At 71.7% G+C, this 81,184-nt stretch carries 60 protein-coding genes and 2 pseudogenes; 28 read left to right on the forward strand and 34 right to left on the reverse strand.

From position 1 onward, the window contains the following. Positions 1 to 260 precede the first annotated feature (260 nt). The 4 genes from WFJ17_RS18110 to WFJ17_RS18125 form a co-directional block, all read right to left on the reverse strand. Positions 261 to 995 carry a ribonuclease H family protein gene (locus WFJ17_RS18110; RefSeq protein WP_336649155.1) on the reverse strand — a complete coding sequence of 245 codons (735 nt, stop codon included), beginning with the start codon at positions 993 to 995 and terminating at the stop codon, positions 261 to 263. Positions 996 to 1,281: 286 nt separating this feature from the next. Then, positions 1,282 to 2,217 (reverse strand): G5 domain-containing protein, encoded by a 936-nt coding sequence (locus WFJ17_RS18115; RefSeq protein WP_336649156.1) that lies wholly within the window; start codon positions 2,215 to 2,217, stop codon positions 1,282 to 1,284. Positions 2,218 to 2,360: 143 nt separating this feature from the next. Next, positions 2,361 to 3,449: an amidohydrolase family protein gene (locus tag WFJ17_RS18120; protein ID WP_336649157.1), complete on the reverse strand. Its 1,089-nt coding sequence runs from the start codon at positions 3,447 to 3,449 to the stop codon at positions 2,361 to 2,363. Positions 3,450 to 3,468: 19 nt separating this feature from the next. After that, positions 3,469 to 4,851 (reverse strand): APC family permease, encoded by a 1,383-nt coding sequence (locus WFJ17_RS18125; RefSeq protein WP_295034382.1) that lies wholly within the window; start codon positions 4,849 to 4,851, stop codon positions 3,469 to 3,471. 166 nt (positions 4,852 to 5,017) lie between these two features. Here WFJ17_RS18125 and WFJ17_RS18130 point away from each other — a divergent pair, with 166 nt between their 5' ends. The 4 genes from WFJ17_RS18130 to WFJ17_RS18145 all read left to right on the forward strand — a co-directional run bounded on the left by WFJ17_RS18130 (position 5,018) and on the right by WFJ17_RS18145 (position 9,592). Continuing rightward, positions 5,018 to 5,701, forward strand: coding sequence for a GntR family transcriptional regulator (locus WFJ17_RS18130; RefSeq protein WP_292888120.1), 684 nt, complete (start codon positions 5,018 to 5,020; stop codon positions 5,699 to 5,701). A gap of 78 nt (positions 5,702 to 5,779) precedes the next feature. Then, positions 5,780 to 6,373, forward strand: coding sequence for a PadR family transcriptional regulator (locus tag WFJ17_RS18135; RefSeq protein WP_251448124.1), 594 nt, complete (start codon positions 5,780 to 5,782; stop codon positions 6,371 to 6,373). A 204-nt stretch (positions 6,374 to 6,577) separates the two neighbouring features. Beyond that, positions 6,578 to 8,374, forward strand: coding sequence for an ABC1 kinase family protein (locus WFJ17_RS18140; protein ID WP_336649158.1), 1,797 nt, complete (start codon positions 6,578 to 6,580; stop codon positions 8,372 to 8,374). 93 nt (positions 8,375 to 8,467) lie between these two features. Then, the gene (locus WFJ17_RS18145; RefSeq protein ID WP_336649159.1) at positions 8,468 to 9,592 is read left to right on the forward strand and encodes a Fic family protein; all 1,125 of its coding nucleotides are present in this window, start codon (positions 8,468 to 8,470) and stop codon (positions 9,590 to 9,592) included. Positions 9,593 to 9,650: 58 nt separating this feature from the next. Here the strand turns inward: WFJ17_RS18145 and WFJ17_RS18150 are convergent, their stop codons facing one another. Beyond that, entirely contained in the window at positions 9,651 to 11,480 is a 1,830-nt protein-coding gene (locus WFJ17_RS18150) for a ParB-like protein (protein ID WP_336649160.1), read from the reverse strand. A 144-nt stretch (positions 11,481 to 11,624) separates the two neighbouring features. After that, positions 11,625 to 12,854: an MFS transporter gene (locus tag WFJ17_RS18155; protein ID WP_336649161.1), complete on the reverse strand. Its 1,230-nt coding sequence runs from the start codon at positions 12,852 to 12,854 to the stop codon at positions 11,625 to 11,627. 82 nt (positions 12,855 to 12,936) lie between these two features. Here WFJ17_RS18155 and WFJ17_RS18160 point away from each other — a divergent pair, with 82 nt between their 5' ends. Continuing rightward, positions 12,937 to 13,257, forward strand: a complete 321-nt coding sequence (locus WFJ17_RS18160; RefSeq protein WP_251448136.1) for an ArsR/SmtB family transcription factor — start codon at positions 12,937 to 12,939, stop codon at positions 13,255 to 13,257. A gap of 33 nt (positions 13,258 to 13,290) precedes the next feature. On the opposite strand, the gene WFJ17_RS18165 is transcribed toward WFJ17_RS18160, so the two are convergent. From WFJ17_RS18165 to WFJ17_RS18175, 3 genes are all read right to left on the reverse strand, one after another. After that, positions 13,291 to 13,761 (reverse strand): hypothetical protein, encoded by a 471-nt coding sequence (locus tag WFJ17_RS18165; protein WP_336649162.1) that lies wholly within the window; start codon positions 13,759 to 13,761, stop codon positions 13,291 to 13,293. A gap of 119 nt (positions 13,762 to 13,880) precedes the next feature. Next, positions 13,881 to 15,278 (reverse strand): copper amine oxidase, encoded by a 1,398-nt coding sequence (locus tag WFJ17_RS18170; RefSeq protein ID WP_336649163.1) that lies wholly within the window; start codon positions 15,276 to 15,278, stop codon positions 13,881 to 13,883. Positions 15,279 to 15,395: 117 nt separating this feature from the next. Then, a complete protein-coding gene (locus WFJ17_RS18175; protein ID WP_336649164.1) occupies positions 15,396 to 21,044 on the reverse strand; it encodes a beta strand repeat-containing protein in 5,649 nt (1,882 codons plus the stop codon). A gap of 611 nt (positions 21,045 to 21,655) precedes the next feature. Between WFJ17_RS18175 and WFJ17_RS18180 the strand changes: the two genes are divergently transcribed. The 5 genes from WFJ17_RS18180 to WFJ17_RS18200 all read left to right on the forward strand — a co-directional run bounded on the left by WFJ17_RS18180 (position 21,656) and on the right by WFJ17_RS18200 (position 25,306). Further along, positions 21,656 to 22,033: an ArsR/SmtB family transcription factor gene (locus WFJ17_RS18180; protein WP_251448148.1), complete on the forward strand. Its 378-nt coding sequence runs from the start codon at positions 21,656 to 21,658 to the stop codon at positions 22,031 to 22,033. Between the two features lie 40 nt (positions 22,034 to 22,073). After that, complete coding sequence (locus tag WFJ17_RS18185) at positions 22,074 to 23,051, forward strand: SRPBCC family protein (RefSeq protein ID WP_336649165.1); 978 nt, start codon at positions 22,074 to 22,076, stop codon at positions 23,049 to 23,051. A gap of 127 nt (positions 23,052 to 23,178) precedes the next feature. After that, positions 23,179 to 23,733, forward strand: a complete 555-nt coding sequence (locus tag WFJ17_RS18190; protein WP_251448153.1) for a hypothetical protein — start codon at positions 23,179 to 23,181, stop codon at positions 23,731 to 23,733. Between the two features lie 169 nt (positions 23,734 to 23,902). Then, positions 23,903 to 24,958, forward strand: a complete 1,056-nt coding sequence (locus WFJ17_RS18195; RefSeq protein WP_251448155.1) for a DUF998 domain-containing protein — start codon at positions 23,903 to 23,905, stop codon at positions 24,956 to 24,958. A 150-nt stretch (positions 24,959 to 25,108) separates the two neighbouring features. Next, positions 25,109 to 25,306 (forward strand): hypothetical protein, encoded by a 198-nt coding sequence (locus WFJ17_RS18200; protein WP_336649166.1) that lies wholly within the window; start codon positions 25,109 to 25,111, stop codon positions 25,304 to 25,306. A gap of 139 nt (positions 25,307 to 25,445) precedes the next feature. On the opposite strand, the gene WFJ17_RS18205 is transcribed toward WFJ17_RS18200, so the two are convergent. The 5 genes from WFJ17_RS18205 to WFJ17_RS18225 form a co-directional block, all read right to left on the reverse strand. After that, complete coding sequence (locus tag WFJ17_RS18205) at positions 25,446 to 25,793, reverse strand: protealysin inhibitor emfourin (RefSeq protein WP_251448174.1); 348 nt, start codon at positions 25,791 to 25,793, stop codon at positions 25,446 to 25,448. Continuing rightward, positions 25,774 to 26,904, reverse strand: a complete 1,131-nt coding sequence (locus tag WFJ17_RS18210; RefSeq protein ID WP_442928003.1) for a M4 family metallopeptidase — start codon at positions 26,902 to 26,904, stop codon at positions 25,774 to 25,776. Before WFJ17_RS18210 ends, WFJ17_RS18205 begins: the two co-directional genes overlap by 20 nt. Positions 26,905 to 26,984: 80 nt before the next feature. After that, a complete protein-coding gene (locus tag WFJ17_RS18215; RefSeq protein ID WP_336649167.1) occupies positions 26,985 to 29,513 on the reverse strand; it encodes a DEAD/DEAH box helicase in 2,529 nt (842 codons plus the stop codon). 220 nt (positions 29,514 to 29,733) lie between these two features. After that, positions 29,734 to 30,447: a purine-nucleoside phosphorylase gene (gene deoD / locus WFJ17_RS18220; protein WP_251448183.1), complete on the reverse strand. Its 714-nt coding sequence runs from the start codon at positions 30,445 to 30,447 to the stop codon at positions 29,734 to 29,736. Positions 30,448 to 30,635: 188 nt separating this feature from the next. Continuing rightward, positions 30,636 to 31,298 carry a DNA alkylation repair protein gene (locus tag WFJ17_RS18225; protein WP_336649168.1) on the reverse strand — a complete coding sequence of 221 codons (663 nt, stop codon included), beginning with the start codon at positions 31,296 to 31,298 and terminating at the stop codon, positions 30,636 to 30,638. Positions 31,299 to 31,473: 175 nt separating this feature from the next. Here WFJ17_RS18225 and WFJ17_RS18230 point away from each other — a divergent pair, with 175 nt between their 5' ends. Further along, complete coding sequence (locus WFJ17_RS18230; RefSeq protein WP_336649169.1) at positions 31,474 to 33,246, forward strand: glycoside hydrolase family 35 protein; 1,773 nt, start codon at positions 31,474 to 31,476, stop codon at positions 33,244 to 33,246. 230 nt (positions 33,247 to 33,476) lie between these two features. Here WFJ17_RS18230 and WFJ17_RS18235 read toward each other — a convergent pair whose 3' ends face one another. Continuing rightward, positions 33,477 to 34,514, reverse strand: a complete 1,038-nt coding sequence (locus tag WFJ17_RS18235; protein WP_336649170.1) for an FUSC family protein — start codon at positions 34,512 to 34,514, stop codon at positions 33,477 to 33,479. Positions 34,515 to 34,594: 80 nt separating this feature from the next. Between WFJ17_RS18235 and WFJ17_RS18240 the strand changes: the two genes are divergently transcribed. From WFJ17_RS18240 to WFJ17_RS18255, 4 genes are all read left to right on the forward strand, one after another. Then, on the forward strand, positions 34,595 to 35,800 hold the full coding sequence (locus tag WFJ17_RS18240) for an alpha/beta fold hydrolase (protein WP_251448195.1): 1,206 nt from the start codon (positions 34,595 to 34,597) through the stop codon (positions 35,798 to 35,800). 335 nt (positions 35,801 to 36,135) lie between these two features. Further along, complete coding sequence (locus tag WFJ17_RS18245) at positions 36,136 to 36,510, forward strand: hypothetical protein (RefSeq protein WP_336649171.1); 375 nt, start codon at positions 36,136 to 36,138, stop codon at positions 36,508 to 36,510. 233 nt (positions 36,511 to 36,743) lie between these two features. Beyond that, complete coding sequence (locus WFJ17_RS18250; protein WP_336649172.1) at positions 36,744 to 39,587, forward strand: helix-turn-helix transcriptional regulator; 2,844 nt, start codon at positions 36,744 to 36,746, stop codon at positions 39,585 to 39,587. A gap of 138 nt (positions 39,588 to 39,725) precedes the next feature. Then, positions 39,726 to 40,562, forward strand: coding sequence for an oxidoreductase (locus tag WFJ17_RS18255; protein ID WP_336649173.1), 837 nt, complete (start codon positions 39,726 to 39,728; stop codon positions 40,560 to 40,562). Between the two features lie 181 nt (positions 40,563 to 40,743). On the opposite strand, the gene WFJ17_RS18260 is transcribed toward WFJ17_RS18255, so the two are convergent. After that, positions 40,744 to 41,652: a siderophore-interacting protein gene (locus tag WFJ17_RS18260; protein WP_336649174.1), complete on the reverse strand. Its 909-nt coding sequence runs from the start codon at positions 41,650 to 41,652 to the stop codon at positions 40,744 to 40,746. A 30-nt stretch (positions 41,653 to 41,682) separates the two neighbouring features. Between WFJ17_RS18260 and WFJ17_RS18265 the strand changes: the two genes are divergently transcribed. The 3 genes from WFJ17_RS18265 (at position 41,683) to WFJ17_RS18275 (ending at position 45,818) form a co-directional block, all read left to right on the forward strand. Beyond that, positions 41,683 to 42,540, forward strand: a complete 858-nt coding sequence (locus tag WFJ17_RS18265) for an ABC transporter ATP-binding protein (protein WP_251448213.1) — start codon at positions 41,683 to 41,685, stop codon at positions 42,538 to 42,540. Positions 42,541 to 42,657: 117 nt separating this feature from the next. After that, the gene (locus WFJ17_RS18270) at positions 42,658 to 43,683 is read left to right on the forward strand and encodes an ABC transporter substrate-binding protein (protein WP_251448216.1); all 1,026 of its coding nucleotides are present in this window, start codon (positions 42,658 to 42,660) and stop codon (positions 43,681 to 43,683) included. Between the two features lie 89 nt (positions 43,684 to 43,772). Further along, positions 43,773 to 45,818, forward strand: a complete 2,046-nt coding sequence (locus tag WFJ17_RS18275; RefSeq protein ID WP_336649175.1) for an iron ABC transporter permease — start codon at positions 43,773 to 43,775, stop codon at positions 45,816 to 45,818. 280 nt (positions 45,819 to 46,098) lie between these two features. Here the strand turns inward: WFJ17_RS18275 and WFJ17_RS18280 are convergent, their stop codons facing one another. The 9 genes from WFJ17_RS18280 to WFJ17_RS18320 form a co-directional block, all read right to left on the reverse strand. Next, positions 46,099 to 47,721, reverse strand: coding sequence for a phytoene desaturase family protein (locus WFJ17_RS18280; protein WP_336649176.1), 1,623 nt, complete (start codon positions 47,719 to 47,721; stop codon positions 46,099 to 46,101). A 40-nt stretch (positions 47,722 to 47,761) separates the two neighbouring features. Beyond that, positions 47,762 to 48,661 carry a universal stress protein gene (locus WFJ17_RS18285; RefSeq protein WP_251448224.1) on the reverse strand — a complete coding sequence of 300 codons (900 nt, stop codon included), beginning with the start codon at positions 48,659 to 48,661 and terminating at the stop codon, positions 47,762 to 47,764. After that, the gene (locus WFJ17_RS18290; RefSeq protein ID WP_251448227.1) at positions 48,658 to 50,163 is read right to left on the reverse strand and encodes an APC family permease; all 1,506 of its coding nucleotides are present in this window, start codon (positions 50,161 to 50,163) and stop codon (positions 48,658 to 48,660) included. The genes WFJ17_RS18285 and WFJ17_RS18290 overlap by 4 nt, the downstream gene beginning before the upstream one ends. Positions 50,164 to 50,303: 140 nt before the next feature. After that, positions 50,304 to 50,984, reverse strand: a complete 681-nt coding sequence (locus tag WFJ17_RS18295) for a response regulator transcription factor (protein ID WP_336649177.1) — start codon at positions 50,982 to 50,984, stop codon at positions 50,304 to 50,306. Continuing rightward, positions 50,981 to 53,857 carry an ATP-binding protein gene (locus WFJ17_RS18300; protein ID WP_336649183.1) on the reverse strand — a complete coding sequence of 959 codons (2,877 nt, stop codon included), beginning with the start codon at positions 53,855 to 53,857 and terminating at the stop codon, positions 50,981 to 50,983. Before WFJ17_RS18300 ends, WFJ17_RS18295 begins: the two co-directional genes overlap by 4 nt. Positions 53,858 to 53,920: 63 nt before the next feature. Further along, positions 53,921 to 54,562 carry a potassium-transporting ATPase subunit KdpC gene (gene kdpC / locus WFJ17_RS18305; RefSeq protein ID WP_251448233.1) on the reverse strand — a complete coding sequence of 214 codons (642 nt, stop codon included), beginning with the start codon at positions 54,560 to 54,562 and terminating at the stop codon, positions 53,921 to 53,923. Positions 54,563 to 54,707: 145 nt separating this feature from the next. Beyond that, positions 54,708 to 57,038 (reverse strand): potassium-transporting ATPase subunit KdpB, encoded by a 2,331-nt coding sequence (gene kdpB / locus WFJ17_RS18310; RefSeq protein ID WP_336649178.1) that lies wholly within the window; start codon positions 57,036 to 57,038, stop codon positions 54,708 to 54,710. Next, positions 57,035 to 58,720, reverse strand: coding sequence for a potassium-transporting ATPase subunit KdpA (gene kdpA / locus WFJ17_RS18315; protein ID WP_336649179.1), 1,686 nt, complete (start codon positions 58,718 to 58,720; stop codon positions 57,035 to 57,037). The genes kdpB and kdpA overlap by 4 nt, the downstream gene beginning before the upstream one ends. Beyond that, positions 58,720 to 58,809, reverse strand: coding sequence for a potassium-transporting ATPase subunit F (locus tag WFJ17_RS18320; protein WP_251448240.1), 90 nt, complete (start codon positions 58,807 to 58,809; stop codon positions 58,720 to 58,722). The genes kdpA and WFJ17_RS18320 overlap by 1 nt, the downstream gene beginning before the upstream one ends. 298 nt (positions 58,810 to 59,107) lie before the next feature. On the opposite strand from WFJ17_RS18320, the gene WFJ17_RS18325 reads away from it, so the two are divergent. Further along, positions 59,108 to 60,100 carry an EamA family transporter gene (locus tag WFJ17_RS18325; RefSeq protein ID WP_336649180.1) on the forward strand — a complete coding sequence of 331 codons (993 nt, stop codon included), beginning with the start codon at positions 59,108 to 59,110 and terminating at the stop codon, positions 60,098 to 60,100. A 182-nt stretch (positions 60,101 to 60,282) separates the two neighbouring features. Here the strand turns inward: WFJ17_RS18325 and WFJ17_RS18330 are convergent, their stop codons facing one another. From WFJ17_RS18330 to WFJ17_RS18340, 3 genes and pseudogenes are all read right to left on the reverse strand, one after another. Further along, a complete protein-coding gene (locus tag WFJ17_RS18330) occupies positions 60,283 to 63,702 on the reverse strand; it encodes an NAD-glutamate dehydrogenase (protein ID WP_336649184.1) in 3,420 nt (1,139 codons plus the stop codon). 82 nt (positions 63,703 to 63,784) lie between these two features. Beyond that, positions 63,785 to 64,999 (reverse strand): annotated as a pseudogene (locus tag WFJ17_RS18335) (NAD-glutamate dehydrogenase); the annotation flags it as partial. A gap of 98 nt (positions 65,000 to 65,097) precedes the next feature. Further along, the gene (locus WFJ17_RS18340; RefSeq protein WP_336649185.1) at positions 65,098 to 67,077 is read right to left on the reverse strand and encodes an APC family permease; all 1,980 of its coding nucleotides are present in this window, start codon (positions 67,075 to 67,077) and stop codon (positions 65,098 to 65,100) included. A gap of 340 nt (positions 67,078 to 67,417) precedes the next feature. On the opposite strand from WFJ17_RS18340, the gene WFJ17_RS18345 reads away from it, so the two are divergent. Both WFJ17_RS18345 and lgt read left to right on the forward strand, forming a co-directional pair. After that, the gene (locus tag WFJ17_RS18345) at positions 67,418 to 68,110 is read left to right on the forward strand and encodes a GTP pyrophosphokinase (protein ID WP_292888008.1); all 693 of its coding nucleotides are present in this window, start codon (positions 67,418 to 67,420) and stop codon (positions 68,108 to 68,110) included. A gap of 90 nt (positions 68,111 to 68,200) precedes the next feature. Continuing rightward, positions 68,201 to 69,178 carry a prolipoprotein diacylglyceryl transferase gene (gene lgt / locus WFJ17_RS18350; protein ID WP_336649181.1) on the forward strand — a complete coding sequence of 326 codons (978 nt, stop codon included), beginning with the start codon at positions 68,201 to 68,203 and terminating at the stop codon, positions 69,176 to 69,178. Positions 69,179 to 69,217: 39 nt separating this feature from the next. On the opposite strand, the gene WFJ17_RS18355 is transcribed toward lgt, so the two are convergent. Together WFJ17_RS18355 and WFJ17_RS18360 are read right to left on the reverse strand one after the other, a co-directional pair. After that, on the reverse strand, positions 69,218 to 70,915 hold the full coding sequence (locus WFJ17_RS18355; protein WP_336649182.1) for an FAD-dependent oxidoreductase: 1,698 nt from the start codon (positions 70,913 to 70,915) through the stop codon (positions 69,218 to 69,220). After that, positions 70,912 to 71,097: a hypothetical protein gene (locus WFJ17_RS18360; RefSeq protein WP_251448258.1), complete on the reverse strand. Its 186-nt coding sequence runs from the start codon at positions 71,095 to 71,097 to the stop codon at positions 70,912 to 70,914. The genes WFJ17_RS18355 and WFJ17_RS18360 overlap by 4 nt, the downstream gene beginning before the upstream one ends. An 80-nt stretch (positions 71,098 to 71,177) precedes the next feature. Here WFJ17_RS18360 and WFJ17_RS18365 point away from each other — a divergent pair, with 80 nt between their 5' ends. Beyond that, positions 71,178 to 71,492 (forward strand): metal-sensitive transcriptional regulator, encoded by a 315-nt coding sequence (locus WFJ17_RS18365; RefSeq protein WP_295033617.1) that lies wholly within the window; start codon positions 71,178 to 71,180, stop codon positions 71,490 to 71,492. Positions 71,493 to 71,504: 12 nt separating this feature from the next. On the opposite strand, the gene WFJ17_RS18370 is transcribed toward WFJ17_RS18365, so the two are convergent. The 4 genes from WFJ17_RS18370 to WFJ17_RS18385 all read right to left on the reverse strand — a co-directional run bounded on the left by WFJ17_RS18370 (position 71,505) and on the right by WFJ17_RS18385 (position 75,195). After that, positions 71,505 to 72,284: an ABC transporter permease gene (locus tag WFJ17_RS18370; RefSeq protein WP_251448263.1), complete on the reverse strand. Its 780-nt coding sequence runs from the start codon at positions 72,282 to 72,284 to the stop codon at positions 71,505 to 71,507. Then, entirely contained in the window at positions 72,277 to 73,086 is an 810-nt protein-coding gene (locus tag WFJ17_RS18375) for an ABC transporter ATP-binding protein (RefSeq protein ID WP_251448265.1), read from the reverse strand. Before WFJ17_RS18375 ends, WFJ17_RS18370 begins: the two co-directional genes overlap by 8 nt. A gap of 218 nt (positions 73,087 to 73,304) precedes the next feature. Beyond that, entirely contained in the window at positions 73,305 to 74,519 is a 1,215-nt protein-coding gene (locus tag WFJ17_RS18380; RefSeq protein WP_251448268.1) for an amidohydrolase, read from the reverse strand. A 10-nt stretch (positions 74,520 to 74,529) separates the two neighbouring features. Then, a complete protein-coding gene (locus WFJ17_RS18385; RefSeq protein ID WP_251448271.1) occupies positions 74,530 to 75,195 on the reverse strand; it encodes a TetR/AcrR family transcriptional regulator in 666 nt (221 codons plus the stop codon). A 150-nt stretch (positions 75,196 to 75,345) separates the two neighbouring features. Here WFJ17_RS18385 and WFJ17_RS18390 point away from each other — a divergent pair, with 150 nt between their 5' ends. The 6 genes and pseudogenes from WFJ17_RS18390 to WFJ17_RS18415 form a co-directional block, all read left to right on the forward strand. Next, entirely contained in the window at positions 75,346 to 77,016 is a 1,671-nt protein-coding gene (locus WFJ17_RS18390; protein ID WP_251448274.1) for an ABC transporter substrate-binding protein, read from the forward strand. 128 nt (positions 77,017 to 77,144) lie between these two features. Beyond that, entirely contained in the window at positions 77,145 to 77,969 is an 825-nt protein-coding gene (locus tag WFJ17_RS18395; RefSeq protein ID WP_336629196.1) for an ABC transporter ATP-binding protein, read from the forward strand. Then, positions 77,966 to 78,778, forward strand: coding sequence for an ABC transporter ATP-binding protein (locus WFJ17_RS18400; RefSeq protein ID WP_251448279.1), 813 nt, complete (start codon positions 77,966 to 77,968; stop codon positions 78,776 to 78,778). The genes WFJ17_RS18395 and WFJ17_RS18400 overlap by 4 nt, the downstream gene beginning before the upstream one ends. After that, positions 78,775 to 79,878, forward strand: a complete 1,104-nt coding sequence (locus WFJ17_RS18405) for an ABC transporter permease (RefSeq protein ID WP_251448283.1) — start codon at positions 78,775 to 78,777, stop codon at positions 79,876 to 79,878. Before WFJ17_RS18400 ends, WFJ17_RS18405 begins: the two co-directional genes overlap by 4 nt. Before the next feature lie 2 nt (positions 79,879 to 79,880). Beyond that, positions 79,881 to 80,948 carry an ABC transporter permease gene (locus WFJ17_RS18410; protein WP_442928004.1) on the forward strand — a complete coding sequence of 356 codons (1,068 nt, stop codon included), beginning with the start codon at positions 79,881 to 79,883 and terminating at the stop codon, positions 80,946 to 80,948. After that, positions 80,945 to 81,184 (forward strand): annotated as a pseudogene (locus WFJ17_RS18415) (beta-glucosidase); the annotation flags it as partial. The gene WFJ17_RS18410 and the pseudogene WFJ17_RS18415, both read left to right, overlap by 4 nt.

The following is an 81,184-nucleotide window of genomic DNA, read 5'->3' on the forward strand; positions in this document are numbered from 1 at the left end:
TTGCTCGGAGATGTGCCGGTTCTTCGGATCCCTTCCGCGGATCCGTCCGACGTTGGTGTACAACTCCGAAGATGGGGCACGTTGGCGGCGCGGGGGCGGCCCCGCGCCCGGCTTGCGCGTGCGCCCGGTCTCCGGCCTGCGTGTGCGCTTTGCTCGGAGATGTGCCGGTTCTTCGGATCCCTTCCGCGGATCCGTCCGACGTTGGTGTACAACTCCGAAGATGGGGCACGTTGGCGGCGCGGGGGCGGCCCCGCGCCCGGTCAGATCAGGCGGCGCAGCGCTTCTTCCAGGGTCACGCCCTGGGCGTCGGCACGGTCACGGAGGCGCGCATGCTCGGAGGCGCTGAGCGTCACCCGCAGTTCGATCGGGGTGGTGTCGGCCGGCAGATCGAGCCCGTCGAGCAGGTCGGAAGCCTCGGCCCACAGGGCGGGCGCCGGGGCCGCGGAGGGCGCGACGACGGGAAGCGGCACCGCGGCTGCGACGAGGGGCTCGTCGAGCACGGCGGGCGCATCGCCCGTCGCCGAAGCGGCCGCGGTGAACCCCGGGCCGCGGTCCGGATCCTGCTTGCGCTGGTATGCGGTCGCGGCGGCGTTCGCGCGCTGATCGGCGGCCTCGTTCAGCGGATGCCCGGCGTGGCCCTTGACCCAGGTGAACGACACGTCGCGCCCCCGCAGCGCCTCATCGATGCCCTCGAGCAGGTCGCGGTTGAGCACCGGACCGCCGTCGGACTTGCGCCAGCCCTTGCGCTTCCAGCCGGGCATCCACTTGGTGACGGAGTCGATCACGTACCGGCTGTCGCACTCGATCACGAGCTTCTCACCGGCGACGTTCTCCGTCGCCTGCAGCAGTTCGAGCACGGCGCGCAGCTCGCCCTGGTTGTTCGTGCCATGCGGGGATCCCCCGGCGGCCCAATTGGCGTCGTCGATGTACCAGGCCCAGCCGTTGGGACCGGGGTTGCCCAGGGCGGATCCGTCTGCCGCGGCGGTGATCGTCATCCCTCCACCGTAGGGCGTGGGGAGGCGCGGTCCGGGCGTGGCGGGTGTCGGGCGAGGCTACGGCGCGGGGCTTCTGCGGCACCCTCGGCGCGGCCGCGGGCCCGGAAGGCGCGAGTCCGCAGTTCCCGCGGTTCGCCCAGGGCCCGAATTGCGCGAGTCCGAGTGCTTATCGTTGCCGCCCCGTGCACAACTCAGGCTGGAAGCAGTCGAGTGCCCATGATTCGGGTGCTTCAGGGCGTTTCAGAGAGATACAGCCTGAGTTGCGCACGGCAGCCGTGCGGTACGGCTACTCGCAGCCGATGCCGTCGCCGTTGCTGTCGAGACGGTAGATGTCTGTGCCGACCACGCGCACCGGGCCCTGGACATAGGCAGGCCCATTGCCGCTGCCGCCGGCGCAGTCCACGTCGCTGGCGATGGGGACGCACGCGTCGGCGTAGTTCGGGTCGCATTGGCCGGCGGGCTCTTGGGCGACGAGGGGTGCGGGCGGCGCGGCCTGCTGTTCCCGCGTTCCGTGCGCCGTCACCTCGGTGACCGGGGGCAGAGCGACCGTCTCCTTCGCGACGGTCCGGCCGATCTCCTTGCCGTCGATCTTCGTCACTCGGTAGGTCGTGACCTTCGAGCCTTCGACGCCTGCCGTGACGACCTCCGTCACCCCGAGGTCGCGCTCGGGATCGTCGACCGTCGAGCGCTCGAAAGGGATCACCGTCACGACGTCCACCATCTCGTAAGTGGTCGGGACGGGCGTGGGAGTCGGCGCCGCGGCCACGAACGAGCGCGGGGTCGCGCTGGAGGTGACGTCCGCGGTGACCATCGCCGGACGTGTGGCGCCGTTCGCGGCACCGCCGCCGATCAGGAGCAGCGCGGCGGCGCCCAGTGCCAGCAGACCCGAGGCGCGCGACCGCAGCGAGAGCCGGGGAGCGCCGCCGCGGATGAAGACGTACACCGCGAGCCCGAGCACGGCCAGGATCACCAGAAGCCACAGTGCCGGCGTGATCCGTGCGAGCACGCCGCCGAGCATGATGACTCCCAGGACGACGAGAGCGGTCACCCACCACGGGCGACGTCGGGACGCGCCCCTCGCTGCTCCTGGGGCGGGTGGCGGCACCGAGCCCGCCGGAACCGGGGTCGTATCAGCCGTCCAGGTCGTGCCGTTCCACCAGCGCAGCTGGGCGCTGTTCTCGGGATCGGGGTACCACGCGGGAGCAGGGGAGGAATCGGGCATCGCAGTCGCCGTTCGGGTCGGTCGGCATCGGGTCCCCGAATCCTATCGATCTGCTGAGAGTGCGTCCACGAGATTATCGGCCCCCGCCCCCGCCCCCGCCCCCGCCCCCTCGACCCCCGGCCCCCGGCCCGAGGCCCCCGGCCTCAGGTCGCCGCGGCCTCGTGGCCGTCGATGAGGATCCGGCGCGGAGCGGGCCGGTCCACGACGAGCTGGGCGACGTTCTCGGCGTCGAACTCGAGACGCGTGCCGCTCTCCGGATCCCAGTCCGAGATCGCCGGGATCCCGAGCAGCTCCCCGCCGTGCACGGTCGCGATCCGGAAGACGCGCTCGAGGTCGGCGTCGGTGCGCGCGCCCGTACGGTAGCCCAGCAGGTGCGCACGGTCGAGCATGCTGCCGGTGCCGAACGGACTCCAGGCGTCGCGCACGCCGTCCGAGCCTGCGACGACCCGCACGCCGTGGCGCTCCATCCGGTCGAGGTCGGGCACGGGGTCGTCGCCGAGCGCGCACGTGGCGATCCAGATCCCCGCTTCCGCCACGAGGTCCAGGGTGTCGCCGAGGCTCGGCAGCGCGGCATCGCAGAGGGCGAAGGCGTGCCCGATGGTCACGCGCCCCCGCCTCCCGCCCGCGATCGTGCGCCGGGCGATCTCGCGGATCTGCGCGAGTCCGTCCTCGCCGCCGTCGTGCAGGTGGATGTCCAGGTCGCGCCCGGCGCGGTCCGCGAGGCCGAAGACCGCGTCGAGGTGTCCGTGCAGGTCGCCCTCGAGTCCGCCGGGGTCGATGCCGCCGACGAGGTCCGCCCCCGCTCCCAGCGCCGCCGTCATGGCGTCGAGCGTTCCCGGGTTCGTGAGCAGGCCGAACTGCGGGAAAGCCACGATCTGCACGGTCATCCCGGGCAGTCGCTCGGCGGCGGCCCGCACGCCCTCGACGTTCGCGGTGCCCAGTTCGGAGGAGACGTCCGCATGCGCGCGTGCCGCGAGGGTGCCGCTCGCGAACGCTCGGGAGAGCAGCGCGTGCGCCCGCTCCTCGACGCCGGTGACGTAACCGGCCTGGGTCGCGCGGTCTCCGGCGATCAGCTCGGGGAGCGTCGTCGCCGGGGACCGGGACACCCACGGCTGCCCCCACGAGGTCTTGTCGGGGTGGATGTGCGCGTCGACGAACCCGGGGGTGCGCAGCAGGTGCGCGCGGGCGCCTGCGGTGGCGTCGTCCCTGTCCGGTCGCTCGGTGCGTCGCATGCGGGATCCTTTCGGAAGGTCAGTCCTGATAGGGGAGCGTCGGCATCGCCTCGGTGCTCGCGTCGTCGAGCTGGAGGGCGAGGGGGCCGCCCTGTCGCTTCCGGCGCACGAGGTAGATCACGACTCCGATGGCGAGCCAGACGCAGCCGAGCGCATACGTGAACGGTGCCAGCGAGGTCCACAGCCAGGCGATCGAGACGAATCCGACGATCGGCAGGATGAGATGTCGGACCAGCCCCCAGCCGCGGCGCAGCTTCATGTCGAAGAACAGCACCTTGATCGTGGAGAGGTTCACCATGGCGAACGCGATCAGTGCGCCGAAGTTGATCATGTACACGGCCTGGTCGAGCGTGATGAACAGGGCGACGAGCGCGACCACGGAGACCACGAGCGCGGCGACGTAGGGAGTGCGGAAGCGGCGGTGCAGTCGGGCGAGCACCGGGGGAAGGATCCCGTCGCGGCCCATCGCGAACAGCACCCGGCTGACGCTCATCTGCGCGGCCGTTCCGCAGAGGACGATGCCTGCCGTGTTCACGATCACGAAGGTGACCATGAGCACGTCTCCGCCCGCGTGCTGCATGAGCTCGGTGCCCGCGGCGTCGAGGTTCTGCAGCTTCGTCCAGTCGGGCGCGATGAGGCTGCCGGCGATCGCGAACGCCAGGTAGCCGAGCCCCGCGAAGAGCGTCGCGAGCACGATGCCCTTCGGCACCTTGCGGCGCGGATCCTTCGTCTCCTCGGCCAGGGTCGAGACGCCGTCGAAGCCGAGGAAGGCGAAGGCGACGATCGCGGCCGCCGCGAGGATCGGCAGGATCCCGCCGTCCCCGATCGACAGCGGCCGGGCGACCGCCTCCAGGCTCAGCTTCGGCGCGTTCATCACGGCGAGCACGAGGAAGGCGAGGATGACCAGCACCGATGCGACGATCACGACGGAGTTCATCCGCTTGATCCAGTTGACCCCGATGATGCTGAACACCGCGACGACGAGGATGCACAGCAGCGTGCCGACCCACGACGGCACCGAGGTGAACAGGCTGTTGAAGTAGAGGCCGAACAGCAGGAAGTTCACCATCGGCAGGAACAGGTAGTCCAGCAGCATGACCCAGCCGGTGAGGAACCCGGTGGCGGGGCCGAAGCCGCGTGTGACGTACGCGTACGCCCCGCCGGTGATCGGCACGTGCGCGGCCATGCGTCCGTAACTGTGCGCGGTGAACAGCATGATCACGATCGCGGCGACGTAGGCGGCGGGGAGGTGGCCGTCGCTGATCTTCGTGGCGGGGCCGTACACCGAGACGACGGACAGCACGCCCATCGAGGTGAGGCCGTAGGCGATCAATGCGGGCAGGCCGAGCTCGCGCTTCAGGGTGCGCGGGCGGTCCCGTTCCGGGGCGGAGGTGGTGGTCATGCGCAGACTCCCTTGTGCTGAAGGCTGACCGGGGACGAGCCGGGGCTCGATTCAGAATTGTATACCAAAACGAAGGATTGTTATACAAGAAGAGGGAATCAGCGACTCGATGGCCGAGATCGGGTAGTTTTTGTCATGCAAGCATCGGGGAGAAGGGGATGGGTGGATGGCGCAGAGCACCACGGCGGAGTCGGAGGAGATGCATCCCGGCGCCTCTCAGGGGGTGAGGGTCTACGAGTGGATCCGCGACCGCATCATCGACGGTCGGCTGCCGACGGGCAGTCGCGTCCGCGAGCGCGAGGTCGTCGAGCAGCTCGGGGTGTCCCGCGTGCCGATCCGGGAGGCGTTCCCCCGCCTGGAGGCCGAGGGGTACATCCGCACGGTGCCGCACAAGGGGGCGATCGTCGCCCCGATGGAAGCCGTCGACGTCGCCGAGCTCTTCGACGTCCGCGCCTCGCTCGAGCCCCTCGCAGCGCGCCTGGCCGCGGCCCGCTGCGCGTCCGGCGTCTCGGGCGAGCGGCTGACGGAGGCCCTTTCGCTCGCCGCGCGTGCCCTGGACGTCCACGTCCAGGGGGAGCTCGCCGAGGCCACATCCGACTTCCATGACGAGCTCGTCGACCTCGCGGGCAGTCGGCTGCTGCAGGATCTGATGCTGCCGGTCCGCGGCCGGGTCAAGCGCCTGTTCCATCTGGCGAACACGCCGGACGACCGGGATCTGCACCATGAGCACCAGGAACTGTGCGACGCGGTCGTGAAGGGGCAGGTCGAGCGGGCGGGGGCCTTGGCGCTCGCGCACGTCGAGCACTCCCGCATCGAGACGCTGCAGATGCTCTTCCCCTCCGATTCATAGGGACTGCTCTTCCCTTCCGATACATAGCGACATATCGTTGACTATCGCTCGGGGTGAGCGGGAATCGAGGAGGTCGTCATGGACAACGCATATGGACCGCGCGGATTCGGCGGGCCGGGGTTCGGTCCCGGAGGAGGGCGAGGCTTCGGCGGACGCCCGGGGATGAACCCGACGGCCGGTCTCTGGGAGGCGATGGAGCACCTGCGCTCCGCCTTCGACCAGCGCCCTCAGGCCCCGCGCATGGCGCGCGGCGACGTGCGCGCCGCCGTGCTCGCGCTGCTCTCCGAGCAGCCCATGCACGGCTACCAGATCATCCAGGAGATCGAGGAGCGCAGCGGCGGCTCCTGGAAGCCGAGTGCCGGATCCGTCTATCCCACGCTGCAGCTGCTCGCGGACGAGGGGCTCATCGAGGCCGCCGAGCAGGGCGGTCGCAAGACGTACTCGCTCACCGAGGCGGGTCGCGCCGTCGCCGACGAGGCCGGCGCCCCTCCGTGGGAGGGCTCCGGCGCTCGCGCGGGCGCGGCGTCGTTCGGCGCGCTGCCCAAGGCGGGGGTCGACCTCGCGGGGGCTGCGGCGCAGGTCGCGCGCACCGGCACTCCGGAGCAGGTGCAGCAGGCGATCGACGTGCTCGACGAAGCGCGTCGCCGTCTGTACGCGATCCTCGCCGACTGATGGCGGACGATTCGGGAGAGCGACGAAGGGCGGGGGCGGCGTCGGCCGTCCCGCTCCCGAGGGTCTCGCCGGACGTGCTTGCGCGATTCCGCCGGCTCGACCGCACCGTCGATCGGCCCCTGTGCCCGGTGCTCGGCACGGCGACGGTGCCGGGGATGCTCGCGCGGTCCCCGCGCGGGAAGATGGGACGGGAGGCGCATCCGCATGGTCGATGATCGGAGCCCGGGAGCCCCGGCGAAGCCCACAGGCGCGGCCGGAGATCAGGCCCCTCCGTTGCGGGCGCGCTACCGGCGGATCCTCGCGTTCGCCGCACGCGTGCTCGTGCAGACCTGGTGGTTCGAGCTCGCTCTGCCGCGGCTCGGCCTGACCGGAGTCGCCGAGAAGAGCCGGGAGCGCCGGATGCGCACCCTCGCGCAGCGCTTCCACGTGCTCGCGGTCGAGCTGGGCGGACTCATGATCAAGGTCGGCCAGTTCATGTCGTCGCGGCTGGACGTGCTGCCCCTGGAGATCACCGCCGAGCTCGCCGGCCTGCAGGACGAGGTGCCCGCGGTGCCGGTGCATCGGATCCGCGCGCTCGCCGAGGCCGAGCTCGGGGTGCGGCTCGAGCGCGCGTTCGCGTCCTTCGACGAGACGCCCCTCGCCGCCGCATCGCTCGGCCAGGCGCATCGCGCCCGGTTGTCCGATGAGGACGCGGCGGTGACCGGGTTCGCCGACGTCGTCGTGAAAGTGCAGCGCCCCGGGATCGATCAGGTCGTCGCGACCGATCTCGCCGCCCTCCGCCGGGTCGGCGGGTGGCTGCGCCGCATCCGGTTCGTCGCCGACCGGGTCGATGCGCCCGCTCTCGTCGAGGAGTTCGCGCAGACCAGCCTCGAGGAGATCGACTACCTGCACGAGGCCGCCGCCGCGGAGCGGTTCGCCGAGAACTTCGCGGGGGATCCGCGGGTCGACGCGCCGGCCGTGGCCTGGGAGCGCACCACCCGTCGCGTGCTCACGCTCGCCGACGTCACCGCGATCAAGATCAACGACGTCGACGCCCTGCGCGCGGCGGGCATCGACCCAGCCGACGTGGCGCGGGTGTTCGCCGAGGTCATGTTCGACCAGCTCTTCACGCACGGGTTCGTGCACGCGGATCCGCATCCGGGGAACATCTTCGTGACGCCGCACCGCGCGGGCGGGGTCGGGATGCCGGGCGCCGCACCGCCCGTGCCGGGCTCGGCGACCGGCGGCGATGCGGCGCACCCGGCCTGGCGCCTCACGTTCATCGACTTCGGGATGATGGCCGAGGTTCCGGAGGGGATCCGGCACGGGCTGCGCACGCTCTTCATCGCCGCGGCCTCCCGCGACGGGAAGGGCATGGTCGCGGCCGCCCAGGAGATCGGCGTGCTCATGCCGTCCGCCGAGAATCGCGAGCTCGAACGGGCGCTCAGTGCCCTGTTCGCGCGGTTCGGCGGGATGGGCTTCGCCGAGCTCCGCGATGTGGATCCGCGCGAGTTCCAGGGCTTCGCCGACGAGTTCGGCGACACGATGCGCTCGCTGCCCGTGCAGCTGCCCGAGGGACTCCTCCTGCTCATCCGGGCGGTGTCGCTCACCTCGGGCATGTGCAGCGGGCTGGATCCGCAGTTCAACATCTGGGAGTCGATCGAGCCCTACGCCACCCGGCTGCTGACCGACGAGAGCGGCAACGTCGTGCGGGACTTGTCTCAGCAGGCCGTGTCGAACGCGGGCATCCTCTGGCGGCTGCCGAAGCGGATCGACGACATCATCACCCGGGTCGACGAGGGATCCGTCACCTTCGACACCTCGCGGATCGAGCGCCGTCTGGACCGGATCGACGGACTCGTCCGGCGCGGTGTCTCGGCGCTCCTGTTCGCGGCGCTGCTCATCGGCGGAGCCGTGGTGCTCACGGCGAACCCGGTGCTGGGCACCGTGCTGATGAGCGTCTCGGCGCTGCCGCTGCTGCACGCGCTGTTCGCGGGGCTGTTCCGGCGGGGACCCCGCTAGCGACGTGTCAATCAGCTTCGCCCGTCAGGAAAACGTGTAAAAAATCAGTCAGAATTTTTACACGTTTTCCGCATCTATGAGTATTTTTGACTCATGACACGGAACGCGGAGAGGCCCTACAACGAGCTCCCTCTCCTTCCTCCGGAGGTCGACTACGAGTCGAAGGCGGTGCTGAAGGGTGCCATCCGGGCCCGAGCGGCGCTGGCGGCGCTCGACCAAGCAGCCAAACGCATGCAGAACCCGCTCGTCTTGATCAACTCGCTTTCGTTGCTGGAAGCGCAAGCGAGCTCCGAGATCGAGAACATCGTCACGACGACGGACGAACTCTTCCGCTTCGCTGAGGAGCCCATCGTCGACGCCGCGAGCGCGGAGACGCGGGAGACCCTTCGTTACCGGTCGGCGCTGTTCGCGGGTCTTGTGGCGATTGAGAAGCGCCCGATCACCGTGAACACCGCAGTAGAGATCTGCATGAACATTCACAGTCGCGACATCGGCGTGCGTCGGCTCCCGGGGACCTACATCGGAAACCCGCGGACTCGAACGCCCATCTACACCCCGCCGACGGGCGAGTCCGTGATCCTGGAGAAGCTCGGCAACTGGGCGGAGTTCCTCAACACGAACGAGGATATCGACCCCTTGGTCGTGATGGCGATTGCGCACTATCAGTTCGAGGCCATCCATCCGTTCGAAGACGGCAACGGCAGAACCGGGCGCATCCTCAACGTCCTTCAGCTCGTGCAAGCAGGGTTGCTGAATGCGCCGATCCTCTACCTGTCCCGCTACATCATCCAGAACAAGGACGAGTACTACCGACTACTCCTCGCGGTGACGGTCGAAGGCGCTTGGGAAGAATGGATCCGCTTCCTGCTTCGAGGGATCGACGAAACCGCGACACGTACGTTGCGCAAGATCGACCGCATCCAAGACCTTCAAGAGGAGTTCCGCATCGACATCAAGGCGCACACCTCTGCGGGAAGCAACGCGGATCTCCTCGACGTCCTCTTCGAGAACCCGTACGCCAGGATCAATCAGGTCGTCACCAGATGCGGAGTCTCGCGTCCCACGGCGACCGGTTGGTTGAACGCCCTCGTGCAGAGGGAACTCCTTTTCGACATCAAGATCGGCCGGGAACGGTTGTTCGTCAATACACGACTCATGCGGATTCTCGCCCAAGAGGAGGATCTGCCTCCTCGGCCAGGCGACGAACGGCTCTTCTGAGCACGACGAAGGGCGCACGACCGGATCGCGGTCGTGCGCCCTTCGCGCTGTTGCGGCGTCAGTCCTCGCCGACGCGGGTGCGGCGTCGTGCGAGCAGCAGCACACCGGCGGCGATCACGATCGCACCGGCGATGCCGAGCCCGATCGGCGCCGCGGATCCGGTGGTCGCGAGGGTGCCCGAGACTCCGGATCCGGATCCGTTGGACGCCGAACCGGACCCGGCGGACCCCGATCCGGGAGTCGTGCCGGTTCCGTCGCCGCCGCCCGCGGCCGCCACCGTGAAGGCGGCCGAGGCGACCGGGGTGCCGTTGAACGACACGGTCACCGTGTGCGCCCCGGCGGGCAGAGAGGCCGGCAGTGCGGCCTGCAGGGTGAAGGTGCCGGCGGCATCCGTGCTGCCGGTTCCCAGTGACACCGGCTCGGAGTGCACCTCGACCGCGAAGCCCGAGGCATCGGCGGCGAGGCCGTTCGCGGTGACCGTGACGACGCCGCCCGGCCGCAGCGCGCCCATGATCGCGACGCTGCCCCGCACCGCAGCGGGGTCGGCGATGACGACCGGCGTCTGGGCGGAGGCGGTCGACCCGATCACGTTGTGCGCGGTGACCGTGAGCGCGTACGCCCCGGGTGCGACCCCGTCGAACGTGACCGAGGTGGCTCGGGCGTCGACCTCGGCCGTCCGTGCGGTGCCGAGCGCGACGGTGTAGCCGGTGAGCGGCGAGCCGCCGTCGGCGGGAGCCGACCACGAGACGGCGACGTGGGAGCCGGCGGGCGACGTCCCGCCGACGACGGCGAGCGGAGCGGCGGGAGCGGCGGGAGCCGTGGGGGCGGGCACGTTCCGCAGGCGGTACTCGGTCATGTACGCGAGCTTGCCGGGCTTGGCGTCGGAGTACGGCTTCGCGAGCTTCGCCCACTCGCCCTTGCCCTCGGCCTTGCCGTCGTTCCAGGCGCCGAGCACGCTGAGATCGCCCGCGGTGTAGCCGGACTGCGGGTCGACGACGGTGCCGGCGCCGAGCGCGACCTGCGCCTGGGAGAGCTGCTTGACGAGCGCGAGGGATCCGGCCCAGTCGTCCTGGTTCCAGCCGGCGACCGGGATGTCTGTGCGGGTGCGCAGCCAGGTGCCCCAGTGGAACTCCTGGAACGGTACGGCGCCGTCGGCGGCGTAGCCGATGTCGCGCGCGAAGTAGAGGATGCTGCGGAAGCGGTCGTCCTCGAAGTTCGACAGCCCCACGTTCGCGGGCAGTTGCGAGGGCGTGATCGCCTCGCCGTCCACGTCGCGCAGCCAGGTCCACTTGTTCGCCTGCATCGCGGCCCAGAAGTCCGCATCCGACAGGCCGGAGAGGTTGCCGAGCACGCGCAGGCGCACGTGCACGTCGGGACCGCTGTTCTCCTGGAAAGAGGTGAGCGTGTGGTGTCCGTCCGTGAGGTACAGCACGCCCTTCGGGCCGATCACGACGGTCTTCATCGGGGCGATCGTGTCGGCCGTCTCGCTGCCGACCGGGACCGTGCAGGTGAAGGTGGACGGATCCGTCAGCGTCGCGCCCGGCTGGGCGCTCGCGGCGTCCTGCTGGCCGTTGGCCTCGCACCAGTCGGCGAACTTCTTGTTGATCGCGTCCTTCGAGAGCGCGGCATCGTAGCGTCCGAGCTTGTAGTAGACCTCGTCGTAGCCGAGCGAGGGCTGGGTCGGGTGCACGTCGCCGACGCGCACGTCGAGCAGTTCGCCCACGGGAGCGCACAGGTCGCGGAGGTCGCCGACGGAGCACGAGGCGTCCTTGACGTCGGTGGGCGTCTCCGCGGCGGAGGCGGGGACGGCGGCGAGGACGGATCCGCCGAGGGCGAGGAAGGAGGCGAGCGCGACGGCGAGCGTGCGACGCGAGCGGAGCAGGGGCACGGAGGTCTCCAGGGAACGGGGGAAGGGGAGTCCCTCCGAGCCTGGCCAGCCGAGGCGGACGGCTGGTTGCGGCCGGGTGAACAGCGGATGACCGCCGACGCGCACGGCCCGTGCCGGAGCACGATCCCGGTCCAAGCGTGCGAGTCAGTCGGCTCGGCGGACGCGCAGCACGAGCGCGATCAGCGACAGCACGATCACGACGACGCCGTAACCGACGCAGACGGTTCCCAGCCCCACCTCGGCGACGAGCACTCCGGCGACGACCGCAGGAACGCCGAAGGCGAGGTACGCGAGCAGGTACAGCACCGCGAAGGCGTCGGCGCGCTGAGTCGCCGGGATGCGCGGGGCGAGGGATCCGACGACGCCGAAGAACGCGGTGCCGAAGCCCATCCCCGTCACTGCGGCCGCCACCAGATACGCCGGCAGCGAGCCGAGCCCGAGTGCGAGCAGGGAGAGAGCGGTGCCCGCGGCGAGTGCGGCGGCGCCGAAGATCACGATCGTGCGAGCGGAGCGGTGCCGGATCGCGAAGGCGGTGACGGCGCCGACGCCCGCGAGGAGCGCGACGGCCAGCCCCTGCCACAGGTGCGCGGCGCCGCCGAGCTCGCCGCGGACGATGCTCGCTCCGAGCGAGAGGAACAGCCCGCCGGTCGCCCAGCCGGCGATGACCGCGGGCGCGGCCCGCCAGAACTCGGCGCGGATCCCGGCGGGAACCGAGAGGCGGAAGCGCAGGGACGCCCAGGCCCCGGGAAGCAGCGGCGCGGTCTCGGGGGCGATGAGCACGAGCGCGGCGATCACGAGATACACGGCCGCGAGGGGCGTGAACACCTCGGGCAGCGCCTCTGCCGTGGCATCGAGGGCGAGGGCGGCGACGAGAGCGCCCGCGGCGAGCCCGATCCCGGGGCTCAGCGCGTTCCAGAGCGCCGCCGTCCCGGGGCGGGCCGGCGGCGCGAGGTCGAGCACCGTCGCGGAGAGGGAGGCGATGAGCAGGCCGCTCGCGACGCCCTGCAGGATCCGCGCGAGCACGAGCAGCAGCACGGATCCGGCGTTCCCGAACAGCAGCATGCTGACCGCGAGCAGGACGAGCCCTGTCACGATCACGGGGCGGCGTCCGATGTGGTCGGAGAGCGACCCGGCGGCGAGCAGCGTGAGCAGCAGAGCGGCCGCGTAGACGGCGAACACGACGGTGATCACGATCGCATCGAAGCCGAGATGCTGCGCCAGCACCGGGTAGAAGGGAGAGGGGGCGCTCGCTCCCGCCATCATCAGGATCTGGGCGACGATCGCGAGGACGAACCCGAAGCGCGTGCGCACGGGCCGCCCGGGCGGGGCGGCGGGCTCCGGGACCCGCGGCGTCGCGATCGGCTGGGTGGTCATGGCGGCTCCTCATCTGTTCGAGAATTCTCGAACGATGTGCACGCTACTCGCCTGGCTCGGAATGTTCAAGTATTATCGAACCATGCCAGGGGCCGTCGACCTTCCGCACCCGGAGCGCTCCGAGATCGAGCTCACCGCGGTGCTCTTCGCGCTCAGCGACCCCGAGCGCCTGTCGATCGCCCGCCAGCTCGTCGACGGCCCGCTGGACATGGCGGCGTGCCACGCGACGGATCCGAACCTGCCGAAGTCGACGAAGTCGCACTTCATGAAGGTGCTGCGGGAGGCAGGGGTGCTCCGCAACGAACCCCACGGACGTCGCCGCATCCTGACGCTCCGCCGGGACGACCTCGACGCGAGGTTCCCGGGCCTGCTCGACGCCGTGCTGGGCTCGACCGACGCCTGAGACCGGGGCGCTCGGCGACCCCGACGCGCGAGGTCAGTCCGCCGTGATCTCCTGCACCGTGATGCGCGTGGTCCCGGACGCATCGGTGGTCTCATAGCGCACGGGCATCCCCGGATGCGCGAGCGCGAACCAGAACACCGCGCCGCCGTCGTCGTCGCTCACGGTGTACCGCAGGCACTCGAGGCGCCCGAGCGGGTGCTCGATCGTGTCGTCGGCGACCGCCGTGCGGTCGGCGGGGAATGCGGCGTGCGCCTGCAGCTCCCGCCAGGAGACCCGTCCGCCGGTCGCCGTCTCGGGCGCTCCCACGGGGTGGCTCTCCAGCAGCACGTCCTCGTCGCGGCCCTCGGAGTAGCGGCTGATCCGCTCCGAGGCCGTGCCGTCGGGGGCTTCGATCCGCACCCGGATCACGGCTCCGTCGCGCAGCGCGGCGCGGATCTCGTCGGCGGTGAACGGCGTCGGCAGCAGCCCCTCGGCGACGACATGCGGATCCGGGTTCTCGGTCATGCGGTCAGGATAGGCCCCGAGCCGAGGGGCTGCCAGGTTCCGGTGCGGAGAAGCGTCAAGAGGGGGAGCGGCGATCCCGAGAGGTCGGACCGCGTCCCGCACTCCGGGCGACGCTCCGCTCAGGGCGTGGGTGAGGGGCTCTTCCACGGGCTGTCGTAGCGCCCGTTGCGGTCGTCGTACCCCGGCGGCGCGTCGAAACGGGTCGCGGTGAGATCGCGGGGCAGCAGGCTGAAGCCCTGCCAGTGCAGCTCCATGGGCGACTGGTCCTCATCCCGGGGCACGTGGTGGAACCCGACCGCCACCCACGACACCACGTCCGAGAGCGCCCGGTCCGCACCGCGCTCGACGAACTCGCGCACCCCGCTGCCGCAGTCGCCCGGGTTCTTCGTCGCGTACTTCTGGCAGGCGTCGAAGTCCGTGAACGCGACGTCGTAGCCCGCGGTCGCACCGTGCCGATGATCGTCCGAGAACACGAATCCGTCGGTGCGCGCGAGCTCGATCTGGTACGAGATCGGGTGTCCGTCGCTGTTCTCCACGGCGGGGTTCAGCACCTGCCACCAGCGGCGGTCCTGCCATTGCACGAGCGCCGGATCCGGGATCGGGGTGAGGGATCCGTTCAGCACGGGCGCCTTCGCGCCGTCCGCTCCGGTCGGGGTCGCGTCGTACTGCTGCACGGCGAGTCCGCCCGTGCCGTCGAGCGCCCAGTGCACGCGCCAGACCGCGTTGTGGGAGTGGCTCGCCGCGTACTCGTGATCGCCCACGTCGGATCCGTGGTCCGCGTCGGTGAAGTCGTTGGGGGAGAGATCGCCGGTCGCGCCGAGCTGGACAGCGATGGATCCGTCGGCGCCGAACGTGTACTGCGTGACGTACTCGTACCAGCCGACGCGCGAGATCGTGGACAGCCGCCAGTCGGTGCGGCGGGCATCGGCCTGGGGCTGGGTCGCCCAGGCGCTGGAGTGGTAGGAGAGGCCGCCGTCGACCTGCTCGGAGCACAGCACCTTCCTGGTGCGCGTCTTCCCGTAAGCGCCGTCGTCGATGTCGGGGAGCGCCGTGGACAGCCGGTCGCCCGTGCAGGAGGCGTCGTCCAGCGCCAGCATCTTGGTGCCGCCGAAACCGGCCTCGGTGATGTCGTGGGTGGTGCTGTCGCCGGTGTCATAGGGCACCTCGAGCTGGGAGAGCGAGAGGGAGGAGATGACTCGGATTGGCCGGGCGCCGGGCGGCGCGAGGCGGATGTCGGAGAGCATCAGCCCCCGTTTCGGATCCACGTTCCAGCAGAGGCTCCAGACCGCGCCGCTGGAGAGGGTGCGGGTGAGGCGCTGGGCGGGGCCGATCTTGCCGCCGGTGCCGATCTCGGCGGCCGGCGCCGTGCACGGGGCGGACGCCGCGGACGTCGTCGCCGTCGTCTCCGGCGCTGTGCCGGTGCAGGCTGCCAGCAGCAGAGCGCCGCAGGCCGCTCCCACGATGGCGAGACGTGCGCGCGATGCGCCCCTCGGCTTCCGCGCAGCGATGCGCATCATCGGCTTCCCCCCCGGGTGCTTCCTCGATGTCGACAGCCTATCGGCACCGGAATATCGGTTGGAACGGAGAAGGGGCGGCGGCCCTGAACGGACCGCCGCCCCCTCATACTTCCCGGATCAGTGCTCGCGTGCGCTCGCCGAGCGCCGGCGCACGAGCACCAGCGCCGCTCCGGCGATCAGCAGGAGCAGGGCCGCCGCCGCGAACGGGGTGGCGTCGCCACCCGTCTGCGGGAGGGTCCCGGTGCCGGATCCGGTACCGGTGCCGGATCCGGATCCGGTGCGGGCGACGGTGAACGTGCCGCTGCCCGTGTTGCCGGCGTCGTCCTTCACGGTCACCGTGTAGTCGCCGGGCTGTGCGCCCTTGTCGACCGTCATGGTGAACGTGAAGCCGCAGCCGGGGCCGACGGTCACGATGACCGACTGGCCGAGCGCAGAGCCCGACGCGTCGGTGATCGTCACCGTGGCGGCGGTGCCGGCCGCGAAGCCGGTACCGGTCACCTGGATCGTGTCACCCGGGCGGACGGAGGACGGCTGGACCTTCACGACCGGATCGATCGTGCAGGACTGCGTGCCCGCCGACACCGTGAGCGGCGCGGAGACCGCGGCGCCCGCGGCGTCGGTGCCGACCACCGTGTACGCGCCGGGGGCGGCGTTCTGCGGGACCGGCAGAACCGTGCCCGCGGGGATGCCGCCGTTCGCGTCGGTCGTGACCGTCACCGGCGCGCCCACCGGAGCCCCGGAGGGGTCCGTCAGCTGCAGGCTCACGGTGGTGTTCGGCTGCCAGCCGCCGCCCGTCACCGCGGTCTGCGTGCCCGGCGCGGCCGGTCCGCCGGCTGCGAGCGTCGGGTGGTAGACCGCGACCTCGGCCGTGTCGGCGTCCTCGGATGCCGCATCGGTCGCGACGACGGTGTACGCCCCCGCGGCGGCATCGGCCGGGACCGGCACGACGGTCGCTGCGGGGAGGGTGCCGTCATCCGCGATCGTCGCGGTGACCGGTGCGCCCACGGGGCCGCCCGACGGGTCGGTCAGCTGCAGGGCGACGGAGTGACCCGCCGTCCAGCCGCCGCCGGTGACCGTCGTGCGCCCTCCGGCCGGAACCGGACCGGTCGCATCGATGCCGGGGGCGACCGCCGCGGTGACCTCGACCGAAGCCGATGCCGTCGCGCCGTTCGCGTCCGTGCCCGTCGCCGTGTAAGCGCCGGGGACCGTCGCCGAGGGGACCGCGAGTGCGGCTCCCGCCGGCAGTGCGCCGTTCGCGTCCGCGGTGACCTGCACCGCGGATCCGATCGGAGCGCCGGCCGCGTCGGCGAGCTGCAGCGTGACCGCCGTGTTCGGCAGCCAGCCCGAACCGGTGATCGCCGACTCGCCACCCGCCGGGACCGGGCTCGTCGCCATGACCTCGGGGCGGTAGACGTCGACCGCGGCGGTCGCGGTGTCGCCCGAGGCGGCGTCCGTGCCGACCACGCTGTACGCGCCGGCCGCCGCGTTCGCCGCGACCGGGATGGTGACTCCGGCCGGCAGGGTGCCGTCCGGCGTCGCGGTCGTGGACACCGGAGCGCCCACGGCCGCACCGGACGGATCCGTCAGCTGCAGCGACAGGCTCGCGCCGGCCGCCCAGCCGCCGCCGGTGACCGTCGTCGTCGTGCCGGCCGGGACCGGACCGGTCGCCGACAGGACCGGCGTGGTCGCCGCGATCACCGAGACCGGGGCCTCGGCGGTGCCGCCGCGCGGATCCGTGGCGACCACCGTGTAGTCGCCGGGTGCCGCGCCCGCCGGGATCAGCACCGAGGTGCCGGCCGGAAGAGCGCCGTCCGCGCCCGTGATCGCCGTGGCCGGTGCGCCCACGGGAGCCCCGGAGGGATCCGTCAGCTGCAGCGACACGGTGTCGACGGGCGCCCATCCGGTGCCGGTGATCGTCGTCGTTCCCCCGGCGGGAACCGGGGAGGTCGCCGAGATCGCCGGGACGTAGACCACGACGGGAGCGGAGGCCGTGCCGCCGTTCGCATCGGTGCCGACGGCGGTGAAGGCGGTGCCGGCGGCTGCGCCGGCGGGCGTGGTCAGCACGGTCCCCGCGGGGATCGTGCCGTCGGCGCCGGTGACGACCGAGACCGGAGCGCCGACGGGGGCGCCGGTGGCGTCCTCGAGCTGCAGCGTCACCTCGGAGTTCGGCAGCCAGCCGTCGCTCGTGACCTCGGTCGTGCCGCCGGCCGGAACCGGGGAGGTCGCCGACAGCGCAGGTGCGTAGATCGAGACCGGGATCTCGACCGTCGCGCCGTTGCCGTCCGTTCCGACGACCGTGGCGTCACCCGGGGCGGTGCCCGCGGGGATCGGCACGCAGGTGCCGGCGGGCAGGGCGCCCGCGGCGTCCGTGGTCGCCGTCACCGGTGCTCCCAGCGGGGCGCCCGCGGCGTCGGTGAGCTGCAGCGTCACCGTGGTGTTCGGCTGCCAGCCGGCACCGGACACCGGGTAGCAGCCGCCGGCCGGAGCGGCAGGGCCGCCCGTCAGCGACGGCGCGTACACCGTCACATCCGCCGACACCGTCGCGCCACCGTCGTCGCTTCCGGTCACGGTGAGCACGGCGCCCGCCGCGATCGTGGCCGGGATGGCGAGGGTGGTCCCCGTGGGGATCGCGCCGTTCCCGTCGGTGGTGACCGTGGTCGGTGCGCCCACCGGGGCGCCCGAGCCATCCGTCAGCTGCAGGGCGACCTGCGCGTTCGGCAGCCAGCCGGTGCTCGTGACCGTCGTCGTGCCACCGGCGGGCGCTGGGCTCGTGGCCTGGATCGCGGGCTGGTAGACGGTGAACGCGTCCGTGGCGGTGGCGCCGGAGGGATCCGTGCCGGTGACCGTGTACTCGCCGGCGGGGCTGCCCGCGGGGACGATCAGCACGGTTCCGGTCGGGACGGTGCCGTCGGTGCCGGTCGTCGCGGTCGCCGGGGCTCCGACCGGAGCTCCGGACGGATCGGTCAGCTGGAAGGTGATCGGCGTGTTCGGCGCCCAGCCTCCGCTGGTGACCGTGGTGAAGCCGCCCGACGGGACCGGGGAGGACGCCGTCAGCACGGGCGACGTCGCCGCGACCACGGTCACCGGGGCGGTGACGGTCGCGCCGTTCGCGTCCGTGCCCGTGACGGTGTCGTCACCCGGGGTGGTGCCCGCGGGCACCGACAGGCAGGTGCCGGCCGGGATCGCGCCCGTGGCGTCCGTGGTCACCGAGAGCGGGGATCCGATCGCCGTGCCGGAGCCGTCGGCGAGCTGGAAGCCCACCGTGCTGTTCGGCGCCCAGCCGGTCGAGGTGAGCGTCGTGCACTGGCCGGCCTCCACGGGGGAGGACGCGGTCAGGGTCGGCGCGTACACCGCGGCGTCCGCCGTGGCCGTGTCACCCGATGCCGGATCGGTTCCGACGATCGTGTAGGCGCCGGGAGCCGCGTCGGCCGGGATCGGAACCGTGGTCCCGGACGGCAGGTCGCCGTTCGCGTCCGTGGTCGCGGTCACCGGGGTGCCGAGCGGCGCGCCGGACGGATCCGTGAGCTGCAGCGTGATCGGCGTGTTCGGGTTCCAGGATCCGCCCGTCACCGTGCTCTCGCCACCGGCGGGAACCGGGGACTGCGCGCTCAGCGTCGGGGTGCCGGTCGAGCTGCCGACCGTGATCGGGGCGGTGCGCTCGGCGCCGGTCGGGTCGGTGCCCGTGACCGTGTAGGAGCCGGGTGCGGTGCCCGCCGGGATCGGCACGCAGGTGCCGGCCGGGATCGCGCCGTTCGTGTCGGCCGTCGCGGTGACGGGGGAGCCCACCGAGGCGCCCGAGGCGTCGGTCAGCTGGAACGTCACCGTGGTGCCGGGGATCCAGCCGGTCGAGGTCAGGGCCGAGCAGTCGCCCGGAGCGACCGGGGACTGTGCGGTGAGAGCCGGGTCGTACACCGTCACGGAGCCCGTGCCGGTGGTGCCGGACGGATCGGTGCCGACGACGGTGTAGTCGCCCGGCGCGGTACCCGCCGGAACCGGGAGGCAGGTGCCGGCCGGGACGGCCCCGGTGGCGTCGGTCGTGACGGTGAGCGGGGAGCCCACCGGGGCGCCCGAGGCGTCGGTCAGCTGGAACGCGACCGCGGTGTTCGGCGCCCAGCCCGTCGAGGTGAGCGTGGTGCACGCACCGGCCGGGGTGGGCGACGACGCGGTCACGACCGGAGCCGCGGCCAGACCGCACGCGTCGACGCGGGCGCCGGCGTTGCCGATGCCCAGCCGCGCGGTGCCGCCGCCGACGCCGAAGCTCAGCGCCGACACCTCGACACCGGTGGTCTTGGTGCTGCCGTCCGGCGCCTGACACGTCGTGACGTTCTGATGGTTGAGCTGCACCGAGAAGAGGTTCCCGGCGATCGCCTGCAGGAACGGCTCCACCGCGGCCCGGATGGGCGCCGTCACCAGATCCGTCTTGATGGTGGTGAACGCCGCGAAGATCGGGCTCCCGCCGTCGGAGAGGATCAGGTTGATCGGCGACATCGCGAGCTGCACCGCGGAGATGACCGGCGCGAGCAGGACGCAGGCCGTGCCGGTGCACGGCTCGACGACCTGACCGGCGAGGTTGACGCCGAACGCGGCCGAGGTGGGCGGGAGCAGCGGCGGCGCCACGGTGGCGGCGACGTGCACGGTGATGCCCTTCATCGAGTTCAGCGCCGCATCCGAGGCGACCGAGAGCACGGTCTCGATGGCTTCGTGGATGTCGCCGGCGATGAACGGGTAGGTGTCGCTGTCGATGAGCTCGGTGTTCGGAGCCTGGTTGTTCAGGCCGACCGGACGGTTGGGGATGATCCCGTTCGGGTGGTTCGGGCTCGGGTCGTTGCTGCCGAGGCGGCCGAGGTCGATCGTGATCGTGCCTTTGCCGAGATCGATCTCCGCGTATCCGTCCTTGGTCTTGATCGGCGACAGCATGACCGCATCGAGCACGTCCTGCTTCACCGTGCTCGACACCGTGGTCGTCAGCGTGGTGCCGGGCACCAGGGATGCCAGCTGGGTCAGGTTCAGACCCTGGTTGATCGTGTCGACCGCGGAGGTCTCCAGCGTGCCAGCGGCGTCGCTGAGCCCGGCGGCCGCCTGCTCGATGATCGGCGAGTGGATCACGAGCTTCGCGGATCCGGCGCGGTACTGCCCGTAGCCGGTGACGCCGCCGTCGGGATCCTGGAGGACTCCGTCGATGGCCTTCACCCAGGCGCCGCCGAGCGCGAAGCTCAGGTCGGCCTTGTCGATGGCCGGCGCTGCGGCGGAGGCCCCCGGAATCGAGAGCAGGTTGATCTGCGCCTCGCCGAACTCGCTGTCGGTGCCGTCCAGCGTCAGACCGCCGTCGGCGCCGACGATGCCGGCGATGCCCTCGGCGTTGCGTCCGTCCGTCGCCGTCGAGCGGCTCTGCAGTGCGCCGAGCTGACCGAAGGAGATGAACTGGTCCAGCGGGATCTGGTACCCGGAGCCGAAGTCCACGATCTCGGTGCCCCCGATGGCGCCGCTGAAAGCCTCGGTGTTGGGCCCGGGGCTCTGGGTCGAGCCGGCGTGGGACTGCGCGAGACCGAACAGATCGGTCCCCGCGAGGCTCATGTCGAGGATGCTGGCTTCCGCCTCGGCCTTGTCGTTCGGATATGTGTCGAGCCCGGCGGCGGAAGCCGCACTGGTCGCGAACAGGACGCCGACGACGCCGATCGCCGTTCCGGTCAGGACGAGACCCGATCCGCGGCGGCGCCGGCCCGGGGGCCTCCCCCGTCCGGTCTCCTCGTGGTTCGTCAGAAACATGAACTACCCCCTCCGTGGAAGAACTCCGTTGGATACAAGGGGAAGTCGCTCAACGGCGCGGCCAATGCGTCGTTGCTCCCCCTTGAGAGACTTCCTAGCGGTATATCGGTGCGTTGTACAGCCCCTTCATAGGTTGATTTGTCGGACGGGGTGCTGAATTCTGTGAAGATTCCAGACGCCAGAGATCTGGATCCAGATGGATAACGATCGGGTAACAAGCAACCGCTTGCCACCTGCGGCGGCCTGTGGTCGCTGTGTCGGTGACCAGTGGGGCGGTGTCGCTAGGGGCCCCAGGGCGCCGCGGAACGACGCGCCGATCGGAACATTCCGCCGACGGCATGTTTCCGTTTCGGCCGCTCGTCTGGCGCGTGAGGAGCCCGTGGGGTACGGGCCTTCCGCCCCTTCGCCGGGATAAGTAAAGGGTGTAAATTGCTGGCAACTCTCGGGGCTACCCCCTCCAGAGTTCCTCGCCGATCGGTTGGCCAATAGCGGATCGGCAGCGACCCCTTCCCGTACCGACCTCGTTCCGAGGTGGCGGGGAAGGGGTCGCGGGCGTTCGGAGGAAGGATGCCTGTTGACACCGGATCCGCGCGGTCGTAATCTACAACCAAATGGTTGTACGAAATGAACTGAGCGATGAACAGATCGACCGTGTGTTCCAGGCCCTCGCGGCGAGCACGCGGCGTGACATCCTGCGCCGCACGATCGCCGAAGAGCAGTCCGTCTCCGAACTCGCCCGCGACTACGACATGTCGTTCGCGGCGGTGCAGAAGCACGTCGCCGTGCTCGAGGCGGCCGAGCTCATCGTCAAGCGCGCCGAAGGACGCGAGCGGCTCGTCCGCGCGAATCCCGAGATGATCGCCCGCGCTCGCGCCCTGCTCTCCCGCTATGAGGATCTCTGGCGCCACCGGATCGCCCGTCTCGACGACCTGCTCGCCGAGGACGACCCCGACGCGCGCCCCGCACCGCGCGGATCCACCATTCCCTGACCGAGACCGACAGCTTCGACCGACCCAGAAGGAGGGTGACATGCCTGTCACCGATGTGATCACCGACCCCGAGAACCTGACGATGACCGTCATCGCCGATCTCGCCGCCCCCGTTGAGCGCGTGTGGAAGGCCTACTCCGATCCGCGTCAGCTGGAGCGCTTCTGGGGTCCTCCGGGCTGGCCGGCCACGTTCACCGCGTTCGACCTTGTCGTCGGCGGGCGCGCCCGCTACACGATGAACGGCCCGCGCGGCGAGCAGTCGAGCGGATCCTGGGAGTTCCTCTCCATCGACGGCCCGCACGGCTTCGAGGTGCTCGACTCGTTCGTCGGCGACGACGGCGAACCGCTCGACGGCTTCCCGAGCATGCGCATGACCTTCGGCTTCGCGCCGTCGGCGGAGGGCACGCGGATGACCAACGTGTCGTACTTCGACTCGGTCGAGGCACTCGAGCAGGTCGTGGCGATGGGCGCCGTCGAGGGCACCCGGATGGCGATGAGCCAGCTCGACGCCGTGCTGCAGGACCTGCGCGACTACGCCCAGGGCAAGGGCACCCGGCTCGAGGTGCTCGATGACACCCACGTGCGGATCACGCGCCTCGTCGACGGGCCCCAGGAGCTCGTCTGGCGCGCGCACAACGACCCCGAGCTCATGAAGCAGTGGCTGCTCGGACCCGACGGCTGGGAGATGACGGAGTGCGTCGTCGCCGCCCGGGCGGGAGAGACCTACCGCAACTCCTGGGCCCCCGTCGGAGACGGCGCCGGTCAGGCCTTCGGGTTCGAGGGCGAGGCACTGCTGGTCGACGCCCCGCGCCGGGCGGTCACCACGGAGCGCATGCAGGGCACCGAAGGGCCGGTCACGCTGAACGACCTCTCGCTCTACGAGGAGGACGGCGCGACGCTGATCACCCTGCTCATCGAGTACCCGGACGCCGAGACCCGCGACATGATCCTCGCCACGGGCATGATCGACGGCATGGAGACGTCCTACGCCCGCCTGGAGGACCTCGTCCTCGTCTGATCCGCACGACGGGCCCGGATCCCGGACGGATCCGGGCTCGTCCGCGTACGGACGTGGGCTGTTCCGGCTCGGATCCGGGTCCGTCCCCGCACGGCTGCCGCGCGTCGCGAGCGGATACGCTCGGGGGATGTCCACGTTCGTGGTGAAGATCCTTCTCGTGCTCGCCGTCCTCATCCTCGTGGCGGCGGCGATCTCGCGGTTGCGCGGACGGCGCTCCGTGGGCCCGGTGCGGCAGCGGATGCCGAAGCTGGTGCTCTTCGTGGGGGTGCTCTTCGTGGCGCTGGGAGGACTCCTCGCCCTGGCTTCGTTCACCGCGGCGAACCCCGACGGCATGCTGTGGCCGATGCGCATCGCCTCGGCGCTGATCGTGCTCGCCGGCGTGTGCTTCCTCGTGATGTACCGCAACTTCTACGTCGAGCCCCGGGCCGATGAGATCGCGTTCCGCACCGTGTGGGGTCGCGAGGCGGTGATCGCGTACGCCGACATCGTGGACTACTCCGTGCAGGCGTCCGGCGGGAGGCTGAAGCTCACCGTCCGAGCGGCGTCCGGCCCGAGGCTCCGGCTCAGCCCGAACCTGTACGACCTCTCTCCGCTGCTGCGCGCCAGCGAGTTCCGGCAGCACAACGGGCGATGGCCGGTGCGCGGCGAGCTGCACGGCGGACCCGGCACCCTGACGCGCTGACGCGCGCACGCGCGCCTCGGGCCGCAGGCCTCGACGCGAGCCTCGGGGCGCCGGCGCGAGAAACCACTTCTGTTTCGAGACATCACCTCAGCACGTGAGCCTCCTGCAGGATCTGGTTTCCCGCCGTGATGCCGCCGTCGGTGTCGGCGGGGCGTGATTGCATGACGGCATGGACACTGCGGAGCGACTGCGCGCCGAGACGCGCACGGTGTGGGCGACGGCGCTCTGCTTCGCCGCGGGGACGGTCGCCGGGCTCGCGGTGCTGTCCGGCCCTTCTCGTCCGCTGACCGGACCCGGATCCCTCAGTCCGCCGGTCGCGGTGGTCGCCGCGGCCATCGCCGCGGCGGCGTTCGTCGCCAGCACCCTGCAGCACCGTCGCGGTGAGACCTCTGCGATGCCCCGCTGGCAGACGGCGATCTCGCACATCTCCGCGGTCGCGCTGACGGTCGCGTTCGCCGCGGTCACCGCCCTGGGCGTGCTGCTCGCCGGGCTCGTGTTCGGGGCCGGGCTGCAGGGCTTCACGGCCCCGGCGCTCGGGGGCGCCGTGATCTCCGGTGTCGCAGCGGCGATCGGCGGGCGGTTCGCGTACACCGCGGGCGCCGGCATCCGCACCCGCGACCTGGCGGCCCTGCTCTTCGGCTTCCTGGCGATCGGCACCCTGTTCGCCATGGGCACGGCGGGGGATCCGCTGTGGTGGCAGCGGAACTTCTCCCAGCTCGGCCTCGGCGCCGGCGGCTGGGCGTTCAACGGCACGCTCACGGTCGCCGGACTGCTCTTCGCCACGGTCGGGGCCTACATCGGACGCGATCTGCACCGGCTGCGCGGCGACGCCGCTCTGCGTGGGATCGCCGCCGTGGTCGCGCTCTGGGCTGCGACGGGGTGCGCCCTCGCCGTCGTGGGGCTCGTGCCGATCGAGGCGAACAGGGTCGTGCACTGGATCGCGGCGGTCGGCGCACTCGTGCTGTTCGCGCTCGCCGCGATGACCTCGGCGGCGGCGCTGCCGGGGCCGCCCCGCGCGCTCGTGATCGCGACCGTCGGGCTCGGCGTGCTGCTGGCGGCGGCGGTGCTGCTGCACTGGCCGGTCGGGCTGTACTCCTCCACGGGAGTCGAGGCGATCGCCGTGGGGCTGGGCCTTGTCTGGATGACGACCTTCGTCCGCGTACTCGCCGTTCTGGTGCCGGACCTTCCCCGGGTCTCGGCTCGGGCGAGGCTCTGGCGAGGCTGAGGCGGAGCGCGTCCGGCGGCAGGCTCCGTGCCCGATCCGGCTTCCCGCCGGGGCGAGGCTCGTCGACGCGCCTCCCCCGGCAGGCTCCGTGCCGGATCCGCCTTCACGCCCGGGCGAGCCTCGTCGACGCGCCGGGCGCACAATGGATCCATGGGCATGTTCACGCAGAAGCCGCAGGAGCCGAGCGCGTGGGCGGCGCTGCCCGGCGAACCGCTGGATCGCGAAGGCGATCTCCTCCCCGAGCCCGAGGCGGATCCGCTCGGGATCGGCCTCGGTGCGTCCACCTCAGCGACGAGCATCGCGATCCCCGCGCCGGCCGTCGCCGCGGACGAGTCCGGCCAGGACTGACGGCGAGCCGCACGGCGGGCCCGCGACGCGGGCGCACCCTCCCCGCTGTGTCGTTCCCTCCCCTGATCCGTGTCGCGCCGGCGAGGGAGAGCCGGTGCGGGGCGGGGAAGACGGGAAGGACCGGCGCGCGGGGCGCTCGTCACTGAGGAGCGGTTCCTCCGTCGGCGGCGCGGACCGCCTCGACGAGGTCGCGCCAGGGGCCGGAGAGATGCTCCTCCGGGATCACCTGCTCATGCCGTTCGCGGCGGATGCGCGCCTCGATGCGCCAGACGAACCGATCCGCGCCCGTGCCGGGCGGCGGCTTCTCGTCCCACGGGCAGCGGTCGACGAGCAGCATCCAGTGCTCGGCATCCCCGGCGGGCTGCACGCTCCACCGCCGCGTCATCCCTGCGATGCCGCCGCTGCGCGCCACACGGATCGCGACGCCGTCGTCGGTGTCGGTCTCGGACGGGATCCCGACGGGCGGGTCAGCCGGCGGAGTGCCCATCGCCCGTCGCTTTGATCACGCCCACCGATGCCCAGGCCATCCTCGCCGCGTCGCCGGTGGCTGTGCTGACCGCGTCGGCCTCGGCGATCGTCGCGGCCGCGAACTGGGCGAAAGTCGCCGACGCCGGCAGTCCGCCGGACAGCGCGCGGTACCAGACGGAGCCCGCCGCCTCCCAGGCCTTGCCGCCGAGCTCCACCGCGAACAGCGCGAAGGCCCTGTTCGGGATGCCCGAGTTGATGTGCACCCCGCCGTTGTCGTCGGAGGTGGTCACGTAGCCGCCCATGTCGGCGGGCTGGGGATCCTTGCCCAGCTCGGGGTCGTCGTATGCCGTCCCGGGATGGAGCATCGACCGCAGCGCCTTGCCGTGCACGGCCGGGGTGAAGATGCCCGCGCCGATCAGCCAGCTGGCTTCATCGACGGTCTGGTCGAGCAGGTGCTGCTCGGTGAGGGCTCCGAACACGTCGGCGATGGACTCGTTCAGCGCGCCGGACTGCCCCTGATACTCGAGGCCCGCGGTGTACTGGACGACGCCGTGACCGAGTTCGTGCCCGATCACCGTGGTCGAGGCGGTGAAGCCCTGGAAGACCTCGCCGTCGCCGTCGCCGAACACCATGCGCTCGCCGTTCCAGAAGGCGTTGTCGTACCCGGATCCGTAATGCACGGTCGCGTCGAGGGCCAGCCCCTTGCCGTCGATCGAGTTGCGCTGGAACGCGTCGAGGAGCATCTGGAACGTGGCCCCCAGCCCGTCGAACGCCTGGTTGACGGCGGCATCCGCGACGGTCGGCTCGTCCTCGGTGCGCACGACCGTGCCGGGGAGCGTCTCGGTGCCGTGGGCATCGCTGATGGTGCGGTTCGGCGCCGCCTCGACGGTGGCGACCAGGGTTCCGTTCTCGTCGATCGACAAGCGCAGCTGCGAACGACGCGCCGCGGGCGGCGCGGCGATCAGCGTCTGTCGCGCCGCCTCCGCGGCCTGCGTGTAGCGCTCCGACTCCGCGAGCCTCGACAGGAGATACGAAGGGATGATGCTGTGCCGGAGCGGGCTGGTCCGCCCGGCCCTCCGGTGCGCCCCCTGGTGTGCGGTCGGCCCTCCGCGGCCCTCGTGAATCGTCATGACGCCCTCCGTTCCGCTCCGTGTCTTCGACGATACGCCGCACGTCGGACATCGGACGCGGATCCCCTGAAGGGGCGGGATCAGAGCCGGTCCACGGCGGTCACGACGACGACCGCCTCGCCTGCCTCGTCGGAGGCGTCGAGATCGACCGTCGCGGAGATCCGCCAGTCGTGGTCGCCCGCGGGGTCGTCGAGGATCTGCTGTACGACCCAGGAGCGGGCCGGACGCTCGTGGCCCGGCCCTCCCGTCTCGTCGATGATGAGCAGCGCGGCGCTGCGGGCATCGGGGCCGGTGCGGATCTCGTCGTGCTCGGCGAAGTACGCGTCCAGCGCCGCATCCCAGCCCGCGGTCCCGAACTCGGGGTCGAGCCCCGCCAGGGCGTCCAGATCCTCTCGGGCTGCGAGCTGCACGCGACGGAACAGCTCATTGCGCACGAGGATCCGGAAGGCCCGCACGTTCGTCGTGAGCCGCTTCGGCGCCGGGGGCACCACCGGCTCCTCGTCGTGCGAGACGGGATGGCCGGAGACGAGCTCCTCCCATTCGTCGAGCAGGGAGGAATCGACCTGGCGCACGAGCTCGCCCAGCCATTCGATGAGGTCGCGCAGCTCCTCGGTCTTCAGGTGCTCGGGGATGGTCTGCGAGGCGGCCCGGTACGCATCAGAGAGGTAGCGCAGGACGACGCCCTCGGAGCGGGCGACCTTGTACAGCGCGACATATTCCCCGAACGACATGGCTCGCTCGTACATGTCCCGCACGACCGACTTGGGATGCAGCTCGAAGTCGCGGATCCAGGGCTGCGCCGCGCCGAAGGTCTCGAACGCGGCCGACAGCAGCTCTTCGAGGGGCTTCGGGTAGGTGATCTCCTCGAGCGCCTCCATGCGCTCCTCGTACTCCATGCCCTCGCGCTTCATCGCCGCCACGGCCTCGCCGCGCGCGACGAACTCCTGCTGGCTGAGGATCGCGCGGGGATCGTCGAGCGTCGCCTCCACGATCGAGAGCATGTCGAGCGCGAAGGCCGGATCCTCCGGATCCAGCAGTTCGAAGGCTGCGAGGGCGAAGGGGGAGAGCGGCTGGTTCAGGGCGAAGTTCGGCTGCAGGTCGACGGTGAGGCGGATCGTGCCGTCGGGGTCGCGCTCGACGATGCCCGACTCCCGCAGGGTGCGGTAGATGCCGATGGCCCGGAGGGCCAGGATCCGCTGCTTCGCCGGCGGCTCGTGGTTGTCGTATACCAGTGCGCGCATATTCGCGAAGACGTCGCCGCCGCGTCCGATCACGTTGAGCATCATGGCGCTCGTGATCTGCATGTGCGAGGTGAGCGTCTCGGGCTCGGCGGCGATGAGCTTCTGGAACGACGGCTCGCCCCAGGACACGAACCCGTCCGGCGCCTTCTTGCGGATGATCTTGCGCTTCTTCTTCGGATCATCGCCGGCCTTGCGGATCGCGGCGATGTTCTCCGATTCGTGCTCGGGAGCCTGGGCGACGACCGTGCCGGCGGTGTCGAAGCCGGCGCGGCCGGCACGGCCCGCGATCTGGTGGAACTCCCGGGCGTTGAGCTGGCGCATCCGGGTTCCGTCGAACTTCGTCAGCGCCGTGAGCAGCACCGTGCGGATCGGCACGTTGATTCCGACGCCGAGCGTGTCGGTGCCGCAGATCACGCGCAGGAGTCCGCGCTGGGCCAGCTGCTCGACGAGCCGGCGGTACTTCGGCAGCATGCCCGCGTGGTGCACGCCGATGCCGAGCCGCAGCAGCCGGGCCAGGGTCTTGCCGAACGAGGTGGTGAAGCGGAAGCCGCCGATGAGCGCCGCGATCTCGTCGCGCTGCTCGCGGGTGGCGACCTTCGCGCTCGCGAGCGCCTGGGCGCGCTCCATGGCCGCCGCCTGCGAGAAGTGCACGATGTAGACCGGGGCGCGGTCGGTGTGCAGCAGGTCGTCGATCGTCTCGTGGATCGGCATCGTCTCGTAGAAGAAGTGCAGGGGGACCGGGCGCTCGACGCCGGTCACGACGGCGGTGCCCCGGCCGGTGCGCCGGGTGAGGTCCGCGGCGAGCTCGGTCACGTCGCCGAGAGTGGCCGACATCAGCACGAACTGCGCCTGCGGCAGCGAGAGCAGCGGCACCTGCCAGGCCCAGCCGCGATCCGGGTCGCCGTAGAAGTGGAACTCGTCCATCACGACCTGGCCGACCTCGGCGTCCGGCCCCTCGCGCAGCGCCAGGTTCGCCAGGATCTCGGCGGTGCAGCACACGATCGGTGCGTCGGCATTGACGGCGGAGTCGCCCGTCACCATGCCGACGTTCTCCGCTCCGAAGACCTCGACCAGGCTGAAGAACTTCTCGCTCACGAGCGCCTTGATCGGGGCCGTGTAGTACGTGCGGCGCCCGGCGGCGAGGGCGGCGAAGTGCGCGGCGACGGCGACCAGCGACTTGCCGGTCCCGGTCGGGGTGCTGAGGATCAGGTTCTGCCCCGAGACGATCTCGATGACCGCCTCGTCCTGCGCGGGGTAGAGCGAGATCCCGGTGGACTCGGCCCATTCGACGAACGCGAGATAGACCGCGTCAGGATCCGGATCCCCCGCGGCCGGGCGGACGACGGACGGATCGAGGCGCGCAGACATGATGCATCGATCATCCCACCCGCCGGAGTCGCCGAGCGGCTGGTCTGGGGGCCACGGCCGACACAACTCAGGCTGGACGATCGGCTCCGCCTCGGAATGGTCCCGGAATCCGGGGTTCCGTGACCTCCAGCCTGAATACGGGGAGATGCTCCGCCCCGCCCCGGGGTCGTGGGCCGGGGCGACCGCTCGCGCAGTCGGCGCCCGCGACCCGCACGCCGGGTCAGGCCGCGGTCGCGGCCTCCAGCGCGATGCGCACCATGTCGCCGAAGCTCTGCTCCCGCTCCAGGGCCGTGGTCTCCTCGTGCGTGACGAGATGGTCCGACACCGTGCAGATGCTGAGGGCCCGCCGGCCGAAGAACGCGGCGAGCGTGTAGAGCGCGCTGGTCTCCATCTCCACCGCGAGCGCGCCGTGCGCGACGAACGGCTCGGTCAGCTCGGGGCGGGTGCTGTAGAACTGGTCGCTCGAGAAGAGCAGGCCGACGTGCACGGCATGGTCGAGGTCCGCCCGCTCGCTCGCCTCGACGGCGCGCCGCAGCAGGGAGAAGTCGGCGACGGGGGCGTAGTCCTGGTCGTGGAAGCGGATCCGGTTGATCCCCGAGTCGGTGCACGCGCCGTTCGCGATGATGATGTCGCGCATGCCGACCTTCTCGGTGAGCGCGCCGCATGAGCCCACCCGCACGATCGTCTGCACGTCGTACTCGCGGAACAGCTCGTTGGCGTAGATCGACATGGACGGCTGCCCCATGCCGGATCCCTGCACGGAGACGCGATGCCCCTGCCAGGTGCCGGTGAAGCCGAGCATGCCGCGCACCTCGGAGTAGCACTCCGCGTCGTCGAGGAAGGTCTCCGCGATCCACTTCGCCCGCAGCGGGTCTCCGGGGAAGAGGACGACGGGGGCGATCTGGCCGGGCGCGGCGGCGATGTGCGTGCTCATGCGATCAGGGTAGCGAGACGGATTCGGGTCGGACCGGGTCGTGCGCGCATGCGCAGGCGGGCGCCGGATTGCGGGCGGGCGCCGGATTGCGGAACGGGCGCCGGATTGCGGAACGGGCGCCGGATTGCGCGGGCGGGCGCCGGATTTCCCGGGCTGGCGCCGGACCCGGGGGTGAGTGCGGCCGGGCCTCAGCCCTGCCGGCGGACCATCTCGGCGATCCACAGCGGTGCGAACGGCGAGGTGCAGTTCGGCGGCGTCGGGTAGTCGGCCAGCACCTGCAGGCGTTCCCCGATCGCGATCGCACGGTCGCGCAGCGCCGCGTGGTGGATGCCGATCTGTGCGAGCGTCTCGTTCATCGCCCACTGCTCGCGCGCGGGCGCGGCCACGAGCTCGCGTTCGATCCGGTCGAGCAGCCCGTCGAGGTCGAGGCCGTCGGGATCCTTCGCGACCCGGGCGGAGGTGAGCGACCAGGCCGCCGCACGCGCATCCGGATCCGCGTCGTCCAGCCAGCGCAGGCGCAGCTCCTCGGCGAGCGGCGACTTCTTCACGAGGTAGGCGACGAGCCAGTCGTGCGCCTTCGCGCTCTGCGTCGACCGCAGCATGCGGTCGAGATCGTCGGCGTCGAGGGCGCGGGGCTTCGCGACGAGGATGCCGAGGAGCTGTCCCGCCACATCCCCGGAGTCGTACAGCTCACCGGCGAGCTCCGGATCCGTCCCGATCCGCTTCGCGAGCGCGCGCAGCTTCGAGAGGTTCACGCCGTGCGCGTCGCCGTGGCGCTCATTGACCGCGCGCGCCTTCGGATCCTCCAGGGCGGCGAGCTCGGCGAGGGCGTCGGCAAGGGTCGTGGACATGCCGTCAGCCTAGAACCGTGTGTCGAACTCCGTCGATCCGGGGGATTTCGACCGTGCGCCCGCGGAAGGCGCCGAATCGACGGAGTTCGACACCGCCTCGCGCGCGCAGGTGCGCTGGGATCCGCACGTGAGCGACAATGGTGACGCAAACATCGCGTCCGATCCCAGGAGAGCCATGACCGAGACCCCGAGCCCCGCGCTCACCCACCGCGACGGCGCCCTGCTGCGCCACGGTCGGCCGTTCCGGATGCTGTCGGGAGCGGTGCACTACTTCCGCATCCACCCCGACCAGTGGGAGGACCGGCTGCGCCGCCTCGCGGCGATGGGGGCGAACACGGTCGACACCTACATCCCGTGGAACTTCCACGAGCGGGTCGAGGGCGAAGCGGACTTCACCGGCTGGCGCGACGCCGAGCGGTTCATCCGGCTCGCCGGAGACGTCGGCCTCGACGTCTTCGTGCGCCCGAGCCCGTACATCTGCGCCGAGTGGTCGAACGGCGGGATCCCGTTCTGGCTGAGCGCACGCACGGGCGCCCTGCGCACGAGCGACCCGGTCTTCCTCGCCGCGGTCGACGCCTGGTACGACGCGCTGATCCCGCGGCTGGCCCCGCTGCAGGCCGCGCACGGCGGGCCCATCACCGCGGTCCAGGTCGAGAACGAGTACGGATCCTTCGGCAGCGACCACGACTATCTCGTGCACCTGCGGGACGCCCTGCGCTCGCGCGGCATCGTCGAGCTGCTCACGACGGCCGACGGCACGACCGCGGACATGGTGCGCAACGGCAGCGTCGAGGGCGCGATGGGGTCGTTCACGTTCGGCACCGGAGTGGCGCTCGCGAAGAAGCTGCGCCGGCCCGGCGACGCGCTGATGTGCGCCGAGCTGTGGGGCGGATGGTTCGACCACTGGGGCGAGCAGCACCACGTGCGGTCGGCGGCGAGCATGATCGGCACGGTCGAGGAGCTGCTCGCGGAGGGCGGATCCGTGAGCCTGTACATGGCGCACGGCGGCACGAACTTCGGCCTGTGGGCCGGCGCGAACCACGACGGCGCGCTGCAGCCGACGGTCACCTCGTACGACTCCGACGCGCCGATCGGCGAGGACGGATCCCTGAACGACAAGTTCCACGCGCTGCGGGCCGTCTTCGCGCCGTTCCACGACGGCGACCTGCCGCCGATCCCGGCAGCGCCGCGCCGGCAGCCGGCCGCCTCGGCTCCGCTGAGCCCGGTCGCGTCGCTCCTCGACGTCGTGCGCGCCGTCCCCGCCGGTGCTGCCGTGCCGATGCCGCTCTCCTTCGAGGAGCTCGGCGCCGAGGACGGTCTGGTCGTGTACGAGGCGGAGATCACGTACGCCCCCGGTGCCGCGCTGACCGTCGACGTGCTGCACGACCGGGCGGTCGTCCACCTCGACGGCGTGCGCCTCGGCGTGCTCGAGCGGGACGGGGAGCGGTCGCTCGATCTACCGGCGGAGGGAGGATCCGGCGTGCTCACGCTCGTCGTGGAGAGCCAGGGGCGCGTCAACTACGGCCCGCACACGGGGGAGCGCAAGGGCATCCTCGCCGGGGTGCGGATCGGGCGCCGGTTCGCCCACGGCTGGACCCACCGTGTCGTCCCGCAGGAGGCGCCTGCGGATCCGGCTCTGCCCGACGCGGCGGCCCCGGCGGCCGCAGCGCCGGTCGATGGGCTCGCCGTCGCCGTGTTCGACGTCGCAGACCCCGCCGACGCCTGGCTCGTGTTCCCCGGCACCGGCAACGCCCTGGTGTGGCTGAACGGGTTCCTGCTCGGACGCTCCCGTGCCGTGGGCCCGCAGGTCACGCTGTACGCGCCGGGCCCGCTGTGGCGGGAGGGACGCAACGAGATCCGCGTGCTCGACACCGACGCGCTCGGATCCGCCGTCGAGATCCGCGAGGAGCCCGACCTCGGCCCGGTGGAGGAGTTCATCGGGTCGTAGCGTGCCCGGTGGGCGAGGGGCCGCGCGCACAGTTCAGGCTGGACTTCGCGGGCGCGCCGGTATCGGCGGTCTTCGGGGCCCTTCGGCGAGCTCCAGCCTGAGTTGTGCACGGACGGGAGGCGAGCCCGCCGTCGGCTCGCGACCGATCCGGGTCCGCGGCCGCGGCCTGATCCGCGGGCGGGGCCCGATCGGCGGCCGGGACCGGATCTGGGGCAGGGACCGGATCCGCCTCAGTCCTGGTCGCGCAGGCCGGCGCGGATGCGGCGCAGATCCTCGGTGAGGGAGCCGATCAGCACCCAATTGCGCGACGACGGCGGACGGATGTCGAGCGCCGAGGTGAGCGCCGGGATCGCCGAGGTGAGCGTCTCGGGCTCCGGATCCACCTCGGCGAGCTGCACGGCGAGGCGCACGTCGTGCCCGGCGCGGTGCAGCTGCTCGGCGATCGCCGGCACCGACGGTTCGGCCGGCAGGGTGTCGTCGTACTGATCGACGTAGGCGCGGGTCATGCCGATGACCTGCGTCACGATCGGGCCGAGCCGTTCGAGCAGCGCGCTCATCGCCGCGAGCTCCGTGCGGTGCCGGGATCCGCGCGGGTTCAGGGTGAGGGATTCCTCGCCCGCACCGAGCGATGCGTCGGCGGCGTCCTTCATCGGACGCAGCAGCCGTGCCTCGAGCATCAGCTCCTGCAGGCGCGCGGGGCTCTGCGGTTCGGTGATCGCGTCGCCGAGCCGGTCGAGGGTCGCCGCGAGCTCTCCGCCGAGCAGGGCGAGGTCGCGCCGCGCCGGATCCACGAGCACCGGGGGCACCACGACCACGTTGACGACGAAGCCGATGGCCGCGCCGATGAGGGTCTCCAGGATCCGGTCCACGGCGTAGTCGGGGCTCGCGGATCCGAGCGCGAGCACGAGCATCGCCGAGATCGCCACCTGGTTCGCGGTGCCCGGCGTCGCCTTGAACGACCACGCCACCACCATCGCCACGACGACCGCGAGCAGCACGACCCAGCTGAGTCCGCCGAGGGCGAGGCTCAGCAGCACCGCGATCACGACGCCCGCGATGACGCCGATGCTGCGCTCCACGGCCTTCGCGAACGACTGGTTCACGCTCGGCTGCACGACGAGCAGCGCGGCGATCGCCGCGAACACGGGAAGGTGCCCCGGCACGAGCCAGCCCGCGATCAGCCAGGCCGCGATCGTGGCCGCGGCCGACTTCGCCACCTGCAGCAGCGGCGCGCGTCGTGCGGCGCGGAGGGCGGCGAGCGGACGCATGACTCCACGGTAGTCCGCGCGGCTGTGCGCGGTGCGACCCGCAGTAGAGTGACGCGCACAGCGTCGGATCGGATGGATTCGTGAGCAGCACTCGGGGAACGCGCAGCGGCCGCAGGGTCAGGGGAGCCCTGTTCCTTGTGGTGCTCGCGCTGCTGAGCATGCTCGCGGGCGCCGAGGGCATGCGGGTCGGCGGCGATGCCGAGGAGGCCGACGGCCGCGCCGCGTTCTACGCGCAGCCCTCGCCGGTGCAGGCCGGGGTGCCGGGCGCCCTGGTGAAGACCGAGGAGCTCGTCGGGGTGCCCCCGCTGACGCGGGCATGGCGGATCATGTACCACTCGACCGACCTCGACGGGGCGGACGTGATCGTGACCGGCGTGCTCGTGGTCCCGCTCGGCGCGGCCCCGGCGGGCGGGCGGACGGTCGTGTCCTGGGGGCATCCGACGACGGGCTCCGCGCCGGAGTGCGCGCCCTCGTACCAGTTCGATCCGTTCCTGCTGACCGAGGGGCTGCGGGCGATGCTCGATCGCGGGTACGCCGTGGTCGGCACCGACTATGCCGGGATGGGCACGGCCGGTCCCGATTCCTACCTCGTCGCGGTGACGGAGGCGCGCAACGTGCTCGACGCCGTGCGCGCGGCCCAGGGGATCCCCGAGGCCCAGGCGGGCGAGGACGTCGTCCTGTGGGGGCATTCGCAGGGAGGGCAGGCGGTGCTGCGCGCGGCGGAGATCGCCGGGTCCTACGCCCCGGAGCTGCGGATCCGCGCGGTCGCGGCCGCCGCCCCCGCCGCGCAGCTGGACCGGCTCGTGAAGGCGCATCTCGACGACATCTCGGGGGTCACGATCGGCTCGTACGCCTTCCCGGCCTACGCCCGTGTCTACGGCGCCACGGTGCCGGGTGCGCGACTGGACGGGATCCTCACCCCTGCCGCCATCGCGGACGCCCCGCGGATGAACCGGCTCTGCCTGCTGAGCGATCTCTCCGAGCTCCACGCCATCGGGACGCCGCTGGTCGGGACCTTCTTCCTCGCCGATCCGACCGTCACGGAGCCCTGGCGGACGCTCCTCTTCGAGAACTCCGCCGGATCGGTACCCTTCGCCGCGCCGCTCTTCCTCGCCCAGGGCGAGTCGGACGCGCTGGTGATCCCCGCCGACACCCGTGCGTTCGCGGAGCATGAGCGGGCGATGGGCATGGACGTCACGTTCGAGGCGATCCCGTTCGCCGACCACGGGACGGTGGCCTATCTCGCGATCCCCGCGCTGATGGCCTGGCTGGACCGGCTCGGCTGACCCGGGGTCGCCGGGGTGCGCGGGGGCCACCGGGGTGTGCCCGGGTCCGGGTTGCGGGGCGGATGCGGACGTTGTGCAGGGAGGCGACGTGTTGTGCAGGGCCGGCCCTGTCCGCGGTCGTGGATCCGGCCCTGAATCCTGCGTCTCGCGGGCGATCGGGCCCTCGGGGCGCCGGATCGACCCTGCAGAACGGCGCGGGGTCCCTGCAGAACGGCGCGTTCGCGGATGAGCCGGATCCGGATCTGAGGTACCCGGCTCGGAAGTTAAGGCATCTGCCCGATGGGGCGAGGGGGCCTTAGCGACGAGCGTATGAGTACCGGAGAAGGAGAGACACCATGGACCTGCACCCCTCGATGAGCTACCGCATCTCGACGCTCGAGATCGAGCAGGCGGCCATCCGCGCCGAGCGCGCGAGGATCGCCGCCGAGCACGCCGACCAGATCGTGCGGCGCGACGGGATCCTGCGCCGCATGTTCCCGCGGCGGCAGACCGGCCGGGTCGCGACGGCCGCGGTCGAGACGGCCGCGGCCCCCACGGTCGCGCCCGCCGCGGTCGAGACGGCCGCAGCCCCCACGGTCGCGCCCGCCGCGCCCGCCGCAGTCCCGGCGTCCGCCGCGGCCCCCGCGATCGAGCCCGCCGCGCAGGTCGCGTCCGCATCGGACGAGACCCGTGAGCGCGAGCTCGTCGGCTGCGTCTCGCACGCCGCATGAGTGCGGCGGCGCCCGTCCCGGCGCCCGCCGCGGCCCCGTCCGACACGCGGCCGTCCGCCCTGTCGTCGACGGCGGACGTCGCACCCGAGAGCCTCCCGACGACGGATCCGGCACAGGATCCGCTGCCGTCGGGAGGCTCTTCCGCGTCCGTCGAGAACGGGGCCGGCTCTGCCGAGAGCGGCGCCGCGCCCGCGGCGGCTCCCGATGTCCGTGGCGGGTGGCACGATGAAGGCATGTCCCTCGCCACCACGTCGACCGTCATGGTCGGGCGCGATGCCGAACTCGCCCTCCTCGACGACGCCCTGCGCCGCGTGGAGGCCGGCGAGTCCGCCTCCGTGCTCGTCGGCGGCGAGGCGGGCATCGGCAAGTCCCGGCTGACGGCGGAGTTCCGCCGCCGGGTAGCCGACCAGGCCACGGTGCTGACGGGCTGGTGCCTCGACTACGGATCCACGCCGGCGCCCTTCGGCCCGCTCCCCGCGATCCTGCGCGGAGTGCTCGACGAGCTCGGCGAGCGGGCCGACGAGGCCGCGGGCCCGGGTCGCGACGCCCTGCAGCTGCTGCTGCCCGAGCGCGCCGCCGGTCCGGTCGACCGGTCGGCGATCCGCCCCGAGGGGCTGCGCGAGACGATCGCCAATCTGCTCGAGGCGGCCGCCTCCGTCCGTCCCGTGGTGGTCGTGATCGAAGACCTGCACTGGGCCGACGCCGCGACCCTGTCGATGCTGTCGTTCCTGCTCCGCGCCCTCGCGGGCCGCCCCGTGCTGTTCCTGCTCACCTGCCGCATCGACGAGGTGCGCCGCGGCGGCGAGGTGCGCACGTTCCTCGCCGAGGCCGAACGCGCGCGCCTCCTCGATCGCGTGACCCTCGACCGGCTCGACGCGAGCTCCGTGCGCGATCTCGTACAGCGGCTGCGCGGTCCGGTGGGCGACGCGGGCCTCGCCCGGCTCATGGAGCGCAGCGAGGGCGTGCCCTTCTTCGTCGAGGAGCTGCTCTGCAACGTCCAGGGCCCGATGCCCGACACCCTGCGCGACGTGCTGCTCGCCCGATTCGACGCCCTCGGCGACGACGCGAAGCGCGTCGTGCGGGTCGCCTCGGGGTCCGACGGGGCGATCGCGCACGACCTGCTCGCCGCACTCGCGGGCTTCGGCGACGAGCGACTGGACGAGGCCGTGCGCGAGGCGATGGGTGCGGGCATCGTCGAGATCGCCGATCGGGAGAGCTACGGCTTCCGGCACGCGCTGCTGCGCGAGGCCGTCCACGACGATCTGCTCCCCGGGGAGCGCGCCCGCCTGCACTGGGCGTACGCCGATGCGCTGGAGGCGGCCGGTGCGGCGCCGTCGACGCTCGCTTTCCACTGGCACCGCGCCCATGACTCGCCGCGCGCGCTCGCCGCAGCCGTCACCGCGATGCACGAGGCGAAGAACAGTTACGCCTTCTCCACGGCGGCGCGGTTCGGCGAGCTCGCGCTGGAGTTGTGGGAGCAGGTGCCCGATGCCGCGCAGGTCGCCGGCATCGAGCGGATCCCCCTGCTCGCGCAGGTCGGATCCATCCTGCGCAACGGCGGCGACGGGGAGCGCGCGCTCGCCGTCGTCTCGCTCGCGCTCGACGAGATCGACCCCGCGGTCGTCGATCCCCCGGTGCACGCACGGCTGCTGCGCGACAAGGCGCTCTACCTGCAGAATCTCGGTCGCGGCGGGTCCGCCGACCTGTTCCTCGAGGCGATCGCGATCATCGAGTCCGAACCGGGGCAGGAGCGGCTGAGAGCCGCACTGCTGGGCTATCTCGCGGGGCGCTACCTCATCGGAGCGCGGCTGGAGGAGGCCGTCGCGACCGCCGACGAGGCGTTCCGGATGGCGGAGTCGATCGGCTTCGACAACGTCATGTCGGTCGCCGCGAACCTGCGCGGCTGCAGCCGGATCCATCTCGGCGAGGTCGAGGCCGGCCTCGCCGACTTCCGCCTGTCCTGGGAGCACGCGGCCGACCATGACGCCCAGCTGCGCTACCGGGTCAACTACGCCGACAGCCTGAACATGCTCGGGCGCTTCCGTGAGGCCGTGGAGGTCGCCGAAGCCGGCGTCGCGCACTCGCGCACGCTCGGCGTGGAGCGGTCGACCGGCGCGATTCTCTCGCACAACATGGTCGAACCCCTCCTCGAGCTCGGTGAGATCGACCGGGTGGAGGAGATCTCCGCGCGCGAGCTCGCCGTGCGCACGCTGCAGGTCTTCCGGATGTACTCGACGATGTCGCGCATCCGGGCGCTGGTCTGGCGCGGCGAGATGGACGAGGCCGTCCGCGTGCTCGGCGAATGGCGATCGATCGCCGAGGGCGTCGCGTCCGTCGAACGGCAGGTCTGGTACTCGCTGCACGACGTCGAGATCCTCATCGCGCTCGGGCTCGGCGATGCGGTGCGCGCCGCCGCGGTGCTCCGCACGGTGATCGAGGATCCGGGTCGGCGGCTCGCCCTGCTGGGGCGGATCCTGCTCGAGGGAGGGCGGGTGGTCGCCGACCTCCGTGCGGACGGCCACGGTCCGCTCGCCGAGTCGACGGCCGAGCTCGTGCGCGCGCGGTGGCACTCCCTGCCCGCCGAGCTGCAGCATCCGCACTGGGCCGCCGTGCTCATGGCGCTCCTGGACGCGGATCCGGAGCGGCTCAATGCCGCCGTCGTGCTGGCCGACGGCGACGACGTGCCCGCCGTCTTCCGTCCTCTCGTCCGGCTGGAGCGCGCCAGAGCGCTCGTGGCGGCGGGCGACCGAGCAGCCGCCGTCGAGCGGGCGGCCGAGGCCGCCGCGGTCGCGGAGGAGCTGGGGCACGACCGGCTGCGCCGTCAGACCCGGGAGTTCATGGACGCCGCGGGGCTGCACCGCACCGCGGCGCGCGATGCGAGCGCGGTGGAGGGCGTCGAGCTCACGGCGCGGGAGCAGCAGGTGCTCGACCTCATCGCCGAGGGGCTCAGCAACCGTCAGATCGGCGAGCGGCTGTTCATCAGCGGGAAGACCGCGAGCGTGCACGTCTCGGCGATCCTGCGCAAGCTCGGCGTCTCCAGCCGCACGGAGGCCGCTGTCGCCCAGCGCGTGCGCTGAGGCCCGACCACGGCCCACGAGCCGCGCGGGGACCGGGGACATCGCTGAGTTCGGAGGCCGCGCAGGGGTGAGGCGTGTCAGGCTGGAGACCGGAGTCCGAGACACGGGCCGACGGCGATGAGATCCGGGGAGTTCGTGATGGCAGCACAGGTCGCACTGGTCACGGGTGCCTCCTCGGGGATCGGGGAGGCCGCCGCACGGCGTCTGCGGGATGCCGGGTTCACGGTCTACGCCGCCGCGCGGCGGGTGGATCGCATGGCGAGCCTGCGGGAGGCCGGGGTGCACACGATGAGCCTCGATGTCACCGACGCCGCCTCCGCGCAGGCGGCGGTCGCGCAGATCCTCGCGGAGCAGAGCAGGATCGACCTGCTCGTCAACAACGCGGGCTACGGCTCGTACGGGGCGCTCGAGGACGTACCGCTCAGCGAGGCGCAGGCCCAGCTCGACGTGAACGTGCTGGGACTCGCGCGCATGACGCAGCTCGTGCTGCCGCAGCTGCGGGCGCAGCGCAGCGGCACGATCATCAACATCGCATCGATGGGCGGGAACTTCACGACGCCGCTCGGCGCCTGGTATCACGCCAGCAAGTACGCCGTCGAGGCGCTCAGCGACGCGATGCGGATGGAGCTGGCCCCCTTCGGCATCGACGTCGTCGTCATCGAGCCCGGATCCATCCGCACCGAGTGGGGCGCGATCGCCGCCGCCGCGGTGCTCGAGACGTCGGGCGACGGCCCGTACCGCACGCAGGCGGAGCAGGTCGCGACCTCGCTGGGCCGCACTTCGGCTCCGGGCGCGAGGATGACGTCCTCGCCCGAGGTCGTCGCGCGGGCGATCGTGACAGCGGCCACGGCCCGCCGTCCCCGTGCGCGCTACCGCATCGGCTTCGGCGCGAAGCCCCTCGTGCTGGCGCACCGGATCCTGCCCGCGCGCGTGTTCGACCGTCTCATCCGGCGCGGGATGGGCGTCGCGGGCTGAGCCGTCGTCGGGCTTCCCGGTGGGCTTTCCCCCCTTCCCACCGGGCTCCACCCGTTCAGGTCGCAGAAGATGTCGCTGTCCGGCGGTCGGAACGACACTTTTCGCGACGGGAACGGAACGACCGCGGGCGGGATGAATGCGGGCGGGAGCGTGCGGCCGACGCCCGGACGCCGTGCCCGCCTCAGGCGGCCTCCGCCCGCCCCCGGCGCCAGTACCCCATGAACGCGACCGACCGGCGATCGATGCCGAGGTCGCGCACGAGGTGGCGGCGCAGGGCGGTGATCGTCGACGCCTCTCCGGCGAGCCAGGCGTAGCAGGATCCGACGGCGGCGTCCGGGACCTCCCAGAGCACCTCGTCCTCGCTCGGGTCGGCGAGGTCGGTTCCCGTCGTCACCGCGGGCTCGTCCTCGGCCGCTCGGGTCTCGCCCCATGCGTGCACCGCCGCGCTCAGGCGCAGCCCGTGCGCAGCGCTCCCGCGGGCCAGCCACCGGATCGCGACGCCCTCGGGTGCGGCGAGAGGAAGCGCGTCGGCCTCGGTGGGGACCTCGATGTAGACGGATCCGGTCACGTGCGCCGGCAGCGACTCGACGATCGCGCAGATCGCCGGCACCGCGGTCTCGTCCCCGGCGATGAGCACCGATCCGGCATCGCCCGGGTTCCACTCCAGTCCTCCGGTCTCGTCGGCGCGGGCATCGGGGCCGATCACGACCAGCGGCGCGCCGGGCGCGGCGGCCGAGGCCCAGGCGGACGCGGGGCCCTCGGTGCCGTGCAGCACGAAGTCGACGTCGATCTCACGGACCTCCGGCCGCACCGCGCGGATCGTGTAGGTGCGAATCGGATTGCGGCTCTCATCGGGGAGTTCTCGCCAGCGGCGATACCACTCCATCATCCCCACCGTCTCGTCGAACTGGCCGACGTCGGTGAAGGATCCGTCGGGCAGCGGCAGGACGAGCTTGATGCGCTGATCGAGGCCGGCGGTGCCGAAGTGCACGAGATCGGGGCCGGTCAGCGTCACGCGCAGGAAGTTCGGCGACAGCTGGGTTCGATGCGCGACGGTGGTGCGGTAGGTCCGGTAGGGGTGATGTGACACGCTCACAAGGATAGGTTAGGCTCCCCTAACATGACGAATCGGGATTCCTCCGGCTCCCTCCTGCCGGCCGGGCTCGAGGCAGAGGGCCTCGCCCTGCACTACGGCCGCACCCCCGTCGTGCACGACGTCGCGCTGAGTCTTCGGCCCGGAGCAGTCACGGCGCTCATCGGCCCGAACGGCAGCGGGAAATCCACCGCGCTGCGTGCCATCGCGCGGCTGCACCGCGTCCACGCGGGGTCCGTGCGGATCGACGCCGCCGGCGCCGATCGCGACGCGGCGGCGCTGGATGCGAAGGAGTTCGCGCGCACCGTGGCGATGCTCTCGCAGTCGCGGCCGCATCCCTCGGGCCTGGAGGTGCGCGACGTCGTGACCTTCGGGCGGCACCCGCATCGCGGCCGGTTCTCCGGCCTGCGCGACGAGGACCGCGCGGCGATCGACCGGGCGCTCGCCCTCACCGGGCTGGACGCGATGGGGGCGCGTCCGGTGGATGAGCTCTCCGGCGGGGAGCTGCAGCGCGTCTGGCTCGCCACCGCGCTCGCGCAGACCACGCCGATCCTGCTGCTCGACGAGCCGACCAACCACCTCGACCTGCGCTACCAGATGGAGACGCTCGACCTCATCCGCGACCTCGCCGATGCCGGCACGGCCCTGGGCGTCGTGCTGCACGATCTGGACCACGCCGCCGCGGTCGCCGATCGGGTCGTGCTCCTCCACGACGGCCGGGTGCGCGCGTGCGGCACCCCGGCCGAGGTGCTCACCGGCGAGAACCTCTCCGCGGCCTACGGGCTGCGCATCGACACCCTGCTCGACGACGACGGCCGGGTGCGCGTGATCCCGCGCGGCCGTCACTCCGCCCGCCGTCCCGTCCCCGAACCGCAGCCCGCCTGATCGCGGGCCGACGCCGCCGCGCCGCACGATCGTCGTCCGACCCCGCCCGGCATGCCCGGATCCCCGATCTCGACCTCTTCTGCTTCCCGACCACCGATCCACCGACCCTGGAGAACCATGCGCAAGCCCCTCGCCGTCCTCTCGCTGCTCGCCGCGAGCACCCTCGCCCTCGCCGGCTGCGGGACAACCTCTGTCGCCGCGCCCACCGGCAGCGCCGCCCCCGCTGCGAGCGCCGAGTGCGCGAAGGACACGACGCGCACCGCCACGGGGCCGGTCAGCGTGACCGACGCCCTGGGCCGCACCGTGAAGCTCGACAAGCCCGCCGAGCGCGTCGCCGTGCTGGAGTGGCAGCAGGTCGAGGACGCCCTCACCCTGTGCGTGACCCCCGTCGCCGTGGCCGACGCGGCCGGCTACCGCCAGTGGGACAGGGCCGAGACGCTGCCCGAGGGCGTCGCCGATGTCGGAACCCGCCAGGAGCCGAACCTCGACGCGCTGTTCCAGACCAAGCCCGACCTCGTGATCGTGGAGGCGCAGACGCGCGACGATGCGATCATCGGCCAGCTCGAGAAGTACGGCGTGCCCGTGCTCGTGACGATCGGCGCCGATGCGAAGGATCCGGTGAAGCAGCTGCTCGCGACCTTCGATCTCATCGCGCAGGCCACGGGTCGCACCGAGCGTGCCGAGGCCGTCGCGACGGAGATGAAGGACCACCTCGCGGAGGCGAAGAAGGCCCTTGCCGCAGCGTCGCCCGCCAGCACCGACTTCGTCTACTTCGACGGCTGGGTCGACGGCGGCACCGTCTCGCTGCGCCCCTTCGGCACCGGTTCGCTCATCGGCGCGATCGGCGGCGAGCTCGGGCTCACGAACGTGTGGAAGGGCGAGACCGATCCCGCCTACGGGCTCGGCAGCACGGACATCGAGGGCATGACGACCGTCGGCTCCGCCACCCTGCTGTACACCGGCACCGACGACCCGGACAGTGAGAGCTTCATCAAGGCCGCCGAGAAGAACCCGGCCTGGGCCTCGATCCCGGCCGTGAAGGAGAAGCGGATCCACGCGTTCCCGGCCGGGATCTGGACGTTCGGCGGGCCGCGCTCGGCCGAGAAGATCGCCGACGCGTACGTCGACGCGTTCACCCGGTGAGCCGCGGGCGGTGCGATGACCTTCCTTCGGGGTCGTTGAGCGAGCATCGGCGCAGCCGAAGCGAGACGAAACGCGGCATCCCCGCGGGAGTGCGGCGTTCCGTCTCGCCGTCGGTTCGCGAGGCGGCCCCGGGAATCGGGGTCCGCGCGCGCCTCGGCGCCGTCGGGGTGCTGGTCCTCCTCGCGCTCGCGCTCACCGCTGCCGCCGGCTGGCACCTCACCCAGGGCACGAGCGGGGCGGTCTGGGCGAACCCCGAGATCCTGCTCGGGGCGCGCCTGCCCCGGCTCGCCGCGGGTGTGGCCGTCGGCGTGGCCCTCGGCATGGCCGGCCTGCTCATGCAGTCGCTGGCGCGCAACGCCCTGGCCTCGCCCGACACGCTCGGCGTGACGTCGGGCGCCTACCTCGCGATCACCGCGGTCGCCGCCTTCGGCATCTCCGTCCCGTTCTGGGCCTCGGGGATCGTCGCGTTCGCCGGCGGGCTCGTGGCCGCCGTGATCGTTCTGGGCCTCGCCGGAGGGGCCGGATCCTCGACGACCCGGCTCGTGCTGGCCGGGTCCGCGCTGGCACTGGCGTTCCAGGCCGCGACCTCGGCGCTGCTGATCCTGTTCAGCGAGCAGACCAAGGGCCTGCTCGCCTGGGGGAGCGGAAGCCTGTCGCAGCTCGGGCTCGAGGCGTTCCTGCGCGCCGCGCCGGTCGTCGTGGTCGCCGGCCTGCTGGCGCTGCTGCTCGCCCGGCGGCTGGACGTCCTCGCGCTCGGCGACGATCTGGCCGCATCCCTCGGGGTGAGGATCCGTTCGACGCGCGTCCTCGGGATCCTGCTCTCGGTGCTGCTCACCGCGACCGCCGTCACGCTCGCCGGCCCGCTCGGGTTCGTCGGCCTGTGCGCCCCCGTGCTCGCCCGCCTGCTGGTGCGGATCGTGCCGGGGCTCGGCCGGCACGCCCTGCTCCTGCCCGCTTCCGGCCTCCTCGGCGCGCTCGTGGTGATCCTCGCCGACGTGCTGCTGCGGCTCCTCATCGGCGCCGAGGGGGCCATCGCCGTTCCGACGGGCGTGGCGACGACCGTGCTCGGATCTGTCGTGCTCGTGGTGATGGCGCGGCGGCTGCGCGATTCCGGACCGACACGACGGCCGCCGTCGATCCGGTTCGGCGTGCGGGGGCCGCTGCGCTTCCGGCTCGTGGTCGGGATCTCGGCCGTGCTGGCGGTCGCCGTCGTGGTCGCTGGCCTGCTGGTGGGGGCGACGCCGCTGCTCACCGGGGACGTCCTGCTCTGGCTGCAGGGGCAGGCGCCGCCGCAGATCGCGTTCGCACTGGACGAGCGTGCCCCGCGGGTGATCGCCGCCGTCACCGCGGGGGCTGCCCTCGCGCTCGCCGGATGCCTGACCCAGGCGGTGAGCCGCAACCCGCTCGCCGATCCCGGACTCCTCGGCATCACCGGGGGCGCGGGGCTCGGCGCGGTGCTCGTCGTCACGAGCGCCGCGGCCTCGACGTTCGGCATGCTCGCGGCGGCGGTGGTCGGCGCGCTCTGCGCGTTCGCGCTCGTGTATCTGCTCGCCTGGCGCGGCGGGCTCAGTGCGGATCGGTTCATCCTCATCGGGATCGGCGTCTCGTCGGCGGCGGTCGCGCTCACGTCCTTCGTGCTGCTGCGGGCGAGCCCGTTCGACACCCCGAAGATCTACACCTGGCTGAGCGGAACGACCTACGGCCGGATCTGGGAGCAGGTCGTCCCCCTGGCGGTGGTGCTGATCATCGCCCTGCCGGTGGTGCTGATGCGCCATCGCGAACTGGATCTGCTCGCCCTCGACGAGGACACCCCGCGCGTGCTCGGAGTGAAGCTCGAGCGTTCGCGCCTGCTGATCCTCGCCGTGGCGGCGCTCCTCGCGGCGTTCAGCGTGGTGGCGGTCGGCGTCATCGGCTTCGTCGGCCTGGTCGCCCCGCACGCCGCGCGCGCCCTGGTCGGCGGCCGGCATGCGCGCGTGGTGCCCGTCGCGGTGCTGCTGGGGGCGGTGCTGGTCGGCCTCGCGGACGCGGTGGGCCGCACGGTCATCGCGCCGGCGCAGCTGCCCGCCGGGCTCGTGGTCGCGGTCCTCGGCGCTCCGTACTTCGTGTGGCTGCTCTGGCGCTCCCGCGACGTGTGAGCCGGCGGTGGTCGCCGGCCCGCCGGGGTCGTTGAGCGAGGACGGCGAAGCCGACCGAGACGAAACGCGGTGACGGGGGAGAGTGCGGCGTTTCGTCTCGCGCCGGCTGCGCCGGTGCTCGCTCAACGACCCCGGGTGGGTGCCGGCTGCGCCGGTGCTCGCTCGACGACCCCGGGTGGGTGCCGGCTGCGCCGGTGCTCGCTCGACGACCCCGGGTGGGTGCCGGCTGCGCCGGTGCTCGCTCGACGACCCCGGACCGCGCGGGCTGGGGGCGGCGGTTTCAGCCCGCGGCGTCGGCCTCGAGCAGCGCCATCGCGGCGTTGTGCCCGCCGATGCCCGAGACCGCGCCGCCGCGGACCGCGCCGGATCCGCACAGCAGCACGTCAGGGAAGCGGGTGGCCACGCCCCAGCGCCGGGCGGGGGTGTCGAGCTCGGCGTCGTCCTCGGCCCAGGGCCAGGACAGCGGCCCGTGGAAGATGTTGCCGCCCGGCATCGCGAGCGCCTCCTCCAGATCGCGCGTCGTCTTGACCTCGATGCACGGCTCCCCCGCCGCATCGACCGCGAGGACGTCCTCGATCGGCTCTGCGAGCACCGAGTTCAGGGAGGCGAGCGCCGCGGTCCGGATCCGGTCCCGCAGCTCGTCGTTGCCGATCCGGTCGACGAGCCGGTCGGGCACGTGCAGGCCGAACAGCGTGAGGGTCTGCGCGGGGGTGTCGCGCAGCGACTCGCCCAGGATCGTCCGGTCGCTCAGCGTGTGACAGTAGATCTCGCACGGCAGCGGATCCGGGAGCTCGCCCCCTTCCGCCCGTTCGAAGGCCGTGCGCAGCTGCACGCCGAGCTCGTTGATGTGGAAGGTGCCGGCGAACGCCGCCTCGGGGGCGACGGTCCCGTCGCGCAGCTTCGGCAGCCGGGTGAGGAACAGGTTCACCTTCGCCTGCGCCCCCTCGGGGCGGGCCACCGCGGCGCCGGACGCCCCGAGCGCGCCGGCATCGCCGAGGAGTCGTTCCAGCACCGCGGGCGCGACGTTCGAGAGGACCGTGCGGGCGGTGGCCGCCTGCACCTCGCCGTCGTGGCGGTACTGCACGGTCGCGGACCGGCCCTCGGCGGCGGGGGCGACCGACAGCACCTCGGCCCCGGTCAGCACCCTCGCGCCGGCCGTCGCGGCGGCCCGGGCGATCTCGGCCGAGACCGCGCCCATGCCCCCGACCGGCACGTCCCAGTCGCCCGTGCCGCCGCCGATCACGTGGTACAGGAAGCAGCGGTTCGCGTCGAGCGCCGGATCGTCGAGGCTCGTGAACGTCCCGATCAGCCCGTCGGTCGCGACGACGCCGCGCACCAGGTCGCTGCGGAACCGGGCGTCGATCGTCGCGCCGAGCGGCCGCTCGATGAACGCGTCCCAGACGGCGTCGTCGCCGAGGAGCGCCTTCGCGGCTCCGCGGGTCGGCAGCGGCTCGGTCAGCGTCGGGAACAGGGCCTCCGCGATCCGCCGGGTCTCGTCGGAGAACGCATCCCATGCGGCCAGGTCGGAGGCGTCGACCCCGGCACGGGCGAAGTCGGCCCTGGCCCCCTCGGCGTCGGCGGCGCGGTCGACCAGCAGGCCGCGGGTCGGGTCGAGCGGATCCGGGGTGTACGAGGAATAGCGCCGCCGGACGAGGCCGATGTCCAGGCCCAGGTCGTCGATGATCCGCTGCGGCAGCAGGCTCACGAGATAGGCGTAGCGGGACAGCCGCGCGTCGACGCCCTCGAACGCCTGCGCCGAGACGGCCGCCCCGCCGACGTGGTCGTCGCGCTCGAGCACGAGCACGCTGCGGCCGGCCCGGGCGAGATAGGCGGCGGCGGTCAGTCCGTTGTGACCCCCTCCCACGATGACGGCGTCGTAGTCGGGGGTCTTCTCGTCGGACATGAGGAATCCTCGTTCATCGCGGGTCACCGTCGGATCCGGCTCACTCCGCCGTGGCCGCACCGGGCACGGCGACGACGGGGACCGGGGCGTAGCGGATGATCTTGGCCGCGCTCGATCCCAGGAACACGCGAGCGATCGGGTGCGTCGACGACGATCCGATCGCGAGGATGTCGCCCTCCTCCCAGTCGAGCCGGCGGATCGCGCGGGCCCAGTCGGATCCCTCGGCGATCGTGAACGTGAGCGTGTCGTCGTCGAAGCCCTGCGAGCGCAGGAACTCCTCCGCCTCGTGCTGAGCGTTGCCCGCCTGCATCCGCCACAGATCGATCACCTGGGTCTCGGCGTGCCCCATCCGGGAGGTGACGGGTCGGCGGGGCGGGGCGACGACGAAGGTCACCACCCGAAGCCGCGCCCCCGTGCGCCGGCAGATCTCGGCGACGCCGGTGAGCAGCGACCAGCTGGCGTCGTCGTCGCGGAAGGCGACCGTGACGCGGGTCACGCCGCTGTCGGTGCGGTAGCCCCGCGGCGCGATGGCCACGGGGATCGGCGACGAGTGCACGAGCCGGTCGGTCTTCGAGCTGAGCCGGATGCGGCCGGGCTCGGCGTCGCCGCTCGATCCGACCACGAGCATCCGCGCCTCGTGCTCCGTGGCCTGCTCGATGAGCGCCTGGGGGACGGAGCGCCCGCTCACCCAGACCGCGGTGCCGTCGATGCCCGGGTGCTGGGCGAGGTCGGCGCGCGCCTCCTCGGCGGTGATCTCGCCCTCTCCCGCCGCCCAGTCCTCGAACTCCCGGTCCGTGCCGCCGGCGAGCGGGTTGCCCCACCCCTGCGGGACGACGGACACGGCGCGGACGTGCTGGGGTTCGGAGCGGGCGAACTGGCAGGCGAGCTCGATGGCGGAGCGATCGTTGTTGTGGGGGCCGTAGCCGACGAGGTAGGTCACTTGCTCTGGTCCTCGAGTTCGGGGTGGATGGGTTCGGAGATCTCCTCGTCGGAGGTGTAGGTGTTCAGCGTGGCCTTGCGGCGCCCGTAGGCGAGGTAGAACAGGAACACGATCACGAGCCAGCTCACGCAGATGATCCAGGTGATGGGCTGCAGCTGGGTCAGCACGTACACGCAGACCAGCACGGTGAGGATCGGCACGACCCACGGGCCGAACGGGACCTTGTACGGCCGCTCGATCTCGGGGTGGGTGCGGCGCAGGACCATGAGGGAGATCGCCACGATGCTGAACGCGACCAGGGTGCCGAAGGAGACGCTGTCCCACAGGTAGTCCGCCGGCACGAACCCGGCGACGAGGGCGACGATGATCGACACCGTGAGCGTGTTGAAGACGGGGGTGCCGAACTTCGGGCTGACGCGCTCGAACTTCTTCGAGACCATCCCGTCGCGGGAGATCGAGAACAGGATGCGGGTCTGCCCGTAGAGCGTTACCAGGGTCACCGAGAACACGGAGATCACGGCGCCGGCGGACAGGATGATCGGCCAGATCGGGCTCCCGGTCACGTTCAGGAGGATCTTCGCGAGGCCCGCCTCGCCGGCCTCCTTCGTCGCGAACCAGCTCGCCGGCTCGGCGGCGAGGCCCGCGACCGAGACCAGGACGTAGATCGCGGTGACGATCAGCAGCGCACCGATGATCGCGCGGGGGATCGCCTTCTGCGGGTTCTTCACCTCCTCGGACGCGGTGGCGACCGCGTCGAGTCCGATGTAGGAGAAGAAGATCACCCCCGCCGCGCCGCTGATCCCGGACGCCTGCCCGAAGAAGTTCGCGAAGTGGTCGGAGTTGAACGCGGTGAACGCGAGGACCACGAACAGCAGCAGCACGCCGAGCTTGATGCACACCATGATGGCGTTCACCGTCGCCGACTCCGATGCGCCGCGGATCAGCAGCAGCATGCACAGGCCGATCAGCACCACGGCGGGCAGGTTGATGAACCCGCCGTTGGGGGATCCGTCCGGATTCGGGATGAACGTCAGCGACAGCGCCGTCGGCAGCTGGAAGTGGAACAGCTGGAGCAGCAGCTCGTTGAAGTAGCCGCTCCACCCGACCGCGACCGCGGAGACGGCGAGGCCGTATTCGAGCAGCACCGCGCCGCCGACGAGGACCGCCGGACCCTCGCCCAGCGCGTGATACGTGTACGAGTAGCTGGATCCGCTGACGGGGATCGCCGACGCGAGCTCGGCGTAGCAGAGCGCCGACAGCCCCGCGGCGACCGCCGCGAGCAGGAACGACAGGATGACCGCGGGTCCGGCCAGCGGGACCGCGCTGCTGAGGACGAAGAAGACGCCGGTGCCGACGGTGGCGCCGACGCCGAACATCATCAGCTGGAACGTCCCCAGATTGCGGGACAGCTCCTCGCCCTGATGGTGCCGTCGCTGGAAGATGATCGGCTTGCGGCGCACGAGCTGGCGTCCGAAGGACGACGGGGTGTGGTTGGTGGACATGTGGCTCCCAAAGGCCGGTGGCGGGCGTCTTCGACCGCCGTTGCCTCATGCTGGCATTCGGCAGGAGAGATGCCAACATACCCCCGGAGGGAGATGTCTGGAATCTCAGACAGCCCGCCGTCCGGTACCCAATCGGACGATCAGGCCGGATCCAGTACCAGCCGGTAGCCCATGCCCTGCTCGGTGAGCAGGTGCTGCGGCGCGCTCGGGGTGCGCTCGAGCTTCTTGCGCAGCTGCGAGAGGTAGAGGCGCAGGTAGCCGGTGTCGGTGACCTGCTCCGTGCCCCAGATCTCGCGGAGCAGTTCCTGCCGCGTCACGAGCGCTCCCGGGTGCCGGGCCAGATGCTCCAGGATCTGCCATTCGGTCGGCGTCAGGTGCACGCGCGCGCCCTCGCGGGTCACCGCCTTGGCGGCGAGATCCACCTCGACGTCGCCGAACGTCACGGAGGACTCCGCCGGCGCCCCTCCGCGGCGGCGGGCGAGCGCCCGCAGCCGCGCGAGCAGCTCGTCCACCTGGAAGGGCTTGGTGACGTAGTCGTCGGCGCCCGCGTCGAGCGCCTCGACCTTGTCGGCGGATCCGGTGCGCCCCGAGACGACGAGGATCGGCACGTCGCTCCAGCCGCGCAGGGCCTCGATCACGGCGATCCCGTCGAGCTTCGGCATGCCGAGGTCGAGCAGCACGATGTCGGGGTGCGCCTGCGCGGCCATCGCGATCGCGGCGGCGCCGTCACCGGCGGCGATCACGTCGTAGCCGTGCGCGGCCAGCGTGATCCGCAGCGCACGCACGAGCTGGGGGTCGTCGTCGGCGACGAGCAGTTTCATCGCGGCTCCTCCTCGGTGGACTCGTTCACAACGCTCCCGTCGCGAAAAGTGTCGCTTCCCGGGCCGCTTTCCGACACTTTCTGCGACGGGAGCGGGAGGGATGCGGGCAGGGACTCCGCCCCGGGGGCCGGGAACGCCGGATCCGATCCCGGATCCGGATCCGGGGCCGTGCCGGCCAGGGGCAGCGACACGACCATCGTCAGTCCTCCGCCCGGGGTGTCCTCGGCGGTCAGCGTACCGCCCATGCCCTCGGCGAAGCCCCGGGACAGGGCGAGCCCCAGCCCGAGTCCCGTCGTGTTGTCGGTGTCGCCGTGCCGCTGGAACGGCAGGAACGCGCTCTCGCGCTGGTCTTCGGGGATCCCCGCGCCGCGGTCCGCGACCCGGATCTCGGCGCGCTCGCCGAGGCGGCTCGTCGAGACGATCACGCGCTCCCCCGCCGGGGAGTGCCGCACGGCGTTGGTGAGCAGGTTCACGAGCACCCGCTGCAGCAGCACCGGATCCGCACGCAGCGGCGGCAGGGCGGCGTCGAGGGCGAGCTCGACCTCGTCCGGGCCCAGCGAGAGCTCGTCGAGAGCCGAGACCACTCCGCCTCCGGCGTCGACCTGCTCCAGCGACACGGCCAGCACCCCGGCCTGCACGCGGCTGACGTCGAGCAGGTCCGTCACCAGGCGCGACAGTGTGGCGAGGCTCTCGTCCGCGGTCTCCACGAGCTCGGCGCGATCCTCGGCCGAGAGGCGGTGCGCACTGCGCAGACCGCCCACGGCGGCCACGGCGGCGGCGAGCGGTCGGCGCAGGTCGTGGCTGAGCGCCGAGAGCAGGGCGCTGCGCACCTGGTCCGTCTCGGCGAGCACGGCCGCCTCCTTCGCGGTCTCGCGCAGGTCGGTGTGCTCGATCGCGGCGGCGAGCTGCGCCACGATCGCGTCGAGCAGGCGGCGGCCGGCGGCGTCCAGGTCGCCGCCGTGCAGCTCGAGCAGCGCGCGCGGGCGCCCGTCGGCCCCGACGCCGACCGGCACGGTCTCGACCGCGGCCACGTCGGCCCCCGCCGGAGCGCCCGGCGACCGCAGGGCGCCGCGCCGTGACCGCGAGACCGAACCCGTGGCCCGAGACCGCGGATCGTATCGTCGGTCTCGGGACGGAGGTTCGGTCTCGCGGTCGGTTCGGCGGGGTGAGCGGGGTGCGGGGGGTGCGGGGTATGCGGCGTCGCCGGCGCCTCCGAGCGGTTCTCCGTCGGCGGCGATCACTGCGCCGTCGGGGGAGAGCAGGCGGATCCCGCTCAGCCCGAACGCCTCGCGCGCCCGGGCGACGAGCGCCGTGGGGGCGCTGTCTCCGCGCAGCACGTTGCCGGCCACCGCGGCGAGCAGCTCGGCCTCGCCGGACGCGCGCTGGGCCGCCCTCGCGCGGCGCGCCGCCTGGTCGACGACGATGCTCACGAGCACGGCGATCACGACGTACAGCACGAGCGCCAGCGCGTGCAGCGGATCCGCGATCGTGACGGTGAACAGCGGATCCACGAAGAGGAAGTCGAGGGTGAACCCGCTCAGGACGGCGGCGAACAGTGCGGGCCGCAGGCCGCCGATGAGGGCGACCACCACGACGAGCAGCTGGTAGCTCAGCACGTCGGAGGTGATGGATCCGGGTGCCTTGAGCGAGAAGAGGAGCCAGGACAGCAGCGGTCCGCCGATGAGCGCCACCGCGAATCCGATGAGCTGGCGCCGCCACCCCAGGGCTCCGCCGCTGATCGTCGGGAGCGGTCCGCGCCGCCCCGCCGCGGAGTGCGTGACGATGTGCACGTCGATGTCGCCGGAGCGGCGGATGATCTCGGCGCCGATCCCGGGGCCGGTCAGAGCGGCGGAGAGTCGGCTGCGCCGGCTGACGCCGATGACGAGCTGGCTCGCGTCGACCGATTGCGCGAACTCGACGAGCGTGCCCGCGACGTCGTCGCCGACGAGCTGGTGGTAGCTGCCGCCGAGCGACTCGACGAGCCCGCGCTGCGTGGTCAGCGCTCCGGGGCGGTCGCCGCGCAGGCCGTCCTGCGTGGTGACGTGCACGGCCAGCAGCTCCCCGCCGGCCGAGCGCGCCGCGATCCTCGCGCCGCGGCGCAGCAGCGTCTCCCCCTCGGGGCCGCCGGTGAGGGCGACCACCACGCGCTCCCTGGTCTGCCAGGCGCTGTCGATCCCATGCTGGCTGCGGTAGCTGCGCAGCGCGCTGTCGACCTCGTCGGCGAGCCAGAGCAGCGCCAGCTCGCGCAGCGCCGTGAGGTTGCCGAGGCGGAAGTAGTTCGACAGCGCGGCGTCGATCCGCTCCGCCGGGTACACCTGGCCGGCCGAGAGCCGGTCGCGCAGCGTCTGCGGGGCGAGGTCGACGACCTCGACCTCGTCGGCGCCGCGGATCACCTCATCGGGCACGGTCTCCTGCTGCGCTACGCCCGTGATCTTCTCGACCACCGCGTTGAGCGACTCGATGTGCTGCACGTTCACCGTGGTGATGACGTCGATGCCCGCGTCCAGCAGTTCCTGCACGTCCTGCCAGCGCTTGGCGTTGCGGGATCCGGGGGCGTTCGTGTGCGCGAGCTCGTCGATGAGCGCGAGCTCGGGGCGCCGGCTCAGCACGGCGTCGAGATCGAGCTCGTCGAGCTGCACGCCCCGGTGGGACACCGCGCGGCGCGGCACCTGCTCGATGCCGAGGGTCTGCGCATGCGTCGCGGCGCGGCCGTGGGTCTCCACGATCCCGATCACGACGTCGCGCCCGAGCTCGTGCAGGCGGCGCCCCTCACCGAGCATCTCGTAGGTCTTGCCCACCCCGGGTGCGGCGCCGAGCAGCACGCGCAGGCGACCGCGGGCGTGGGATCCGCCCTCTCGCCGCGCCTCCACCATCGCCGACATCCCTTCACTCACCGACATGCTCGCCCGCGCCGACATGCTCGCCTGCCCGGCGCCTCACCGGCCCAGGGAGTCCAGCGCCTGGTTCAGCTGCAGGACGTTCACCCGCGGCTCGCCGAGGAAGCCGACGTCGCGCGTCTGAATCCTAGACTCCACCAGGGCGCGCACGGCGGACGCGTCGAGGCCGCGCGCGTCCGCGATCCGGTTCACCTGCAGCAGGGCGTAGGCCGGGCTGATCTGCGGATCCAGGCCCGACGCCGAGGCGGTGACGGCGTCGGCGGGGATCGCGGACTCGGCGACGTGCTCGCGGGCGGCGATCGCCGCGCGGCGTTCGGCGATCGCCTTCACCAGGTCGGGGTTGTTCGGTCCGAGGTTGCTGCCGCCGGACGCGGTGGGGTCGTAGCCGTCCTTGCCCGCGGCCGACGGGCGCGGCTGGAAGTACTGCGGCAGCGCTTCGCCGTTCGCATCGGCGAAGGACTGCCCGATGAGCGCGCTGCCGACGGGGGCCGCGCCGCCGGTCCAGCCGCCGGTGGGGTTCCCCTTCGCGTCGACGAGCGAGCCGTTGGACTGCCAGGGCAGCGCGAGCTGGCCGATGCCGGTGATCGCGAGGGTGTAGCCGACGCCGAGCAGGAGGGTGAGCACGAGCATCGCGCGGACGGCGACGCCGGTGAGGCGGACGGTGCCGCGGAGGTTCGACATGGGAGGGCCTTTCGGGAGGGTCTATGTGGGGTCGTTGAGCGAGGCCGCGGAGCGACCGAGACGAAACGCGGTGGTCTGTCGCGGACCGCGTTTCGTCTCGCGCCGCCTGCGGCGGTGCTCGCTCAACGACCCCGTGGTGCGCACGTCAGAAGCCGGGGATGAGGGCGACGACGAGGTCGATGAGCTTGATGCCGACGAACGGCAGGATGACGCCGCCGATGCCGTAGATCAGCAGGTTGCGCTGGAGGATCTGCGACGCGCTCGCCGGCTTGTAGGTCACGCCGCGCAGGGCGAGCGGGATCAGGAAGACGATGACGATCGCGTTGAACACGATCGCGCTCGTGACGGCGGAGGCGGGGGAGTGCAGCTGCATGATGTTGAGCGCGGCGAGCCCCGGGAAGGCGCCCATGAACATCGCCGGGATGATCGCGAAGTACTTCGCGATGTCGTTCGCGAGCGAGAACGTGGTGAGCGCCCCGCGGGTGATGAGCAGCTGCTTGCCGATCCGCACGATGTCGATGAGCTTGGTCGGATCCGAGTCGAGGTCGACCATGTTCCCCGCCTCCTTGGCGGCCGAGGTGCCCGTGTTCATCGCGACGCCGACGTCGGCCTGTGCGAGCGCGGGGGCGTCGTTGGTGCCGTCGCCGGTCATCGCGACGAGACGACCGCCCTCCTGCTCGCGCCGGATGAGGGCGAGCTTGTCCTCCGGGGTGGCCTCGGCGAGGTAGTCGTCGACGCCGGCCTCGGCGGCGATGGCCTTCGCCGTGAGCGGGTTGTCGCCCGTGATCATCACGGTGCGGATCCCCATGCTGCGCAGCTCGCCGAAGCGCTCCGCGAGCCCCTCCTTGACGACGTCCTTGAGATGCACGACGCCGAGGATGCGGGCCCCTCCCCCCGATGCGTTCGAGCGAGCACCCTCTCCCGGGGTCGTTGAGCGAGCGCCGACGGAGTCGGAGCGAGACGAAACGCCGTCTCCGTCGGAAAGCCGCGTTTCGTCTCGGGCGGCTCCGCCGTCCTCGCTCAACGACCCCGAAGAGACCACGGCCACCACGAGGGGGGTGCCGCCGGAGGCGGCGATCTCGTCGGCGAACGCCGCGGCCTCGGCCGCCGCCGCGGCGTCGCCGGAGCCCTCCGACTCGATCCAGGCGCGGATCGCGGATCCTGCCCCCTTGCGGATCTGCATTCCGTCGATGAGATCGACTCCGCTCATGCGGGTCTGCGCGGTGAACGGCACGACCTCGGCGCCCTCGGGAGCGGCGACCACGATGCCGCGGGCGGCGGCGAGGTCGACGATCGATGCGCCCTCGGGCGTCGGGTCGGCGAGCGACGACAGCGCGGACGCCTCCAGCAGCTCCTCCGCGGAGACCCCGGCCACCGGTCGCACGTCGGTGGCGCGGCGGTTGCCGTAGGTGATGGTGCCGGTCTTGTCGAGCAGCAGCGTCGTGACGTCGCCGGCGGCCTCGACGGCGCGACCCGACATCGCGAGCACGTTGCGCTGCACGAGCCGGTCCATGCCGGCGATGCCGATGGCGGAGAGCAGGGCGCCGATCGTGGTCGGGATGAGGCAGACGAGCAGGGCGATGAGCACCGGGATGCTCACGGGGGACGCCGAGTAGGAGGCGATCGGGTTGAGCGCGAGCACGACCACGAGGAACACGATCGACAGGCTCGCGAGCAGGATGTTCAGGGCGATCTCATTGGGCGTGCGCTGGCGGTCGGCGCCCTCGACGAGGGCGATCATGCGGTCGACGAACGTCTCGCCCGGCTGCGAGGTGATCCGCACCACGATGCGGTCGGACAGCACGCGGGTGCCGCCGGTGACGGCGCTGCGGTCGCCGCCCGACTCGCGCACCACAGGGGCGCTCTCGCCGGTGATCGCCGACTCGTCGACGGTCGCGATGCCGGCGATGATGTCGCCGTCGCCGGGGATCGGATCTCCCGCGACCACGATCACGACGTCGCCCCGGCGCAGGTCGGACGAGGCGACCTCCTCGGTGGCGGCGTGCTCCGCGGCGGGATCCGCGACCGCGTCGTAGCCGGTCACCCGGCGCGCCGTCGTGCTCGTGCGGGTCTTGCGCAGCGTCGCCGCCTGCGCCTTGCCGCGCCCCTCGGCGACCGATTCCGCGAGGTTCGCGAACAGCACCGTGAGCCACAGCCAGACGGCGATCGACCAGGTGAAGCCGTTCGGCACCGGGGTGCCGCCCGATGCGGCGGCCCCGGCGCCCAGGAACGGCTCGGCGACCGCGAGCACCGTGGTGACCGCGGCGCCGGCCCAGACGAGCAGGATGACGGGATTGCGCAGCAGGCGTGCGGGGTTCAGCCGGCGCAGCGCGCCGGGCATCGCCTGCACGAGCTGGCTCCAGCCGAAGGCGCGCTGCGGGCGCTTCGGGGATCCGGATCCGTCGTGGGGGGATTCCGGCGACGGGTGGGTGAGCCTTTCGGCAGGCTCGGGGGCCGTGGGGGTGATGACGGTCATCGGACGAGTCCTTCTGCGAGCGGCCCGAGCGTGAGCACGGGGAAGTAGGTGAGGGCGGTGACCACGACGGAGACCGCGATGAGGAGCCCGACGAACTGCGGGCGATGGGTGGGAAGCGTCCCCGCCGTCTCCGGCACGTGCTGCTGCTGGGCGAGGGATCCGGCGAGGGCCAGGACGAACACGATCGGGATGAACCGTCCGAGCAGCATCGCGACGCCGAGCGCGGTGTTCAGCCAGGGCGTGTTCGCGGTGAGGCCCGCGAAGGCGGATCCGTTGTTGTTCGCCGCCGAGGTGAAGGCGTACAGCACCTCGCTGAGCCCGTGGGGGCCCGGGTTGAGGATCGAGGTCTTCTCCACATCGGTGCGGATGGGCGGGATCGCGAAGCTCAGCGCGGTGCCGGCCAGCACGAGGGTCGGGGTGACCAGGATGTAGAGGCTCGCGAGCTTGATCTCGCGCGGGCCGAGGCGCTTGCCCAGGTACTCCGGGGTGCGGCCGACGAGCAGCCCGCCGACGAACACGGCGATCACGGCGAGGATGAGCATGCCGTACAGGCCGGATCCGACGCCGCCGGGGGCGACCTCGCCGAGCATCATGTTGATCATCGGCATCATGCCGCCGAGCGGTGTGAACGAGTCGTGCATGGCGTTCACGGCGCCGGTGGAGGTGAGGGTGGACGCGGTGCCGAACAGGGCGGATCCGAGGATCCCGAAGCGCTGCTCCTTGCCTTCCATCGCGGCGCCCGCCGCCTGGGTGGCGGTGCCGCCGCCGCCGAGCTCGAGCGCGCTGAGCGCGAACAGCGAGACGAGGAAGATCGTGCCCATGACGGCGGCGATCGCGTAGCCCTGGCGGTGGTCGCCGACGATGCGGCCGAACGTGCGCGGCAGGGCGAACGGGATGGCGAGGATCAGCAGGATCTCGAGCAGGTTCGTCCACGGCGCCGGGTTCTCGAACGGGTGCGCGGAGTTGGCGTTGTAGAAGCCGCCGCCGTTGGTGCCGAGGAGCTTGATGGCCTCCTGCGAGGCGACGGGCCCGCCGGGGATCGACTGCGCGACGCCCGCGACGGTGTGCACGTCGGTGAAGCCGGAGAGGTTCTGCGCGACGCCGCCCAGGATGAGCGCGAGCGCCGAGAGCACGGCGAGGGGCAGCAGCAGCCGGACGAGGCCGCGGATGAGGTCCACCCAGAAGTTGCCGATCGTGGCGCTGTCGCGGCGGGCGAAGCCGCGCACGAGGGCGATCGCCACGGCGATCCCGACCGCGGCCGAGGTGAAGTTCTGCACGGCGAGGCCGGCGAGCTGCACCAGGTGGCCCATGGTCTGCTCGGGCGAGTACGACTGCCAGTTGGTGTTGGCGACGAACGAGGCGGCGGTGTTGAACGCGAGCCCCTCCGGCACAGCGGGCAGCCCGAGCGAGAGCGGGAGGACCTGCTGGACGCGCTGCAGCAGGTAGAGCAGCAGCAGGCCGACCACCGAGAACGCGAGCACGCTGCGGGCGTAGGCCCGCCAGGTCTGCTCGGAGGAGGGATCCACGCCGATGAGCCGGTAGATGCCGCGCTCCGCGCGCAGGTCCCTGGCCCCGGTGTAGACGCGCGCCATGTAGTCGCCGAGCGGGCGGTACAGGAGCACGAGGACGGCGATGAGGGTGGCGGCCTGCAGCACGCCGAGCCAGACGTCCGCGGCGCCCATCAGAACTTCTCCGGGGCGACGAGGGCGACCACGAGGTAGCCGATGGCGATGACCGCGAGGGCGGCGGCCGCGATCTCGATGACGATCACAGCTTCTCCACCCCTCGGGCGATCAGCGCGACCAGGGCGAAAAGCGCGAGCGTTCCCGCGACGTAGATGATGTCGAGCACGGATCCGATCGAACCGGTTCCCGGGGCCTCGGATCGGGTTCCTCACGACATCCTCACGACCCGCTGCGGGATCCATGCGCCTTCCGCACGGAACGCCGCGCTCGGCGCCGCGACCGGCCCGCGCACCGGCGGTGCTAGCCTGACGTCGCCCCTGAGCGTCTTCTCGGCCCGGTCACCCCCGCGCCGAACGCGGCGCCGTCCTTCGGCATGGAGGGTTCGTGCCCGCAGTCCTCGCGCTCGTCGCCGCATTCATCTTCGGATCCGCCGACTTCATCGGCGGCTTCGCGGCCAAGACCCTGCGCTCGCTCGCCGTGACCGCGGTCTCCGCGCTCAGCGGCCTCCTCGCCATGGTCGTGGTCGCGCTCGTCGCCCGGCCGGTGTGGCACCCCGACGACGTGCTCTGGGCGGCGCTGTCCGGGGTGAGCAGCGTGGCCGCGGTGGCGCTGCTGTACGGATGCCTCGCGATCGGGCCGATGAGCATCCTGTCGCCGCTCGGCGCGGTCGTCGCCGCGATCGGGCCCGTGCTCTGGGGACTGCTCGTCAACGGCGAGCAGCTCACGGGGATGACCCTGGCCGGGCTCGCCCTGGCGCTGACGGCGACCGTGCTCGTCGGCTTCATCCCGGGCCAGAAGGTCGTGCGGCCGACCCTCCGAGGCGTGCTGATGGCGATCGGATCCGGCCTCGGCATCGGCGTCTTCATGATCGTGATGAGCGGCACGCACGCGGACGCCGGCGTGGCGCCGCTCATCGTGAACCGCGGCGTCAACGCCCTGCTGTGCTCGCTCTTCGTGGTCGGGGTCATGATCGCGGCGCGCCGGCGCGGGCAGCGGGCGACCTCGGCGCTCGTCGCGTCCGGCCCGCAGCTCGGCGCGACGCCGTCGGGACGCGCCGACCTCGAGCACGCCCGCCCGGACCATGCCCCCCGCGGGCTCGGGGCGGGGGATCCGCATGCGGGGGCGATGCGGCTCGTCGCGATCGGCGCCCTGTGGGCGACGGTGGGCGGCGTCGTGGACGCGATCGCGAACGCGCTGACGATCATCGCGCTGCGCAGCGGCGATCTCGGGATCGTCGCCGCACTGACGTCCATGTATCCGGCCGGCACGATCCTGCTCGCCGCCGTGGTGCTGCGGGAGCGGATCGCTCCGGTGCAGTGGGCGGGCCTCGTCCTCGCCCTCCTCGCCGCGGTGCTGTTCGCCCTGCCCGCTCCCTGAGGCGAGGCCGCGGTCGGGGCGACGGAGGCCGCCGAGCGCCCCGCTCGGAGATGTGCATCCCGATCGGACGAATTCACGGAGTTCGTCCGAAGAAGGCGCACATCTCCGAGCGAGGCGCCCGCCGCTCCGCGGGACCCCGGCACGGATCTCGCTACCGCGGTCTGTGCCGGGTGCAGCCCGGGTCAGCGCACCAGCGACCGCAGCTGCCGCAGCGCGACCGACAGCACGGCGATGCCCGGATGCGGCACCGCGGAGGCGGCGGCCAGCGCGCCGGCGGCCCGCTGCGCCGTGCTCCCGCCGCCGGCGAGCCAGTGCGCATACCGCTGATCGAGCGCGAGGCCGCCCGCGTGCGTCTGCACCGAGGCGGTGAGATCCACCAGCACCGCGTACAGGTCGTCGCGCAGGGACGCACGCGCCATCGACTGCCAGCTGTCGTCCTGTGCGAGCCCCGAGACGCTGCTCAGCAGATCGTCGAACCCGATCTCGCCGGAGAGCCGGAAGTAGGTGCGCGCGAGGTCTTCGAGATCCCCGCCCCTGGCCTGGGCGAGTTCGATCACGTCCAGCAGCCGGAGCGCCTCCAGCAGGCTCGCGCCGCGCTGCGCGAGCGCCGCGGGGACGCCGGCGGCGGCGAGGGCCGACTGCCGCGCGGCGAACTGGTCGGCCTCGTCGCCGTGGAAGAAGTCCGCCAGCCGCTCCGAGAGCAGACGGACCGGCTCGGCGAACCGGGCGATCTCCGCCCCGATGTCCACGCCCTCGGAGCGGTGCTGCACGAACCACCGCGCGGCGCGGTCGAGGAGGCGCCGGAAGTCCAGGTACAGGCGGGTCTGGGTCGCGGTGTCCACGACGTTGTCGGTGGCCTCGACCGCGACCACGAAGCCGCGCAGGTCGAAGATCTCCCGTGCGGCGACGTAGGCGCGCGCGATCTGCTCCGCGGTGGCGCCCGTCTCGGCCGCCGCCCGGTCGGCGAACGTGATCCCGCCGCGGTTGACCATCGAGTTCACGACCGTGTTCACGATGATCTCGCGGCGCAGCGGGTGCTCGCCCAGGCGCTCGCCGAAGCGCTCGCGCAGCGCGCTCGGGAAGTACTCCGCGAGGGTTCCGGAGAACCAGGGATCGTCGGCGAGGTCGGTGGCGGCGAGGTCGGTCTTCAGCGCGAGCTTCGCGTAGGCGACGAGCACGGCGAACTCGGGGCGGGTGAGCCCCTCGCCGGCCTCGACGCGCTCCTGCACGGTGAGCCGGTCGGGGAGGAACTCGATCTCCCGGTCCAGTTCGTCGCGTGCCTCCAGGGTCTCCATGAGCCGCTCGTGCACGGGCAGCATGATGGCGGCGTTGGCGCGGGAGTTGCCGAGCAGGACGTTCTGCTCGTAGTTGTCGCGCAGCACCTGCACGGCCACCTCGTCGGTCATCGAGGCGAGCAGCGCATTGCGGTCCTCGATGCCGAGCGTTCCCTCGCGCACGAGCGCGGTGAGCAGGATCTTGATGTTCACCTCGCGGTCGGAGGTGCCGACGCCGGCGGAGTTGTCGATCGCGTCCGTGTTGATCTGCACGCCCGACCGCGCCGCCTCGATCCGCCCCAGTTGGCTGACGCCGAGGTTGCCGCCCTCGCCGACGACGCGCACGCGGAGGCTGCGTCCGTCGACGCGGATCGCGTCGTTCGCGCGGTCGCCGATCTCGGCGTGCGACTCGGACGACGCCTTGACGTAGGTGCCGATCCCGCCGTTCCAGAGCAGGTCGACGGGCGCCAGCAGCACGGCGCGCTTCAGCTCGTTCGGCGTGAGCGCCCCCACCGCGTCGTCGAGTCCGAGCGCGGCGCGCAGCTGCGGCGACACCGGGATCGACTTCGCGCTGAGCGGGAACACCCCGCCGCCGGCCGAGAGGAGAGCCGGGTCGTAGTCGCCCCAGGAGGACCCGGGGAGCCGGAACAGGCGCAGGCGCTCCGCGAAGGAGGCCGCGGGATCCGGATCCGGATCCACGAACACGTGCCGATGGTCGAACGCCGCGACCAGCCGGATGTGCTCGGACAGCAGCATGCCGTTGCCGAACACGTCCCCGGACATGTCGCCGACGCCGACGACCGTGAAGTCCTCGGTCTGGGTGTCGGTGCCGAGCTCCCGGAAGTGCCGCTTCACCGACTCCCAGGCGCCGCGCGCGGTGATCCCCATCGCCTTGTGGTCGTACCCGACGGATCCCCCGGACGCGAAGGCGTCGTCGAGCCAGAAGCCGTACTCCTGCGAGATGCCGTTCGCGATGTCCGAGAAGGTGGCGGTGCCCTTGTCCGCGGCGACGACGAGGTAGGGGTCGTCCCCGTCCCGGCGCACGACGCGATCGGGCGGCACGATGCCTGCGGCGGTGCGGTTGTCGGTGAGGTCGAGGAGTCCGCGGATGAACGTGCGGTAGGCGTCCTTGCCGGCGTCCAGCCAGGCGCCGCGGTCGACGGCAGGATCGGGCAGCCGCTTGCCGACGAAGCCGCCCTTGGATCCGGTCGGCACGATCACGGCGTTCTTGACCATCTGCGCCTTGACCAGCCCCAGCACCTCGGTGCGGAAGTCCTCGCGCCGGTCGCTCCAGCGCAGGCCGCCGCGGGCGACGGCGCCGAAGCGCAGATGCACGCCCTCGACCTCGGGGGAGTACACCCAGACCTCGACCATCGGCCGCGGTGCGGGGAGGTCGGGCACGGCCTTGCTGTCGAGCTTCATCGACACCCAGGGCTTCGGCCGGCCGTCGGCGTCGTGCTGGTAGAAGTTCGTGCGCAGCGTCGCGTCGATCACGCCGAGGAACGCGCGCAGGATCCGATCGTGATCGAGGCTCGCGACGCCGTCGAGGTCGCGGAGCACGCCGTCGCGGATCTCCGCCTGCGCATCGGCGTCGGCCCGATCCGGATCGAAGCTCGCCGCGAACAGGCGCACCAGCGACACCGCGATCTCCGGGTTCGTGATCAGGGCCTGGTCGATGTACCCGGTGGAGAAGGCGGATCCGATCTGCTGCAGGTAGCCGCCGATCGCACGCAGGATCACGATGTCCCGCCAGTCCAGCCCGGCGTGCAGCACGAGGGCGTTGAGGTTGTCGTTCTCCGCGGCGCCCGTCCAGATGGCGAGGAACGCCGCCTCGAACTGCGCGGCGCGGTTCTCGTCGGCCCACAGCGCCGCATCCGGCAGGCGCAGGCCGAAGTCGGAGATGTGCCGGGTGGCGCCGTCGGGCAGCGTGACCGTGTGCGGGCGGTCGTCGACGACCTCGACGCCGAGCGCAGTGAGCATGGGCAGCACCTCCGCGAGCGGACGGGGGTCGACGCTCACGACGGTCAGGAAGCGGCGCGTCGGGTCGTCGCCCTCGGCGTACAGGTGCACGGCGACGCCGCCGGACTCGTCGAGCCGCTCCAGCCGGCTCACGTCGCCGACCGCCTCCGCCGGGCTCGCGAACTCCTTGTAGGACTCGGGGAAGGCCTCGCTGTAGCGGGCGTGCAGCATCCCCGCGGTCTCCTCGTCGTACGCGCCGTGCAGGGCGTCGACGAACTCGGAGTCCCAGGTGCGCAGGGCGGCCTCGAGGCGCGCGGTGAGCTCGGCGGTGTCGACCGCCGGGATGTCGTGGTCCTTCGGCATCCGCATCACGACGTGCAGCTGGGCGAGGGGGGGACTCGCCGACCTTCGCGGTGTACTCGAGGGCGTCGACGCCGTAGGCGTCCTTCAGGAGCGCCTCGATCCGCAGCCGCACCGGGGTGTTGTACCGGTCGCGCGGGAGCAGGACGAGCGCGGACACGAACCGGCCGAACTCGTCGCTGCGCACGAAGATCGCGGAGCCCCGCCGCTCCCGCAGTCGGCTGATCCGGGTCGCGACGTCGAGCAGATGCTCCGGCGAGTCCTGGAAGAGCTCGTCGCGCGGATAGTCCTCGAGGATCTGCTCGAGCTCCTTGGCCGAGTGCGAGCCCGGGGCGTGGCCCGAGGCCGCCAGCACCGCGGACACCTTGGCCGACGCGATCGGCAGGGTCGTGACCGAGGAGGCGTAGGTGATGGAGGTGAACAGGCCGAGGAAGCGGTGCTCCCCGGTCACGTTGCCCGCGTCGTCGAAGGAGCGCACGCCGATGTAGTCGAGGTACACCGGGCGATGCACGGTCGAGCGCGAGTTCGCCTTGGTGATCGTCAGGATCCGCGGCTCGCGCGCGGTCTCCCGTGCTTCCGGGCGCAGATGCACGACGCGGCTCGGCGCGTCGCGGAGGATGCCGAGTCCCGTGTCGTCGATCGGACGCAGCACGTCCTCCCCGTCGATCGACTCGAGCGCGTAGGCCCGATAGCCGAGGAAGGTGAAGTGGTCGTCGGCGAGCCAGCTCAGGAACTCGGTGCCGTGGGAGATCTCCGCCGGCGCCGCGGTCGGGGGCGGGGAGGTGCGCAGTCGGGTGACGATGTCGAGGCAGGTCCGGCGCAACAGGCTCCAGTCCGCCACGGCGGCGTGCACGTCGGCCACGACGGAGAGGATCCGCTCGCGCAGGGCGTCGCGCTGCTCGACGGTGGGGATCCGGTCGGTCTCGAGGTGCATCCAGGACTCGGAGCGGCCGCCGAGGCCGCCCACCTCGAGCAGCCGGCCCTGGTCGTCGCGGCGGACGGTCACGACCGGGTGCAGGAGCAGGTGCACGGTGGGTCCGGCCTCGGCGATGGCCGCGGCGACGGAGTCGACGAGGAACGGGACGTCGTCCGTGCAGATCTGCACGATCGTCCGGCGCGAGGTCCAGCCGTTCTCGGCGATGGTCGGCGTGAAGACGGCGGCACGGGTCTCACCGGGACGCCGCCCTTCGGCGAGCTCGACCATGGCCGCGAGGGCCCCGGTGACGTCGCGCGGATCCCTGTCGTCGAAGCCGTCCCGGGGGAGCCTGCTGCGGAGCCGGTCGATCAGTGCAGTCGTCTCGGGCATCGTCGTCCTTCCAGCGCCGCACGGGCGGACGTTGCCCGTGGTCAGCCCGAGTGTCCCGCCGGGCGGCCCCCGCTGTCAAACGGGTCCGGCGGTCGGCGTCAGCCCTGCTCGGGAGGCCCGGCGGGGCGCTGCACGCGACGGGCCGTCTTGGCGTTCGCCTCGCCGTAGAGGGCGAGCGGGCGGCCGGCGCGCTGCTGTCCCGGCACGGGCCGCGAGCGGCGTCCGTAGATGAGCTCGGACGAGTCCAGCAGCCACGGCACGAGGGTGATCGTCACCCCGTGGATGAGCATCAGCTGGTTCGCCATCCGGCGCGCGCGACGGTTGTGCAGGATGGACTCCCACCAGTGCCCGACGATGTACTGCGGCAGGTACACGGTGACCACTGCGGGCCCGTGCTTGGCGCGGTACTTCTTGATGTACGCCTCCACCGGCTGCGCGTAGGCGCGGAACGGCGACTCGACGATGACGAGCGGGATCGGGATCCGATGCTGCTGCCAGTCCCTCTGCAGCTGCACGCCGTCCTCGGGATTGGCGGCCACGTGCAGGGCGACGGTCTTCTCGTGCCGGGCGGCGATGGCGTAGTCGATCGCCTTGACGACGGGCTTCTGCAGCCGGTTCACCAGCACGATGGCGACGTCGCCCTCCGACCCGAAGTGGGTCGTGTCGTCGATCGCGATCTCGTGCTCCACGTCGCGGTAGTACCGCTTCACGCCCATCATGAGCAGGGCGAGGACCGGGATCGCGATGAACACCATCCACGCGCCGTGCGTGAACTTCGTGACGGTCACGATGAGGAGCACCGCGATGGTCAGGGAGGCGCCGAGCGAGTTGATGACGAGGCCGGTGTAGGCGCTGCGTCGCGCCTGTGCGGCGACCTCGGCGTTCTGGCCGTGGGCGGCGCGCAGCAGGCGTCGCCAGTGCCGCACCATGCCGACCTGGCCCAGCGAGAACGACACGAACACGCCGATGATGTAGAGCTGGATCAGGTTCGTCAGGTTCGCCTGGAACAGCACCAGCACGCCGATCGCGGCGATGCCGAGCACGATCATGCCGTTCGAGAACACCAGGCGGTCGCCGCGGGTGTTCAGCGCCTTGGGCGCGTAGCCGTCGCGGGCGAGGACGGCGCCGAGCAGCGGGAAGCCGTTGAACGCGGTGTTGGCGGCGAGCAGCAGCACGCACGCGGTCGCCGCCTGGATGATGAAGAACGGCAGGGAGCCGGCGCCGAAGGTGGCCGAGGCGACCTGCGCCATCAGGCTCTGCTGCGGCTGTCCGCAGGCGTAGCCGACGAGATCCCGGCAGGGATTCTCCGCGTAGTGCACCTGGGTGATGAGGCCGAGCGCGGTGAGGCCCGTGAACAGCAGGATGGCGATCCCGCCCATCATCGCCAGCGTGGTCTGCGCGTTGCCGATCTTGGGGATCCGGAACGCCTGCACGCCGTTCGAGACGGCTTCGACGCCGGTCAGGGCGGAGCAGCCGCTCGAGAACGCGCGCAGCACGAGCAGGATCATCGCGGCGCCCACCAGCTGATCGGTGTGCTGGAACGAGTACTGCGCGCTCTCGGCGACCGGTGCGTCGCCGAGGAAGGTGCGCACCAGACCGGTGACGATCATGACCGCGACCGATCCGATGAAGATGTAGGTCGGCACGGCGAAGAACGTCGACGCCTCGCGCACGCCGCGCAGGTTGACGACGACGATGAGGATCACGAATCCGACCGCGAGCTCGACGCGCCACGGGTCGAGCTGCGGCACGGCGGAGATGATGTTGTCGACGCCGGAGGCGATCGACACCGAGACGGTCAGGATGTAGTCGACGAGGAGGGCCGCGGCCACGACCACGCCCGGGATCTCGCCGAGGTTCTTCGACGCGACCTCGTAGTCGCCGCCGCCCGACGGGTACGCCTGGATGAGCTTGCGGTAGCTCAGCACGATGACGATGAGCAGCAGGACGACCGCCGCGGCCACCCACGGAGCGAACGCGAGGAACGCGAGCCCGCCCAGCCCCAGGGTCATCAGCATCTCCTGCGGCCCGTAGGCCACGGAGGAGAGGGCGTCGGATGCGAAGATCGGCAGCGCCATCCGCTTCGGGAGGAGCTGTTCGTTCGCCTTCTCTGTGCTGAGCGGCTCGCCGAGCAGGATGCGTTTGGCTACCTGCGGGGCGTCGGCGCTCTCACGGCTGTCATTTGCCACGAGCGGCAAAATTACGCCTGGAACGGCGCGGATGCAATTTCGCGCGCGGGTTGTTGCATCACTGTTCGATCACTCTTTGCCCGGATCCGGTCCCGGGCGTGTCCGAAACGGGTATCCGCGCGGGCGCGGAGAGCGCTCTCCGATCCGACCGGATCGCCGTGCGCGGTCTTCGATCCGCTGAGAACGAACACACAGGAGATCCGAACACCGGTTGCGTAGCGTCGCAGGCATGAGCACGGTTCCCCTCGATGACGACGCGCTGAACCAGACCCTCTCCGAAGCCCGGGAGCTGCGGGACGAGTTCCAGCGCTTCCTGCACGAGTACGAGTTCGGGATGCGCGAGATCGAGACGAAGATCTCGATCCTGCGGGACGAGTTCACCCACCACCACTCCTACAACCCCATCGAGCACGTCAAGAGCCGGGTGAAGTCGCCGGACAGCATCGTCGAGAAGGTCGCCCGCCGCGGGGTGGATCCGGACTTCGCGTCCATCCGGGAGAGCATCACCGACATCGCCGGCGTGCGGGTGACCTGCAGCTTCGTGGCCGACGTGTACCGGCTGTTCGACCTGCTCACCGCGCAGGACGACATCACGGTGCGCATCGTGAAGGACTACATCGCCACTCCGAAGGCCAACGGCTACCGCAGCCTGCACGCGATCCTCGAGGTGCCCGTCTTCCTCTCCTCCGGGCCGCTCCAGGTGCCGGTCGAGGTGCAGTTCCGCACGATCGCGATGGACTTCTGGGCGAGTCTGGAGCACAAGATCCACTACAAGTTCCAGGGCCAGGTGCCCGCGCACCTCGTCGACGACCTCACCGCGGCAGCCGATGCCGCGAGCGAGCTCGACGCGCGCATGGAGCGGCTGCACCACGAGGCGCACGCGCCGCTCGCCGCGCTTCCGCATCTCCCGCTCGACGTCTGAGCGGGAGCTGCGGCGAGGTGCCGTTCACAGCCGGTTCCGCACTGGCCTGCCTAGGGTGTCGGTGGCCGTGACCCCGAGCGAGAGGCGACCGTGAGAGCGAGCATCCCCAGCCCTCCCGAGCAATGGGCGCAGTTCCCGCTCGGCCCGCTGACCGTCCACGCGTACGCGCTGTGCATCATCGCCGGGATCGTGGCCGCGACGCTCATCCTCGGCCATCGCCTGAAGAGGCGCGGCATCGACCCCGGGTTCGCGATCGACATCGCGCTCTGGTCGGTACCGCTGGGCATCGTGTGCGCCCGGTTCTATCACGTCTTCACGCACGTGGGCGACTACTTCGCCCCGGGGGACAACCTGTGGGACGTGTTCGCGATCTGGGACGGCGGCAACGCCCTCTACGGCTCCCTGATCGGCGGCGCCATCGGCATCGTCATCGCCTGCCGGCGTGCGCGGGTGCGGTTCTGGAGCGTCGCGGATGCGCTCGCTCCGGCGCTGCTCGTCGCGCAGTCCCTGGGCCGGCTGGGCAACTACTTCAACCACGAGCTCTTCGGCCTGCCGACGACGCTCCCCTGGGGCCTGCAGATCGAGGCGACCAACCCGAAGTTCCCACCGGGGATGCCTCCGGGGACGCTCTTCCAGCCCCTGTTCCTCTACGAGATCGTCTGGAATCTGCTCGGTTTCGCCGTGATCCTCTGGTTGGAGCGCCGGTTCGCGCTCCAGTGGGGCAAGGTGCTTGCCCTGTACCTGATCTGGTACGGCGCGGGCCGCAGCTACCTCGAGTCGATCCGCATCGACCCGTCCAGCATCGGCTTCCTCGGCATCCCCGCGAACGTGTGGGCCTCGCTGGCGGCCGTCGCGCTCGGCCTCGTGCTGCTGGTGGTGCAGACACGACGGCATCCCGGTGGCGAGCCGTCCGCCTTCACGGGAGCGTCGCGGGTCGCGCTCGCCTCCGGGGGATCGGGAGATCCCGGTCGCGCCCTCGGGGTCGGCGGTGACGCGGTCGGCGGCGCCGCGGTCGGCGGCGAGGGGCCGGACGCGGAGGCCCCGGTCGGCAGCCGGGCGCAGCGGTAGCCCCGCCGCGCCCGGGCCGCCGTCTCACGCCCTGCGGCGTCAGGACACGAGGACGTCGTCCCCGAGCACCGCGCGCGCCGTGAGCATGCCGCCGGACAGGGAGGCGGAGTCGAAGCCCGCCTGCACGAGCAGCCGGTGGGCGATGTGCGAGCGCACGCCGGATCCGCATAGGGCCCGGACGGGACGTCCCGCGGCGGCCGCGCGCACCTCGTCGAGGCGGTCGCGCAGCTCCGTGTGCGGGATGTGCAGAGCCCCCGGCAGGTGCCCGGCGGCGTACTCCGCGGCGCTGCGCACATCGAGGATGAGCGTCTCCCCGCGCAGCCGCTCCCAGTCCTCGGCGTACCAGAGCCGGAGCGTCCCGTCCAGGACGTTCCCCCCGACCATGCCCACGAGGTTCACCGGATCCTTCGCACTGCCGTAGACGGGGGAGTAGGCGAGGTCCAGGTCGACGAGGTCGGCGGCGGTGAGTCCTGCCCGGATCGCCGTGGCGAGCACGTCGATCCTCTTGTCCACGCCCTCAAGGCCGACGGCCTGGGCGCCGAGCAGGAGGCCGTCGCCGTGGCGGACGTGGACGACGAGCGCCATCTGCGTCGCCCCGGGGAAGTATCCGGCGTGCTGGGTGGGGTGCAGGTGGAGGGTGTGCGCCTCGATGCCGGCGGCGCGCAAGGCGGCCCGGTTGGCCCCGGTGAGCGCGGCGGTGAGTTCGCCGACCCGCACGATCGCCGTGCCCACGGGGGCCGGAAGGGGGCGCGCCGACGCGGGGCGGAGGATGTGGTCCGCGATCCCGCGTCCGGCGCGGTTCGCCGGGCCGGCCAGGGCGACCGGCCGGCGCAGGCCGGTGACGGCGTCGACGGAGAGCACCGCATCGCCGGCGGCGTAGACGTCCGGGAGGTTGGTGCGTCCGTGCTCGTCGACGAGGATCGCCCCGCGCTCGCACGCGACGCCGGCCGCTTCGAAGACCGCGGTGTCCGGGCGCACTCCGACGGAGAGCAGGATGAGGTCCGCGTCGAGGCGCCGGCCGTCCGCGAGGACGACGGTGTCGTGCTCCTCGTGCTGCTCGACCGCCTGCGCGGCGACCCCGGCGTGCACGGTGATCCCGAGCCGGCGCAGCTCCGCCGCGACGGGGGCGGCGATCTCGGCCTCCAGCGGCGGCAGCACGTGGGGTGCGAGCTCGACGAGATCGACGTCGAGGCCCTGCTGACGGAGCGCCTCAGCGGCTTCCAGGCCGATGAACCCGGCCCCCAGCACCACCGCCCGCCGTGCGGCCGAGGCATGTCCGTCGATCCGCGCGCGTAGGTCGACGGCGTCCTCGACGGTGCGGAGGGTGCTCACGCGCGGCGAGTCGAGCCCGGGCAGCGGCGGGCGCACGGCGACGGCACCCGGCGCCAGGACGAGCGCGTCGTACGCCAGCTGCTCCTCGCCCTGAGGCCCTCGCACCGTGACGGACCGCAGGCCGGAGTCGACGGCGGTGACCTCGTGGTGCACGCGCACATCGAGAGCGAGCGCGGCGCGCAGCGTGGCGGGCGTCTGGACGAGCAGGTCGGCCTCGTCCTCGATCTCGCCGCCGACGTAGTAGGGGAGTCCGCAGTTCGCGAACGAGACGTGCGCGCCCCGTTCGAGCACGATGATCTCCGCGTTCTCGTCCAGGCGGCGCGCGCGCGCCGCGGCGCTCATCCCGGCGGCCACGCCGCCGACGATCACGATCCGCCGGGTCGGATCCGTCACGGTCTCGCTCATCGCCCGAAGATCCGCGACAGTAGTCCGCCCCGAGTCGACGCGACCGCATCGATCTCCGCCTGCGAGTGCCGGCCGCCGCACCACTGCGCGGCCGGAACGGAGCGCTTCACCTCGGACACGTGCTGGCCGCACCCGGCCCAGGTCGTCTTCCCGCACGTCTTGCACGTCACTGCACGGCACATCTCTTCTCCTCCTCGCCCGGACGTCTCGGATACCCCGGGGAGTATCAATCTAACATACTCCCGGGGGTATGCTTGGATCCATGATCACCACCGGAACCGCCCAGGACCCCTCCGTGGACGCGACGCACCCGGCAGGGCACGACGCCGACGCGGTGCGCAAGATCTCCAACCGCCTGCGCCGCGCGCACGGCCAGCTCGCCGCGGTGATCGGCGCCGTCGAGGCCGGTGAGGACTGCCGCGCCGTCGTCCAGCAGCTCGCCGCGGTCACGAAGGCGCTGGACCGGGCCGGGTTCCTGGTGATCTCGACGGCGCTGCGCGAGTGCCTGACCGAGCCGGACGCCGATGGCGGGCCCAGTCCGGAGGAGTTGGAGAAGCTCTTCCTCACGCTTGCCTGAGCGACGGGCGCTCTAACGCGACTCCCACTGGAACCAGCGGATCCCGATCCCCGCGAAGACCACGAGATAGGCGCCGATCGCGACGATCGCCCAGCCGTCGTCGCTCGTCCAGGCCGATGTCGACTGCACCGCGGTGAACAGGGTCATGAGCGCGCCGACGGGCGACCACTTCGCGATGGCGGTGAAGGTGTCGCCGAGCACGCCCGAGATGCCCAGGATCCCCAGCAGCAGGAGCAGGACGTACAGCACCCGGCCGAGGGCGTTCACCGCGGTGGAGGAGCGCAGCAGCCCGACCACCGCCTGCCCGATCCCGAGGAACATGGCGGCGCCGTAGATCGCGACCACGAAGATCAGGAGATAGGTGCCGACGCCGTAACTGAGCCCGTGCATGATGCCCCCGACGACGATCACGACGACGGCGGTGGCGATCGCGGCGACGAACTGCACGATCAGACGGCTCAGCATGATCGCCCAGGTCGGCGTCGGCGTGACGCGCAGCCGCTGGAAGACGCCGGCCTCACGGTCGCGTGCGACGGTGATCGAGTAGCCCAGCAGTGAGGAGGACAGCAGTCCGTAGCTCAGGGCCAAGGCGATCATCAGCGCCGGCCCGGCCGCGCCGAAGCCTGCGCCGCCCCGGCGGGTGGCCTGGTTCGTGACGATCAGCATGAGGATCGGCACGGCGAGGTTCAGGATCAGGGTCTGCTTGCTGCGCAGGATGACGGTGAAGTCGGCGGCGAGCAGGGAGCGCAGGGTCAGCCCGATCGGAGGCCGGGCGACGGCGAGGTCAGTCACGGAGATCACTTCCCGTCAGGGCGATGAAGACGTCTTCGAGCGTCGGTTCGCCGTGTGCGACCGCGAGCACGCGCGGATCCTCCCGGTGCGCGGCGATGAGCTCGGCCGGGCTGCCGGTCGTGACGATCCGGCCGTGGTCGATGATGACGATGCGATCGCACACCGCCTGCGCCTCCTCCATCGAATGAGTGGTGAGCAGGATGCTGCCCCCGCGTCGCCGGGAGGCCTCGATGCGCTGCCAGAGGCTGCGTCGCGACTGCGGATCCAGACCACTCGTCGGCTCGTCCAGCAGGAGGAGCAGGGGATCGTGAAGCGTCGCGATGAGGAGGGAGAAGCGCTGCGCCTGACCACCCGAGAGGCCCTTGAGCCGCTTCGAGGCTTCCTGTTCGAGCCCCACTCCGTCCAGCGCCTCCCGGGCGGCGGCGCGGGTCAGGCGCACCCCGTACAGGCCGGCATACAGCCGCAGCAGCTGCTCGATGCTCAGCTCGGGCTGGAATCCCGAGCTCTGCAGCTGCACGCCGAGCCGGGCGCGGGCGTCGATCGGATGACGCAGCGCATCGATCCCGTCGACGACCACGGATCCGCTCACCGGCCGGCGCAGGCCCTCGATCACGCTCAGCGTGGTCGTCTTGCCGGCGCCGTTCGGCCCGAGCAGCCCCAGGATCTCGCCGCGCGCGATACGGAACGCGACGCCGTCGACGGCCGTGCGGGATCCGTATCTCACCACGAGGCCGTCGACGGCGAGGACGGCGCCGTCCTGCATCGACGCATCGGTCTGCGACTGCTCTGCTGATGTCGACATGGCGCACCGCCTTCGGTTCGCGCTCAGCGTCGCACCGATTGCTATCCACGGGCTATGAGAACGGCTGGCATCGGCCGTCCGTCCTGCGACGATCAGCACACCCTGTGACGATCAGCGCACGTATCGACGTGGATCCGTGTGCTGATCGTCACGACCTGTGCCGATCGTGACAGGGTCGGAGGCGGATCCGGGCCGGGAGGCGGATCCGGTGCGCGTCGTCAGCCGAGGAACTCGCGCGCCGCGACGGTCAGGGCCTGCACGCCCACCTCGATCGTGGGGTGGATCTCGACCGCGAAGAACGGGGAGTGGTTCGTGGCGATCTCGCTGTCGACCGTCCCCTGCGCCACCGCGGCGGCGTAGCGCGCGGGGGCGATGCCGCCCCAGAACCAGAACACGAGCGGCACGCCGGCGTCGCGGGCGAACCACGACACGTCCTCGCTGCCCGTGAACAGGCCGGGATCGATCACGTTCTCATCGCCGAACGCGGCGCGGAAGGCCGCCGTCGCGCGCTCGGTCGCCTCGTCGTCGTTGATCGTCGCGGGCAGCGTGTGCAGCGTCTCGATGGTCGGCTCCTCGGTCGCGCCGCTCGCCATCGCCTCGGCCTTGATCACGCGCTCCACCTTCGCCAGCACCTTGGTGCGCAGGGCGTCGTCCGGGTAGCGCAGGCTGAGGTCGAGGGTGGCCTCGGCCGGGATGATGTTGTTCTTGGTGCCGGCGTGGATTGCGCCCACCGTGACCACGGCGAGGTCGTGCGGATCCACCTCCCGCGAGACCACCGTCTGCAGGCGCATCACCGTGGCGGCCGCCATGACCACGGGGTCGATCGTGGAGTGCGGGCGGGATCCGTGCCCGCCGCGGCCGTGCAGCACGACGTGCAGTCCGTCGGAGGCCGACATCTGGGGACCGGGCCGCACGCCGATCATGCCGGCGGGGAACGGCGTGACGTGCTGGCCGATGACGACGTCGGGTCGGGGGAAGCGGTCCAGCGCGCCATCGTCGAGCATCGCGCGGGCGCCGGCGCCGAACTCCTCCGCAGGCTGGATCACGACGACGAGGGTGCCGGACCACTCGTCCCGGGTGCGGACGAGCTCCTCCACGGCGCCGATCATCGCGGTCACGTGCATGTCGTGGCCGCACGCGTGCATGACGCCCACCTCGTGCCCCTCGGCGTCGATCCCGGTGGCGGTGCTGGCGTAGGGCAGGCCCGACTCCTCGACCACGGGCAGCGCGTCCATGTCGGCGCGCGCCCAGACGACCGGTCCCGCGCCGTTGGCGAGCACGCCGACGACGCCCGTGCGGCCGACGCCCTCGGTGACCTCGAGGCCGAGGTCGCGCAGATGCCCGGCGGCGATGCCGGCGGTGCGCACCTCCTGGAACGAGAGCTCGGGGTTGCGGTGCAGGTCGATGAAGAGCGCTTCGAGGTCGATCGTCATAGGGCCGAGCCTACGCGGATCCGCCGGCGGTCTCGGCGACGTACGTCTCGAGTGCGGGGCCGGGGTGCAGCACGCCGTTCACGATCGCCTCGATCGCGAAGGCGCTGGCCTCGGCCAGGCCGACGGCCGCAGGGTCGAGCAGCCACTGCAGCTGCAGGCCGTCCATGACCGCGAGGATCGCCGCCGACGCCGTGGCGATCACCGTCGTGTCGGTCACGCCCTCCTGGGCGCACAGCTCGACGAACGCGGCGCCCACCTCGCCGCGGAGCTTGGTGTACCGGTGCTCGAAGAACCCGCGTGCGGGATGGCCGTCGGTCACCGATTCGTTCGAGAGCACGGTGTACACCTGCACGATGCCGGGCCTCAGCTCGTTCGAGAACGCGGTCTTGACGAGGTGCAGGAACAGGGCGGGGCCGTCGGGGATGTGCTTCTCGGCGAGGCCTTCGACGTCGCTCTCGTCACGATAGGCGAGCACCTCGAGCAGCAGCTTCTGCTTGGAGCCGAAATGATGCAGCACCCCCGCGTGCGTCATCCCGACCTGCTCCGCGATATCGGCCAGGGTGCCGTTCGCGGATCCCTTCGCGCCGAAGATCTCGATCGCGGCCTTCAGGATCTCGGTCCGCTTGCGCTCGGTCTCCGGCCGCGATTTCACGCGGTTCGAGGTGGACGTGACCATTTCGTGTCCCTTCCCCTTCTTGTCATCCAGCTTACTGGTGGGTAACCTCACTTTTGCTTACTTTCCCGCTAGTAAGTAAATTCCCCCAGAGAAGCGGGACCCCGCATCACATGGGCGCACGACGACGTCGGCCCACGAGAAGGAGAAGCAATGAGGCTCAGGAAGACCTTGATCGCGGTGACCGCGTTCGCGGCGATCGGCGCGGTGGCGCTGACCGGCTGCTCGTCGGGTTCCAGCACGGGCGCATCCGGCGGTTCGCTCACGGTGGCGAAGCCGGACGGCGCCGCGATCCTTTCGACGCAGACCAACAACCCGTTCATCTCGACGGGATCGGGCATGTCGCTCGGCTACGACCGGATGATCTACGAACCGCTGGCGATGGTCAACCCGGTCGGCAAGAACGAGACCACGCCGTGGCTCGCCTCGAAGGTGGAGTGGAACTCCGACTACACGCAGCTCACGGTCACCCCGCGCGCCGACGTCAAATGGAGCGACGGCAAGCCCTTCACCGCCGACGACATCGTCTTCACCTACAACCTCATCAAGAGCACCCCCGCGCTCGATCTCGCCGGACTCAAGCTCGCCGACGTCAAGAAGGACGGCGCGAACGTGGTCCTCTCCTTCACCGAGTCCAAGTTCGTGAAGCAGGGCGACGTGCTGCAGGTGAGCATCGTGCCCGAGCACCAGTGGAAGAGCATCGCGGACCCGACCAAGGACCCGGTCAAGGAGGCCGTCGGAACCGGCCCCTACACGATCAAGAGCTTCTCCTCGCAGGGCGTCGTGCTGAACGCCCGCACCGACTACTGGGGCGGCAAGGTCCCGGTGGGCCAGCTCAAGTACCTCGAGTACAACGACAACACCGGCCTGCTCCGCGCGCTGCAGAGCAAGGAGGCCGACTGGGCCCAGATCTTCATCACGGACTACCAGAAGAACTACGTCGACAAGGATCCGAAGCACAACGTGTTCTGGGGCGCCAACGTGCTCAGCCCCGACATGGTGCTCGTCAACACGACGAAGGCGCCGTTCAACGACGTCGCCTTCCGCAAGGCCGTCAACATGGTCGTCGACCGCAAGGCGCACGCCGAGAAGGCGCGCAGCAACGCCGGCCCCGAGCTCACCAGCGTCACGGGCATCCCGCAGCCGACGGGCGACCAGTACATCGCGCCGGAGTACAAGGACAAGACGTTCTCGATCGACGTCGACGGCGCCAAGAAGGTGCTGACCGACGCCGGCTACACGTGGAAGGACGGCGCGCTCATCGACCCGTCGGGCAACCCGGTCTCGTTCACGCTGCAGGACCCGCAGGGCTGGAACGACTACGTCACCGGCATCCAGCTCGTCGCCACGCAGATCAAGAACACGCTCGGCGCCGACGCGAAGGTGGCCACCCCCGACGCCGACACCTGGTTCACCAACATGGCGACCGGCAACTTCGACGCCGCGCTGCACTGGTCGGGATCCGGATCGAACCCCTGGCACATCTACGACGACGTCATGAACGGCGCGTACCTGGAGCAGGCCGCGGACGGAAAGGTCTCCGACAACTTCGGCCGTTACGACAACCCCGAGGCGACGGCGCTGCTGAAGCAGTACGCACAGGCCTCCGACGACGCGACGCGCACGGATGCGCTCAACAAGATCCAGAAGATCTTCGTCGAAGACGTCCCCGCCATCCCGATCGGGACGCACCCGCAGCTGGGCGAGTACAACACCCGCACCTACACGGGGTGGCCGAGCGAGAAGGACCAGTACGCGACCGCCGACCCGACGCAGCCCTCGGCCGTGCAGGTCATCATGAACCTGAAGCCGGTCGGTAAATAACCGCCCCATCCCCCTCGGTCGTTGAGCGAGCGCAGCGAGACGAGACGCGTTCATCGCAGAGCACCGCGTTTCGTCTCGGTCGCGCTGCGCGCGGCCTCGCTCAACGACCGCTACAGGAGCACGCCCTCATGACAGACCCCCTTCTCTCGGTGCGCGACTTCTCGGTCGTGTACGACGTGGATCCGCCCGTGCGGGCGGTGAAGAACGTCACGATCGACATCCGCCGCGGTGAGATCGTCGGCCTCGCCGGCGAGAGCGGCAGCGGCAAGACGACCCTCGCCTACGGTGTGCAGCGGCTGCTCAAGCCGCCGGCCGTGATCACCGGCGGCAGCGTCGTCTTCCACGACGCCGACGGCTCGGACATCGACCTGCACGCGCTCGACGCCGAGCAGATGCGCCGGTTCCGCTGGGACAAGGTGTCGATGGTGTTCCAGGGCGCGATGAACGCGCTCAACCCGGTCGCCACGATCGGCGCTCAGCTCGACGACGTGTTCCGCGTGCACCGCCCGGGGATGAGCCGGGCGCAGCGTCGCGACGAGGTCGTGCAGCTGCTCGAGATCGTGAAGGTGGGCGGGGAGCGCCGGCGCTCCTACCCGCACGAGCTGTCCGGAGGCATGCGCCAGCGCGTGATGATCGCGATGGCGCTCGCGCTGCGACCGCAGCTCATGGTGATGGACGAGCCGACCACGGCCCTCGACGTGCTCGTGCAGCGCGAGATCCTCAAGCAGATCTCGCAGCTGCGCCACGAGTTCGGGTTCTCCGTCGTGTTCATCACCCACGACCTGCCGCTGCTGCTGGAGATCAGCGACCGCATCGCCGTCATGCGCGAGGGCGAGATCGTCGAACTCGCCGACGCCGAGCGGCTGTGGACGGATCCGCAGCACGAGTACACGCGGGATCTGCTGCGCTCCTTCCCGCGCCTGACCGGCGAGCGGGGGGTGGTGGTGCGATGACCACGCTCGAGTTCCGCGACGTCACGAAGATCTACAACCTCCGCGGATCCGGTCAGCTCAAGGCCCTGGACGAGGTGAGCTTCACGCTCAGCTCGCACCAGACCATCGGCCTGGTCGGCCAGTCCGGCAGCGGCAAGTCCACGATCGCCAAGATCCTCACGCAGCTGGAGACCCCCACGCGCGGCGAGGTGCTGCTCGACGGCGCCCCGATCCCGCGCCGTGGCAAGGGGCTGCGGCGCTACCGCCAGCAGCTGCGCATGGTGTTCCAGGATCCGTTCGCGTCCCTGAACCCGTACCACTCGATCCGTCACCACGTCGAACGGCCGCTGCGGCTGGACCACGTGGTGCCGCGCGACGAGGTCGACGCCGAGGTGCGCCGCCTGCTCGAGCGGGTGCGGCTGGATCCCGACGCCGTCATGGAGCGGCGCCCGCATGAGCTGTCGGGCGGACAGCGCCAGCGCGTCGCGATCGCGCGCGCCCTCGCCTCGCGCCCTGCGCTGCTCGTCGCGGACGAGCCGGTCTCGATGCTCGACGTCTCGATCCGCCTCGGCGTGCTCAACCTGCTCGCCGACCTGCAGCGCGAGGAGGGCCTCGGGGTGCTCTACATCACCCACGACCTGGCGACCGCCCGCCACTTCAGCGACGAGATCCTGGTGCTCAACCAGGGCCGGGTCGTGGAGAGCGGGCCCGCGGACGACGTCATCCTGCATCCCCGGGACCCGTACACGCGCGAGCTGCGCGCCGCCTCGCCCGACCCGGAGGAGTTCTTCCGCCGCCGGGCCGCCCAGACCACCGGAGGTGCGCGATGAGCGCCGACACGTCCGCGCCCGCGACCGGGGCCGCTCCCGCCGAGGGGGCGCCGGGGGATCCCACGCTCGTCGGCACCACGGCGACGCGCGCCGAGCGCGGCGGCATCCGGGTGCCGTGGCGCTTCATCGGCGGCAGGGCGGCCTTCTACCTGTTCACCGCGTGGGCCGCGATCACCATCAACTTCTTCATCCCGCGTCTGATGAAGGGCGATGCCGTCGACGCCTACATGGCCCGCAGCCAGGGCCAGCTCACCCCGGACGCCGAGAAGGCGCTGCGCCTCATGTTCGGGCTGGACCACTCGGTGCCGCTGTGGCAGCAGTACCTCGACTACTGGGGCATGCTGCTGCGCGGAGACCTGGGCGTGTCGATCTCCACGGGCATGGCCCCGGTGGGCGACGCGATCGCCGCGGCGCTGCCGTGGACCCTGGGCCTGGTCGGCTTCGCGACGATCGTCTCCTTCCTCATCGGCACGAGCCTCGGCGCCGTCATCGGGTGGCGTCGCGGCGGACGGCTGGACGTGCTGGTGCCGGTGACGACGTTCCTCGGCACGATCCCCTACTTCTGGCTCGGGCTCATCTTCATCGCCGTGTTCGCGTCGGTGCTGGGCTGGTTCCCCGCCGGTCACGCCTACGAGGTGGGCGTGGATCCGGGCTGGAACGCCGACTTCATCGGACAGGTCGTCTCGCACGCCGCGTTGCCGGTGATCACCATCGTCATCGCCTCCCTCGGCGGCTGGGTGCTGGGCATGCGCAACATGATGCTGACCGTGCTCGACGAGGACTACATCACCGTCGCCCAGGCCAAGGGCATGCCGAACCGCCGCGTGCTGTGGCGGTACGCCGCGCGCAACGCGGTGCTGCCGCAGATCCAGAGCTTCGCGCTCTCGCTCGGCTTCATCGTGGGCGGCACGATCGTGATGGAGATGGTGTTCTCCTACCCCGGCATCGGCCTGCTGCTGCTCAGCGCCACCAATGCGAAGGACTACGCGCTCATGCAGGGCATCTTCCTCGTGCTGGTGATGGCGGTGCTCGTCGCGAACATCATCGCCGACATCGCCTACGCCATCCTCGACCCGCGCACCCGGCAGACGGAGGCCTGACCATGACGATTCCCGCTCCGCACGAGATCGCGCAGCCCGCCGCCGGCGCACCGGAAACCGCCGCCCTGCTCACCGCCGGGTCGCGGCCGGCCCCGGCCCGCACCTTCCGCTCGCAGCTCAGGGCGTCGCTCGCGATGTTCGGCAACCGCAAGTCGGCGGCCGGGCTCATCATCCTCGGCGTCTTCGTGCTCCTCGCCGTCTTCGCCCCGTGGATCGCGCCCTACAGCCCCACCGCGCAGCACCTCGACGCGACGCTGCAGCCGCCGTCCTGGCAGCACCTGCTCGGCACCACGCACATCGGCGAGGACGTGTTCAGCCAGCTCGTCTACGGCACGCGCGGCGTGCTCGTGGTCGGCTTCCTCGCCACGATCATGGCGACCGTGGTGGCGATCGTCGTCGGCGTGACCGCCGGCTACCTGCGCGGCTGGAAGAGCGAGTCGCTGTCGGCGCTGTCCAACGTGTTCCTCGTGCTACCCGGGCTGCCGCTGATGATCATCATCGCCTCGCAGTTCCAGGATCCGCCGCTGTGGGTCATCGCCGCGGTGCTCGGCCTGACCGGCTGGGCCTGGGGCGCGAGAGTGCTGCGGGCGCAGACGATGTCGTTGCGCAACCGCGACTTCGTGCAGGCGGCGCGCGCCAACGGCGAGCCGCTGCACCGGATCATCCTGGTCGAGATGCTGCCGAACCTCATGGCGATCATCGCGTCGAGCTTCGTCGGCACCATGACCGCCGCCGTGCTCGGGCTCACCACGCTGGCCTTCATCGGCGTGATCCCGGTGTCGAACCTGAACTGGGGCACCATCCTGTTCTGGGCGCAGCAGAACAGCGCCTTCCCGGACTACTGGTGGTGGTACGTGCCGGCCGGTCTCTGCATCGCCCTGCTGGGCGTCGCCCTCGCCCTGATCAACTTCGGCATCGACGAGTACGTCAACCCCCGCCTCCGCTCCGCCGGGGAGCGCGCCCGCGCCCTGCGCAAGCGGGGCATCGACCAGAACGCCGCGGTGACCGCGGTGCGCACCGACTCCTCCCCGGCGACGACCGGATCCGACACAGAGAGCACCACTGCATGAGCGACGCCCTGCCCTTCCGCGATCCCGCCCTCAGCACGGCCGAGCGGGTGGCGGATCTTCTGGGTCGGTTGTCGGTGGAGGAGAAGGTGGGTCAGATGCTGCAGTTGGATGCGCGGGATGATCTGGCTGATCATGTGCTGCGTCGTCATGTGGGGTCGGTGTTGCATACGTCGCCGGAGCGGATCGTGGAGGCGAATCGGTTGACGGCGCTGACGCGGTGGGGGATCCCGTTGCTG

The sequence above is a fragment of the Microbacterium sp. MMO-10 genome, from assembly GCF_037148715.1.
In the GTDB taxonomy this organism is placed as follows: domain Bacteria; phylum Actinomycetota; class Actinomycetes; order Actinomycetales; family Microbacteriaceae; genus Microbacterium.

Bases quoted from the DNA above. Each gene is read 5' to 3' on its own strand.
- WFJ17_RS18110 (WP_336649155.1), bottom strand. From the start codon at position 995: ATGACGATCACCGCCGCGGCAGACGGATCCGCCCTGGGCAACCCCGGT.
- WFJ17_RS18115 (WP_336649156.1), bottom strand. From the start codon at position 2,217: ATGCCCGATTCCTCCCCTGCTCCCGCGTGGTACCCCGATCCCGAGAAC.
- WFJ17_RS18120 (WP_336649157.1), bottom strand. From the start codon at position 3,449: ATGCGACGCACCGAGCGACCGGACAGGGACGACGCCACCGCAGGCGCC.
- WFJ17_RS18125 (WP_295034382.1), bottom strand. From the start codon at position 4,851: ATGACCACCACCTCCGCCCCGGAACGGGACCGCCCGCGCACCCTGAAG.
- WFJ17_RS18130 (WP_292888120.1), top strand. From the start codon at position 5,018: ATGGCGCAGAGCACCACGGCGGAGTCGGAGGAGATGCATCCCGGCGCC.
- WFJ17_RS18135 (WP_251448124.1), top strand. From the start codon at position 5,780: ATGGACAACGCATATGGACCGCGCGGATTCGGCGGGCCGGGGTTCGGT.
- WFJ17_RS18140 (WP_336649158.1), top strand. From the start codon at position 6,578: ATGGTCGATGATCGGAGCCCGGGAGCCCCGGCGAAGCCCACAGGCGCG.
- WFJ17_RS18145 (WP_336649159.1), top strand. From the start codon at position 8,468: ATGACACGGAACGCGGAGAGGCCCTACAACGAGCTCCCTCTCCTTCCT.
- WFJ17_RS18155 (WP_336649161.1), bottom strand. From the start codon at position 12,854: ATGACCACCCAGCCGATCGCGACGCCGCGGGTCCCGGAGCCCGCCGCC.
- WFJ17_RS18160 (WP_251448136.1), top strand. From the start codon at position 12,937: ATGCCAGGGGCCGTCGACCTTCCGCACCCGGAGCGCTCCGAGATCGAG.
- WFJ17_RS18165 (WP_336649162.1), bottom strand. From the start codon at position 13,761: ATGACCGAGAACCCGGATCCGCATGTCGTCGCCGAGGGGCTGCTGCCG.
- WFJ17_RS18170 (WP_336649163.1), bottom strand. From the start codon at position 15,278: ATGATGCGCATCGCTGCGCGGAAGCCGAGGGGCGCATCGCGCGCACGT.
- WFJ17_RS18175 (WP_336649164.1), bottom strand. From the start codon at position 21,044: ATGTTTCTGACGAACCACGAGGAGACCGGACGGGGGAGGCCCCCGGGC.
- WFJ17_RS18180 (WP_251448148.1), top strand. From the start codon at position 21,656: ATGGTTGTACGAAATGAACTGAGCGATGAACAGATCGACCGTGTGTTC.
- WFJ17_RS18185 (WP_336649165.1), top strand. From the start codon at position 22,074: ATGCCTGTCACCGATGTGATCACCGACCCCGAGAACCTGACGATGACC.
- WFJ17_RS18190 (WP_251448153.1), top strand. From the start codon at position 23,179: ATGTCCACGTTCGTGGTGAAGATCCTTCTCGTGCTCGCCGTCCTCATC.
- WFJ17_RS18195 (WP_251448155.1), top strand. From the start codon at position 23,903: ATGGACACTGCGGAGCGACTGCGCGCCGAGACGCGCACGGTGTGGGCG.
- WFJ17_RS18200 (WP_336649166.1), top strand. From the start codon at position 25,109: ATGGGCATGTTCACGCAGAAGCCGCAGGAGCCGAGCGCGTGGGCGGCG.
- WFJ17_RS18205 (WP_251448174.1), bottom strand. From the start codon at position 25,793: ATGGGCACTCCGCCGGCTGACCCGCCCGTCGGGATCCCGTCCGAGACC.
- WFJ17_RS18210 (WP_442928003.1), bottom strand. From the start codon at position 26,904: ATGACGATTCACGAGGGCCGCGGAGGGCCGACCGCACACCAGGGGGCG.
- WFJ17_RS18215 (WP_336649167.1), bottom strand. From the start codon at position 29,513: ATGTCTGCGCGCCTCGATCCGTCCGTCGTCCGCCCGGCCGCGGGGGAT.
- deoD (WP_251448183.1), bottom strand. From the start codon at position 30,447: ATGAGCACGCACATCGCCGCCGCGCCCGGCCAGATCGCCCCCGTCGTC.
- WFJ17_RS18225 (WP_336649168.1), bottom strand. From the start codon at position 31,298: ATGTCCACGACCCTTGCCGACGCCCTCGCCGAGCTCGCCGCCCTGGAG.
- WFJ17_RS18230 (WP_336649169.1), top strand. From the start codon at position 31,474: ATGACCGAGACCCCGAGCCCCGCGCTCACCCACCGCGACGGCGCCCTG.
- WFJ17_RS18235 (WP_336649170.1), bottom strand. From the start codon at position 34,514: ATGCGTCCGCTCGCCGCCCTCCGCGCCGCACGACGCGCGCCGCTGCTG.
- WFJ17_RS18245 (WP_336649171.1), top strand. From the start codon at position 36,136: ATGGACCTGCACCCCTCGATGAGCTACCGCATCTCGACGCTCGAGATC.
- WFJ17_RS18250 (WP_336649172.1), top strand. From the start codon at position 36,744: ATGTCCCTCGCCACCACGTCGACCGTCATGGTCGGGCGCGATGCCGAA.
- WFJ17_RS18255 (WP_336649173.1), top strand. From the start codon at position 39,726: ATGGCAGCACAGGTCGCACTGGTCACGGGTGCCTCCTCGGGGATCGGG.
- WFJ17_RS18265 (WP_251448213.1), top strand. From the start codon at position 41,683: ATGACGAATCGGGATTCCTCCGGCTCCCTCCTGCCGGCCGGGCTCGAG.
- WFJ17_RS18270 (WP_251448216.1), top strand. From the start codon at position 42,658: ATGCGCAAGCCCCTCGCCGTCCTCTCGCTGCTCGCCGCGAGCACCCTC.
- WFJ17_RS18280 (WP_336649176.1), bottom strand. From the start codon at position 47,721: ATGTCCGACGAGAAGACCCCCGACTACGACGCCGTCATCGTGGGAGGG.
- WFJ17_RS18290 (WP_251448227.1), bottom strand. From the start codon at position 50,163: ATGTCCACCAACCACACCCCGTCGTCCTTCGGACGCCAGCTCGTGCGC.
- WFJ17_RS18295 (WP_336649177.1), bottom strand. From the start codon at position 50,984: ATGAAACTGCTCGTCGCCGACGACGACCCCCAGCTCGTGCGTGCGCTG.
- WFJ17_RS18300 (WP_336649183.1), bottom strand. From the start codon at position 53,857: ATGGTGGAGGCGCGGCGAGAGGGCGGATCCCACGCCCGCGGTCGCCTG.
- kdpC (WP_251448233.1), bottom strand. From the start codon at position 54,562: ATGTCGAACCTCCGCGGCACCGTCCGCCTCACCGGCGTCGCCGTCCGC.
- kdpB (WP_336649178.1), bottom strand. From the start codon at position 57,038: ATGACCGTCATCACCCCCACGGCCCCCGAGCCTGCCGAAAGGCTCACC.
- kdpA (WP_336649179.1), bottom strand. From the start codon at position 58,720: ATGGGCGCCGCGGACGTCTGGCTCGGCGTGCTGCAGGCCGCCACCCTC.
- WFJ17_RS18330 (WP_336649184.1), bottom strand. From the start codon at position 63,702: ATGCGGATGCCGAAGGACCACGACATCCCGGCGGTCGACACCGCCGAG.
- WFJ17_RS18340 (WP_336649185.1), bottom strand. From the start codon at position 67,077: ATGGCGCTGCCGATCTTCGCATCCGACGCCCTCTCCTCCGTGGCCTAC.
- WFJ17_RS18345 (WP_292888008.1), top strand. From the start codon at position 67,418: ATGAGCACGGTTCCCCTCGATGACGACGCGCTGAACCAGACCCTCTCC.
- WFJ17_RS18355 (WP_336649182.1), bottom strand. From the start codon at position 70,915: ATGAGCGAGACCGTGACGGATCCGACCCGGCGGATCGTGATCGTCGGC.
- WFJ17_RS18360 (WP_251448258.1), bottom strand. From the start codon at position 71,097: ATGTGCCGTGCAGTGACGTGCAAGACGTGCGGGAAGACGACCTGGGCC.
- WFJ17_RS18365 (WP_295033617.1), top strand. From the start codon at position 71,178: ATGATCACCACCGGAACCGCCCAGGACCCCTCCGTGGACGCGACGCAC.
- WFJ17_RS18375 (WP_251448265.1), bottom strand. From the start codon at position 73,086: ATGTCGACATCAGCAGAGCAGTCGCAGACCGATGCGTCGATGCAGGAC.
- WFJ17_RS18380 (WP_251448268.1), bottom strand. From the start codon at position 74,519: ATGACGATCGACCTCGAAGCGCTCTTCATCGACCTGCACCGCAACCCC.
- WFJ17_RS18385 (WP_251448271.1), bottom strand. From the start codon at position 75,195: ATGGTCACGTCCACCTCGAACCGCGTGAAATCGCGGCCGGAGACCGAG.
- WFJ17_RS18390 (WP_251448274.1), top strand. From the start codon at position 75,346: ATGAGGCTCAGGAAGACCTTGATCGCGGTGACCGCGTTCGCGGCGATC.
- WFJ17_RS18395 (WP_336629196.1), top strand. From the start codon at position 77,145: ATGACAGACCCCCTTCTCTCGGTGCGCGACTTCTCGGTCGTGTACGAC.
- WFJ17_RS18400 (WP_251448279.1), top strand. From the start codon at position 77,966: ATGACCACGCTCGAGTTCCGCGACGTCACGAAGATCTACAACCTCCGC.
- WFJ17_RS18405 (WP_251448283.1), top strand. From the start codon at position 78,775: ATGAGCGCCGACACGTCCGCGCCCGCGACCGGGGCCGCTCCCGCCGAG.
- WFJ17_RS18410 (WP_442928004.1), top strand. From the start codon at position 79,881: ATGACGATTCCCGCTCCGCACGAGATCGCGCAGCCCGCCGCCGGCGCA.